96 protein-coding genes (2 of these 96 only partly in view) are annotated in these 113,911 nt (G+C 62.4%); 49 read left to right on the plus strand and 47 right to left on the minus strand.

Features of this window, described 5'->3' with window-relative positions; genetic code table 11:
• Window positions 1–1,007, minus strand: partial view of a bifunctional isocitrate dehydrogenase kinase/phosphatase gene (gene aceK, locus ACB032_RS02365; RefSeq protein WP_371137261.1) — the 5' portion only. 721 nt of this gene lie to the left of the window's left edge; the window shows 1,007 of its 1,728 coding nt (coding positions 1–1,007); its start codon is at window positions 1,005–1,007; its stop codon lies off the left edge, out of view.
• A gap of 195 nt (window positions 1,008–1,202) precedes the next feature.
• Here aceK and ACB032_RS02370 point away from each other — a divergent pair, with 195 nt between their 5' ends.
• The 6 genes from ACB032_RS02370 (at window position 1,203) to ACB032_RS02395 (ending at window position 7,951) form a co-directional block, all read left to right on the plus strand.
• On the plus strand, window positions 1,203–1,895 hold the full coding sequence (locus tag ACB032_RS02370) for a tRNA/rRNA methyltransferase (protein WP_371137262.1): 693 nt from the start codon (window positions 1,203–1,205) through the stop codon (window positions 1,893–1,895).
• 260 nt (window positions 1,896–2,155) lie between these two features.
• Window positions 2,156–4,615 carry a bifunctional aspartate kinase/homoserine dehydrogenase I gene (gene thrA, locus ACB032_RS02375; RefSeq protein ID WP_371137263.1) on the plus strand — a complete coding sequence of 820 codons (2,460 nt, stop codon included), beginning with the start codon at window positions 2,156–2,158 and terminating at the stop codon, window positions 4,613–4,615.
• A gap of 2 nt (window positions 4,616–4,617) precedes the next feature.
• Window positions 4,618–5,598: a homoserine kinase gene (thrB, locus tag ACB032_RS02380; RefSeq protein WP_371137264.1), complete on the plus strand. Its 981-nt coding sequence runs from the start codon at window positions 4,618–4,620 to the stop codon at window positions 5,596–5,598.
• The gene (gene thrC / locus ACB032_RS02385; RefSeq protein WP_371137265.1) at window positions 5,595–6,869 is read left to right on the plus strand and encodes a threonine synthase; all 1,275 of its coding nucleotides are present in this window, start codon (window positions 5,595–5,597) and stop codon (window positions 6,867–6,869) included. The genes thrB and thrC overlap by 4 nt, the downstream gene beginning before the upstream one ends.
• Before the next feature lie 94 nt (window positions 6,870–6,963).
• The gene (locus ACB032_RS02390) at window positions 6,964–7,380 is read left to right on the plus strand and encodes an SgcJ/EcaC family oxidoreductase (RefSeq protein WP_101150211.1); all 417 of its coding nucleotides are present in this window, start codon (window positions 6,964–6,966) and stop codon (window positions 7,378–7,380) included.
• Window positions 7,381–7,702: 322 nt separating this feature from the next.
• Window positions 7,703–7,951 carry a hypothetical protein gene (locus tag ACB032_RS02395; RefSeq protein ID WP_371137266.1) on the plus strand — a complete coding sequence of 83 codons (249 nt, stop codon included), beginning with the start codon at window positions 7,703–7,705 and terminating at the stop codon, window positions 7,949–7,951.
• A gap of 106 nt (window positions 7,952–8,057) precedes the next feature.
• Here the strand turns inward: ACB032_RS02395 and ACB032_RS02400 are convergent, their stop codons facing one another.
• Window positions 8,058–8,960 (minus strand): hypothetical protein, encoded by a 903-nt coding sequence (locus ACB032_RS02400; protein WP_371137267.1) that lies wholly within the window; start codon window positions 8,958–8,960, stop codon window positions 8,058–8,060.
• Window positions 8,961–9,366: 406 nt separating this feature from the next.
• On the opposite strand from ACB032_RS02400, the gene ACB032_RS02405 reads away from it, so the two are divergent.
• Entirely contained in the window at window positions 9,367–10,938 is a 1,572-nt protein-coding gene (locus ACB032_RS02405; RefSeq protein WP_371137268.1) for an ATP-binding cassette domain-containing protein, read from the plus strand.
• Window positions 10,939–10,997: 59 nt separating this feature from the next.
• Here the strand turns inward: ACB032_RS02405 and ACB032_RS02410 are convergent, their stop codons facing one another.
• Entirely contained in the window at window positions 10,998–13,055 is a 2,058-nt protein-coding gene (locus tag ACB032_RS02410; protein WP_371137269.1) for an NACHT domain-containing NTPase, read from the minus strand.
• 537 nt (window positions 13,056–13,592) lie between these two features.
• Here ACB032_RS02410 and ACB032_RS02415 point away from each other — a divergent pair.
• The 3 genes from ACB032_RS02415 (at window position 13,593) to tsgA (ending at window position 16,174) form a co-directional block, all read left to right on the plus strand.
• A complete protein-coding gene (locus ACB032_RS02415) occupies window positions 13,593–13,973 on the plus strand; it encodes a hypothetical protein (protein WP_371137270.1) in 381 nt (126 codons plus the stop codon).
• A gap of 282 nt (window positions 13,974–14,255) precedes the next feature.
• Window positions 14,256–14,957: a purine-nucleoside phosphorylase gene (gene deoD / locus ACB032_RS02420; RefSeq protein WP_071911899.1), complete on the plus strand. Its 702-nt coding sequence runs from the start codon at window positions 14,256–14,258 to the stop codon at window positions 14,955–14,957.
• Between the two features lie 53 nt (window positions 14,958–15,010).
• A complete protein-coding gene (gene tsgA, locus ACB032_RS02425) occupies window positions 15,011–16,174 on the plus strand; it encodes an MFS transporter TsgA (RefSeq protein WP_371137271.1) in 1,164 nt (387 codons plus the stop codon).
• A 78-nt stretch (window positions 16,175–16,252) separates the two neighbouring features.
• Here tsgA and ACB032_RS02430 read toward each other — a convergent pair whose 3' ends face one another.
• The 5 genes from ACB032_RS02430 to ACB032_RS02450 form a co-directional block, all read right to left on the minus strand.
• Complete coding sequence (locus tag ACB032_RS02430) at window positions 16,253–16,930, minus strand: Crp/Fnr family transcriptional regulator (RefSeq protein WP_016351486.1); 678 nt, start codon at window positions 16,928–16,930, stop codon at window positions 16,253–16,255.
• A gap of 175 nt (window positions 16,931–17,105) precedes the next feature.
• Window positions 17,106–20,375 carry a response regulator gene (locus tag ACB032_RS02435; RefSeq protein WP_371137272.1) on the minus strand — a complete coding sequence of 1,090 codons (3,270 nt, stop codon included), beginning with the start codon at window positions 20,373–20,375 and terminating at the stop codon, window positions 17,106–17,108.
• A 162-nt stretch (window positions 20,376–20,537) separates the two neighbouring features.
• Window positions 20,538–21,305 carry a class III extradiol ring-cleavage dioxygenase gene (locus ACB032_RS02440; RefSeq protein WP_103829216.1) on the minus strand — a complete coding sequence of 256 codons (768 nt, stop codon included), beginning with the start codon at window positions 21,303–21,305 and terminating at the stop codon, window positions 20,538–20,540.
• Window positions 21,306–21,690: 385 nt separating this feature from the next.
• The gene (locus ACB032_RS02445) at window positions 21,691–22,161 is read right to left on the minus strand and encodes an FKBP-type peptidyl-prolyl cis-trans isomerase (RefSeq protein WP_371137273.1); all 471 of its coding nucleotides are present in this window, start codon (window positions 22,159–22,161) and stop codon (window positions 21,691–21,693) included.
• Between the two features lie 163 nt (window positions 22,162–22,324).
• On the minus strand, window positions 22,325–23,479 hold the full coding sequence (locus ACB032_RS02450) for a sodium:phosphate symporter (RefSeq protein ID WP_024945097.1): 1,155 nt from the start codon (window positions 23,477–23,479) through the stop codon (window positions 22,325–22,327).
• A 248-nt stretch (window positions 23,480–23,727) separates the two neighbouring features.
• On the opposite strand from ACB032_RS02450, the gene ACB032_RS02455 reads away from it, so the two are divergent.
• Entirely contained in the window at window positions 23,728–24,108 is a 381-nt protein-coding gene (locus ACB032_RS02455) for a hypothetical protein (protein WP_187590425.1), read from the plus strand.
• A 98-nt stretch (window positions 24,109–24,206) separates the two neighbouring features.
• On the opposite strand, the gene ACB032_RS02460 is transcribed toward ACB032_RS02455, so the two are convergent.
• From ACB032_RS02460 to ACB032_RS02485, 6 genes are all read right to left on the minus strand, one after another.
• Window positions 24,207–25,550, minus strand: a complete 1,344-nt coding sequence (locus ACB032_RS02460; protein ID WP_011706802.1) for an APC family permease — start codon at window positions 25,548–25,550, stop codon at window positions 24,207–24,209.
• The gene (locus ACB032_RS02465; RefSeq protein WP_162837661.1) at window positions 25,550–25,699 is read right to left on the minus strand and encodes a hypothetical protein; all 150 of its coding nucleotides are present in this window, start codon (window positions 25,697–25,699) and stop codon (window positions 25,550–25,552) included. Before ACB032_RS02465 ends, ACB032_RS02460 begins: the two co-directional genes overlap by 1 nt.
• 357 nt (window positions 25,700–26,056) lie before the next feature.
• Window positions 26,057–27,400, minus strand: coding sequence for an APC family permease (locus ACB032_RS02470; protein WP_011706801.1), 1,344 nt, complete (start codon window positions 27,398–27,400; stop codon window positions 26,057–26,059).
• Window positions 27,397–27,522, minus strand: coding sequence for a hypothetical protein (locus tag ACB032_RS02475; protein WP_254902341.1), 126 nt, complete (start codon window positions 27,520–27,522; stop codon window positions 27,397–27,399). Before ACB032_RS02475 ends, ACB032_RS02470 begins: the two co-directional genes overlap by 4 nt.
• 235 nt (window positions 27,523–27,757) lie before the next feature.
• Window positions 27,758–29,047: a 4-aminobutyrate--2-oxoglutarate transaminase gene (gene gabT / locus ACB032_RS02480; protein WP_371137274.1), complete on the minus strand. Its 1,290-nt coding sequence runs from the start codon at window positions 29,045–29,047 to the stop codon at window positions 27,758–27,760.
• A 149-nt stretch (window positions 29,048–29,196) separates the two neighbouring features.
• The gene (locus ACB032_RS02485; RefSeq protein WP_101150222.1) at window positions 29,197–30,660 is read right to left on the minus strand and encodes an NAD-dependent succinate-semialdehyde dehydrogenase; all 1,464 of its coding nucleotides are present in this window, start codon (window positions 30,658–30,660) and stop codon (window positions 29,197–29,199) included.
• A 310-nt stretch (window positions 30,661–30,970) separates the two neighbouring features.
• On the opposite strand from ACB032_RS02485, the gene puuR reads away from it, so the two are divergent.
• Both puuR and ACB032_RS02495 read left to right on the plus strand, forming a co-directional pair.
• A complete protein-coding gene (puuR, locus tag ACB032_RS02490) occupies window positions 30,971–31,582 on the plus strand; it encodes an HTH-type transcriptional regulator PuuR (protein WP_011706798.1) in 612 nt (203 codons plus the stop codon).
• A gap of 51 nt (window positions 31,583–31,633) precedes the next feature.
• Window positions 31,634–32,911 (plus strand): FAD-binding oxidoreductase, encoded by a 1,278-nt coding sequence (locus ACB032_RS02495; RefSeq protein WP_024945092.1) that lies wholly within the window; start codon window positions 31,634–31,636, stop codon window positions 32,909–32,911.
• A gap of 95 nt (window positions 32,912–33,006) precedes the next feature.
• Here the strand turns inward: ACB032_RS02495 and ACB032_RS02500 are convergent, their stop codons facing one another.
• Complete coding sequence (locus ACB032_RS02500) at window positions 33,007–33,486, minus strand: hypothetical protein (RefSeq protein ID WP_371137275.1); 480 nt, start codon at window positions 33,484–33,486, stop codon at window positions 33,007–33,009.
• Window positions 33,483–34,187 carry a transcriptional regulator gene (locus ACB032_RS02505; RefSeq protein WP_371137276.1) on the minus strand — a complete coding sequence of 235 codons (705 nt, stop codon included), beginning with the start codon at window positions 34,185–34,187 and terminating at the stop codon, window positions 33,483–33,485. Before ACB032_RS02505 ends, ACB032_RS02500 begins: the two co-directional genes overlap by 4 nt.
• Before the next feature lie 967 nt (window positions 34,188–35,154).
• On the opposite strand from ACB032_RS02505, the gene ACB032_RS02510 reads away from it, so the two are divergent.
• Window positions 35,155–35,496: a DUF805 domain-containing protein gene (locus ACB032_RS02510; protein WP_011706795.1), complete on the plus strand. Its 342-nt coding sequence runs from the start codon at window positions 35,155–35,157 to the stop codon at window positions 35,494–35,496.
• Between the two features lie 69 nt (window positions 35,497–35,565).
• Here the strand turns inward: ACB032_RS02510 and ACB032_RS02515 are convergent, their stop codons facing one another.
• Window positions 35,566–36,066 carry an SRPBCC domain-containing protein gene (locus tag ACB032_RS02515; protein WP_011706794.1) on the minus strand — a complete coding sequence of 167 codons (501 nt, stop codon included), beginning with the start codon at window positions 36,064–36,066 and terminating at the stop codon, window positions 35,566–35,568.
• Window positions 36,067–36,252: 186 nt separating this feature from the next.
• Between ACB032_RS02515 and ACB032_RS02520 the strand changes: the two genes are divergently transcribed.
• The 3 genes from ACB032_RS02520 (at window position 36,253) to ACB032_RS02530 (ending at window position 37,679) form a co-directional block, all read left to right on the plus strand.
• The gene (locus ACB032_RS02520; protein ID WP_041213686.1) at window positions 36,253–36,675 is read left to right on the plus strand and encodes a GNAT family N-acetyltransferase; all 423 of its coding nucleotides are present in this window, start codon (window positions 36,253–36,255) and stop codon (window positions 36,673–36,675) included.
• Window positions 36,676–37,091: 416 nt separating this feature from the next.
• Window positions 37,092–37,502 carry an H-NS family nucleoid-associated regulatory protein gene (locus tag ACB032_RS02525; protein WP_017410727.1) on the plus strand — a complete coding sequence of 137 codons (411 nt, stop codon included), beginning with the start codon at window positions 37,092–37,094 and terminating at the stop codon, window positions 37,500–37,502.
• A gap of 15 nt (window positions 37,503–37,517) precedes the next feature.
• Window positions 37,518–37,679: a hypothetical protein gene (locus tag ACB032_RS02530; protein ID WP_164927705.1), complete on the plus strand. Its 162-nt coding sequence runs from the start codon at window positions 37,518–37,520 to the stop codon at window positions 37,677–37,679.
• Between the two features lie 404 nt (window positions 37,680–38,083).
• On the opposite strand, the gene ACB032_RS02535 is transcribed toward ACB032_RS02530, so the two are convergent.
• The 9 genes from ACB032_RS02535 to nadK form a co-directional block, all read right to left on the minus strand.
• Window positions 38,084–39,190: a 3-deoxy-7-phosphoheptulonate synthase gene (locus ACB032_RS02535; RefSeq protein WP_371137277.1), complete on the minus strand. Its 1,107-nt coding sequence runs from the start codon at window positions 39,188–39,190 to the stop codon at window positions 38,084–38,086.
• A 259-nt stretch (window positions 39,191–39,449) separates the two neighbouring features.
• On the minus strand, window positions 39,450–40,256 hold the full coding sequence (locus ACB032_RS02540; protein ID WP_011706790.1) for a siderophore-interacting protein: 807 nt from the start codon (window positions 40,254–40,256) through the stop codon (window positions 39,450–39,452).
• Between the two features lie 172 nt (window positions 40,257–40,428).
• Entirely contained in the window at window positions 40,429–41,802 is a 1,374-nt protein-coding gene (locus tag ACB032_RS02545; protein ID WP_371137278.1) for an efflux transporter outer membrane subunit, read from the minus strand.
• Complete coding sequence (locus tag ACB032_RS02550; RefSeq protein ID WP_371137279.1) at window positions 41,799–43,742, minus strand: MacB family efflux pump subunit; 1,944 nt, start codon at window positions 43,740–43,742, stop codon at window positions 41,799–41,801. The genes ACB032_RS02545 and ACB032_RS02550 overlap by 4 nt, the downstream gene beginning before the upstream one ends.
• Window positions 43,739–44,902, minus strand: a complete 1,164-nt coding sequence (locus ACB032_RS02555; RefSeq protein WP_139750530.1) for an efflux RND transporter periplasmic adaptor subunit — start codon at window positions 44,900–44,902, stop codon at window positions 43,739–43,741. The genes ACB032_RS02550 and ACB032_RS02555 overlap by 4 nt, the downstream gene beginning before the upstream one ends.
• A 215-nt stretch (window positions 44,903–45,117) precedes the next feature.
• Window positions 45,118–45,558 (minus strand): universal stress protein, encoded by a 441-nt coding sequence (locus tag ACB032_RS02560; protein ID WP_011706786.1) that lies wholly within the window; start codon window positions 45,556–45,558, stop codon window positions 45,118–45,120.
• 360 nt (window positions 45,559–45,918) lie between these two features.
• Complete coding sequence (locus tag ACB032_RS02565) at window positions 45,919–46,812, minus strand: DHHA2 domain-containing protein (RefSeq protein WP_371137280.1); 894 nt, start codon at window positions 46,810–46,812, stop codon at window positions 45,919–45,921.
• A gap of 595 nt (window positions 46,813–47,407) precedes the next feature.
• On the minus strand, window positions 47,408–49,072 hold the full coding sequence (gene recN / locus ACB032_RS02570; protein ID WP_011706784.1) for a DNA repair protein RecN: 1,665 nt from the start codon (window positions 49,070–49,072) through the stop codon (window positions 47,408–47,410).
• Window positions 49,073–49,183: 111 nt separating this feature from the next.
• The gene (nadK, locus tag ACB032_RS02575; protein WP_005303013.1) at window positions 49,184–50,068 is read right to left on the minus strand and encodes an NAD(+) kinase; all 885 of its coding nucleotides are present in this window, start codon (window positions 50,066–50,068) and stop codon (window positions 49,184–49,186) included.
• A 269-nt stretch (window positions 50,069–50,337) separates the two neighbouring features.
• On the opposite strand from nadK, the gene grpE reads away from it, so the two are divergent.
• The 8 genes from grpE to ACB032_RS02615 all read left to right on the plus strand — a co-directional run bounded on the left by grpE (window position 50,338) and on the right by ACB032_RS02615 (window position 61,285).
• A complete protein-coding gene (gene grpE, locus ACB032_RS02580; protein WP_371137281.1) occupies window positions 50,338–50,913 on the plus strand; it encodes a nucleotide exchange factor GrpE in 576 nt (191 codons plus the stop codon).
• 304 nt (window positions 50,914–51,217) lie between these two features.
• Window positions 51,218–53,146 carry a molecular chaperone DnaK gene (gene dnaK / locus ACB032_RS02585; protein WP_011706781.1) on the plus strand — a complete coding sequence of 643 codons (1,929 nt, stop codon included), beginning with the start codon at window positions 51,218–51,220 and terminating at the stop codon, window positions 53,144–53,146.
• A gap of 254 nt (window positions 53,147–53,400) precedes the next feature.
• Window positions 53,401–54,543 carry a molecular chaperone DnaJ gene (gene dnaJ, locus ACB032_RS02590; protein ID WP_011706780.1) on the plus strand — a complete coding sequence of 381 codons (1,143 nt, stop codon included), beginning with the start codon at window positions 53,401–53,403 and terminating at the stop codon, window positions 54,541–54,543.
• Between the two features lie 263 nt (window positions 54,544–54,806).
• Window positions 54,807–56,297 (plus strand): carbohydrate porin, encoded by a 1,491-nt coding sequence (locus ACB032_RS02595; RefSeq protein ID WP_371137282.1) that lies wholly within the window; start codon window positions 54,807–54,809, stop codon window positions 56,295–56,297.
• A 115-nt stretch (window positions 56,298–56,412) separates the two neighbouring features.
• Window positions 56,413–57,369: an aminoimidazole riboside kinase gene (locus ACB032_RS02600; RefSeq protein ID WP_371137386.1), complete on the plus strand. Its 957-nt coding sequence runs from the start codon at window positions 56,413–56,415 to the stop codon at window positions 57,367–57,369.
• A gap of 83 nt (window positions 57,370–57,452) precedes the next feature.
• Entirely contained in the window at window positions 57,453–58,817 is a 1,365-nt protein-coding gene (locus ACB032_RS02605) for a sucrose-specific PTS transporter subunit IIBC (RefSeq protein ID WP_171280920.1), read from the plus strand.
• A complete protein-coding gene (locus tag ACB032_RS02610; RefSeq protein ID WP_171280919.1) occupies window positions 58,817–60,232 on the plus strand; it encodes a sucrose-6-phosphate hydrolase in 1,416 nt (471 codons plus the stop codon). The genes ACB032_RS02605 and ACB032_RS02610 overlap by 1 nt, the downstream gene beginning before the upstream one ends.
• A 27-nt stretch (window positions 60,233–60,259) precedes the next feature.
• Window positions 60,260–61,285: a substrate-binding domain-containing protein gene (locus ACB032_RS02615; RefSeq protein WP_319898679.1), complete on the plus strand. Its 1,026-nt coding sequence runs from the start codon at window positions 60,260–60,262 to the stop codon at window positions 61,283–61,285.
• Window positions 61,286–61,361: 76 nt separating this feature from the next.
• Here the strand turns inward: ACB032_RS02615 and ACB032_RS02620 are convergent, their stop codons facing one another.
• The 3 genes from ACB032_RS02620 to ACB032_RS02630 all read right to left on the minus strand — a co-directional run bounded on the left by ACB032_RS02620 (window position 61,362) and on the right by ACB032_RS02630 (window position 63,271).
• Window positions 61,362–62,090, minus strand: coding sequence for an MgtC/SapB family protein (locus ACB032_RS02620; protein ID WP_024945078.1), 729 nt, complete (start codon window positions 62,088–62,090; stop codon window positions 61,362–61,364).
• Window positions 62,091–62,293: 203 nt separating this feature from the next.
• Window positions 62,294–62,668 (minus strand): hypothetical protein, encoded by a 375-nt coding sequence (locus ACB032_RS02625; RefSeq protein ID WP_017410711.1) that lies wholly within the window; start codon window positions 62,666–62,668, stop codon window positions 62,294–62,296.
• Window positions 62,669–63,085: 417 nt separating this feature from the next.
• The gene (locus ACB032_RS02630) at window positions 63,086–63,271 is read right to left on the minus strand and encodes a DUF2892 domain-containing protein (RefSeq protein ID WP_270800354.1); all 186 of its coding nucleotides are present in this window, start codon (window positions 63,269–63,271) and stop codon (window positions 63,086–63,088) included.
• Between the two features lie 88 nt (window positions 63,272–63,359).
• Between ACB032_RS02630 and ACB032_RS02635 the strand changes: the two genes are divergently transcribed.
• From ACB032_RS02635 to ACB032_RS02655, 5 genes are read left to right on the plus strand one after another with little or no spacing between them, the layout of a single operon-like run.
• Entirely contained in the window at window positions 63,360–63,677 is a 318-nt protein-coding gene (locus ACB032_RS02635; protein WP_011706771.1) for a helix-turn-helix transcriptional regulator, read from the plus strand.
• Complete coding sequence (locus ACB032_RS02640; protein WP_162517969.1) at window positions 63,674–64,087, plus strand: YeeE/YedE family protein; 414 nt, start codon at window positions 63,674–63,676, stop codon at window positions 64,085–64,087. The genes ACB032_RS02635 and ACB032_RS02640 overlap by 4 nt, the downstream gene beginning before the upstream one ends.
• Window positions 64,088–64,100: 13 nt before the next feature.
• Window positions 64,101–64,547 carry a DUF6691 family protein gene (locus ACB032_RS02645; RefSeq protein WP_371137283.1) on the plus strand — a complete coding sequence of 149 codons (447 nt, stop codon included), beginning with the start codon at window positions 64,101–64,103 and terminating at the stop codon, window positions 64,545–64,547.
• Between the two features lie 37 nt (window positions 64,548–64,584).
• Window positions 64,585–65,622, plus strand: coding sequence for an efflux RND transporter periplasmic adaptor subunit (locus ACB032_RS02650; protein ID WP_371137284.1), 1,038 nt, complete (start codon window positions 64,585–64,587; stop codon window positions 65,620–65,622).
• Window positions 65,615–68,812: an efflux RND transporter permease subunit gene (locus ACB032_RS02655; protein WP_371137285.1), complete on the plus strand. Its 3,198-nt coding sequence runs from the start codon at window positions 65,615–65,617 to the stop codon at window positions 68,810–68,812. Before ACB032_RS02650 ends, ACB032_RS02655 begins: the two co-directional genes overlap by 8 nt.
• Window positions 68,813–68,872: 60 nt before the next feature.
• On the opposite strand, the gene ACB032_RS02660 is transcribed toward ACB032_RS02655, so the two are convergent.
• Window positions 68,873–71,302, minus strand: a complete 2,430-nt coding sequence (locus tag ACB032_RS02660; RefSeq protein ID WP_371137286.1) for a diguanylate cyclase domain-containing protein — start codon at window positions 71,300–71,302, stop codon at window positions 68,873–68,875.
• A gap of 445 nt (window positions 71,303–71,747) precedes the next feature.
• Here ACB032_RS02660 and ACB032_RS02665 point away from each other — a divergent pair, with 445 nt between their 5' ends.
• The 3 genes from ACB032_RS02665 (at window position 71,748) to ACB032_RS02675 (ending at window position 75,664) form a co-directional block, all read left to right on the plus strand.
• On the plus strand, window positions 71,748–72,764 hold the full coding sequence (locus ACB032_RS02665; RefSeq protein WP_241417555.1) for a lipoate--protein ligase A: 1,017 nt from the start codon (window positions 71,748–71,750) through the stop codon (window positions 72,762–72,764).
• Window positions 72,765–72,952: 188 nt separating this feature from the next.
• Window positions 72,953–74,647, plus strand: a complete 1,695-nt coding sequence (locus ACB032_RS02670; RefSeq protein ID WP_371137287.1) for an aspartate aminotransferase family protein — start codon at window positions 72,953–72,955, stop codon at window positions 74,645–74,647.
• Between the two features lie 228 nt (window positions 74,648–74,875).
• Entirely contained in the window at window positions 74,876–75,664 is a 789-nt protein-coding gene (locus tag ACB032_RS02675) for a hypothetical protein (protein ID WP_371137288.1), read from the plus strand.
• 106 nt (window positions 75,665–75,770) lie between these two features.
• Here the strand turns inward: ACB032_RS02675 and ACB032_RS02680 are convergent, their stop codons facing one another.
• From ACB032_RS02680 to ACB032_RS02720, 9 genes are all read right to left on the minus strand, one after another.
• Window positions 75,771–76,133, minus strand: coding sequence for a copper-binding protein (locus ACB032_RS02680; protein ID WP_371137289.1), 363 nt, complete (start codon window positions 76,131–76,133; stop codon window positions 75,771–75,773).
• A 58-nt stretch (window positions 76,134–76,191) separates the two neighbouring features.
• Window positions 76,192–79,320 (minus strand): efflux RND transporter permease subunit, encoded by a 3,129-nt coding sequence (locus tag ACB032_RS02685; RefSeq protein ID WP_371137290.1) that lies wholly within the window; start codon window positions 79,318–79,320, stop codon window positions 76,192–76,194.
• A 73-nt stretch (window positions 79,321–79,393) separates the two neighbouring features.
• Window positions 79,394–80,926: an efflux RND transporter periplasmic adaptor subunit gene (locus ACB032_RS02690; RefSeq protein WP_371137291.1), complete on the minus strand. Its 1,533-nt coding sequence runs from the start codon at window positions 80,924–80,926 to the stop codon at window positions 79,394–79,396.
• A gap of 283 nt (window positions 80,927–81,209) precedes the next feature.
• Entirely contained in the window at window positions 81,210–81,647 is a 438-nt protein-coding gene (locus tag ACB032_RS02695; protein ID WP_371137292.1) for a hypothetical protein, read from the minus strand.
• 179 nt (window positions 81,648–81,826) lie between these two features.
• The gene (locus ACB032_RS02700; RefSeq protein WP_371137293.1) at window positions 81,827–84,955 is read right to left on the minus strand and encodes an efflux RND transporter permease subunit; all 3,129 of its coding nucleotides are present in this window, start codon (window positions 84,953–84,955) and stop codon (window positions 81,827–81,829) included.
• A gap of 9 nt (window positions 84,956–84,964) precedes the next feature.
• The gene (locus ACB032_RS02705; protein WP_124253283.1) at window positions 84,965–86,164 is read right to left on the minus strand and encodes an efflux RND transporter periplasmic adaptor subunit; all 1,200 of its coding nucleotides are present in this window, start codon (window positions 86,162–86,164) and stop codon (window positions 84,965–84,967) included.
• A gap of 337 nt (window positions 86,165–86,501) precedes the next feature.
• The gene (gene xthA, locus ACB032_RS02710; protein ID WP_016351443.1) at window positions 86,502–87,308 is read right to left on the minus strand and encodes an exodeoxyribonuclease III; all 807 of its coding nucleotides are present in this window, start codon (window positions 87,306–87,308) and stop codon (window positions 86,502–86,504) included.
• Between the two features lie 111 nt (window positions 87,309–87,419).
• The gene (locus ACB032_RS02715; RefSeq protein WP_252615940.1) at window positions 87,420–88,382 is read right to left on the minus strand and encodes an ion channel; all 963 of its coding nucleotides are present in this window, start codon (window positions 88,380–88,382) and stop codon (window positions 87,420–87,422) included.
• Between the two features lie 54 nt (window positions 88,383–88,436).
• Window positions 88,437–90,083: a tetratricopeptide repeat-containing response regulator gene (locus ACB032_RS02720; RefSeq protein ID WP_024945060.1), complete on the minus strand. Its 1,647-nt coding sequence runs from the start codon at window positions 90,081–90,083 to the stop codon at window positions 88,437–88,439.
• Between the two features lie 326 nt (window positions 90,084–90,409).
• Between ACB032_RS02720 and ACB032_RS02725 the strand changes: the two genes are divergently transcribed.
• Complete coding sequence (locus ACB032_RS02725; RefSeq protein WP_274439131.1) at window positions 90,410–91,615, plus strand: MFS transporter; 1,206 nt, start codon at window positions 90,410–90,412, stop codon at window positions 91,613–91,615.
• A gap of 156 nt (window positions 91,616–91,771) precedes the next feature.
• Here ACB032_RS02725 and ACB032_RS02730 read toward each other — a convergent pair whose 3' ends face one another.
• The gene (locus ACB032_RS02730) at window positions 91,772–92,812 is read right to left on the minus strand and encodes an FAD:protein FMN transferase (RefSeq protein ID WP_371137294.1); all 1,041 of its coding nucleotides are present in this window, start codon (window positions 92,810–92,812) and stop codon (window positions 91,772–91,774) included.
• Between the two features lie 329 nt (window positions 92,813–93,141).
• On the opposite strand from ACB032_RS02730, the gene azu reads away from it, so the two are divergent.
• On the plus strand, window positions 93,142–93,582 hold the full coding sequence (azu, locus tag ACB032_RS02735) for an azurin (RefSeq protein ID WP_016351438.1): 441 nt from the start codon (window positions 93,142–93,144) through the stop codon (window positions 93,580–93,582).
• 200 nt (window positions 93,583–93,782) lie between these two features.
• Window positions 93,783–93,986: a hypothetical protein gene (locus tag ACB032_RS02740; protein WP_011706750.1), complete on the plus strand. Its 204-nt coding sequence runs from the start codon at window positions 93,783–93,785 to the stop codon at window positions 93,984–93,986.
• A gap of 25 nt (window positions 93,987–94,011) precedes the next feature.
• Here the strand turns inward: ACB032_RS02740 and ACB032_RS02745 are convergent, their stop codons facing one another.
• Window positions 94,012–94,569 carry a HutD family protein gene (locus tag ACB032_RS02745; RefSeq protein WP_044800412.1) on the minus strand — a complete coding sequence of 186 codons (558 nt, stop codon included), beginning with the start codon at window positions 94,567–94,569 and terminating at the stop codon, window positions 94,012–94,014.
• A 283-nt stretch (window positions 94,570–94,852) separates the two neighbouring features.
• Between ACB032_RS02745 and ACB032_RS02750 the strand changes: the two genes are divergently transcribed.
• Complete coding sequence (locus ACB032_RS02750) at window positions 94,853–95,821, plus strand: nucleoside hydrolase (protein ID WP_060390102.1); 969 nt, start codon at window positions 94,853–94,855, stop codon at window positions 95,819–95,821.
• Window positions 95,822–95,942: 121 nt separating this feature from the next.
• Window positions 95,943–96,278: a DUF3634 family protein gene (locus tag ACB032_RS02755; protein WP_017410690.1), complete on the plus strand. Its 336-nt coding sequence runs from the start codon at window positions 95,943–95,945 to the stop codon at window positions 96,276–96,278.
• A 62-nt stretch (window positions 96,279–96,340) separates the two neighbouring features.
• On the opposite strand, the gene ACB032_RS02760 is transcribed toward ACB032_RS02755, so the two are convergent.
• Together ACB032_RS02760 and ACB032_RS02765 are read right to left on the minus strand one after the other, a co-directional pair.
• Window positions 96,341–97,540 carry a cytochrome c gene (locus ACB032_RS02760; RefSeq protein WP_371137295.1) on the minus strand — a complete coding sequence of 400 codons (1,200 nt, stop codon included), beginning with the start codon at window positions 97,538–97,540 and terminating at the stop codon, window positions 96,341–96,343.
• A complete protein-coding gene (locus tag ACB032_RS02765) occupies window positions 97,537–99,462 on the minus strand; it encodes an NAD(P)-binding protein (RefSeq protein WP_371137296.1) in 1,926 nt (641 codons plus the stop codon). The genes ACB032_RS02760 and ACB032_RS02765 overlap by 4 nt, the downstream gene beginning before the upstream one ends.
• Window positions 99,463–100,071: 609 nt before the next feature.
• Here ACB032_RS02765 and cyoA point away from each other — a divergent pair.
• The 6 genes from cyoA (at window position 100,072) to ACB032_RS02795 (ending at window position 106,523) form a co-directional block, all read left to right on the plus strand.
• On the plus strand, window positions 100,072–101,142 hold the full coding sequence (cyoA, locus tag ACB032_RS02770) for a cytochrome o ubiquinol oxidase subunit II (RefSeq protein ID WP_077392289.1): 1,071 nt from the start codon (window positions 100,072–100,074) through the stop codon (window positions 101,140–101,142).
• A complete protein-coding gene (cyoB, locus tag ACB032_RS02775; RefSeq protein ID WP_016351430.1) occupies window positions 101,142–103,118 on the plus strand; it encodes a cytochrome o ubiquinol oxidase subunit I in 1,977 nt (658 codons plus the stop codon). The genes cyoA and cyoB overlap by 1 nt, the downstream gene beginning before the upstream one ends.
• Before the next feature lie 4 nt (window positions 103,119–103,122).
• Window positions 103,123–103,734: a cytochrome o ubiquinol oxidase subunit III gene (locus ACB032_RS02780; protein WP_045789368.1), complete on the plus strand. Its 612-nt coding sequence runs from the start codon at window positions 103,123–103,125 to the stop codon at window positions 103,732–103,734.
• A complete protein-coding gene (locus ACB032_RS02785) occupies window positions 103,735–104,064 on the plus strand; it encodes a cytochrome o ubiquinol oxidase subunit IV (protein WP_005302933.1) in 330 nt (109 codons plus the stop codon).
• Window positions 104,065–104,075: 11 nt separating this feature from the next.
• A complete protein-coding gene (gene cyoE, locus ACB032_RS02790) occupies window positions 104,076–104,972 on the plus strand; it encodes a heme o synthase (protein ID WP_005302932.1) in 897 nt (298 codons plus the stop codon).
• A gap of 189 nt (window positions 104,973–105,161) precedes the next feature.
• Window positions 105,162–106,523: an MFS transporter gene (locus ACB032_RS02795; protein ID WP_319898709.1), complete on the plus strand. Its 1,362-nt coding sequence runs from the start codon at window positions 105,162–105,164 to the stop codon at window positions 106,521–106,523.
• 92 nt (window positions 106,524–106,615) lie between these two features.
• On the opposite strand, the gene ACB032_RS02800 is transcribed toward ACB032_RS02795, so the two are convergent.
• Window positions 106,616–108,298 (minus strand): alpha/beta hydrolase, encoded by a 1,683-nt coding sequence (locus ACB032_RS02800; RefSeq protein WP_371137297.1) that lies wholly within the window; start codon window positions 108,296–108,298, stop codon window positions 106,616–106,618.
• 76 nt (window positions 108,299–108,374) lie between these two features.
• Here ACB032_RS02800 and ACB032_RS02805 point away from each other — a divergent pair, with 76 nt between their 5' ends.
• Window positions 108,375–108,587, plus strand: a complete 213-nt coding sequence (locus ACB032_RS02805) for a hypothetical protein (RefSeq protein WP_371137298.1) — start codon at window positions 108,375–108,377, stop codon at window positions 108,585–108,587.
• A gap of 130 nt (window positions 108,588–108,717) precedes the next feature.
• On the plus strand, window positions 108,718–109,074 hold the full coding sequence (locus ACB032_RS02810) for a DUF805 domain-containing protein (protein ID WP_371137299.1): 357 nt from the start codon (window positions 108,718–108,720) through the stop codon (window positions 109,072–109,074).
• A 56-nt stretch (window positions 109,075–109,130) separates the two neighbouring features.
• On the opposite strand, the gene ACB032_RS02815 is transcribed toward ACB032_RS02810, so the two are convergent.
• Window positions 109,131–110,285 (minus strand): ElyC/SanA/YdcF family protein, encoded by a 1,155-nt coding sequence (locus ACB032_RS02815; RefSeq protein WP_371137300.1) that lies wholly within the window; start codon window positions 110,283–110,285, stop codon window positions 109,131–109,133.
• A gap of 482 nt (window positions 110,286–110,767) precedes the next feature.
• Here ACB032_RS02815 and ACB032_RS02820 point away from each other — a divergent pair, with 482 nt between their 5' ends.
• Window positions 110,768–111,979: a NupC/NupG family nucleoside CNT transporter gene (locus tag ACB032_RS02820; RefSeq protein ID WP_371137301.1), complete on the plus strand. Its 1,212-nt coding sequence runs from the start codon at window positions 110,768–110,770 to the stop codon at window positions 111,977–111,979.
• A 181-nt stretch (window positions 111,980–112,160) separates the two neighbouring features.
• Window positions 112,161–112,604: an inhibitor of vertebrate lysozyme family protein gene (locus tag ACB032_RS02825; protein ID WP_371137302.1), complete on the plus strand. Its 444-nt coding sequence runs from the start codon at window positions 112,161–112,163 to the stop codon at window positions 112,602–112,604.
• Between the two features lie 69 nt (window positions 112,605–112,673).
• Here ACB032_RS02825 and ACB032_RS02830 read toward each other — a convergent pair whose 3' ends face one another.
• Window positions 112,674–113,216 carry a beta/gamma crystallin-related protein gene (locus ACB032_RS02830; RefSeq protein WP_043159739.1) on the minus strand — a complete coding sequence of 181 codons (543 nt, stop codon included), beginning with the start codon at window positions 113,214–113,216 and terminating at the stop codon, window positions 112,674–112,676.
• 197 nt (window positions 113,217–113,413) lie between these two features.
• Window positions 113,414–113,656 carry a DUF3297 family protein gene (locus ACB032_RS02835; protein WP_005302916.1) on the minus strand — a complete coding sequence of 81 codons (243 nt, stop codon included), beginning with the start codon at window positions 113,654–113,656 and terminating at the stop codon, window positions 113,414–113,416.
• Window positions 113,657–113,797: 141 nt separating this feature from the next.
• Here ACB032_RS02835 and ACB032_RS02840 point away from each other — a divergent pair, with 141 nt between their 5' ends.
• Window positions 113,798–113,911, plus strand: the 5' portion of a protein-coding gene (locus ACB032_RS02840; protein WP_371137303.1) for a metal-dependent hydrolase. Its footprint extends 420 nt past the window's final position; only the first 114 of its 534 coding nucleotides appear in the window; its start codon is at window positions 113,798–113,800; its stop codon lies off the right edge, out of view.

Here is a 113,911-nt window from a genome sequence, read left to right on the forward strand (position 1 = left end):
TTGAACACCACGTCATAGGAGGGAAGGGTAAACACGCTCATCACCATCCCCTTGATGCCCGGCGCGATGACGAACTGCTCCCGGCTCTGGGCCAGGTGCTGCTGGTAGTGACGATAGAGCTCAGTCTTGCCGTGCTTCTGGCAGCCGATGGCGTTGTAGATCTCGTAGTCCGGCTTGTGGGGCATGATCTGGCGCAGAAACAGCACGAACAGCGCCGGCACGGGGGCATAGACCATGAAGTAGGCGCGGGCGAAGCCGAACACGATGGAGGCCAGCTCCGGCTCGAAGATGACGGTGTCCACATAGATGCTCTGGCCGGTGCTGAGCAGCGGCAGGATGAAGGGGAAGACCTGCCCCTTGACCCGGATCAGCCCCACCAGATAGGCCCCCTTGTTGCGGTAGAACACCTCCTTGAGCAGCTCGATGGCGAACGGCTCATCGTGCAGGATGGCCGGCCCGTTCTCGGCAAGATGGTGCTGGATGTCGACAATATCCCGCTGTTTGTCCTCATAGGGCAGAGTGAAGCTGTAATCCCCCAGCAGCTGGCTCAGGGTCTGCGGCAGGTGGGCGAGATCGGTGCGATAGATGCGCAGCAGGGCGCTCAGGTCGGGGTGCTCCCCCCGGCTGCGAAACGGATGGATATAGAGGTTCTCGTCGCGAATGTTGCGATGGCGGAAGATGCGGCGATAGACGGAGTTGAAGAAGGACTCCGCCACCTCGAAGTTCTCGCACTTGGGCAGCAGATCGCTGAATGCCCCCTTCACCTGCTTGAGCAGGGCCTGGCTCGGCAGGGTAGCCCCCATCATCTGCTTGATCAGCGCCGTGGTGGCGCCGACGTGGTGATCGTAGAGGCGAATGCGCTCGCGCCCTGCGAGCTGCACCCCGAGCCAGTCGCTGTTCTCGAAGCGACTCTTGCTGCCCTGGGTGATTTCGAGAAACCGGCTGTAAAACGACTCGAAGCGTTGCAGAATCGTCTCGGCGACGGCCTGTTCCAATGGCTGCTGCATCTCTCTCTTCCTTGTGATCTGTCGGGCCGATGGCGCCTGGGATTGGCTGCAATTTGTTCACATTCCCGGCCACTATGGCAACATTCAAACGTCTGTTCAAGTGGCAATTTCCGGGTGAAAACGGTAGATTGCGCCCCTGTTTTGCCGATGATCCGCTGTTGTTTGCGCGTTCGGCCCTGCCCAGGAGAAAACCCGATGAAACTCTATTTTGTGCTGGTGGCCCCCGCCCGCCCGGCCAACGTGGGCGCTGCCGCCCGCGCCATGAAAACCATGGGCTTTGATGCCATGCGACTGGTGGCAAGCCGGGTGCACGAAGAGGAGGAGGCGAGCTGGGTGGCCCACGGTGCGCAGGAGATTTTGACCCAGGCCGAGGCGTTCGACACCCTGGAAGAGGCGCTGGCCGACATGGATCTGGTGGTGGCCACCACCGCCCGCCAGCGCGGCCGTTATCAGCACTACCTCACGCCGGCCGAGATCCGCGACCAGATCAAGGCCAAGCCGTCGCTGGACAAGGTCGCCATCGTGTTTGGCTGCGAGGAGTCAGGGCTCTCCAATGAGCAGCTGGCCCAGGTCGACCTCATCAGCTATCTGCCGCTCAAGGTGAGCTACCCGTCCCTGAACCTGGGGCAGGCGATCATGCTGTACGCCTACGAGCTGAGCCAGTTGCTCGATGAGCCCGAGGTGTTAGCAGAAAATGTTGATAACGCCGGCCAGGTTCGGGTGCTGAAAAGCAAAACAGCAGAAATTCTCGGTGAACTCGGAGTTTCGCAGGATGAAAAACTGCATCAATGGGTGATGGACCGAGTGCCCATGCTGCCGCAGCGGGATTTGAATATGCTCCACCTGCTCTGCAAAGACCTTGCCCGCAAACTTGGCAAAGAGGTTTAGGTTGACAGCCCTGCGCCCGGCGCGGTATTGCTAAAAGCCAGCTTCGTTCAAGAGTGTTCGTCATGCAGTTATTCACCAACGTCATCACCACCACCATTATTACCGGTACCACCACAGGTGGCACTGGGGCCGGTTGATGCGCTGACGAACAAGCACAGAAATCAGAAAAGGCCCGTACCCACCCAGTACGGGCCTTTTTGTTGGATGATTTTCAGAACCATTTTCGGGCAAATTTGCAAGGATCACAGGGAGAGAAAGCGATGAGAGTGTTGAAGTTTGGCGGGTCGTCACTGGCCGATGCAGAGCGTTTTTTACGGGTCGCCGATATCGCGGTGAATACCCACGGCCAATCCCAGGTTGCCCTGGTGCTGTCGGCACCGGCCAAGGTGACCAACCACCTGGTGGCCCTGGTGGAACAGACCAGCCGCGGCATGGATGCCAGCAGCACCTTGTTCGAGATCAACGGCATCTTCTCCCGCCTGCTGGCCGGCTTGAAGGCAGCCTATCCGGCGCTGGATGACAAGGCGCTGCAGGCTCGTCTCACCAGCGAACTGGATCAGGTGGAGCGGCTGATGCAGGGCATCCGCCTGCTGGGGCTCTGCCCGGACAACGTGCAGGCTCGTATCCTGAGCCGGGGTGAGAACCTCTCCATCGCCTTCATGCACGAGCTGCTGCGGGTGCGCGGCCTTGAGCTGGACATCATAGTGCCAGAGCAGCTGCTGGTGACCGACGGCGGCTATTTGGAGGCACACGTCGACATCGAAGCCTCCCGCCTGCGCTTCGCCGCCAAGGGCCTGCGCTCCGACTGTCTCTACCTGATGCCGGGCTTCACCGGCGGCAGCGACAAGGGCGAAACCGTGCTGCTGGGTCGTAACGGCTCCGACTACTCCGCCGCCGTGCTGGCCGCCTGCGTCGATGCCGAGTGCTGCGAGATCTGGACCGATGTCGAGGGCTGCTACAACTGCGACCCGCGCCTGGTGCCGGACGCCTATCTGCTGAAAACCCTCTCCTACAAGGAGGCGATGGAGCTCTCCTACTTCGGTGCCAAGGTACTGCACCCGAAAACCATCGCGCCGGTGGCCCAGTTCCACATCCCCTGTCTCATCAAGAACAGCTTCAACCCGCAAGGGCCGGGCACCCTCATCGGGGTCGAGCAGGGGGATGACGACCTGAAGGTGAAGGCCATCTCGGATCTCTCCGGCATGTGCATGTTCAACGTCTCCGGCCCCGGCATGAAGGGCATGGTGGGCATGGCCGGCCGCATCTTCTCCGCCGTCTCCCGCGCCGGGGTTAGCATCGTCCTCATCACCCAATCCTCCTCCGAGTACAGCGTCAGCTTCTGTATCCACAGCTATGACTGCGACAAGACCCGCAAGGTGCTGGAGCGCGAGTTCGAGCTGGAATTGAAGAACCAGCTGCTGGATCCGCTCGAGATCATGCAGGATCTGGCGATCATCTCTCTCATCGGTGATGGCATGCGCACCTCCAAGGGGATGGCGGCCCGCTTCTTCACCTCGCTGGCACAAGCCTCCATCAACATCGTCGCCATCGCCCAGGGTTCGAGCGAGCGCTCCATCTCTGCGGTGGTGCGGGATCGCAAGGTGGCGGAAGCCATCAAGGCCTGCCACCAGAACTTCTTCGGCAGCCAGCAGTTCATCGATCTCTTCGTAGTCGGCGTCGGCGGTGTCGGCGCGGCCCTGGTGGATCAGATTGCCCGTCAGCAGCCGGTATTGGCCGAGCAGGGCACCGGCCTGCGGGTGGTGGGCATCGCCAACAGCCGCCAGATGGCGGTCAACAAGGATGGGCTGAATCTCGCCAACTGGCGTGAACAGCTGGTGGAGGCCCGTGACAGCTTCAGCCTGGAAGCGGTGCAAAAGCTGGTGGAAGAGAGCCACCTCATCAACCCGGTGATCGTCGATTGCACCTCCAGCGAGGCCATCGCCGTCCAGTATGCGGACTTCCTCGCCGCCGGTTTCCATGTGGTCACCCCGAACAAGAAGGCCAATACCGGGTCGCTCGATTACTACAAGGCGCTGCGCCGCACAGCCCGCCAGACCCGTCGCAAGTTCCTGTATGAAACCAACGTGGGCGCAGGCCTGCCGGTCATCGAGAACCTGCAGAACCTGATCAAGGCCGGTGACAAGCTGCGCGCCTTCGACGGCGTGCTGTCCGGTTCGCTCTCCTTTATCTTCGGCAAGCTGGACGAGGGGATGGCCTTCTCCGAGGCGACCAAGATTGCCCGCGGCAACGGCTTTACCGAGCCGGATCCGCGTGACGATCTCAACGGCATGGATGTGGCCCGCAAGCTGCTGATCCTGGCCCGCGAGGCCGGCATGGCGCTGGAGCTCTCCGATGTGGAAGTGGAGCAGGCATTGCCGCCGGGCTTTGATGTGAGCGGCGACGTGGAAGCCTTCATGGCCCGCCTGCCGGAGGCTGACGGCTGGTTCCGCGACCAGTTTGCGGCCGCGCAAGCTCAGGGCAAGGTGCTGCGCTACGTGGGTTCCATCGAGGGTGGCAAGTGCAAGGTCGCGATCAAGGCGGTCGGCGCCGACGAGCCGCTGTTCAAGGTCAAAGACGGGGAGAATGCGCTCGCCTTCTTCTCTACCTACTACCAGCCGATCCCGTTGGTGCTGCGTGGCTATGGCGCCGGTACCGAAGTGACCGCCGCGGGCGTCTTTGCCGACGTGCTGCGTACCCAGAACTGGAAGCAGGAGTTGTAAGCATGAGTTCAGACATGTACCAGAGCAGCAGCGTGGTGGCCTACGCCCCCGCCTCCAGCGCCAACCTGAGCGTGGGATTCGATGTACTGGGGGCGGCGCTCGCCCCCGTGGATGGCTCTCTGCTCGGGGATCGCGTCCAGGTGAAAGCTGCCGACGTGCCGTTTGCCCTCTCTAGCGTGGGCCGTTACGCCCACAAGTTGCCGGCTGACCCGAAAAAGAACATCCTCCATGACTGCTGGCTCGCCTATGGCGAGGCGCTGGAGAAGCGGGGCCTGAAACTCAAGCTGCTCGAAATGGTGCTGGAGAAAAACCTGCCGGTGGGCTCGGGTCTGGGTTCCAGCGCCTGCAGCGTGGTGGCGGCACTGGAAGGCCTCAACGCCTTTCACGGCGCCCCCCTCAATGAACACGACCTGCTGCTGCTGATGGGGGAGATGGAAGGCAAGATCTCCGGCTCCGTCCACTACGACAACGTCGCCCCCTGCTATCTGGGCGGCATGCAGCTGGTGCTGGAAGAGCACGGCGTCATCAGCCAGGGCATCCCGGTGTTTGAGCAGTGGTATTGGGTGGTCTGCTATCCGGGCACAGTGGTCTCCACCGCCGCCGCCCGCGCCATTTTGCCGGCCCAGTATCGCCGGCAGGATTGCCTCACCTATGGCCGCCGGCTGGCCGCCTTCGTGCACGCCAGCTACACCGGGCAGGAGGGGCTGGCGGCGAGCGTATTGAAAGACGTGATTGCCGAGCCCTACCGCGCGGCGCTGATTGAAGGTTTCAACGAGGTACGGGCCCAGGCCGCCCAGAACGGGGCGCTGGCCACAGGCATCTCGGGCTCCGGCCCCAGCGTCTTCGTGGTGATGAAGGATCTGGCCCAGGCCGAGCGGATGAAAGATTGGATGGACGCACATTTCGTGCAGAACGAAGATGGATTTGCCCGGGTTTGCAAACTCGACATGGCCGGGGCACGGGTAACAGGAAGCGAGCTATGAATCTTTACAATATCAAGGACAAGAGTGAACAGGTGAGCTTCGCCCAGGCGGTGCGTCAGGGTCTGGGCCGCGAACAGGGTCTGTTCTTCCCCGAGCGGCTCGAGCCGCTGGCCGATGTGGATGCCCTGCTGGATCTGCCGCTGGTGGAGCGCTCCGCCCGCATCCTCAGCCACCTGCTGGGGGATGAAGTGGCCGCGCCTCAGGTGCATGAGCTGGTGAAGGCCGCCTTCACCTTCCCGGCGCCGCTGGTGAAACTCAAAGATGGCACCTATGCCCTCGAACTGTTCCACGGCCAGACCCTGGCGTTCAAGGACTTCGGCGGCCGCTTTATGGCTCAGTGCCTCGCGGCCTTTAGAACCAACGACAAGATCACCATCTTGACCGCCACCTCCGGCGACACCGGCGCCGCCGTGGCCCACGCCTTCTACGGGCTGGAGGGGATCGAGGTGGTGATCCTCTACCCCAAGGGCAAGATCAGCCCGCTGCAGGAGGCGCTGTTCTGCACCTTAGGGGGCAACATCCGCACCATCGCCATCGACGGCGACTTCGATGCCTGCCAGGCGTTGGTGAAGCAATCCTTCGATGACGAGGAGCTGAAAAAGGCCATTGGCCTGAACTCCGCCAACTCCATCAACATCAGCCGCTTGCTGGCCCAGGTTTGCTACTACTTCGAGGCAGTGGCCCAGCTGCCGAAAGCCGATCGTGCCAAGGCGGTCATCAGCGTGCCGTCCGGCAACTTTGGCAACCTCACCGCAGGCCTTATCGCCAAAGCGCTGGGGCTGCCGGTGAAGCGCTTTATCGCCGCCACCAACGCCAACGACACCGTGCCGCGCTACCTGAAAACCGGTCAGTGGGAGCCGCACCAGACAGTGGCAACGCTGTCGAATGCCATGGATGTGAGCCGCCCCAACAACTGGCCTAGGGTAGAGGAGCTGTGCCGTCGCAACGGCTGGGCACTGGAAACCCTGGGTTCTGGCATGCGCAGTGATGCCGAAACCCGTGATGCGCTGAAACGTCTGCATGAGCTGGATTACCTGTGCGAACCCCACGGGGCGATTGCCTGGGATCTGCTGGGCGAGCAGCTGGCTGAGGACGAGGTGGGGGTGTTCCTCTGCACCGCTCATCCGGCCAAGTTCAAGGAGTCGGTGGACGAGATCCTGGGTCTCGATGTGCCGCTGCCCGGCCCGCTCGCCAAGCACGCCGTGCTGCCGCTCCTGTCCCACAACCTGCCGGCGGAGTTTGCCCCGCTAAGAGCCTTCCTGCTCGGTTGAGTTGATTGCCAATCCCCCGAGCTCGGGGGATTTTTCTATCCGTTGCTTTTTATCCGTGACAGGGCGGGCAGGCCGCCCCCTATAAGGAGTGAAGATGAATCAGCATCCCCTTCGAACTCTCATCGAGACCTGCGATGCCGCCATCTCCCGGCGCGATTTCGACGCCCTGATGGCCTTCTACGCCGAGGATGCCGCCCTGGTGGTTAAGCCCGGCATGGTGGTGCGCGGCATTCCCGCCATCCGCCGCGCCTTTACTGCCATCTCGGATTACTTTCAGGGGCAGCTCAAGGTGGAGCAGGGCGCCATGGAGGTGATCGAGGGGGCCGACAATGCCCTGGTGATCATGGAGACCCGGCTCAATTACCCCGATGGCCAAGGGGGCCTGACTGATGAAACCCGCCGCGCCACCTATGTGTTTCGCAAAGAAGCCGATGGGCAGTGGCGCTGCACCATAGACAACTCCTATGGCACTGCGCTGCTGGCAGCGGTGGGCCCCGTGCCTTCTGCCTGAACGCTCTCAAGGGCTATCCCAGAGTGGGGGCTGCTACAAGCCCCCGAATGGCAGGCAATCAATAAACTGCGGATATAGAAACACTTGTTAGATATTGCTGTGGTGCGGCACCGATTTGATATAGGTTTTCCTCGCCATCATGGCGGCGCGCAGAATAATAAAAAACATGGGAAAAAGCCGGTAATGGAGAGTCCCTTGACCAGCCGGTCGGTGGCTGTTAATCAGGGTGCTGCATGAAGCCATCATGGATGAACAAGGCCGAAACTCCTTTCCGGGGGAGCGGCCGATGGCTGGATAATAACGAATCAGGGAGCAAACTATCATGTGGCCGTACCGAAAAGTCGTAACGCAATCCCTCAAAACCCCTCTGGTGATCGCCAGGATCATTTTCTACTTCGCCTTGCTCATGCTGCTGCCGCTGCCTTTCATGGTGACGTCAGACTCTTTTTGGGTGGCAAGTGGACGTGTTTATTACCTTATGTTCTCGCTGCCCATTGCCATGGCGCTAATGCTCGTCTCTAGCCTGATGGCCATCATGATCGCGAAAGTGGAAGCGCTGAATAACCGCTGATGGTGAGCAGCCCATCCCTGCCCGCCGGCGCAGATAGTGACTCGCCAAACAGGAAACAAAAATCCCCCGAGTGCGGGGGATTTTTATTGCTTCGATAGCGGGCTGCTTAATTGGCTTTGCCAATCACCTGAGGGCTCGCTTCGCAGAAGTCGTAACCGTCGCAGTACTGCACCTGATAGACATACTCCTTGCCGGGGATCAGAGGATTCTGGTCGCCATTGATGTCGATATAGCGGTCGTCGTTGATGCCGAGTTTGGCCAGTTCGACAAATTTCTGATCTTGCGGCTTGTCGAGTTTCTCGGCGCGGGAGATGCGGGTGTATTTATGCTGACGGGTCGTGATGGCGCTGTTGTCGGCATTGCTCCAGGCGAGCTGGACTTCGCTGACCAGATCATTGCTGGCCTTGATCCCGGCAGGCTGGTTGAATCTTGGGTACTGCACCTTGATGGTGGAGCTGGCGATGCGCAGTCTAAGGCTGGTCAATGAGTCGAAGGAGGCAATATTGCTGCCGCACAGCGAGAGATATTTCGGCATCGCCTTGTCATATTTCGGCTGATCCTGTCCGTCGTAGAAATGCATCGAGAGCTGGGTATCGCCGCTGGAGTAAGAGGTCGCCCGTTCGATGTTCTTGCGCTGGGACAACATGAAGTTGTCGGGTGATCTGCCGGCCCCGACGGAAAGGGTCATAAAGGTATAAGAGTCGCTGGTGGAGGGCCGATAGAGATTATTGGTGCCCCGCAGGGAGTAGCTGCGATATTTCGGGTCCGAATACATGTAGGAGTAGAGATCCATAGTACCGGCAGAGGCACCTCCTTCCGCATTGACGCCGGTGTCATTGAAGTTGTGTCCGAACAGCAAGGTCGCGCCTTGCGGGGTATTGAGGCGATACATCTGGCAGCCATCGATGATCCGCTGGTATTCCAGTGTGGCGAAGTGGTGGGCAATGGTCTGTTCGGCCATGGCAGGTGCAGCCAGCATGGTCAGAGCGGCGAAGAAAGCGCGTTTCATATAATCGAATCCCGAATAAAAAAAGAGCGCACATTCTAGATCATGTCATCCGTCAATTGTGCTCCATATGGGTATTGAACTATCTCCCTAGAGGTGGTTTTCGTACGAGCCTTTATGGCGGCTGAGATTGGCCGACAACAGGATCTGAGCCAGATGATGTGTGTTGACCTGCCCGCATACGTCGGGTTAGCCTCTTGGCTCCTTTGATATATGAGTACTTCCTCCGATGCGCATTTAACCTGTCCGCACCCCGCTTTTGATTCCTCTCCCGCCAGGGAGATCGGGTGCGTCTTACCGTGACAGGTTGATGCTGATTCCTCTGCTTTTTCCAACTTGTGGACACGTGTCCCTGTCATTTGGCTTGGCTCTTGGCCTGCGGCTTTCGCACTGGCCCACAGGAGTTCAGATGACCCATATCGCATGTCATATCAACGCCTTGCAGCTGCCCTTCGGCGCCTGCACCGTGCCCCTTACTTTCACTTTGCCCGCAGCGGGCTGCACCCTGATCGGCCGCAACGGCATCGGCAAGAGCTTGCTGCTCGAACTGCTGGCGGGCCAGCGCCGCGCGGCTTCTGGCAAGATTGAGTGGTTGACTCCCATCAGCTGGTTGTCCCAGTTTGCGTCCGCTAAAGATCATGATGGCGCAGCCAGCGTGGCCGACGTTATTGGCTGGGGAGAGCCGCTGCGGGCCCTTGAGCGCATCGAGCAGGGGAGCTGCGCCCTGGACGATTTCGAGTTGCTGGCTGATCGCTGGAACCTGCGCAGCGATCTTGCCGATCTGCTGGCAGAGGCGGGCCTCAGACTCGATGCCCATGCCCCGGTCAGCACCCTGAGCGGCGGCCAGCTCACCCGTTTGCGCCTGCTGGCGCTGTTTGCGAGATCTGCTCACTTTCTGCTGCTCGATGAGCCGGACAACCACCTGGATGCCAGTGGCATCGCGTGGCTGAGCCAGCGATTGGCCAGCCACAGTGGTGGCTATCTGCTGGTAAGCCACGATCGGCGCCTGCTCAATCAGGGGAGCCAGCTCCTGGAGCTGGGGGAGCAGGGGCTGCAGAGTGCCAGCCTCTCGTTTGAGGCGTTTTTGGCGCAGCAGGCGGAGCTGCAGGCTGCCCGCAGCGCCCGGCTGGCGCAGGCGGAGCGCCGTGAAAAGGCGGCGGCGCGCAGCGTGCAAAAGGTGCGCGAACAGGCGGCCAGACGAGCCAGTCAGGGGCGGCGCGAGCGCGGCTCCCAGGCCAAGATCCTGCTCGATTTTAAAGCGGAACAGGCGGGCAAATCCCTTGGCAAGGTGCTGGATCGCCACGAGCGGAGCCACAGTGCCCAGGTGGAGGCATGCGCCGAGGCGGCGGCCGCGTTGGCGGCTGTGCAGCCGCTTGTCATGCAGTGGCCGGCGGAGAGCGAGCGCAAGGGGGCAGCCCAGCCGCTGGTGATCACGGCGGCGCGCCACTGGCGCTGGCATGGTCAGCAGGTCGATCTGGTGCTGCAACGGGGGGCTCGCTGTCTGTTGGCCGGTCGCAACGGCAGTGGCAAGTCGAGCCTGCTGCAGATGCTGCGCGGTGAGCTGGCGCCCGAGGCGGGCAGCTTTCGCATCAATGGCCGGCTGGCGTGTCTTGATCAGGGGCTCAGCCTGATTGCGCGAGACCTCAGCCCGCTGGCCAACCTGCAGGCAGCGGCGCCGACGCTCTCTGAGAGCGACGCAAGAACCCGGCTGGCGGGCATAGCACTGCGCGGCGATCGCGCCCTGATGCCTTGTCATGGTCTGAGCGGGGGCGAGCGGCTAAAACTGGGTTTGCTGATGGTGCTGGCGCAACTGCCTGACCTGTTGCTGCTGGACGAGCCGGACAACCATCTGGATCACCCCTCGCGCCAGCTGCTTACCCAGGTGCTGGTAGACTATCCGGGCACCCTGCTGCTGGTCTCCCACGATCCTGACTTTGTGGTCGGGGTGGGGGTTGAAAGGGAGTATTGGTTGGAGGGATAGGGGCTAAATCGTGAGCCAGCCTAGAATGGCTGGCTCAGAAATATGAATATATTGTTAACTTAAAGGAGCATTTCGATTTCTTTCTCTAATGCTTCCTCTTTTGCTAACTCGGCTAAGAAATTATTTATCTTTCTTTTTGATAATATGCTAATAGACGATTTTTCATATAAAGGTGAAATGCAATTAATCATTGAGTCAACAATGTACTCCTTAGTCATGTATATAAAATTTATATTTTCATCTAAATCACACCACTTATTTATATCAGTGGCTTCTAAAATTACTGAGCTATATTCCCTGATGTCACCCTTTGTATATCTATATTTTTCAACGCCCAGTATATTGAGAAGCTCCTCATGAGTGTAATTATCACAAATATGACTGTATGCATAGTGATGAAATGGTGGAGGGTCAATGTTATCTTGTCTTGCAAATCCAATAAAATAGAATTCATTATCAATAACTACTTTTATAGTTCTTGACATGTAACTCATTAACTCTAGTTTAGAAAGAGATAGATGTAACGCAAATCCTTCTTGGTTATCCTTGTCATCATTTGAAGAGAACATATCGGTATTTTCATTAAGAATATCGTCAATGAACGCTTGGTCAAATATACCAACTTTACAATTACCTAGGAGAGCACACGAAACAGCGAGATTATTAAAGTGATCGCTCTCTTTTACTCTATCATTGATAGACATGGCAAGGGACTTAGTTATAACCTTGTCATAAAGAAGCTTATCTATATCGTGAACAAAATCCATTATTTTTGAAAATGATGAAAATGAATCACATTTTAGCATTGCGGATAGTTTTTTATAGCTTTCTGAATGATATACGATGTATTCCGCTGAGAAATACTCTAAAATTGTCTTGTGTATAAATTTGTACTCATTTCCTTCTTTCACCATCAAAGGAACTGAAACAAGTAAATCTGTAATGAAATTATTGTTAGAACTTGGCTTTATACCTGTCAATCTTGTTGCTTGATCTAAAATAGAGTAAAAAAAGCTTTTCTCTGAAAATGAAACTTTTCTATGTACAGTCATTAAATAACAAAGTGCTCTTACAAGTTTTCTAAAATCTTCGTAATCTAGAAGGGATAGTTTTTTCCTACTAAAGCCTCCTTTATTAATGAGATCATGGCCTTTATAAAGGGCTTGATAAACATCATCATAAAAAGTACACAGGCGATCAGCAATTGAGTTGTTGAACCCAAATGTCTTATATAACAATGAAACAATTAATGGTGTTTTTAAAAAGTTTTGTGGTACCTTATCAAGTTGTAATATTAAATTCCTTCCAACATTCGATGATGAGCATTTATCATATCTTAAAAGTAATGATTTAACTTGCTCTATATTGAGCTCTTCAAATCTAAGTAAGTTGCTATTGATTAAATCAGGTAAACCTTCCTGAGGCCTTGATGTAAGAAGGATTGAGTTGTCACAGCATTTACTTGATAAGATATGAATCTGACTAGCGATATATTCTTGAGCGTGGGGAGCTACCTCATCAAACCCATCCAGTATAATAATGAATTTATTGATAGACAATAAACGATAAAATAAATCCCTCGAGAAGACTTTCCATGGGAAATCTAATTCTTTTGCCAAAAGCTCAATCAAGTCAGAGTCATCATTTATTCTTCTTAAGTCAAATAAAATTGGTATTTTTTCACTTTTATATAAAATTTCATGAACTAAATATCTAGAAAAAGTAGTTTTCCCCATCCCTGCACTATCAATGATAATATAGGCGCCACTTCCAAATTTCAGTTGATTAATAATATCAAAATTATTTTCTTCATGGATATCTGATATTGTTTCTCTAAAGAAGTCATTTTTCTCTATTTTTATTAGAGTCAATGGTTCATAAATTTTTATGAAATCTAGTTTGTGTTGTGGAAAGGCTACAGTTGTTATTTCATTAACTCGTTTGGATAGCTTCTCAAAATATAGTACTAAAGCCTTAGTTAGATTTTCTGGCTCTAATTCCTTTGCCATTTCTTTTTTCAAAAAATAATCTTTAATTTCGTTTATCTTGTGTTCAAAGACATTGGAAATTATCCCTCCTGCACCAACGGCAGCTGAAACAATTAATTCGTCAGTCATATATCCGTCTCTAAAAAATTATTGGGTTAATTATCTAGTTTTTGTTACATTTAACAGTTGTTAGTATTCATCACGCAACTCACTTTCCTAAAATACACTTTCCAGAATGCTAAATTGGCCAACGAGGGCTGCCGCCCATCGCAGATGAATAGGCACCGGATGGCTATGTTAAGCCAATCGATTCTGGTCTCACCAGTCAAAAATTGACGTAACTATCAGGAATATCTGCGTTTTATGCGCTGGCTCAACAAATCGCTATGGCGGTGAACAGGATTCCCATGGCACTTGATTTTATTGGGGGAGGCGAGCGTGGCGGGGACAAGAGTGGCTGGCTTGTTGTTGAGGGAGGCCAGTTGGGGGCAATCCCGCTTAGCCAATCGGCGCTATAGTGCGGCTATGGTGCCCTGTGATCCGTCTCCCAAGCTGGCGAGGCGAGGGATCTGCGGCAACAATCAGCTGTTGTCATAACAGTTACTTGCAATCAGATCATCATGCAAACAGGTCACCATGCCAACACATCACAATAAGGAACGTCATATGAAGCGTATTGCCATCCTGTTCGGTTTGCTCTGCGGCAGCGTGCTGCTGGCCAATCCGGTCTTTGCCAACGACACAGCCCAGTTGCAGTGCGAGGCGCAGGCCGCGGCCAAAAAGCTTAACGGCGCCGCCAAGACCAGCTTTGTCGGCAAGTGCGTGAAAGATGCCGCTGGCGCCGCGAGCGGCGAGTGCGAGAAGGCGGCCGCCGACAAGAAGCTGGCCGGTGCGGCCAAGAACAGCTTTATCCAGAAGTGCGTGAAGACGGGCGCGGCAGTGGATCCTGCAGCCAAGTGCGAGAAGGCGGCGGCCGACAAGAAGCTGGCTGGCGCGGCCAAGAACAGCTTTGTCCAGAAGTGCGTGAAGGATAGCGCCGCCAAGTAAGGCATTTTCTCATCCGGTGTGTTTGCGGGGGGCCATCAGGCCCCCCGCGCTTTTTGGGTGCAGGGGCGCTATTGCAGAGCGGGTGATTCAGCGCATGCCGCAAGGGCAGGGCTGATTAAGAGCCAATAAGCGGCGGTGAAGGGGGGCAAGCAGGGGCGGCCCTGTAGAAGTTGCCGGAACTGGGATCTCGATCGGGGCAACAGGACTTTTGTCCTGCAAGGGGCGAGGGGGCGGGGGCTAGGATGCGCTCATCCACACGAGTCAAACTGGAGCACAACAACAATGACCGCTCATATCAATGCCAACCCGGGCGATTTCGCCGAGACCGTCATCATGCCGGGGGACCCGCTGCGGGCCCGCTATATCGCCGAGACCTTTCTGACCGATGCGCGCGAGGTGACCAATGTGCGCAACATGCTGGGCTACACCGGCTATTACAACGGCCAGCGTATCTCGGTGATGGGGCACGGCATGGGGATCCCCTCCATGGTGCTCTACGCCCACGAGCTGGTGAATGACTTCGGGGTCAAGCGCATCATCCGCATCGGCAGTCTGGGGGCGACCCAGCGCCACGTGCAGATGCGTGATGTCATTCTGGCGCAGGCGGCGGGCACCGACTCCCCGACCAACGCCAAGCGCAGCGCCGGTTACCAGATGGCCACTTCGGCCGACTTCGCCCTGCTGCACAAGGCGTTTACCAAGGCGCAGGAGAGGGCGATTCCGGTCAAGGTGGGCAATATCTTCACCGGCGATCTCTATTACGATCCGGACGAAAACCTCATTCCGGCGCTGGAGAAGTTCGGCGTGCTCGGCATCGACATGGAGGTGGCCGGTCTCTACGGGCTGGCCCATCAGCAGGGGATCGAGGCGCTCGCCATCCTGACTGTCTCTGACCACTGCCTGACCGGTGAAGAGACCACTGCTGAAGAGCGGCAACTCTCCTTCAACCAGATGATCGAGCTGGCGCTGCATACCGCGCTGTAAGCGCCGCGGCCCGCCCAACCCTGCACGCACCCTGACCCCAAGAGAGATCCAATATGAACAATAAGCTCTCCCTCACTGCCATCAGCTTCCTGGCCAACTTCGTGATGGCCGGTTTTGCGACCCAGTTCGGCATGCTGATCGACCCCATCGCCGCCAAGTTCGGCGCCGACGTCAATCAGGTGGCCTCCATCTTCTCCCTGCTCAACGGCGGGGCGCTGGCGGGCACCATTGCCGCCTTCTTCCTCATCGAGAGGGTGGGCCTCAAGCGGATGACGCTGCTCTGCTACGGCCTGATCGCGCTGGCGGCGGCTTCGCTCCATCTGACCGGCTCGCTCTATGTGGTGATGGCGGCCATGACGGTGATCGGCCTGTGCGGCGGGGTGGGGCTCTGCATTGCGGGGACCCTGGTGGTGAGCGTCTGGCAGGCGCGGATGCAGAGCACCATGCTGGTGGTGCAGGATGCCACCTTCAACGTGGCCGGGGTGGTCTTCCCGCTTATCACCACCTACACCCTGACTCACGCCATGGCGTGGAGCTGGAGCTATCTGGCGGTGGGCGTAGTGGCGCTGGCGACCATGCTGGTGGCGGTGCTGACCAACTTTCGCAGCTGCGAGGCGGGCGGCGAGAGCGCCGGCAACGAGCACTCGGAGTGGAACCTTGGCATCATCAGCGGCGGATTGGGGCTCTTTCTCGGCATGCTGGCGCTCTACACCTTCCTCACCTGGGCGCCCATGTTCGTGAAGAACAAGTTCGGCATCCCCTTCGAGGAGGCGGGCAACATCATCACCCAGTACTGGACGGCGGCCCTGCTCGGCGCGCTGGTCTCCACCGCCATCGTAACCCGCATTGCGATCCGCACCTTCCTGTTGGTGATCATCACGCTGGCGATGGGGATGACGGCGCTTATCGTCACCACCGACAACCTGAGCCAGCTGCCATACCTCACCTACGGTTACGGCTTTGTCTGCGCCGCGCTCTACAACGCCTTTATCGCCTACGGGGTGTCGTTTGTACGGCAGGCATCGAGCAAGAACGTCTCCTATATCCTGATCAGCGGCAGCGCGGGGGCCATGTTCAGCCCGGCCATCAGCGCCCTGCTGGAGCAGGTGATCGGTCTGCAGGCGGTGATGTACGCCATCCCGCTCATCTATGGCGTGATCCTCGCCATGCTGGTGGCGTCGCTGCGCATGGCCCGGCCTCAGCCCTGTCTCGCCTGAGCGGGGGAGTAAACAGCAAGAGGGGCGGTATCGACCGCCCCTCTTTTTTGTCTTTAACCGGCAACTGATGCCCGCGACTTATGGCTGCTCCAGAAAGGCCTTGAGCCCCGCCAGATCGCGGATCTGCAACCCCTCCTCACCGCGCTCCACCAGTCCCTTATCCATCAGCTCTTTCACCGCCCGCCGGTAGACCCTGTCGGTGGTGCCGAAGCGTTCCGCCTCCTGATACCCCTTGCGAAAGCCGCTCACCGGGTTGTGGTGGCAGTGGCTGTGATAGAGGTCGAGGGCGATGTTGTAGCTGATGGGGTAGAGCATGCGGCAGGTGAAGATATCCACCGTGTCCTGATAGTCGATGGCAATGGCGGTGGCAAAGAAGAGCGCCACCTTGGGGTGGGCGACCAGCGCCTGCTCCAGCTGCTCGCCGTCGATGCGGGCCACTTCCAGCGGCTCCTCGGCGATGATGTCGAGCTGGCAGCGGTAGCCGGTGAAGAACTCCATCTCGCCAAAGAGCTGGTGGTCGCACTCCAGGGTGCCGAGCTGAAAGCGGCGGCCATTCATGGCGGTGTGGCCCATGGCGATGCGGCCGCTCTTGACCAGCACCAGATCCCGCAGCGGTTCACCCTGGCGCATCAGGGGCTCCCCTTCGGGGATCAGGCGCCGCTCCGTGATGCAGGAGCTGACCACCTGTTCGATGAGATCGTGGCCGGCTTGCCAGTGGGGCTGAAAGCGCCCCTTGAGAAGGGGTTTGAGTTGCATGGGGTTCCGGGTCGTCGCCAAACACAAACGGCTATTACACACCCTGCCGCTGGCAGACTCCAGCCCGAAGGCGCTGAGGGCCGGCGTGAGCATGCGAGGGTGTGACGGAGATCGGGCTGGCGGGACTGGGGCGGACACGGCGGGAGCACAGCCCCGCGCCATCCGGCCCAGATAATCAGGCCGGGATCAGGGCGCCGGCGCCGTTTTGCTCCAGGCTGGCGAGGGCCGTGCGCAGCCGGGCCAGGCCGATGGGCTTGTAGAGGCACTCGTCCATGCCGGCGGCCAGGCAGCGCTCCCGCTCGCGCGCGGTGGCGTGGGCGGTAAAGCCCCAGATTGGCAGGGTGTGGCCGCGGGCGCGCAGGCGGCGGGTCAGCTCGAAGCCATCCATCAGCGGCATCTGGCAGTCGGTGATGATGAGCTCGAAGTCCTGATTCTGGATGGCCCGCAGCGCCTCGGCGCCGTTGCCGCGCACGCTCACCTCGTGGCCCAGGTGTTTGAGCTGCTGGCGCAGCAGCACCTGGTTGGCGTGGTTGTCGTCCACCACCAGCACCCGCAGGCGGCCGGAGGCGGGAGGGGGTGAGGGCCGCTTGGGGGAGGGCACCATGGCCGATTCGGCATCGAGCGGCGCAGGCAACGGCTCACACGCTGGCTCTGGTGCCAGCGGGGTGAGCGGCAGCCGGATCCTGAGCTCGGTGCCGGTGCCAAGCTCGCTGCTGACCGCTATCTTGCCCCCCATCAGCTGGCACAGCATGCGGGCGATGTTGAGGCCAAGACCGGTGCCGGCGAACTGGTAGGGGTCGTGGGCACGGTAGAAGGGGTTGAACAGCCCGGGCAGCTTGTCGGGGGCGATGCCCACCCCGCTGTCGCGGATGAGCAGGTGCAACTGGGGTTGCTCCGCGCTCCCCGCGAGGCTGGCCTGCAGGCTCACTTCCCCTTGCTCGGTGAACTTGATGGCGTTGCCGAGCAGGTTGAAGACGATCTGGCGCAGGCGCGGCCCGTCGATCAGCACCCGCGGCAGGGGATCCAGCTCGACCCGGTAGCTGAGCCCCTTCTGCTCGGCCATGCCTGCAAAGGCGCGGGCCACCGATTGCAGCAGCGGCGCTAGCTCGCACGGCTCGGGGGCCAGGGTCAGCTGGCCTGACTCGATGCTGGAGATGTCCAGCACGTCGCCGATGAGATCCAGCAGGCCGTTGGCGGATTCGGAGGCGATGCGCAGCTGCTCGCCGGTGTCGGGGGCGAGGGCGGGATCCTGGCTCGCCAGCTCCAGCATGCCGAGGATGGCGTTCATGGGGGTGCGGATCTCGTGGCTCATGGTGGCCAGAAAGTCGCTCTTGGCGCGGCTGGCGCGGTCGGCCTGCTCCTTGGCGCGGCGTAGCGCCTCCTCCATGGTCTTGCGCTCGGTGATGTCGATCCAGCCGTTGATCACCCCGCTGATGGCGCCGCGGTAGTCAAAGTAGGGCACCATCCAGTGGTAGACGAACTGGCGCGGGCCGCGCTGGCTGAAGATGCGATCCGACAAGATGGGGCTGCCGCTTTGCAGCACCTGCTGAAAATCCTGCTCCAGGGTGGTGATGGCCTCGGCGCCCAGCAGCCCCTTGAGCCCTTCTGCAAATGAGGTGCCGAGCACCCGCTCGATGGGGGCGTTGAGGATGGCCAGGTACTTGCTGTTGCAGAGGATCACCTTGCCGCGCTTGTCGCGCACGACGATGGGGTGGGGCAGGCTCTCGCCGAGCGCCTCGATGAAGCGCACGTGCTCTTCCAGCTGGCGGCGGGAGGCCTGCTCCGAGCGGGCCAGCCGGTTGAGCATGCGGTTGCGATAGAGCAGCAGCAGGGCGACGGCGAACAGGCCGGCCAGCAGCAGGTAGAAGTAGGGGGCGTTGCGCTCCATGAAGGTGGGGGCCGGCAGTTTGCGGTTGCGCCACTGGTAGCTCATGGTGGCCAGCTCGTTGGGGGCGATGGAGAGGATGGTCTTGTCGATGACATCCATCAGCATCCGGTTGCCCGGCAGGCTGGCAAAACCCATCCGGATGGGGTGGTTGTCGGCGGGGCCGGCGATGCGGATCTGGCTGAGCCGGCCGCACTCCACCGCATGCTGGGCAAAATAGAGCGGCACGATGGCGGCGTCGAGCCGGCCGTCGTCGACCGCCGCCATCGCCTCGTCGGCGCTCTCCAGATAGCTCACCCGGCTGCTGTCGAGCCGCCGGGCGATGGGGTTGTAGTGGGTGCTGCCCACCCGCTTGCCGGCGAGCTGTGCCAGATCGCCGCTCAAGGCATCCCCCTTGCGGGCCACCAGCACATAGATGTCGTCGGTGGCATAGGGCAGGGAGGGGCGCAGCCGGTAGCTCTCGGCCACCGGGCGGGAGATGGCGCCGATGAGATCCAGCTCGCCCCTGAGCAGGGCCTCGTTGCGCGCCAGCTCCGAGCCATAACTGACGAACTCGAAGCGCAGGCCTGAGCGCCGGCTGATCTTCTCCAGCATCTCCACCGACATGCCGGTGAGCTGGTTGTCGTAGTCGCGCACCCCGTAGGGGTAGAGATCGTCCATCAACCACACCCTGACCGGGCCGGCCGTCGCCAGCCAGGCGCGCTCCTCTGCGCTGTAGAGATCGCTGGGGCGCTCGACGATGTCGCGGATGGGGCCGTTCCACTGGCTGAAGATGAGGCTGTGGGTGATGTCGCTCACCCCCGCCAGGGCGTGATTGAGCAGCGCCAGCAGCCGGGGGCTGTCGGCCGAGACCGCAAAGCGAAAGCCGTCCGCCGCGATGGCGGGCTGTGCCTGGCTGCGCTGCCGGATCTTGTCGAAGCGCTCGCTGTTGAGGTAGTGCAGGGAGTGGGGATCGCTTAGCAGCAGCGGCTCGCGGCCGAAGAAGACCGCATCGAAGGCCGCCACGTTGGAGGGGTAATTGACCAGCACCAGATCCGGGTAGTAGCGCTTGAAGGCGACCTCGTCCACATAACCCTGCACGGTGGCGACCCGCTGGCCCGGCAGCAGCAGCGGGCCCTGTTCGGCGGCGAGCGCCGAGAAGACGGGGGCACTGCTGAAATAGCGCTGGCTGAGGGCGATGCCCGCCTGGTCGGGGCCGCTCAGGCTGAGGTTGCCGAGATTGACGAGGTCAAGCTTCCCCGCCCGCAGCGCCGCCAGTGCGCTGCGCTTGTCGTCGAACACCCGCAGCTCGACCGGCTTTTGCAGGGTCTTGGCGACGATGTCGAGATAATCGGCAGAGATCCCCTCGAAGTGCGCGTCCGGCCCGGTCATGGCGAACGGGCGGTAGTCGTGGCGTAGCACGCCGACGCGCAGCAACGGGTGCCGGGCCAGCCACTGCTGTTCGGCCGCCTGCGTAGGGGCCGGGCTGCTCTGCAGGTAGTGACGGCTGTGCAGGGTGAGCGCCTGGGCGCAGAGGGGGAACAGCAGGCAGAGCAGCAGCAGGGGTCGAATAAGGTTCATTGCCGGCTTGTGCCCCTCCCGCTGGTCAGATGGTGATCGAAAGCGGCGATTCTACCGAAGAGCGGCGGACAATGAACCTTTAATCAGCTGTTTGTCAGTGCCGGCGCCATAAAAATGGCGGGAAGCGACCCGCCATCTTGCGTTGTCTGGCACTGCCAGGGCTCAACCGAAGCGGTAGGAGCCCATGTAGAGGCTGCCGCCATCCCAGCTGTCGTGCAGCTTGACGGGCTTGTCCTGGCCGGCGGCGCCGAGTGCCACGAACAGCGGACGCAGGTGATCGTCGTGGGGATGGGACTCCACCGCCCCCGGCGCCCGTGCCCGGTAATCTTCCAGCGCGGTCCGATCGCCCTCGCTCATGGTCAGCTCCAGCCAGTTGACGAAGCTGCGGGCCCAGCCCGGCACTGGCGAGTTTTCCGGCCCCAGCGCCCGCAGGTTGTGGGTGATGGCGCCGGAGGCCAGGATGCCGATCCCCTGGGTGCGCAGCTGCTGCAGCGCTTCCCCCAGTTGCCACAGCTGGCGCGGGGTGAAGCTGGCCGGGATGGAGAGCTGCACCAGCGGGACGCTGCTGGCGGGATCCATCAGCGAGAGCGGCGACCAGACCCCGTGATCCAGCTCGCGGCGCACCGGTTCGGCGGGCAGGCCTGCCAGCAGCAGCTGATCGCTCACCGCCTCCTGCAGCCAGAGCGGGCTGCTGGCCGGCCAGCGGATGTGGTAGAGCGGCTCGGGGAAGCCGTAGAAGTCGTACATCAAGGCCGGGTTGGGCTCGACGTTGATCTGCAGCTCGCTGCGGGTAAACCAGTGGGCCGAGATGACCACCAGCCCCTTGAGATCGCCAAGGCGCAGATTTTTGAGGAAATGGGTCGCCGGCTGGTCGCGCAGAACCAGATCCGGGGCGCCATGGGAGATGAACCAGACGGGGGCGATAGACATGACAGACTCCATATGCGTTATGCCGGTGCGCGGCGCACCGAAAACTGTGGGCCAGGGCGACATGCCACTGACGATATGGTCATTATCTGCCCCGACAATGAAGTTAACAATCTAGCGTAATGAATAAGCACTGTTCACTATTGGTTTATAGTGATGGGTGGGAAGGAGGGGGTCACCAATAACAAGGCCGGCGCAGTGGCCGGCCCAGGGAAAGGCTGAGAGCGTCTTGCCCCACAGCCATCAGTTCATCTTGATGCGGATTTTATCCCTAACAGCGCCACCTCGCAGGTCAGCACGGGCGCTGGGTGGGATCTGGCCGGTTTACTGAATACCCAGCAGTTCCGCATCGAAGATCAGCACGGGCGCAGGGTGGGGTCTGACCGGTTTACTGAATACCCAGCAGTTCCACGTCGAAGATCAGCACGGATCCCGGCGGAATTTTGCCGGCGGCGCGATCGCCGTAGGCCAGGTTGGCGGGGATGTAGAAGCGGGTCTTCTCCCCTTCCACCATCAGCTGTACCCCTTCGGTCCAGCCGGCGATCACCTGGTTGAGGCCGAACTCGATGGGCTCGCCACGGGCGACCGAGCTGTCGAAGACGGTGCCGTCCAGCAGCTTGCCCTCGTAGTGCACCTTCACCTTGCTGGTGGTGGTGGGGTGAATGGTGCCGGTGCCCGGGGTCAGCACTTCATACTGCAGGCCGGAGGCGGTGGTGGTCACCAGGGGTTTTTCCTTGTTGGCGGCGAGGAACTCGGCGCCCTTGCGCACGTTTTCCACGGCCTGCTTCTTGTTGTTGCTGCTCGAGTAGAAGTAGTAGGCGACGCCGGCAACCAGCAGCGCGATCAAAACGAATTTCATCGGGTATCCCTATGTCGTGAAATGCCGAGAGGGCAGTGAGAGCGGCATCTTATCCCAGCCGGGGGGCGAGGGCGAGCCGGCGGGCGGCAAGATGTGACTGGACGGGCAAAGCCTGAGCCAGAGTCAGAGCCGGGGGACGCAGCGCATCCCCCGGCCCCTGTCGTTACTTGGCGGCCACCATCATCAGGGCGGGCAGGGCGAAGAAGAGGCCTGCCACGTAACCGAGCGCCAGCAGCTTGTTCTCGCTGCCGACCCGGGCCAGCCCCTCGGCCGCCTTGACCGGTAGCTCGCGCAGGAAGGGCACCCCGTAGATGAGCACCACGGCGAACAGGTTGAACAGCACGTGCACCAGGGCGATGGTCAGCGCCAGCTTGGCTCCGGCGCCGCTGATGGCGGTGGCGGCCAGCAGGGCGGTGATGGTGGTGCCGATGTTGGCGCCCAGGGTGAAGGGGTAGAGCTGACGGGTGCTGAACACGCCGCCGCCGGCCAGCGGGATCATCAGGCTGGTGGTGGTGGAGGAGGACTGCACCATCACGGTGACCAGGGTGCCGGAGGCGATGCCGGTCAGCGGGCCGCGGCCCAGCGCCCGGTGCAGCAGATCCCTGGCACGGCCCACCAGCACCCGTTGCAGCACCTTGCCGAGCCAGGTGACGCAGCCGAGGATCAGCAGGATGCCGATGCAGATGGTGGCGATGGCGGGTCCTTTGCCCGGCAGGAAGGCCACCAGGCCGTCGATGAAGGTGAGGGCCGGGGAGAGCAGCGGCTTCATGAAGTCCATTCCCTGCATCGACATGTCGGCGGAGCCCGCCAGCAGGTCGGCCAGCGCCTCGGCGCTCTTTTGCAGCAGGCCGAACATCAGTTCCAGCGGCAGGAAGATGAATACCGCCAGCAGGTTGAAGAAGTCGTGCACGGTGGCGGCTGCAAAGGCGCGGCGAAACTCGCCCCGATCCCGGATATGGCCGAGGGAGACGATGGTGTTGGTGATGGTGGTGCCAAGGTTGGCGCCCATCACCATGGGGATGGCCATGCCGATGGGCAGGCCGCCGGCCACCAGGCCGACGATGACCGAGGTCACCGTGCTGGAGGATTGCACCAGGGCGGTCGCCAGGATGCCGAGCAGCAGGGCGACGAAGGGGTTGCTGGCGAAGGCGAAGATCTGGGCCGCGCCCTCGGCGCCGCCGGAGAAACCCTTGAAGCCGTGGGAGACGGCGCCGACGGCAACCAGGATCAGGTAGATCAGAGTGATGACAGCGAGCCAGTTGAACAGTGGGCCGGTACGACGGGTCTGCTGTTGTGCGAAAGATGGGGTGCTGTGCATGAAGCCTCTTGGGACAGTCTGCGTGAAAATGGACGGGCGCATTAGACCAAGGCTCCATGACAGAAATATGACAAAGTGACACTTTTGTGATGCTTTGATGACATGGACGGCGGGGTCCATTGGACAGGAGGTGTCGGAGCTGGCCGGGATCCCGGCTGGTTTGGCCACAGATCCCCCGCGCGGCTTGCAGCCGGGAGTCAGGGCGCTATGCTGCCCCCTTTCCTTCCCTCAACGAGAGTGATGTTGTTATGCGTGCATGGGTGCTGTGTCTGTCCCTGGGTCTGTTGTCTGCCGGTGCGCAGGCGAGCGTGTTCAAATCCGAGTGCAACCTCGACAAGGCGGTGAAGAACGAGGCGCTCAACGCGACCCTGGGGGTCAAGGGCAACTGCGATACCGACAAGCTGGTGCGCCAGCAGAAAGAGAAGGCCAAGACCGAGGTGAAGAAGCACACCACGGACGTGCTGGACCAGAAGACCGCCGGCCTCAAAGAGGGCAAGAGCCAGCTGCAGGGGACTCAGCAGAAGGTCAATCAGGCCGGTCAGCAGCTCAAGCAGACCCAGCAGGATGTGAAGGCGGTGGCCAAGGATCCGCTCAAGGCGGCCGCCACCGCGGTGATCAATCAGGGCTGATCAGCCTGCCTGCCGTGGGTGGGGCCGCGAGCGCGGCGTGCACAGCAAGAAGGGGAGCCATGGCTCCCCTTCTGCATTTGTGCGTCTGCTCGTCACCCTTACTGGGTGTCGGCCGCCTCTTCGTACTGACGGAAGGGGATGCGGAACACCGCGAGGCGCAGGAACAGGTAGGTGACGCCGAGGCCGGCCCAGATCAGGCCCAGCTCCAGCGAGCTCTGCTCCAGGTTGATCCAGAGCGCGCCTATGGTGGCGGCGCCCAGCAGCGGCAGCACCAGGAACAGCAGGTGCTCCTTGAGGCTCTTGTTGCGCTTCTCGCGCACCCAGAACTGGCCGATGACCGACAGGTTGACGAAGGTGAAAGCCACCAGGGCACCGAAGTTCACCAGCGCCAGCGCCATGTCCAGATCGAACGACACCGCGGAGAGCGCCAGGGCGCCCACCATCAGCACGTTGATGGCCGGGGTGCGGAATTTCGGGTGGATGTAGCCGAACACCCGCTCCGGGATCATCCGATCGCGCCCCATCACGTAGAGGATGCGCGACACGCCGGCGTGGGCGGCCATGCCGGAGGCCAGCACCGCGACCGTGGTGCACACCAGCACCACGCTCTGGAACAGGGTGCCGCCGACGTAGAGGGCGATCTCCGGCAGCACGGCGTCCGGCTCCTTGAAGCGGGCCAGATCCGGGAAGTAGAGCTGCAGGAAGTAGGAGACGGCCACGAAAATGATGCCGCCGATCAGCGCGGTCAGCACGATGGCGCGCGGGATCACCTTGCCGGCGTTGGGGGTCTCTTCGGAGAGCGAGCTCAAGCCGTCAAAGCCCAGGAACGAGAAGCAGAGGATGGTGGCGCCGGTAAACAGCGGTACCATGCCGGCCGACTCGAAGTGGAACGGCCGGCTGCTCAGCAGGGTCGCCGCCCCTTCACCGTGATAGATGCCCCAGCCCATCAGGCCGAGGAAGACGGTGATGATGGCGAGCTGGATGAAGACGATGACGCCGTTGAAGTTGGCCACCAGGTTGATGCCGCGCAGGTTGAGGAAGGTCATCACGGTCACCAGACCGAAGATGAAGATCCAGGGCTCGACGCCGGGGAACATGGCGGTCAGGTAGATCTTGGCCAGCAGGATGTTGATCATCGGCATGAACATGTAGTCGAGCAGGGAGGACCAGCCGACCATGAAACCGATGTAGGGGTTGAACACCTTCTGGGCATAGGTATAAGCCGAGCCCGCGGAGGGGAAGCGGCGCACCAGATGGCCGTAGCTGAAGGCGGTCAGCAGGATGCCGCCGAGCGCCAGCAGATAGGCGGTGGCGACGCGGCCTTCGGTAATGTCACCGACGATGGCAAAGGTATCGAATACCGCCATGGGTGTGAGGTAAGCCAGACCCATCACCACTACCTGGAAGAGGGTGAGCGTCTTGAGCAGCTTGGCACCGGCCATCACGCTTTCTCCTCTGCGATCGCCAGGTCGGCGAAGGGGGACGGGATCAGGGACGCAGCGCGTCGCTGGACACAGGGGACGCCGGTCTGCGGCACAGACGGGTGGCGTACGCCGGCGGGCACCGGCAGGAAAGCAGTGAAATGCCCCATGTTTTTCCTCACAACGTCGGGAGATTGCCTGGCAATCTCGATATCAATTCCGGTACAAAGTCCGGCCTCTTGGTGAATGTGGTTTTCCCCTAAAAAACGAAGAACCGATGCTGCAAAAAACATCGGCTCTCAGGGGCGGCGTATTGTGCCCTCAGGGGGGGGAGGACACAAGCAAAAAAGCCCCGGTCGGGGGATTTTGTTGACCTGGGTCAGGTCGGGCTGCGCCACCGGGCTGGCAGCCAGTGTTGACGGGGGCTGCAGCGACGCAGGTCACGCGCGAACATGGCTGTTGCGCAGGGCTGACAGGGGTAAAAAAAAGCGCCCGCAGAGGGCGGGCGCTGTGAACACAAAGGAGGCTTAAGAGGCGTCGGTTTCGGGCCGGCGCAGCTGGACCCGGAACACGGTGAGGCGCAGCAGCAGATAGAGGGCGCCGAGTGCGGCCCAAATCAGCCCCAGTTCGAAGGAGGCCGGCTCCAGGTTGAGCCAAAGCACGCCGATGCAGGCGGCTCCGCACAGGGGCAGCAGCAGGAACACCAGATGGTCCCGCAGCGTCTTGTTGTGACCAAGCTTGACGTAGAAGTGGGCGATCACCGCCAGGTTGACGAAGGTGAAGGCCACCAGGGCACCGAAGTTGATCAGTGCCAGCGCCATCTCTAGGTCGAACGACACCGCCGAGAGGGCCAGAACCCCCACCAGCAGCACGTTCAGGGCCGGGGTCTGCCAGGTCGGGTGAACGTAGGCGAAGAAGCGACTCGGCAGGGCGCGATCCCGCCCCATCACGTAGAGCAGGCGTGACACGCCGGCGTGGGAGGCGAGCCCGGAGGCCAGCACCGCCACCGTGGTGCAGACCAGCACCACCGCCTGGAACAGCTTGCCGCCCACATAGAGGGCGATCTCCGGCAGCACCGCATCCGGTTGCTGGAAGCGGGAGATGTCCGGGAAGAACAGCTGCAGGAAGTAGGAGACGGAGATGAACAGCACGCCGCCGATCAGCGCCGTCAGCACGATGGCGCGGGGGATCACCCGGGAGGCGTCCGGGGTCTCTTCGCTCAATGTGGTGATGGCGTCAAAGCCGAGGAACGACAGGCAGAGAATGGAGGCACCGGTCAGCAGAGGGGCCACATTCATGTGCTCGGAGAAGAAGGGACGGCTGCTCGCCACCGTGCCGAGCCCCTCGCCATGGTAGACACCCCAGGCGATGAGGCCGATGAAGACGGCGATGATGCTGAACTGCATGATGACGATCAGGCTGTTGAAGTTGGCCACCAGCTTGATGCCGCGCAGGTTGAGCAGGGTCATGACGGTGGCCAGACCGAGGATGTAGGTCCAGGGTTCCACGCTCGGGAACAGGGCCTCCATGTAGATCTTGGCCAGCAACATGTTGATCATCGGCATGAACATGTAGTCGAGCAGGGAGACCCAGCCCACCATGAAACCCACGTAAGGGTGAAACACCTTCTGGGCATAGGTATAGGCGGAGCCTGCCGAGGGAAACTTGCGTACCAGGTGACCGTAGCTCATGGCGGTGAACAGCATGCCGATGAGGGCGAACAGGTAGGCGGTGGGCACATGGCCTTCGGTGATCTCGGTGACGATGCCGAAGGTGTCGAACACGGCCATGGGGGTCAGGTAAGCCAGCCCCATGATGACCACGTGCCACAGTTTGAGGCTTTTTTTCAGGCCGACGGGTTGGGCATTCATTGTGCTTTCCCCTCAATCCGGGCCGAAGGGATCAGGCTGACGGTATCAACCTGGGCATAGGGGGCGCCAGAGACGCGACGCAGACCGGCGTGGGCCGGCAGGAAAGCAGTGAAATACCCCATGGTGTTCCTCACTAGAGAAGCGGGTGTCGTGAGATGGCAACCCATCTCGCTATCATTTCCGGTCGGTTCCGGCCTCGTTGTGGATTTGTTTGCCGCAAAAAAAGAACCTGACTCAGCAAGTGGTCGGTCCTTTGTTGCGGCGGCGCATTGTGCATTCGTGTTGCCCCCTTGACAAGCATATCAAGGGGGCAAAAACGCATTTTTTTGCACTGATGAGCGGATGTTGCGGTTCTGATCAGCCCTGGGCTGCCAGCAGGGCCTGCTCGAGCAGATCCAGCCCCTCGTCGATGAGGGTCGGCGAGGCCGTCAGCGGCGCCAGGAAGCGGATGACGTTGGCGCGCACGCCGCAGGCCAGCAGCACCAGCCCACGCTTGCCCGCCTCGGCCACCAGTCGCTTGGTGAGGTCGGCATCCGGTCTGGCCGCATCGCGCTGCTTGACCAGCTCCATGGCCACCATGGCGCCGGGGCCGCGGATGTCGCCGATGCAGTCAAAGCGCTCCGCCAGCTGCTGCAGGCGGGCCTTGATCTGCTCGCCCTGAGCATTGGCCCGTTGGTTGAGCTGCTCCTCTTCAATCACCTCCAGCACCGCCAGGGCGGCGGCGCAGGCGATGGGAGAGCCGGCATAGGTGCCGCCCAGACCACCCGGCTTGGCGGCGTTCATCACCTCCGCCTTGCCTACCACGGCGGAGAGCGGGAAGCCGCCGGCCAGGCTCTTGGCCAGGGTCATGATGTCCGGCTCGATGCCGGCATATTCGGTGGCGAAAGTCTTGCCGGTGCGACAGAAACCGCTCTGGATCTCGTCACAGATGAGCAGGATGCCGTGCTGATCGCAGATGCTGCGCAGGCGCTGCATGAAGCTGGCGGAGGCGGGGTAGAAGCCCCCTTCACCCTGCACCGGCTCGATGATGATGGCGGCGACCCGGGTCGGCTCGATATCCGAGCTGAAGCAGAGATCCAGCGCGGCCAGCGCATCGGCCTCGCTCACTCCCAGATAGTCGCTCGGGAAGGGCAGGTGATAGACCTCTCCCGGGAAGGGGCCGAAGCCGGTCTTGTAGGGTACCACCTTGCCGGTGAGCGCCATCCCCATCATGGTGCGGCCGTGAAAGCCCCCCTTGAAGGCGATGGTGCCGCTGCGGCCGGTGTGGGCGCGGGCGATCTTGATGGCGTTCTCCACCGCCTCGGCGCCGGTGGAGAGAAACAGGGTGCGCTTCGGGGTGGGGCCGGGCACCAGGGCATTCAACTTTTCCGCCAGCTCGATATAGCCGGGGTAGGGGGTGACCTGGAAACAGGTGTGGCTGAATTTTTCCAGCTGCGCGCGCACCGCCGCCACCACTTTCGGGTGGTTGTGGCCGGTGTTGAGCACGGCGATGCCGGAAGCAAAATCGATGTAGCGGTTGCCCTCCACATCCCACAGCTCGGCATTTTGCGCCCGCTCGATAAACACCGGCAGCAGGGTGCCGACGCCGTTGACCACGGCCGCTTCGCGGCGCGCTTGCCACGCCTTGTTTGATGCTGACTGACTCATCTTTCCTCCCTGAGGGGCCGGGGGCCCCTGTCTCAATGTGGCGAGGCCCCCTTGGGAGCACTCACTTTGTCCTTGTGAATTGATATGGCTGCGCCGGCGGGTGGCGGGCCCCTGTTGCAGGCCCGGCCGCCGGCACAAGATGTGACTGCCTAGCGAATGCCGCCGAAGCAGAGGTATTTGGTCTCGAGGTACTCCTCCAGCCCCTCGGCAGCCCCTTCACGACCCAGGCCCGACTCCTTGATGCCGCCAAAGGGGGCCAATTCGGTCGAGATGATCCCCTCGTTGATGCCGACCATGCCGTATTCGAGCTGCTCGGCCACCCGCCAGACGCGGGCGATGTCGCGGCCATAGAAGTAGGCGGCCAGGCCATAGGGGGTGTCGTTGGCCAGGGCGATGGCCTCGGCCTCGGTGTCAAAGCGCACCAAGGGCGCCACCGGGCCGAAGATCTCCTCCTGCAGGATGGGGTTGGCTTTATCCACCTTGCCCAGAATGGTGGGCTGGTAGAAGAGCGGGCCGGCGGGGTGGGCTTCGCCCCCCAGCAGCAGCTCGGCGCCGGCGGCGGTGGCCTGTTTGACCAGCTCGGCCACCTTGCTGGCGGCGGCCGGGTTGATGAGCGGGCCTATCTGGGTGCCCTCGCTCATGCCGTCGCCTACCTTGAAGGCCTTGACTGCGGCGGTGAGCTTCTCGGCGAAGGCGTCGTAGATGCCGGCCTGTACCAGGATGCGGTTGGCGCAGACGCAGGTCTGGCCGGCGTTGCGGTATTTGGAGGCGAGCGCGCCGGCGATGGCGGCGTCGAGATCGGCGTCGTCAAACACGATGAAGGGGGCGTTGCCACCAAGCTCCAGCGACAGCTTCTTCATGGTGTCGGCGCACTGGCGCATCAACAGCTTGCCGATGCGGGTGGAGCCGGTGAAGGAGAGCTTGCGCACCGTCTTGTTATTGCACAGCTCGTTGCCCACCGCCGCGGCCTGATGGCTGGTGACGATGTTGATGACCCCGGCCGGGATGCCCGCCTGCTCCGCCAGTGCCGCCAGCGCCAGGGCGCACAGCGGGGTCTCGGCGGCCGGCTTGATGACGATGGTGCAACCGGCGGCCAGCGCCGGGCCCGCCTTGCGGGTGATCATGGCGATGGGGAAGTTCCAGGGGGTGATGGCGGCGACCACCCCGACCGGCTGCTTGATGGTGGCCAGCCGGCGATCGCTGGAGAAGCCCGGAATGGTGCGGCCGTAGGCGCGTTTACCCTCTTCCGCGAACCACTGGATGAAGCTGGCGCCATACGCCACTTCCCCCTTGGCCTCGGCCAGCGGCTTGCCCTGCTCGCAGGTCATGATGCGGGCCAGCTCTTCCTGGTTGGCCATGATGAGTTCGAACCAGGCGTAGAGCCGGTTGCTGCGCTCCTTGGCGGTGAGCGCGGCCCAGACGGGCTGGGCCGCGTGGGCGGCGGCGATGGCGCGGTGGGTGTCGCCCTCGTCCATGTCGGGCACCTGGGTAATGACCTGACCGGTGGCCGGGTTGTGCACCTCGAAACGGCGTCCGCCGCTGGCTTCACACCAGCGGCCATCTATATAGGCAAGGGATTTGATCAGGGAGAGTGCGGGTTGTGATGCTGACATAGATAGCAAGCCTCGATTGTGGGTCAGGGGGCCGGCTCATCCTGTGCCGCCACCGTATAGAATAATAAGCACAGGAAGACCATAAATTGAGCTGAAATGTTTTTCAAGTGTTAAATATATTTGAGTAAACTGTGTCTCGCATGCTAGAAATGGAGCTGTTGGAGCGATTTTACCGGTTTTTGCGGTGCAGGGTGTGCAAAATAATGAACGGTATGCACTGTGCAGGATAACAAACAGGCCGGTTGGATTGACTCGCTATTTTAACCGGGTGCCCAGCTGGCACCTGACAGGCACACAGGGAGGTGGCCGAATGCAGCAACCACAGGGCGAGACGCGCTGGCAGTCCATGACCGACAACCCCATGACGGACAAGGGCGTGGCGCAGAGCATGGGCGAGCGTCTGGCGGCGACCCGCCGGCGGCTCGGGCTCTCCCAGCGACGGGTCGCCGAGCTGAGCGGGCTGACCCATGGCGCCATCTGCATGATAGAGCAGGACAAGGTGAGCCCCTCGGTGGCCTCCCTGCAAAAACTGCTCAGTGTCTATGAGCTGCCGCTGTCGCGCTTCTTCGCGGAAGAGGAGGGCGGTACGCCGAGCGTGGTGATCAAGGCCGAGCAGCTGATCGAGCTGGGCAGCCAGGGGGTCTCGATGAAGCTGGTGCACAACGGCAACAACCGCCGCCAGCTCGGCTTCATGCTGGAGACTTACGCCCCCGGTACTGACACCGGCGGCCAGGTCACGCATCTGGGGGAGGAGGTGGGCACCGTGCTGGAGGGATCTGTGATCCTGACGGTGGCGGGCCAGGCCTATCCACTCAGCGCCGGGGACAGCTACGTGATCGACACGGGCGAGCCCCACAGTTTCAGCAATCCGTCGGGGCAGGTCTGCCGCATCGTCAGCGCCCACACCCCGGCCAACTTCTAGTGCCGAGACATCGTCTCGTTTGGGAAAAGAACCGGTAAGGAAACAGGGATCATGACCGAACATGTAAACAGTTACTACGCAGCCAGTGCCAACAAACACGCGCCCTATCCGACGTTGACCGAACAGCTGGAGTGCGACGTCTGTGTCATCGGGGCGGGTTATACCGGCCTCTCCAGCGCGCTGCACCTGGTGGAAAAGGGCTATTCGGTGGTGGTGCTGGAGGCGGCCCGGGTGGGCTTTGGCGCCAGCGGTCGCAACGGCGGCCAGATCGTCAACTCCTACAGCCGTGACATCGACACCATAGAAGCGAACTGCCCGCCGGATCAGGCCAGGCTGCTCGGTTCCATGCTGTTTGAGGGGGGCCAGATCATCCGCGAGCGGATCAAGCGCTACAACATCCAGTGCGATCTGCAGGAGGGCGGTGTCTTTGCCGCCGAGACCGAGAAGCAGCTGCATGAGCTCAAGGCGCAGCAGGCGCGCTGGGAGAAGTGGGGCAATGACAAGCTGGAGCTGCTCGATGCCGATGGCGTGCGCGAGGTGGTGGCGAGCGATCGCTACGTCGGCGCCCTGCTCGACAAGAGCGGCGGCCACATCCACCCCCTCAACCTGGCGCTGGGGGAGGCGGAGGCCATCCGCTTGCAGGGGGGCAAGATCTTTGAGCAGTCTGCCGTCATCAGCATCACCCCGGGCACGCCTGCGCTGGTCAAGACCGCCAAGGGGGCAGTGAAGGCGCGCTTCGTGGTGGTGGCCGGCAACGCCTATCTCGGTAATCTGGTGCCTGAGCTCGCCGGCAAGAGCATGCCCTGCGGCACCCAGGTGATCGCCACCGAGGTGTTGGGGGAGGAGCGGGCCCGCTCGCTGCTGCCGCAAAACTACTGTCTGGAGGATTGCAACTACCTGCTCGACTACTACCGTACCTCCGGTGATCACCGGCTGATCTATGGCGGTGGCGTGGTCTATGGGGCGCGGGATCCGGCGGACATCGAGCGGCTGATCATCCCCAAGATGCTGAAAACCTTCCCGCAGCTGGCGGACGTCAAGGTGGAGTACACCTGGACCGGCAACTTCCTGCTCACCCTGTCGCGCCTGCCGCAGTTTGGCCGTATCGGCTCCAACATCTACTACATGCAGGGTTACAGCGGCCATGGCGTCACTTGTACCCATCTGGCGGGCAAGCTGCTCTCCGAGGTGCTGAGCGGTCAGGCGGAGCGTTTCGATGCCTTTGCCAAGCTGCCGCACTACCCCTTCCCGGGTGGCCGCCTGTTCCGGATCCCCTTCACCGCCGCCGGCGCCGCCTGGTACACCCTGCGCGATCGGCTGGGGGTGTGATTGCCAGGCAGTCCATAGCAACAACAAGGCCACCCCGGGGTGGCCTTGTTGTTTTGCGGCTAAGTGGCCTGTGAGCACAGGCGGCGAGTCAGTGGTTACTGCGCCCGCAGCGGGGTGGCCGGCCAGAACCTGTGGTAGAAGTCGAGCCAGCCCTCAAAGTGGCCCTGCAATAGCTCGGTGTGGGGCGAGTGCTGGAAGATGGCGATCTGCTCTGGCGTGATCATCTGCCAGCCGTAGTTGAGGGGCATGCTGAAGGTGCCCTCCACCTGATTGATGTCGCTCAGCGCCGATTGCTTGTCGGGTCGCTCGATGAGGGTGCGATCCGTCACCAGAAAGATGAGCTGGTTGCCGAGCACCGCCTGATAGGCGCTCACCATCCACTTCGCCTTGGTGTAGCGGTCGCGCTCGATGACGGTGAACTTCCCCGCCCGGCAGACGGCGTAGTAATCCGCCTCCTTGGAGGAGAGGTGCATCTCGTAGTTGCAGCCCAGGCTGTTGATGAGCACCAGGCCCGCCAGCACCATGCCGGTGGCGCTGAGCCCGAAGAGCAGGCGGATCAGAGCGGCGCGTCTCATGGCTTCTTCTCCTCGAATTTGGCCTGATCTTCCCCGACCATCAGCCAGATCTCGCCGGCAGCCGGGGTGGGCAGACGGGATGCCGCTTTCTGGGTTCGGCAGAGCGTGCCCTGACCGGCCGGTTCGCAGCGCACCGAGACCCAGGTCGCGCTCAGGTAGAGACCGGTGAGCAGCAGCAAGGCGAGAAACAGCCCCATCACCCCGAGCAGCAGCCGTTGTTGCCAGCGTGGCAAAGGGATGGGCACGGCATCCCGGGAAGCGGCAACAGGCACGGTGGCGACAGGCTCGCCCGCCTCCGGCAACGGCGCTGGGTCGGCAGCAGGTTCGCTCAGGGAGGGTGTGCTGGCTGTGGGGATGGCCTGCATGGCGGCGGGCGACAACATCAACAGATAGCCCTGGCGGGGCAAGGTGCGGATCACCGCCTCCTGCTCCGGGGTATCCAGATAGCGGCGCAAGTTGGCAATGGCCACGGGCAGGGAGCTGGCGCTCACCGGTCGTCCGTCCCAACCGATGGCGAGCAGGGTCTCCTTGCTGTGCAGGCTGCCGGCATGGGTCAGGAAGAAGTGCAGCAGTCGTGCCTCCGCGGCAGACACGCGCACGCTGGTTGGGTTCCCGTCCTGGGAGCGGGTCAGGGTGAGCTGTTTCGAATCCAGAACAAAGCGACCGAAGGCATGCAGGTGAGGGGCGTGATCCGGATCCATGGCGCGGTGATCGTCTCGCAGATGATGTTGCTTATTAATAGGTAGAGAGTGAAATCTGACGGGGGCGCCACCCCTTGTCAAGGGATAGATGGGAGCTGCAGAGGCTGGCTCCCCACGAGTGTGATAGGCAGGGGGCGGGCACTGGATGAACAAGCGCTCGCCCCGTGGCAGGATGGTGCCGCTCAACGGGCGACATGCATGCCGAGCAAGGTGCCAGCACCACGGAAGCGACACGCGAAAAAGGTGTCGTCGCTATGCCAGACGCTTAAAAAGGCGTGCTTGCCATGCTCATTTTGCCAACCATGGACCAGCTGAAATACATATTCAGCCAGTGTGGCAGTAGTTTCAGTTTCTCATTCACCATTTAATTGATTGCGATTGAATGGATTGCTTCTGTCATCATTTTTTTATTTTTATGATGATGGTCAGAGTAATAACCGAGGGCGCCGGCAGCCTCGAATCAGTGGCGCCAACAAGCGCATGATGGCTCGTTATATTCTGGCAGCGGGTGCTGGGAAGGCTTGATGAGATCATCAATGCCAAACGTGTTCGCATATTGAAACCCTGTGAGCCAGGGGGGCTTATAACCTGATGTTGTGGCCTGCAGAGTAACTCGCCGGTCCAGTTGGGCGCCAACGAGAGAACATTATTAAAAACTATTAAAATGCATAAAATCAGGTGGTTATATGCATACCGCTCCATTGCAGTACCAAGTCTAGCGGTGCTGCCGTGTCAGGCTCTGCTGGCTAGCCGGCTGCGGGCAGTGGAGGGCTGGTGCAGTATTGGTAACCAGTGTGCAATGCGAGGTTGCCCGTTAATAGTTTTTAATAATGTTTATTGTATTGCCGGATAGCAGCTCATCAATATATTTTCAAGTGACTCGTTTTGACTCGAATATTGAACAGTAACGGTAAGAGAAGATTACCCTTCAACCCATCAGCTATCTGGCAATGCCAAGAGGTAAATTATGAACTGGTATTTCAATGCGTTTAAAAACTATTTCAATTTCAGCGGGCGGGCATCCCGCCAGGAATATTTCATGTTCCTGCTGATCAATACCGTGATATGTGTTGCCCTGTCGCTAGCGTTCAACGCCCCTGAGCAGCTCAATTATCCCTTGGGTGTATATGGCTTGCTGACGCTGATCCCGACCGTGGCGCTGGGGGTGCGCCGCTTGCACGACACCAATCGCACCGGCTGGTATCTGCTGGTGGGGGCCATTCCGGTGTTGGGTTTCCTGATCCTGCTCTTCTTCAAGCTGCAAAAAGGCTCGACTCTGCCCAACCGCTACGGTGCCGCCCTGCTGTGAGCCCGTCTGCACCGACCTTGCATAAAGAAGAACACCGCCAGCTGGCGGTGTTCTTCTTTATATGGGCTCTTATTGAGCCAGGGATTTCAGTTGCTGCTTGTCCGGCGGGTTGTTCCAGTCGATGGGGCCGTGGGTGAAGCGGTATTGCAGGCGGGGCAGGCTGGTTTCCAGCCACTCTTCGCGAAAATAGGCGTAGCCCTGATCCCAGTCCGGGTCGTTGGCCCAGCCGGTTTGCAGGAAGTAGAGTCGGGTACCCTGGCCTTCCGGCACGAACCGCAGGCTGACCTGGGTCTTCTGCAGGCGGATGTGGGGCAGGGAGGGCGGGAAATTCCAGCTGAAGCTGAGCAGGTCGTGGGGCATGACGGCCATCACCCGGCAACCTTCGCTGCCACGTTCACCCAACGGGGCATCGGGTCTGAAATAGATTTCGAAGGGACCATTCGGTTCGGGCACCATCAGGCATTCCGGCGCCAGAAAACTGCGCAGGCCACTCTCGGTTGTCCAGGCGCGCCAGACATCGTCGATATGGGCCGGAACAAAGATGTTGCCTTCTATCTGCTTGTTATCCATAAATCAGCGAGCCTCAAACCATCCATACATGGGACTCAGGCAGTATAGTCCCATGGCTTATGAAATGGACAGAGGTGTGTCACACCCCTGCCATCGCCGAGAGACTATTATGCCCGTGCGATTTGACATGGTGCCTGTGTTCCATTGAGAGTGGGGTCAGGCAGTCACAATGACAAGGACGCTTTGATGATCAGAGTTATGCAAGAGACGGATATTCCCCAGCTGGCGCAGCTGTTTCTCAAAGGGCGGCGGCAGACTTTTCACTGGGTCGATCCCGCTCATTTTCGGCTGGAAGATTTTGACGAGCAGACCCGGGGCGAGCAGATCTGGGTAGCCGAGCAGGGGGGAGCGCCTTGCGGGTTTGTCTCCATCTGGGGAGATGAAAGCTTCGTTCACCACCTGTATGTCTCGGCCGACTGGCATGGGCAGGGGGTGGGGCGGGCCCTGCTGAGTCACGGGTTGGCCTCTTTTCAAAAGCCCGCCTCGCTCAAGGTGGCGACCCACAACACGGCGGCGCTGGCCTTTTATCATCGATTGGGATGGCAGAATACGGCAGAAACAGGCCACTGTGAGATCACCGGTCCCTGGCGGCGGTTGATCCTGGAATAGGGCGCCAGCGCCCTGCGACTGATCAGATCATGGTTGCAGAGCTGCATTGCCGGCAGTAACGAGCGGATGCTGCCGGTAATATATAGTGTCAATCGTCTACCTTGAGTCTCATGTGGGTGAGTCAGGTTTTAACAACCGTGGCCAATTGTAAAAATAGCGGTCGCAACTGTGATGGAAAATATAACGGGGTACATCTGCGCTATTTGCCATACCCGGTATGGGGAATTGCATGGCAAAAGATGAGCTGGTGTGACGTAATGGGTAATGGCTGAATAAAGTCAGCGGTATATTCAGCCGCACTTTTTTGTTAAGAAAGTGACAGCGGCTATAAAATCATTATGTTGTCATCAAACAGCCGTGCTATTCTCAAGCTGTGTTATCCCTGTGACAAACAAAAATAATTCTGTGAGGAAGTAATGAACGAGTTTCTGAAAGTTCTGCTGAACATTCGCAGCCTGCGCGCTGCCATCCGTGAATTGCCGTTTGAACAGCTGCAAGAAGCAAAAGAAAAGTTCGAGCTGGTATATAACGAGCGTGCCGAGTCTGTTGAACAAGAGCGTGCCGAACAGGAAGAGCGTCAGCGCAAGCTGAGCGAGTTCACTGAAATGCTGCAGCAGGCCGGTATCGACCCCCGTGAGCTGCTGAACAGCGCCGCCGCCCCGGCTGCCGCTGCTGGTGCGACCAAGAGCAAGCGCGCCCCGCGTCCTGCCAAGTACAAGTACCAGGAAGATGGCCAGGAGAAAACCTGGACCGGTCAAGGCCGTATGCCGAAAGCCATTGCCGAACAAGTGGCACTGGGCAAGGATCTGAATGATTTCCTGATCTGATCCACGGGATCAGTCATGAATGATGCCGCCCATGAGGCGGCATTATTATTTGTGCTCACCAAAAATATCTTCTGTCAATTCCCCAACTCCCCTGATACGACCTTCTTGTGTCGCATTCAGACCGGTGCTCTGCACGTCAATTGGTCGCCCCATGATGGAATGATTAATTGGAAATGATCGTACCGATGGCTCCCTGTACGCGTTTTTGCTGTCACGCGATCATCGGAATGCCAGCCATATCTGGACTCATATAGCCCGTCAGGTATTAGCTGGCTGACGATGTGGCAATGGGAAAAGCATTAAGTCAGTCGCAAGGCGTGCCTCTTTTTTGCTCCGCAACCCGCCGGGTTTTACCGCGTGATTATCCACCCTGACCGGGGGAGACTGCTTGTCTGCGGCCTGCAGTGGGTAATACCTGAGCCAACATATTATTAATTCCAGCCGGATCCGAATGTCAGCGTACTTTGCATGGAAAAAGAGTGAGCTGGTCATTTAATCGGTAGACCAGAGCGGTCGACAGGGCAGGAATATCGGCAAAATAATAAGGCTCCCGTTGTGGGAGCCTTATTGCTGATGGTCGTTCAACTTGCCAGCTGGGCATGCCAGCGGGCGGTGTCCGGTTGTGCCCGAGCAGGGTGTTGGCGCCGTGTCTCGACGGCCTCTGCCAGCATGGCGAGCAGGGTCTGGGTATCGTCCCAGCACAGGCAGGCATCGGTGACCGACTGGCCATACACCAGCTCGGCCAGCGGCGCCGGTTTCTGGCTGCCCCCCTGCAGGAAGCTCTCGACCATGACGGCGGCGATGGCGTCGCTGCCTTCCCCCAGCTGGCGGCAGAGCTCTCCTGCCACCCGGATCTGGTTCTTGTGCAGCTTCTGGCTGTTGCCGTGGCTGCAATCCACCATGAGTCGGGGCGTGAGCCCCTGCCGTGCCAGTCGCTCGGCCGCCTCTTCCACGTCGCTCTGGTGATAATTGGGGCGGGTGCCGCCGCGCAAGATGATGTGGCCGGCCGGGTTGCCCTCACTCTTGATCACCACCATGCCGCCCTGGCTGCCGGGGGCGGTAAACAGGTGGGAGGCTTCGCTGGCCTGGATGGCATCGATGGCCACCCGGATGTTGCCATCGGTACCGTTCTTGAAGCCAATGGGACAGGGCAGGGCCGAGGCCAGCTGCCGGTGCACCTGTGACTCCGTGGTCCGGGCGCCGATCGCTCCCCAGCTGATGAGATCGGCCAGGTAGAGGAAGCTGGTGGTGTCGAGAAACTCGGTGGCGGTGGCCAGCCCCAGCCGGTTGATGTCGAGCAGCAGCTGGCGTGCCAGCTGCAGACCATGGCCTATGTCGTTGCTGCCGTCCAGATGGGGATCGAACACCAGCCCCTTCCAGCCCACCGTGGTGCGGGGCTTCTCGAAATAGGTGCGCATCACGATCTGCAGCCGATCCCGATAGTCGTGGGCCAGCACTGCCAGCCGCCGGGCGTAATCGAGTGCGGCGAGGGGATCGTGAATGGAGCAGGGACCGATGACCACCAGCAGGCGATCGTCTTCCCCGCTCAGGATCTGGCGAACCTGCTGACGGTGCTGATCGATCCGGGTTGCCAGGTCGGCGGGACAGGGGTGAAGTGCCAACAGGTCGGCAGGAGTGGGGAGAGCCTCCACCGCGAAGGCGCGCATTACCGAGTTCAAGACTGCCATCTGGATTACCTTGCTGTGCAAATGGAGTGAATGACGTGCACTCCACACCGGGACCCGGACGAGGGAGCTGCAATGGGGCGTCATCACCTGTTATTGTTGAGAGTGATTATCATTATCTTGTTGTCGGCCGCAAATGCAAGCACAACCGAGCGGCATACCAGAATGGGGGGGAGAGCAGGCGGGTGGCATTGCACCAATGGCAATCAAGCCCATGGGCGGTAGACCATGAGCTTGATATTTCAGGGGAAAATCAGCTGATTCAGCTGTCCATCACGTCGTGACGCGCATGGTGATAGGCCTCTTCATCCTTGCCATGGCGCCAGTAGGGCACGGCGTAGACCCGGGTGCGATCCACCTCGAGCGTGCGCCGTACGTGGCGGCGCATGGGGACCACCAATCCCTCTTCCCCGCCGAACCAGAAGTAGCTCTGTTGCTCTTCCAGCGGCAGAGAGGTGAAGTACTCCACCAGCGGCGCCGTCTCTTCAGGGGAGCCGACAAACCAGCGCAGGGTCACCCCGGCGGGCAGCGACAGATCCTGCACATCTTCCTGATAGGGCACCAGCAGGGCGATGTGGCCACGGGCATCGGCGGGCATCACCTCGGCCATGGCGCTGATGGCGGGCAGAGCGGTGAGATCTCCCACCATGTAGTAGTGGCTGGCAGGCTGCAACATTGGGTCCGGACCACCTGGGCCCGAGATGGCCAGCAGGTCGCCTGGCTTGACCTCGTTGGCAAAGCGGCTGGCGGGGCCGCCATCGCCGTGCAGGGCGAAGTCGATATCCAGCTCCAGCGCCTCGCGGCGAAATGCGCGAATGGTGAAGGTACGCATGATGGGGCGCTGGCTCGGATCTTCCCAGCGCGGCCCCTGCGGGGTGGGGGTGGGCAGTACGGCATGGGCCTGGCCCGGCTGGGGCAGCATGATCTTGATATGGGCGCCGCCACAGGTGAAGGGGTAGTCAGCGAGCTCCGGGCTGGTCAGGCAGATCCGGCGCAGGTGCGGGCTCACATCCTGAATGTGCTTGACCGTGAGCAGACGGGGACGATTGACCGGGGCGGACTGGGACATGGGCATACTCCTGACTGATAATGGCGCCCATTTTTCATTAAATGAAAATTATTATCAATTGCTTTGTGTGCTAGCGGTCAGACCCTGGTCGAGGGGACAAGGCACACAAGGGGAAAGAATAAGGGAGATGCCTGATGCCCTCGCGCGGTGCGAGGGCATGAGACAAGGCAGGTCAGCTGCGATCGCTGCCCCCCAGTGCCTTGTAGATCCTGGCCATGGTGTTGAGCTGCTCCTTCTGCTGGCCGAGCAGGGCGAGCTCGGCATCCCACAACCGGTTCTGCTCATCCAGCCAGGGCTGTACCCCGGTGGCGCCGGCCTGGTAGCGGGCTCTGGCCAGCCGCTCTGCCTCCTTGGCAAAGTCCAGTTGTTCGGCCAGGTAGCTCAGGCGCTGCTCGCCGTGGTGGCGGGCGGCCAGACCATCTTCCACCTCCACCAGCGCGCTGTAGAGCTGCTTGCGAAACTCCGCTTCGGCTATCTGGTAATCGAGCTGGGAGCCCGCGATGGCAAGCCGGGTCTTGTTGTACTCGAGGAAGGGCAGCGCCAGCGTGGCGCCCAGGGTACCCACCGGGTTTTGCAGCACCTGGGTCAGGGTGTCCGAGCTGCTGCTGGCCCCGCCGGTCAGGCTCAGGGTGGGGTAGAAACCGGTGCGGATCTCGTCCCCCTTCGCCAGGGTCTTGCGCAGGCGCAGCTCGGCGGCGCGCACGTCGGGGCGCCGCGCCAGCACATCGGCCGGAATGCCGACCGCCAGCGTGGGGATGGGAGCCGTCGGCAGCGCCTTGGGTTCGAACGTCAGCGGGCCGCTGCTGCGACCGAGCAACAGCCGCAGGGCATTGCGGGCCTGCTCCTGCTGCATCAGGAGCGAGCTGAGCTCCGCCTGCTTGCCGGCTTTCTGCTGGCTGGCCTGCACCAGGTCGAGCCGGGTCACGGCGCCGGCCCGGTACTTGGCCTGGGTCAGCTGCTCGGCACGCTCATAGTTGGCGAGCTGCTGCTGGCCGAGGGTGATGGCCGAGCCGAGATAGGCCAGCTGCCAGTACTGCTCCAGCGCCTTGCCGATCAGCATCAGGCGGGTGGCCGCCAGATCCTGGGCGGAGGCCTCGGCCTCCCAGCTCGCCTGATCCCGCACCGAGGCGAGCCTGCCCCACAGATCCACCTCGTAGCCGAGGGTCAGGGAGGGACCCATGCTGCCGCTGGCCTTGCCGCTCTTCAGATCCTTGGTGCCATTGCCGCTGATGCCGGCATTGACCGAGGGGGTCAGGTTGGTATCGGCCAGGTCGGCGCCGAGCAGGGCGCTGCGCAGGCGCAGGCCGGCTACCTGCATGTCCGGGTTGGCGGCCAGCACGGCCTCGATCAGCTGATCCAGCTCGGGGTCGTGGAAGCCTTGCCACCAGGGGCCGGCCTGCTGCCGGGTGAGGCCGTCGTCCGGCTGTTGCCAGTGGTCGGCCAGCGCCAGATCCTGCCGCTGATAGCTGCTCTGCTGGCTGCAGGCGCCGAGACCGAGCGCCAGGGTGAGGCAGAGCCCCAGTTTGGATAAGTGGTACATCGTCATTCCCTCGCCAGCGCCTCGACCGGGTCGAGCCGGGCGGCATTGCGGGCGGGCAGATAGCCAAACAGGATCCCGATGAGCGAGGAACAGCCAAACGCCATCAGGATGGAAAAGAGCGAGAAGTGCATCTGGATGCTCTCCACGAACAGGGAGAAGAGCAGGCCGATGAAGAGGGAGACGCCGACCCCGAGCGTGCCGCCCAGCAGGCTCACCATCACCGCCTCGATCAGAAATTGCTGCAGTATGTCGGACTGGCGGGCGCCGACCGCGATGCGGATGCCGATCTCGCGGGTACGCTCCACCACCGACACCAGCATGATGTTCATCACCCCGACACCGCCGACGATGAGGGAGATCACCGCGATGGCGGAGACCAAGAGCGTCATGGTAGCGGTGGTTTTCTCCACCGACTTGATGATGCTGTCGCTGCTGAAGGTGAAGAAGTCCTTCACCCCGTGGCGCTGGGTCAGCAGCTCGATGGCGGCCTGCTCGGCCAGCGCCGGTTGCACCCCGTCCTTGACCCGGATGGTGAGCTGGCTGAAGTGGTTCTGGGAGATGAGACGGCTCATCACGGCACTGTAGGGCAGCCAGACGTTCACCGACTGGCTGCTGCGGCCAAATCCGGTCTCCTCTTCCACCACGCCGATGATGCGCACCGGCAGGGTGCCGACCAGCACCACCTGACCGACGGGATCCTGCTTGCCGAGCAGGCTCTCGATGGTCTTGCCGTCCACCACCGCCACCGCCGCCCGGTTCTGGATGTCGCGCTCGTCGAACAACCGGCCGTTGGTGAGCTTCATCCCCTTGACCCGGAAGAAGTCGTTGCCGACCCCCACTATGCTGCCGCTGCTGGTCTTGTTGCGATAACGCAGCTGGCCGGGGGCGGCTATCTGGGGACTGGCCCCTTCCAGATAGGGCTGACCGAGCAGGGCATCGAGATCCCGCTTGTTGAGGGTCTGGATGCTGGCTGCCTTCTCGTCCCCCCAATCCTTGCCGGGGAAGATGTCGATGGTGTTGGTGCCCATGGCGTTGATCTGATCGATCACCTTGGCACGGGCCCCCTGGCCGAGCGCCACCACGCTCACCACGGCGGCGATGCCGATGATGATGCCAAGCATGGTGAGGAAGGTGCGCATGCGGTGGGCCAGCATGGCGTGCAGCGCCATGCGCGCCGCTTCCCGGTAGCGATCCCAGTCGTGGCCTGCCCCTTCCTTGACGGCAGGGGCTGCGGTCGGGGTCACGGGGACGGCCGCCGGCTTGCGGCCGCTGTCCTCCTGCACCCGGCCATCTTTCAGGGTGATGATCCGGTCGGCGTGGCTGGCCACCTCCATGTCGTGGGTCACCAGAATGATGGTGTGGCCCTGGGCGTGGAGCTCCTTGAGAATGGCCATCACCTCCTTGCCGCTCTGGCTGTCGAGGGCCCCGGTCGGTTCGTCCGCCAGGATCACCTCGCCGCCGTTGGCCAGCGCCCGGGCGATACTGACCCGCTGCTGCTGGCCACCGGAGAGCTGGCTCGGGGTGTGATGGCTGCGATCGCTGAGCCCCAGCCGGGTGAGCAGCGCCTGGGAGCGAGCCTGGCGCTCGGCCCGCGGCGTACCGGCGTAGACGGCCGGGATCTCCACGTTGGCGGCGGCATTGAGGTGCGGCAGCAGGTGGTAGCGCTGAAAGATGAAGCCGAAGTGGTGGCAGCGCAGGCGGGCGAGGGAGAGGGCATCCAGGGTCGCGGTATCCTGGCCGCGAAACAGGTACTGGCCGCTGCTCGGCCGATCGAGGCAGCCCAGCAGGTTCATCAGGGTCGATTTGCCGGAGCCGGAGGCACCGACGATGGCGATCATCTCCCCCGCCTCGATGGTGAGGTCGAGCGGATGGAGCACGGTCACTTCCTGCTCCCCGCTCTGGTAGCGGCGCTCGATCCCCTTGAGCTGGATCAGCGGCTCGCTCACAGCATGATTTCCACGTCATTGTTACTGGCCGGCTTGCCCTGGCCCAGGGTGACCTTCTCCTGTTCGCTCAGGCCGCTGACCACTTCTATCTTGATGTCGTCCTTCATGCCGGTCTTGATGCGACGGGTCTCCTTCTGATCGTCCTCCTTGAGCAGGGTGACCTCGTACTCGTTCTCCCCGAGCTTCTTGCCAAGGGCCGTCTGCGGAATGGTCAGCACCTGCTTGCGCTCGCCGAGCACTATGGTGACTTGCGTGGTCATGGCGACCCGCAGGGTGTGATCGGGGTTTGGCACATCGAACAGGGCGTAGTAGTAAACGGCGGCGTTGCTGGTGGCCGTGGTGCTGGTGGCCTGCTCGTTGATGTTGGTGGGGGCCAGCTCGACGGTGCGCAGGGTGCCGTGGTAGCGGGTATCCGGGTCCCCCATCAGGGTGAAGTAGACCGGCATGCCGGCCTTGACCCGGGTGACGTCCGCTTCCGAGATCTGCGCCTTGACCGTCATGGTCTCCAGATTGGCGAGCTTGAGCAGGGTCGGCACAGTCTGGCTGGCGGCCAGGGTCTGGCCCTGACGGGTCACAATGCTGACGACGGTGCCATCCATGGGGGCCTGAATGCGGTTGTAGCCGAGCTCGGTCTTGGTGCGCTCCACCTTGATCTGGGCATTCTCGACCTCGGCCTGGGCACTTTGCAGCTCGGCTTTGGTCACGGCCAGGAGGGCTTCGGCGCTCTCCAGATCGGCGCGCGAGCTCGCCTCCTGCCTGAACATCTGCTGCTGACGGCGCCAGCTCAGCTCGTTCTGCTTGAGCTGGGCCTGCTTGATCTTGAGCTGGGCGCGGCGGCTGGCGAGATCCGCCTCGGCAGTCTTGAGGTTGTTCTGGGCGATGAGCGGGTCGATCTCGGCCAGCAAATCCCCCTGCTGGACCTTCTGGCCAGCCTCCACCGCGAGATAGGTGACCTGGCCGGAGACCTGGGCACCGACGTCCACCTGCTCGATGGCCTGCAGTACCCCGCTGGCCAGCACGGTTTGCTCCACGTCCTGACGGGTCACCTGGGCGGTCAGCACCGGCTCGGGCGTCTTGCTCGGCCAGATCAGCCAGCCGATGGCGAGCAGGGGGACGAGGGCGAGCAGGGCAATTTTTCTCTGCTGGGGAGTTATGTTCATGTTTCACCTGAAAGAAGCGAACGAAGGCGTGCAAGGGCAATATCCTGCAGCAAACGAGGCTTAAAAAACAGCGATGAATATGTAAGGAAACATGTAGATAGCCTTGTCATTAGGCCGGGGTAATGAGGAGGGCAAGCAGGGGATGGCGGGGTAAAAAGGACCCCGAAAGGGAGGTGGCAACAGGGGGCCCACCTCACGGGTGGGCACCCGGGTCATCAACCGACGGCTTTGAGCTGCTCGCTGTAGGGCTCGTGGCAGATCTGGATGTCGATCGGCAGCTTGTAGATGAGCAGGCGTGCCAGGGAGCCTTCCATCCAGTGGTGGCGGCTGCCGACCAGCAGCAGATCGGTCGGGTTGGCGGCCAGCCAGCGTTTCAGGTCGGGCACCACGTCATCGACCACCAGACACTGGTAATCCACCGGGTGCTGCAGGGTGGTGATGAGTTCGCTGATGATGGCCTTGGCATCCAGCGTGCCCTGGGCGCTGCGCTCCTCTTCCGACAGCGACAGGCTCTTGCGGCGCATCTTGCTGCTGTGGGTCAGGTGCAACAGGGTCAGCTCGCCCCCCATGGCTTGTGCCAATTGACTCGCTTTGGCCAGCGTCTCCTGCTCGTAATCCTTGCCTTCCAGCAACAGCACAATATTGGTTGAGGTCATAAGCAGTTCTCCCTTGGCATGGCGCGGGTCACCCGGGACAAACGGCCTGTCCCATACCACTGTGTGCCCGCTATGTGTCGCATAGCACGAACCTGGCTCTCTGTACGGCAGGCGTCACCTCGTGTCGGTGATGCATCGCCAGGCCATGTTCGTTTACATCATCATAACAGACTGAGTTGAATGGAAAATGAAGGAAAACCGGGTTTTGGCGGGAAAATGGGATACGAGGCGTTAAAAGTGTGAGCAAAGTATGAGTCGTCTGGCCGGGAAGCGCCGTGAATGGGCCGGTGAGGCAGATATTGAGGGGGCTGAAAAGAGGAGTGGGCGGCGAGCCGGCAGAGGCCGGCCCGCTGCTTGGGGTCAGATCTGCTCGCCGGAGAGATAGCGGGTCAGCCAGGGCAGCCCCTCTTTCTTGCGGCTGACTGCGCCAACCAGATGCGTCGGCTGCTCGGGCAGAATGCCGTTGCTGGCGAAGTAGAGCTGGCTGCCCCCCTTGGCGAGATCGGTCAGCATCAACACATAGGCATCCAGTTCGTCCTGCATCAGCCGCGCTTGCATGGCTTGTTCCAGCTCGGCTTGGCGGCTGTGCAGCTGGGCGGGATCCATCACGCAGATCTGGCTGACATAGAGCTGGTAGCCGGCGATCTGGTAGGCCTTCTCGTCGGCGGTCAGCAGCTCGGTCATGGGGGCGTCACCGAGCTGGGTGCGGCGTTCCAGCAGGGTCTGGGCAAAGGGGGCCAGGGCCAGATCGGCCAGCGGCAGCAGGGCATGGACGGCGGCGCGGTCGCGGGCCGTGGTGGTGGGCGAGGTTAGGCTGAAAGTATCGCTGATGATGGCCCCCAGCAGCAGGCGAGCCTGGGCGCGGGAGAGGGTGTCATAGCCCATCAGCTCCAGCAGGACGGTGGCGCTGCACCCGACGGCCCGGATCCAGGCATCGAGCGGGCCCCGGGTGATGAGGGTACCGATGCGATGGTGATCGATGAGACCCTGCACGTCCGCCTCGGCGAGCCCTTCGGGGCCTTGCTCCAGCTCGCTGAAATCCACCAGGAACACCTCCTTGTTGGCCACGCTGCCCTGCAGCAGAGGCGGGGCGGCAACGCCGGCGGTTTCCAGAATGAAGCGGGTTTCCGCAATGGGCTCACCGAGGGCGTAGGCCTGGGCCGCGCGGCCCTGACGATTGAGCCAGTCGGCGGCAACCAGAGCGGTACAGATACTGTCGCTGTCGGGATTCTTGTGACCAAAAACGTGGAGCATGGTGCCATTCCTGCGGTTGATGACGCACCTGAGGCAAGATCAGGTATGTGGGGCAAATGGGAAAACAGGGGCTGGCCCCGCTCTGGTTTCACTCTATGCGCCGTCCCCGCTGATGGCAACCGGTGCAAGCCGCTCTGCGGCGGGTGAAACCCTGTGGTCAAAGGGGCGCACACTTCTGCTGCTGAATCATCTTGGGGCAGGGAGGCAGACCAGGGCAGCAGATTAGGGCGGGGAGGCAAACCCGGACAGGGAGACAAGCGGAAGGAGATAGCCGCATGGCAAGCGCCGGCGGGCTCGCTAATCGCCGCAAGGTTCACGCCGCAGGAGTTGGAGAGGAGACGCGGGCAAGCAAAGAGATGAGACTGTGGCTCGGGTTGGTTAGCGACAAGGATGCCCCAACCCGGTCAGGCAGGCCGTGACCATCCAAACCGCCAGGGAGTGAGCTCTCGGGAGTGGCCTCTCCAGGAAGCGGCAACGGCGGCATGGTGATGATGCACCAGCCGCAGAGCCGCAAACCGCCGTCACCAGCTAGCGAGGTGACGCGGGGTACCTGATGCTCACCGTGGGCCCCGCGTGCAGATGGCTGACCTGTATCTCAGCAGGCCAGCAGTTCGCGGGCGTTGGCCAGGGTATTGTCGGTGATCTGATCCCCCCCCAGCAGGCGGGCCAGCTCGTTGAGACGGGCCCCTTGATCCAGCGCCTGCATCTGGGTTTCCGTGGTTTTGCCGTCGGTGTGCTTGCTGACCACCATGTGCTGATGGCCCTTGCCTGCCACCTGCGGCAGGTGGGTGACCACCATCACCTGGGTGGATTCACCCAGCTGGCGCAGCAGGCGGCCCACCACGGCGGCGGTCGGGCCGCTGATCCCCACGTCCACCTCGTCGAAGATCAGGGTGGGGGTGGAGACCTTGCGGGCGCTGATGACCACGATGGCCAGGCTGATGCGCGACAGTTCACCGCCGGAGGCCACCTTGCCGAGCGGCTGGATCGGCTGGCCCGGGTTGGTGGTGACCATGAACTCCACCCGATCGATGCCAAGGGGCGAGAGGCTGCTCTGGGCGTCGGGGCGTACCTCGATGGCAAAGCGGCCATCCGGCATCGCCAGCTCGTGCATGCTGGCACTCACCTTGGCGCCGAGCTCCTCGGCGTAGCGCTGGCGACTCTGGCTCAGGGCCTCGGCGGCCTGCACGAAGGCCAGGCGGGCCTCGGCCAGCTCGTCTTCCATCCCCTCCAGCCGCTCCTCGTCGGAGTTGAGGCGGGCCAGATCGGCGGCCAGCTCCTGGTGGTGCAGGGCCAGCTCGGCCGGTTTGACGTGGTGCTTGCGGGCGAGATTGATGGCCTTGGAGAGGCGGGCTTCCAGCTCGTTGAAACGCTCGGGGTCCAGCTCTAGCCGGTCCAGATAATTGCGCAGTTCGCTGTGGCTCTCCTGCACCCCGATCAGGGCCTCGTTGAGCATGCCGAGCACGTCGCCTAGCCGGCTATCCATGGCGACCAGGCTCTCGGCCCGATCGACGACGGTCTGCAGCAGGCCGGCGATGGTGGTCTCCTCGTTGTCATAGAGCAGGTCCAGACAGGCGCCGCACTCCTGCATCAGCTCGGTGCCGTTGGCCAGCCGCTGGTGCTCCTCTTCAATCTCTTCAAACTCCCCCGGCTGCAGGGCAAACTCGTCCAGCTCCTGCACCTGATATTCGATGAGCTGGCGACGGGCCTCCCGCTGCTGCTGCTCGGCCTTGAGCCGGTTGAGTTCGTTCTGCAGCTGGCGCCACTGCTGGTAGTGACGACGTACCTCATCGAGCAGCAAATGGTGGCCGGCGTAGCCATCGAGCAGGGCGAGCTGGTAGTCGGGTTTGAGCAACATCTGATGGGCGTGCTGACCATGCACGTTGACCAGCAGCTGGCCCAGGTTCTTGAGCTGGGTGAGGGGGACGGGCACGCCGTTGATGTAGCTGCGCGAGCGCCCCTCGGCGGAGATGACCCGCCGCACGATGCACTCCCCTTCGTTTTCCAGCTCGTTGGTGGCCAGCCAGGCGCGGGCGGCCGGGTTGCCGTCCAGCAGGAAGCGGGCGCTGACCTCGCTCTTGTCGCTGTCCGGTCGTACCATGCCGGCCTCGGCGCGCTCTCCCAGGCACAGGCCCAGGGCGTCGATGGCGATGGATTTGCCGGCCCCGGTCTCACCCGTGATGCAGGTCATGCCCGGTTGCAGATCGAGTTCGAGAAACTTGACGATGGCGAAGTTGTTGACGGTCAGCTGGGTCAGCATGGTCTCATCCTGTATGGGCCAACATTACTGTGTATGCATCCAGTATATACTGGTTTTCCATACAGTAAAGAGTCGACCCGCAACAGGATGTGCAGGAACGTCAAGCGTGGGTCAGAACAGCTTGCTGCCCCAGCCGAGCTTGTTGCGCAGCACGTGGAAGTAGCTGTAGTCGAGCGGATGCACCAGATGCAGCTTGTGGCTGCTCTTCTTGATGAGGATCTCGTCCCCCGGGTGGACCGCCAGGGTCACCTGACCGTCGCAGCTCACCTGCATGGCGTCGTCCTGATTGTCCGGTGAGACCAGCAGCCGCACTTCGCTGTCGGCATCCAGCACGATGGGACGGCTGCTCAGGGTGTGCGGGAACATGGGCACCAGCGTGATGGCATTGAGCTTGGGGGTGAGGATGGCGCCGCCCGCTGACAATGAGTAGGCGGTGGAGCCGGTGGGGGTGGCCACTATGATGCCGTCCGAGCGCTGGCTGTACATGAAGCTGCCGTCGATGTAGACCTCGAACTCGATCATGTGGGCAATCTTGCCCGGGTGCAGCACCGCCTCGTTGACCGCCAGGTTGTTGGACTTGCGCTCGCCGTGGCGATAGACCGCCGCCTCCAGCAGGAAGCGGTGCTCGCTCTTGTAGTGGCCGCACAGCACCTGCTCCAGCGGCAGCAGGTAATCCTGCGGCGAGAGATCGGTCAGAAAACCGAGGTTGCCCCGGTTCACCCCGATCACCGCCACGTCGAAGCGCGACAGCACCCGCGCGGCCCCCAGCATGTTGCCGTCACCGCCGACCACGATGGCGAGATCCGCCTGCTGGCCCAGCTGCACCAGGTCCATCACGTTCTCGTCCATGATGCCGAGGGCATGGGCCACCCGGCTCTCCACCAGGACCCGAAAACCGCGGGTGGTCAGGTATTGATGCAGGCCGGTCAGGGTCTGGTTGGCCCCTTCGTGGTGGGGTTTGCCAATCAGGGCGATGGTTTTGAACGGAGAATCCATAGTCTGTCGGGTCTGGGATGAGTATTGGGGGGAGTATACCGCGCTTTGGGGGGGATTTGTCTGCCACCGGCTGGTCCGGCCGCAGCGGATGCCGGGAAAAAGCCCCAAATTGCCCGCCGCTGCACGCTCTTGGCGATAATGGCGCCCTTTTCCCCTTGAAAGCCGGGGATCCATCCCCATAATAGCGCCAACATAGTCGGCCCATTGCCGTCCGGTCGCTCAACCGGGTGGTCGGGCCCTCAATAAGTAACCCCGGAATTGGAGATGTCATGAACCACGAAGAACAAAAGGTTGAAGCGATGGAGCAAGTGGAAGCCCAGCCAGTCGAGCCGACCGATGTAGACAGTGAAGTGACAGCCGAGCAGGCCCGCATTGCCGAGCTTGAGGCACAACTGGATGCCGCCCAGCAAGCCTCCCTCGAGGAGCGCGAGCGTGCCATTCGTGCCGTCGCCGAGATGGAAAACCTGCGTCGCCGTGCGGCCCAGGACGTGGAGAAGGCCCACAAGTTCGCGCTGGAGAAGTTCGCCGCCGAGCTGCTGCCGGTACTGGACAACCTGGAGCGTGCCATCGAGCTGGCCGACAAGGCAAACGAGGCGCTCAAGCCGATGATTGAAGGGGTGGAGCTGACCCTGAAATCCATGCAGAGCTCGGTCGGCAAGTTCGGCCTCAATCCGCTGGATCCGCTCAATCAGCCGTTCGACCCCAATGCCCATCAGGCGATGAGCATGATCGAGAACGCCGAGCTTGCCCCCAACACCGTCATTGCGGTGATGCAGAAGGGTTACGAGCTCAACGGCCGCGTCATTCGTCCGGCCATGGTGATGGTTTCCAAGGCCCCGGCCTGAGCCCCATCAGCTGTGCTGAGCCCGCCGCTCGGCGGGCTTTTTATTGGTAAGTGCCCCGGCTCTGTGGTCGCCGGGTGCACTGATAGCCGGTCTTCATCCTGCCAATGGCAATGAATGAAGGCAGGTTTTTTCAGGGCGGGGCTTGAAGCGGCGGCTTGCGACCCCATATAGGATGCAAGGCCACGGCGGCACAAAAAATTTGATGCCGGGAGCTTGAAAGCCAGATTGGCAGCCCCCACCTAGCCGTTAACGCATTAAGGCGAGCCCCTCGCCAGTTTATTCAAAGTATTTGGAGATTCGTCAAATGGGTAAAATCATCGGTATTGACCTGGGTACTACCAACTCCTGCGTCGCTATTCTGGATGGCGACCATGCTCGCGTGATCGAGAACGCGGAAGGCGACCGTACTACTCCGTCCATCATTGCCTATGCCGATGACGGCGAAATCCTGGTTGGTCAGCCGGCCAAGCGCCAAGCCATCACCAACCCGAAGAACACGCTGTTCGCTATCAAGCGTCTGATCGGCCGTCGTTTCGAAGATGACGAAGTACAGCGCGATCTGGAGATCATGCCGTACGCCATCGCCAAGGCCGACAACGGTGACGCTTGGGTAGAAGTCAAAGGCAAGAAAATGGCACCGCCGCAGATCTCTGCCGAAGTGCTGAAGAAGATGAAGAAGACCGCAGAAGATTATCTGGGCGAGCCGGTGACTGAAGCCGTCATCACAGTGCCGGCCTACTTCAACGATGCCCAGCGTCAGGCTACCAAGGATGCCGGTCGCATCGCCGGTCTGGATGTCAAGCGCATCATCAACGAACCGACTGCCGCGGCTTTCGCCTACGGCGTGAACAAGGTCAAGGGCGAGCGCAAGGTTGCCGTGTATGACCTGGGTGGCGGTACTTTCGACATCTCCATCATCGAGATCGACGAAGTCGAAGGCGAGACCACCTTCGAAGTACTGGCGACCAACGGTAACACCCACCTGGGTGGTGAAGACTTCGACAACCGCGTCATCAACTACCTGGTTGAAGAGTTCAAGCGCGAGCAGGGCATCGACCTGCGCAAGGATCAGCTGGCTCTGCAACGTCTGAAAGACGCCGCCGAGAAAGCCAAGATCGAGCTCTCTTCCGCTCAGCAGACCGACGTGAACCTGCCGTACATCACTGCAGATGCCACCGGTCCGAAGCACATGAACATCAAGGTGACCCGCGCCAAGCTGGAATCCCTGGTGGAAGACATGGTGAAAGACTCCCTGGAGCCGGTCCGTGTCGCCCTGAAAGACTCCGGTCTGGCCGTTGGCGAGATCGACGACGTCATCCTGGTAGGCGGTCAGACCCGCATGCCGATGGTGCAGAAGGCCGTTGCCGACTTCTTCGGCAAAGAGCCGCGCAAAGACGTCAACCCGGACGAAGCCGTGGCCATGGGTGCTGCCATCCAGGGTGCCGTACTGTCCGGTGACAAGACCGACGTACTGCTGCTGGACGTGACCCCGCTCTCCCTGGGTATCGAAACCATGGGCAGCGTGATGACTGCGTTGATCGAGAAGAACACCACCATCCCGACCAAGAAGTCCCAGGTGTTCTCCACTGCCGAAGACAACCAGTCTGCCGTGACCATTCACGTGCTGCAGGGTGAGCGCAAGCGCGCCAGCGACAACAAGTCTCTGGGCCAGTTCAACCTGGAAGGCATCCGTCCGGCACCGCGTGGTCTGCCGCAGATCGAAGTGACCTTCGACATCGACGCCAACGGCATCCTGCACGTCTCCGCCAAAGACAAGGAGACCAACAAGGAGCAGAAGATCACCATCCAGGCCTCCTCTGGTCTGTCTGATGACGAGATCGAACGCATGGTACGCGAAGCCGAAGCCAACGCGGCCGAGGACAAGAAGTTCGAAGAGCTGGTGCAGACCCGCAACCAGGCTGATGGTCTGGTCCACTCCGTTCGCAAGCAGATCACCGAAGCCGGTGAAGCCCTGCCTGCCGACGACAAGACCAAGATCGAAGCTGCGCTGAGCGAGCTGGAAAGCGCCATCAAGGGTGACGACAAGGCTGCCATCGAAGCCAAACAGCAGGCTCTGCTGGAAGCGTCCCAGAAGCTGATGGAAATTGCCCAGCAGCAGGCTCAGGCACAAGGTGCCGCCGGTGCTGATGCCGGTCAGTCCTCTTCTTCCGCCAAGGCTGACGATGACGTGGTCGACGCCGAGTTCGAAGAAGTGAAAGACGACAAGAAGTAAGCCCGACCCAGATGGGCGAAGCAGGCTTCGCCCATCGGCTCAGAATCTGTTCACGGTCTGTCGCGAGAGGCCGTCAGCAAGGTAAAGAGCAGCGCAAGAACCGGAGTGTATGTGAATACATGAGGATTCTGAGCAGCACATGAGCCTTGATCACGGCTTCGTAGTAAGAGTGTGAGCAGATTCGTCAATGAATTTACGGGCGTTGGGTAACCAACGCCCGTCTGCGTAACTGCTGATATAGCAACAGGATGAGTATGTCGAAGCGCGATTTCTACGAAGTGCTCGGGGTATCCAAGGATGCCGACGAACGCGAGATCAAGAAGGCGTACAAGCGTCTGGCCATGAAGTATCACCCTGACCGCAACCAGGGCGATGCCGGGGCCGAAGAGAAGTTCAAAGAGGTCAAGGAAGCCTACGAGATCCTGACCGATGCCAATCTGCGTGCCCGCTATGACCAGTACGGTCACGCCGGCGTGGATCAGAGCCAGGGTGGCGGTGGCCACGGCGGCTTTGGCGGCGGCGCCGATTTCGGCGACATCTTCGGCGACGTGTTTGGCGATATTTTTGGTGGCAGCCGTGGCGGCGGCCGTCGTGGCCCGGCCCGTGGCTCCGACCTGCGCTACACCATGGAGCTGACGCTGGAAGAGGCGGTACGCGGGGTCTCCAAGGAGATCAAGGTACCGACCCTGGTCCACTGTGAAGTCTGTAACGGCTCCGGTGCCCATACCGGCAGCTCGGCCCAGACCTGCCCGACCTGCCACGGCTCCGGCCAGGTGCAGATGCGTCAGGGCTTCTTCGCGGTGCAGCAGGCGTGCCCGCACTGCCACGGTCGCGGCAAGATCATCAAGGATCCGTGCCGCAAGTGTCATGGCGAGGGTCGCTACCAGAAGACCAAGACCCTGTCGGTCAAGATCCCGGCTGGCGTCGACACCGGCGATCGCATCCGTCTCTCCGGCGAAGGGGAAGCGGGGGAAGCCGGTGCACCGGCGGGCGATCTGTACGTACAGGTACACGTCAAGGAGCACGAAATCTTCGTGCGTGACGGCAACAACCTCTACTGCGAAGTGCCCATCAGCTTTACCGCGGCGGCCCTGGGTGGCGAAATCGAAGTGCCGACCCTGGATGGCCGGGTCAAGCTCAAGGTCACTCCGGAAACCCAGACCGGCAAGATGTTCCGCATGCGGGGCAAGGGCGTGAAGTCCGTGCGCTCCGGCCAGGTGGGGGATCTGATGTGCAAGGTGGTGGTGGAGACCCCGGTCAAGCTGACCGAGTCCCAGAAAGAGCTGCTGCGCCAGCTGGACGAGTCCTTCAGCGGCGCCGCCGCCAAGACCCACAAGCCGAAATCGGAAGGCTTCTTCGAAGGGGTGAAACGCTTCTTCGACGATCTGACCAGCTGATTTTCGCGACCCAGATATAAAGAGCCGGCCCTGTGCCGGCTCTTTTTTTGCCCCTGTTTTAGCAAGATCCCCGCTTATTGAGTGGATCCCGATGAGGGATCTTCCTCACAACTTCCGCCAATTTCTGCTGTACAAATGTTATCCCGCTCACACTGAAGCTGAAACGGTTTAGCTGGCATATTGAGTTAGCTAAATTGGTTTAGCTATGCTCTTGCTGTCGATAACAACAGGCCCGACCGGGCAACAGATGACAGGTGAGGACGATGACGATGTGCAAGAACAAGTTGGCGCTGGCGGTAGCGCTGGGATTGGGGATGAGCAGCCCGCTGTGGGCGGCGGATGGCGGTATCGAGGCCCGTCTGGCGGCGCTGGAGGCGCGGGTGCAGGCAGCCGAGGCGCGCGCCACCGCAGCCGAAGCGCGGGCCGATGAGGCCCAGAGCAAGGCAAACGAAGCCCGCGAGACGGCCGTGGTGGCCAAGGCCCAGAGCGAGAAGGTGGACAAGCAGACCGCCGGGGCCCAAGGTTTCGAGTTCCACGGCTATGCCCGCTCGGGCCTCTTGGTCAACGGCAATGGCAACGGTGGCCGCGGCGGCCCCTACATCACCCCGGCCGGCTCGGTGGGCGGGGCCGTGGGTCGCCTTGGCAACGAGGATGACACCTACATGGAGGCCAATCTGCTGAAGACCCAGACCTTCGCCGATGGCAGCTGGGCCCGCTACAAGCTGATGCTGGCGGACGGGGTGGAGACCAGCAACGACTGGACCGCCAGCGATTCGAGCCTCAACACCCGTCAGGTGTTTGCCGAGATCGGCAATCTGGCGAGCTTCGACGGCCCCTTCAAGAATGCGGTGCTGTGGGCGGGCAAGCGCTTTGACCGCGACAACTTCGACATCCACTGGCTCGACTCGGACGTGGTGTTCCTGGCCGGTACCGGCGGCGGTGTCTACGACGTGCAGCTGGCCGACAGCTGGAAGGCCAACTTCTCTCTCTACGGGCGCGACTACGGTGACATCAGCGCCAGCGGCCTCTCCGACATCGAGAGCTACATCCTCACCATGAACAACCGCGTTGGCAACTGGCAGTGGATGGTGAACGGTCTCTCCGCCAAGGACAACGAGACCCGCATCAACGACGGCGGCGCGGGCAGCGAAGCGGCGAACAAGGGGGCGCACACCCTGCTGGCCTACCACGCCGACAGCTTCTTTGGCATCAACCCCGGCTTCTCCAAGGCGGCGGTGCTGTATGGTCATGGCCTGGGTGCCGAGCTGAAAGGACTGGGCTCCGACAGCGAGCTGTTGCCGGACGCCGATGCGGTGCGGGTCGCCGTGTTTGGTGCCACCGACCTTGCCCCGCGCTGGCGTATCGCCCCGGCCCTGCAGGCCGAGCAGAGCAAGGATCGCTACGTGAAGGGGGACGATTATCGCTGGGTGACCCTCAATGGCCGGCTGGCCCAGGTGCTGAGCCAGAACGTCGAGCTGGTCTACGAGGCGACCTGGCAGTACATGGACCTGGATCCCAAGGGCTACAAGGGCCGCCAGGCGGTGAGCGGCGACTTTACCAAGCTCACTTTCGCCCCCACCTTCAAGGCGCAGACCGCCGGTTTCTTCGAGCGGCCCGAGCTGCGGGTGTTTGCCACCTGGATGGACTGGTCTTCCGAGCTCGACCACTACGCCAGCAACGATGCCATGGGCCAGAGCAACTTCACCGCCGGCGGCGAGTGGAACTTTGGCGTGCAGATGGAAACCTGGTTCTAGTTCGTTATCCCGATCACAAAAATGGCAGCCGGTGCCGGGATCTGTTGGTTGGCTAAAACGGTTTAGCTGATAATACCAGCCAATAGAACAGAGTCCGGGTTTGGCAGTCGATCCGATGCAGCAGTGGAGTAGCAAGGTGACGAATCGTGTGTGGGTAATGGGGGATGCGGTGGTGGACTTGATCCCGGAAGGGGAGAGGCACTACCTCCAGTGTCCGGGTGGCGCACCCGCCAATGTGGCAGTTGGCGTGGCACGGCTTGGTGGCGATGCGGCCTTTATCGGCCGGGTCGGCGGCGATCCGTTCGGCCGCTTTATGGCCGACACCCTGAGCGGGGAGGGGGTGGATATCGCTGCGCTGCGGCTCGATCCTGACCATCGCACCTCTACCGTGCTGGTGGCACTGGATGAAGAGGGGGAGCGCAGCTTCACCTTCATGGTGCGCCCCAGTGCGGACCAGTTTCTCACCCCGAATGAGTTGCCCCGCTTCGACGCCGGTCAGTGGCTGCTCACCTGCTCCATTGCGCTCGCTAACGAGCCGGTGCGCACCAGCTGCCTGCAGGCCATGGCAGCCATCAAGGCGGCCGGGGGACGGGTCTGCTTCGACCCCAACTTGAGGCCCGAGGTGTGGGGCAACCCGGCCGAGATGCTGCCGCTGGTGCGCGAAGCCATCGCGCAGGCAGATGTGGTCAAGCTCTCCATTGAGGAGCTGCAACTGCTGAGCGGTCTGGATGATCTGGCGGCGGGGCTCGCCACCATAGCGGGGCCGGCGCTGGTGCTGGTAACCCAGGGGGCGGCCGGTGTGGTGGCCCGTCTGGGTGGCGAGCAGTTGGAGTGGGTAGGGCCCAAGGTGACCCCGCTCGACACCACGGGGGCGGGGGACGCCTTCGTGGCCGGTCTGCTGGCGGCCCTGGCCGGGCGTTCGTCACTGCCGACCCTGGCCGAGCTGCCTGCCATCCTGGCTCAGGCCCACGGCTGTGGGGCGCTCGCCACCACCGCCAAGGGGGCGATGACGGCACTACCGACCCGCACCGAACTGGATGCCTTTTTGCGATCAGGCGCAAGCGGCTGTTGATCCGCGGCTAGAAGCCCGGCTCGACAGCCCCTACTCTCATGTGACAAGGGCCCGCCAGCGCGGCGGGTCATAAGAGGAAGAATATGAATATCAGTGCGATAGCCAAGGATCTGGTGCCCCTGCTCGGGGGCAGGGAGAACATCGTCAGCGCCGCTCACTGCGCCACCCGGCTGCGGCTGGTGCTGGCGGACGACAGCAAGGTGAACAAGGCCGCCATCGACAAGCTGGAGGGAGTCAAGGGGTGCTTCAGCAACGCGGGCCAGATCCAGGTGATCTTCGGCACCGGCCTGGTCAACAAGGTCTATGCGGAGTTCGTGGCGCTGACCGGTACCGGCGCCGCCAGCAAGGCGGAGCTGACCGACATGGCGGCGGCCAAACTCAACGTGGCCCAGCGGCTGGCGCGAACCCTCTCCAACATCTTCGTGCCGATCATTCCGGCCATCGTCGCCTCGGGCCTGCTGATGGGGCTACTCGGCATGGTGCGCACCTACGGCTGGGTCAATGCCGACAGCGCCCTGTTTGTGATGCTCGACATGTTCAGCTCGGCGGCCTTTATCATTTTGCCGATCCTGATCGGCTTTACGGCGGCGCGGGAATTTGGCGGCAATCCGTACCTCGGGGCGACCCTCGGCGGCATCCTCACCCACCCGGCGCTGACCAACGCCTGGGGGGTCGCCGGTGGCTTCAAGACCATGGACTTCTTCGGGCTGGACGTGGCGATGATCGGCTACCAGGGCACCGTCTTCCCAGTGCTGTTGGCGGTCTGGTTCATGTCTCACCTGGAGAAGCAGCTGCGCAAGCGCATCCCCGATGCACTCGATCTCATCCTCACCCCGTTTTTGACCGTCATCATCACCGGCTTCGTGGCGCTGCTCTTCATCGGCCCCGCCGGGCGGGTGCTGGGGGATGGCATCTCGTTCGGCTTGAGCGCCCTCTATGAGCAGGCGGGCTGGCTGGCGGGGCTGGTATTTGGCGGCACCTATTCGCTGATCGTCATCACCGGCATCCACCACAGCTTCCACGCCATCGAGGCGGGGCTGCTGGCCAATCCGCAAATTGGCGTCAACTTCCTGCTGCCCATCTGGGCCATGGCCAACGTGGCGCAGGGCGGGGCTTGCCTCGCGGTCTACTTCAAGACTCGGGATGTGAAGATCAAGGCCATCACGGTGCCGGCTGCCATGTCCTGCCTGCTCGGTATCACCGAAGCGGCCATCTTCGGCGTCAACCTGCGCTATATCAAGCCCTTCCTGGCCGGTCTGTTTGGCGGGGCCTGCGGCGGCGCCTACGTGGTGGCGGCCAAGGTGGGCATGACGGCGGTGGGGCTGACCGGTATTCCCGGCATGGCCATCGTCCAGCCCATGAGCCTCATTCACTACATCATCGGGCTGGTGATCGCCTTTGGCGCCGCTTTCGTCGCCTCTTACCTGCTCAAGTACAAGGTGGAGTGATGAAGGACGTTGCACTGCTCAACCAGATTGTCCGGTCGCTGCTGGCCGGACAGCTCAAGGCGGCGGCCGATCCCCATCGGCCGCGCTGGCACCTGGCAGCCCCGGTGGGGCTGCTCAACGACCCCAACGGCTTTATCGAGCACGGCGGGCGCTACCACCTCTTCTACCAGTGGAATCCGCTCGGCTGCGAGCACCGCAACAAGGGCTGGGGGCACGTCACCTCCACCGATCTGCTGCACTGGCAGCACGAGCCGGTGGCGCTGCTGCCAACCGAGGCCTATGAGAGCCACGGCTGCTACTCGGGCTCGGCGGTGAGCGACGAGCAGGGGCGCCTGACCCTCATCTATACCGGCAACGTCAAATACCCGGATGGCAGCCGCACCGCCTATCAGTGTCTGGCCCGCGCCGACGGTGAGGGGGGCTTTGCCAAGCTGGGCCCCGTGCTGGATCTGCCCGAAGGCTACAGCGGCCATGTGCGCGACCCCAAGGTGTGGCACGACGGCCAGCAGTGGCTGATGGTGCTGGGGGCCCGCACCCTGGATGACAAGGGTGAAGTGCTGCTCTATCGCGGCGACGCGCTGGATGCCTGGACGCCGGTGGGCCCCATCGCCGGCAGCGGGCGCGGAGGGCTCGATGAGTTTGGCTATATGTGGGAGTGTCCGGACCTCTTCCCCCTGGCAGATCGTCATGTGCTGATCAGCTGCCCACAGGGGATTGCCCCCCGGGGAGAGGATTATCGCAACCTCTACCAGTGCGGCTGGCTGGCGGGTGACTTCGACGGCGAGCACTTCGCGCACGGGGATTTCCACGAGCTGGACCGAGGCTTCGAGTTCTATGCCCCCCAGACCACCCAGGACAGCCAGGGGAGGCGCCTCTTGTTCGGCTGGCTGGGACTGCCGGAAGAGAACGAGATGAGCCAGCCCACCATCCCCTATGGCTGGCTGCACCAGATGAGCTGCCCGCGGGAGCTGTTCTGGCAAGGCGACTGGCTCTGCCAGCGGCCGGTGGCAGAGCTGGCGGCACTGAAGGGGGAGCAGACCCGCTTCGAGGGGACGCTCGGCGAATTTCCGGGGCTGGCCATCGACTCGGCCTGGCTCGATCTGGCGCTGTGCGCCGAGGGGAGCCTCTGGTTTGGCGCCGTGGCCGAGCTGTGCTGGCAGCCAGGGCGCCTGGTGCTGCGCCGTCTGAATTGGCAGAGCGGGGCGTGGGAGGAGCGATGCTGCCCCTGGCAGGGCGGCGGCATCACCGTCTTGTGCGATCGCTCCAGTCTCGAGTGTTTCGTCGATGGCGGCCGCCATACCCTGTCGGCGCGCTACTTCCCGGGACCGGGGCCGCAACTTGCGCCGGGCAAACCGGTCGCGGGCGGCAAAATTTGCCTCGATCACTGGCCGCTGGCGGCCTGCCTAGTACAATAGCCCGGTGTCAGTTTGCCGGGAGGCCAGGTGGAGAAGAAGAAACGGATCACGATTGCCCAGATAGCCGAGTTGGCGGGGGTGTCCAAGGCGACCGCCAGTCTGGTGCTCAACGGCAAGAGTGCGGAGTACCGCATCGCCGATGACACCCGCAAGCGGATCCAGGCGGTGGCGGACGAGTGCCACTACCAGCCGAGCTTTCATGCCCGCGCCTTGCGCGAGACCCGCAGTTACACCTGGGGGCTGGTGATCCCCGACCTCACCAACTTCGGCTTTGCCAGCATAGCCCGCGCCCTCGAGGCCCACTGCCGGGAGGCGGGGATCCAGCTGCTCATCGCCTGCTCCGAGGATGATCCCACCCTGGAGCAGCGGGTGGTGGACAACCTCATCAGCCGCCAGGTGGATGGTCTCATCGTCGCCTCCAGCGGCCACAGCGACGATATCTATGCCCGCATTCACGACCGGCTGCCGGTGGTGCAGCTCGACCGTCACATCGGCGAGTCACGCCTGCCCATGGTGATCTCCGATGCCTGCAAGGCCACCGCGGAGCTGGTGCAGGAGATGGCCGGCCAGTGCGGCGAGGAGATTTACTACTTCGGCGGCCTGCTGGATCTCTCCCCCAGCCGTCACCGGCTGGCAGGCTATGAGCTGGGGCTGCACCGCGCCGGGCTGGAGGCGGACCCGGCCCGGGTGCGCCACCGCGACTACCAGCCAAGCTCGGGCTATCAGTTGATGGCCGAGCTGGTGGCCGAGCTCGGCGCGCCCCCCAAGGGGCTCTTCACTGCCTCCTTCACCCTGCTGGAGGGGGTGCTGCGCTACCTCAACGAGGCGGGGCTGATGGAGACGGGCATGCGGCTGTGTACCTTCGACGATCACGACCTGCTCGACTGCATCCCCATGCGCATCGACTCGGTGGCCCAGGATTGCCCGGCCCTGGCCCGGGCGACCTTCGAGCTGATGCAAAAGCTTATTGCGGGCAACCCGCCGCCCCAGACCGCCCAGGTGATCAATCCGCGCATTCGCTGGCGCAGTCAGCGGGCTGCCCGGGTCGCCTGAGCTCCCCGCATCCTGAAAAGCAAAAGCCCCGCCGGCAGTGGCGGGACTTTTGCTTTTTCAATGGCGGAGTCTGGTGTCAGTCGGTGGTACTGGCGCGCCAGAACACCTGCTTGATGTGGGGGTGGATGCCGAGCTTCACCATCAGGGCGTCGAGCTCGTCGCCATCGATGGAGGTGGCCAGCAGCACCGCCGAAATTTCCAGATCCCGCTCGCCGAAGGGCTCGATGTCGAGCTCGCTCAACGGGTAGTTGGCCTGCTCCAGCATCTCTTCCAGCCAGTGCAGCACCTCCTTCTGGTACTCGCGCTGGGTGAGGGCGGTCACCCGGTAGGTCACCTCGGTGTCGGTGTTGTCCACCGGACGGCGGTTGATCTGGTTGACCAGCGGGCGCAGCAGGGTGTTGGCGGCCAGCACGAACAGGGCGCCGAGGATCGCCTCCATGGCCAGCCCGGCCCCGCTGGCGGCGCCAACCGCCGCCACGCCCCACAGGGTGGCTGCGGTGTTGATGCCGCGGATGTTGCCGGATTCACGCATGATGACGCCGGCGCCGAGAAAGCCGATACCGGAGACGATGTAGGCCACCACGTGCACCACACCATAGGTGCCGCCGTGCAGGTCATAGATGCGCTGGGCCAGGTTGACGAACAGGGCCGCGCCCACCGCCACCAGCACGTTGGTGCGCAGGCCCGCGGTACGCTGGCGGTACTGGCGCTCCAGCCCTACCAGGCTGCCCAGCACGAAGGCCAGCAGCAGGCTGGCCAGGGTGTCGAGCAGAGAGATCATGTCGAATTGCTGCCACATTCTCATGGCGTACTCCTTCTGTTGCAGATGGCCTTTCTGAAGGCGGGCGAGGGGACGGTCCCCCCGCCAACGGCCCCGTGCGTGCAGGCCATGAGTTGACGAGAAACACGCACGAGGCGCCCGGCCCGTCCATCCAGGATGGCGGGCAGGGCGGTGAAACGGATTGAAAGGGGCCAGCATGGCTGGCCCCGGATATCAGTCGTGCACGATCAATTGAGCACGAGTTCGGGGTCGCGGCGGGGATGCAGCTCCCAGCGAACCGGGTGATGTACCCCCACCTGATGCACGAACTGCACCAGATAGCGACGCTGGGGCGGGGTGCAGTGCAGGTTGAGCACCAGCTCCCGCCCGCCGCTGCGACCGGGTCGCAGGGACTGCAGGGGTTGCAGGCCCGCCGGCTGCAGGGTGTGGTTCACCAGATCCAGCACCTGCTCCATGTCGGCCCGATCCTCGCAACGGATCTGCAGCCGGTAGTGGTGCTGGCGCCGTTTGCCGCGCAGCCAGAGCGGCAGCAAGCCGCGGCCCAGTCTGCTCAGCAGAGGGTGAGTCCGGTTGGATACGGACAGAGTTGAAACAAAACGCATAGCAGCCTCCTTGTGGGAAGCAGAAACTATGCAGGCAAGGTGTCATGGCAAAGCCAGGTCACCTGACGTCAAGTGTAAAAAAGAGAAGAGGGGAGTGGATTTCCGCTTCTCGCAGGGCTGCGAGCATGCGGCAGAGGAAGACCTGCGGCTAGCTCGCGACCCGGGTACCGACGACGAGGGTCGGTCTACAACTGTCACTTGATGAGTTGCCCACTGATGGTCTCCGCTGTTGATTGACGGCCTGATGGTACTCATCCAGAGCGGTGAGGTAAAGCCTCATCACCCTTTCAGCAACATTTAGATACAAATTTGTCAATAATCGGGGCCGGCTGGCTACCGTCAGGACGCTGAAAGCGCGGTGAGCACCCCTCACCGCCCTCGTTCCACCTTCTGCTCTGACCATCGTTATCCGTCACGCTATTTCAGCCCCAGCCGCTTAAGGAGCATCGCGGCCGGACAGAAACCGGTGAAGGCACTCTGGATCAGATTGGCCCCGACAAAGACGCTCAGCCAGACAAAGCCCGGATGAACCCAGGTGGTAAGGATCAGCGAGAGCAGCAACATGCAGCCCGCGACGACTCTGACTCCGTTATCTACCGTCATGACCTTCTCCTCAGTTAATTTAGATATTGCTAATTTAGTGTCGCTTTATACAATAGAACCAAATATCAGCAATTGCTAATTTACTCCCATGAGCCAATTCGACGAGATGAACAGACACGCGACAGCCGCCGCCTCCCTGCTCAAGGCGCTGGCTCATCCCGAGCGGTTGCTGGTGCTCTGCCAGCTGGTGGAGGGGGAGAAGGGGGTCGGGGAGTTGCTGGCTCACAGCCAGCTCGGCCAGTCGGCCTTCTCCCAGCAACTGTCGGTATTGAAGCGCCAGGGCCTTATCCGCTCGCGCAAGGTCTCCCAGCAGATCTACTACTCGCTGGTGAGCGAGGCGGCCGTCGATGTGCTGGCGGCGCTGCAAACCCATTTTTGTCACTCAGAAAATAAGGAATCTCGATGATGGAAAGCCAATGGCTGCTCTCTCTGGGCGGCGGCATGCTGGTGGGACTCGCGGCCCTCATTCTGATGCTGTTCAACGGCCGGGTGGCCGGGATCAGCGGTATTCTGGCCGGTGCGCTGCAACACAGGGCGCCCTGGCGGCTGCTCTTCTTGCTGGGACTGGGGGCGGGGGCCTGGCTGGCGCTGAGCCTGGGTTGGGCCAGCATGCCCGCATTCAGCACCCTGCCAGGCTGGCCGCTGGTGCTGCTGGCCGGCCTGCTGGTCGGCATCGGCACCCGCCTTGGCAATGGCTGCACCAGCGGCCACGGCATCTGCGGCATGGGGCGGCTCTCCCTGCGCTCCATCGTCGCCACTCTCACCTTCATGGCGGCCGGCTTCATCACCGTCTTTCTCACCCACCACGTTTTATAACAGGTTGATCATCATGGCATTGTTGACAAGTTTGCTTGCGGGTCTGCTGTTTGGTCTGGGTCTTGCCATCTCTGGCATGATAGATCCGGCCCGGGTCATCGGGTTTCTCGACCTGGCGGGTCACTGGGATCCCAGCCTGGCGTTCGTGATGGGCGGGGCACTGCTGGCGTTCATGCCGGGTTACTTCCTGCTGGTCAAACCGCTCAAGCGCAGCCTGCTGGGGGAACCCATGGCCAGCGTACCGCCCCCCAAACTGGATCGCCGCCTCATCGGGGGCTCTGCCCTGTTCGGTATTGGCTGGGGGTTGGCGGGGATCTGCCCAGGGCCAGGCTTGAGTCTCATTTCCAGCGGCCAGCCCATGGTACTGTTGTTTGTCGCCGCCATGGTGGCCGGGATTTTGCTTGTTGATCGGGTTTGGGTGAAGGTGCGGGAGAAGCGCTGCCACCCCCACTCGGCCTGAATGGATTGCCCCTGGTGTCGGGGAAGGAGGAATTATCATGGAACAGATCCGCGTGCTGGGGGCCACCATGCTGGCCGTGGTCTCCGCTCTTGTCTCTCCGATAACATCGTCTGCCGAGGTGAATGGTGATGCAACCCTGACCCTTGCCCCTCTTCAGGTGACCGACTGGCTCACCCTGGATGGCACCGTCAGTGCCATCAATCAGGGGACGGTGGCGGCCCAGACCAGCGGCCGGGTCTCCCGCATGCTGGTGGATGTGAACGATCAGGTGCAGGCGGGGCAACCGCTGCTGGAGATCAGCGGCAAGGAGCAGTTTGCCGCCGTCACGGGTGCCCAGGCGCGACTGGCGCGGGCGCAGGCCCAACAGGTGGAGGCTGAGCGCCAGCTTGCCCGCTTTCAGGCGCTGATCGCCAAGGGGGTGATCACCCGCGCCCAGCTCGACAGTGCCCAGGCGACTGACCGGGCCGCCCGCGCCGAGGTAAACGCCGCCGACGCAGCCCTTACTCAGGCCCGCGAGGCCTACGGCTATACCCGCATTCTGGCTCCCTACGCCGGGGTGGTGACCAAGCGGCTGGTGGAGTTGGGGGAGACGGTGGCACCCGGTACCCCGCTGCTCTCCGGCTTCTCTCTAGACACACTGCGGGTGGAGGTGGAGTTGCCCCAATCCGCCCTGACGCTTGCTCGGTCACCTGCTGATGTGCAGGTGCTGTTGCCGGATGGCAGGACCGTTACGCCCCTCAAACTGACTCGCTTCAACTATGCCGACAGCCAGAGCCACGCCTTCAGGCTGCGCCTCGACCTGCCGCCGCAAACCGCGGGGGTGCTGCCCGGCATGTGGCTCAAGGTGCAGCTCAAGCAGGGGGAACGTCAGCTGTTGCAGGTGCCGGAGCAGGCCCTGCTCAGGCAGGGGGAGTTCAGCGGTCTCTACCTCAAACAGGGGGATGGCTGGGCGCTGACGCCGGTGCGGGTGGGTCACTGTCAGGGGTCGCAGTGCGACATTCTGGCGGGCGTCCAGAGTGGCGATCAGGTAGCGGCGGATGGCTGGGCGCGCCAGCAGGCGGTGGCCCATGAGTAGCGAGCTGAACGGCAACAAGGAGAGGCTGGGACTTGCCGGTCGGCTGGCGGCGCTGTTTCAGGGCTCGGCCATCACCCCGCTGCTGGCGCTGGTGGGGCTGCTGCTCGGTCTGTTTGCGGTGCTGGTGACCCCCAAGGAGGAGGAGCCGCAGATCGATGTCACCTTCGCCGATGTCTATATCCCCTTCCCGGGCGCCACGCCGGCAGAGGTGGAGTCTCTCGTCACTACCCCTGCCGAGCAGGTGGTCTCCCAAATCAAGGGGGTCGATACCCTCTACTCCTTCTCTCGCCCCGATGGTGCCCTGCTGGTGGTGGTGTTCAAGGTAGGGGTGAGCCGCGAGCAGGCCATCGTCGATCTCAACAACCAGCTCGACTCCAACCGCGACTGGTTGCCACAGGGGATCGGAGTCGGTCAGCCACTGGTAAAACCGAGAGGGATCGACGATGTCCCCATCGTCAGTCTCACCTTATGGAGCAAAGAGTGGAGCAAGCAACTGGGCGCCGCTGAGCTGACCCGGGTCGCCCACGAACTGGAGACCGAACTCAAGCGGCTGCCCGGCACCCGCGATATCTACAGCCTGGGGGGCCAACGTTCTGTGCTGCGGGTGATGCCGGATCCGGCGGCCCTCAGCGCCCATGGCATCAGCTGGGGCGAGCTGAACCAGCGGCTTGCCGCCGCCAATCAGGTGGGAACGACACAGGCTATCGAGCAAGACAACCGGGAGATCAAGGTGCAGGTGGGGCAGTTCCTGCAAAGCGAGCAGGAGGCCCGCGAGCTGGTGGTGGGGCTGCAGGGCGACAAGCCGGTCTATCTCGGTGATGTGGCGAGCGTGTCGCTCGGGGAGGAGACCCCGGTGCAGCGCAGCTGGATGGGGCTGGGGGATCGCAGCTATCCGGCGGTGACCCTGGCCATCGGCAAGCAGCCGGGCCAGAACGCGGTCGAGGTGGCCAAGCGGGTGGAGGCACGGGTCGAGAGCCTCAAGAATCGACTCATCCCTGCTGGCGTCGAGGTGACGGTGACCCGTGACTACGGCGTCACCGCCGAGACCAAATCCAATACCCTCATCGGCAAGCTGATTTTTGCAACCACGGCGGTGGTGCTGCTGGTGCTGGTGAGCATGGGCTGGCGCGAGGCGCTGGTGGTGGGGGTCGCCATTGTCATCACCCTGGCGCTGACCCTGTTTGCCAGCTGGGCCTGGGGCTTTACCCTCAACCGGGTGTCGCTGTTTGCGCTGATCTTCTCCATCGGCATCTTGGTGGATGATGCCATCGTGGTGGTGGAGAACATCCACCGCCATCGTGGCCTGGGCAAGGGTTCCCTCAAGGATCTGATTCCGGGGGCGGTGGACGAGGTGGGCGGGCCGACCATACTGGCGACCCTGACCGTGATCGCGGCCCTGCTGCCGATGGCCTTTGTCAGCGGCCTGATGGGCCCTTACATGAGCCCCATCCCCATCAATGCCAGCATGGGGATGCTCATCTCCCTGCTGGTGGCCTTTATCTTCTCCCCCTGGCTGGCGAGCCATTTGCTCAAGGGGGAGGTGCACGGTGCCCACGGCGAGGTCAAGGCCGGCCTCTTTCACCGGCTGATGAGCCCTTTCCTGATTGGCGCTGGCGCCAGGAGAGCGAGACACAAGCTCTGGCTGGCCATCCTGCTGCTGGTTGGGGCGGCCGCCGCCATGCCCATGGTGCAGTGGGTAGTGCTCAAGATGCTCCCCTTCGACAACAAGTCGGAATTCCAGCTGGTGCTCGACATGCCGGAGGGGGCGACCCTGGAACAGACCGAGTGCACCCTGCTGGCGGTCGGGCGGGAGCTTGCCAAGGTGCCCGAGGTGAAGGATTACCAGATCTACGCCGGTACCGCGGCCCCCATCAACTTCAACGGGCTGGTGCGTCACTACTTTATCCGCAGCGGTGCCAACGTGGGGGATATTCAGGTCAATCTGGTGGACAAGCATGAGCGCCATCGCAGCAGCCACCAGATTGCCCAGTCGGTTCGGGAGCCGCTGCAGGCCATCGCCAGCGCGGTGGGGGGCAACCTGAAAGTGGTGGAGGTACCCCCCGGCCCACCGGTCTGGTCACCCATCGTTGCCGAAATCTATGGCCCGACACCGGCCGCTCGCGAAGCGGCTGCGCGCGCCGTACAGGCCCGTTTTGTGGCCACGGCCGATCTGGTGGACGTAGATATCTATCTGACCGACCCGCAACCCAAGTGGCGGCTGGTGGTGGATCGCAGCAAGGCGGCCTTGCTCGGGGTCGAACTCGGGGATCTGGTGACGACCCTCAACGGGGGCGTGGGTTATCAGGATGCCAGCTGGCTGCAAGGGCACGGCGCCAAGTATCCGGTGCCGATCCGCATCGAACTGGCTCCCGGCGACAAGCGGGATCTGGCCGGTATTCTGGCGCTCAAGGTGCGCAGCCAGAGCGGCCAGCTCATCCGGGTCTCCGAGCTGGTGAGTCGCCGTGATGAGGTGGCCCCCAGCTATATCATGCACAAGAACATGCAGCCCATGGTGATGGTGGTGGCTGACATGGGCGGCCACACCGACAGTCCGCTCTACGGCATGTTTGCCGCCGGTGCCGATATCGACCTGCCCCAATATTACGTGCAGCAGCCTGACAAGTTGGGAGAAGTGGCGCTGTTGTGGGACGGGGAGTGGAAGATCACCTACGAGACTTTCCACGACATGGGCATCGCCTACGGGGTGGGGATGATCCTCATCTACCTGCTGGTGGTGGCCCAGTTCCGCTCCTATCTGGTGCCGCTCATCATCATGGCCCCCATTCCGCTTACCCTCATCGGGGTGATGCCGGGCCATGCCCTGCTGGGGGCCCAGTTTACCGCCACCTCGATGATCGGGATGATTGCGCTGGCCGGGATCATCGTGCGCAACAGCATCCTGCTGGTGGACTTTATCGAGCAGCAGCGCAGCGCCGGAGTGGCGTTCGAGCAGGCAGTGATGGCGGCGGCGCAGGTGCGGGCCAAACCCATCCTGCTGACGGCGCTGGCGGCGATGATCGGGGCCCTGTTTATCCTCGATGATCCCATCTTCAACGGGCTGGCCATCAGTCTGATTTTCGGGATCCTGGTCTCCACCTTGCTCACCCTGGTGGTGATCCCGCTGCTCTACTACAGCCTGATGTCGCGCCCTGGGGTCGCGATCGCGGCAGCCGAGCCGGGCGCACAATGACAGAAGGGCCACCTCGGTGGCCCTTCTCGTTTCACACGTTCAGGTGGCTGGGGCGCTGGGTCAGCGTCCTTTCATCAGCGGGAAGTAGCGCCGGTCGGCCTGGCTCATGTGGCCGACGACCAGCTCCTGAATGATGAAGTTGAGCAACTCGTCGTTGCCCAGGGTGCCCGCCCTGGCGGCGGTCATCAGCTGGCTGGCTTTTTGCAGCAACAGCTGGTGGTCTTGCTGGTGACTGGCCAGCTCCGGGTAGCCGAGTTCGGCCAGCATCTGCTCTTCAAAGGCGAAGTGGTGGCGGGCCACGTCGAACAGGCTCTCCATGCACTCTAGGAACAGGGCCGGGTGCTCCTGGTGATCCTTCATGTGTTCCAGCAGCCGGTTGGTCAGCACGAACAGCTGACGATGCTCGGCATCGATGCGGGGATGGCCGCATTCGTGGCTGCTCTGCCACACCAGCGAGCCCTGCTCCGGATCCAGCCCGGCGGTGAACAGACAGACCCGGCCCCGCCCTCTGCCCTTGGCTTGATACATGGCCTGGTCGGCGTGGTGCATCAGGGTCTTGGGGTCGGTGCCGTGCTCCGGATAGAGCGCCACCCCTATGCTGCTGGAGATGCGCAGCTCCTGCTCCTCGTCGATGCGAAACGGATGGCGCAGGCTCTGGTGCAGATGGTCGGCCACCGCCAGCGCCTCGTCCCCGGTGTCGGGCAGCAGGATCACGAATTCGTCCCCTCCCAGCCGTGCCACCAGATCCCGCTCCCGCACGCAGTGGCGCATCCGTTCCGCCACCATGTTGAGCAGCACGTCACCGGTCTCGTGGCCGAAGGTGTCGTTGATCGGCTTGAAGTGGTCGAGATCGATGAATAGCAGGGCCAGCTGCGCTTCGCCCTCCATGGCCTCTTTCAACCGCAGCTGCAGCAGCCGGCGGTTGGGCAGGTTGGTGAGGGGATCGTAGAAGGCGAGCCGGCGCATCATCTCCTCGCGGGCGGCCCGCTCCGTGATGTCACGGGTCACCCCCAGAATCGCCTCCGGTTCCCCCTGCTCGTTGCCATGCAGGGTGGTGACCGTTTCGGTGGCCACCAGATGTCCCTCTTTGTGACGCAGCTGGGTACGAATGACGCAGCGGGTCTGCTCGTGGTCGCCGCGTTGCCAGGCGGCGAGGGAACCGCTCAGCTCGGCGCGCAGCTGCTTTCTGGATGTCTCCGGAATAAGCTGCCTGATGGGGAGGGTCAGCACGTCGATCGCCTCGTAACCGCTGAGCGGCAGAATGGCCGGGCTGACGTAGCGAAAGCGCAGGGTGGCGGTGTCCATGGTCCAGATGACGTCGGCGCTGTTCTCCGCCACGAAGCGGTAGTGCTGCTCGCTTTGGGCCAGCTCGCGGGTGAGCCGCTGGCGGTCGCGCGCCTCCTGGCGCAGGCGCAGGTAGAGGTAGCAGAAGATGCCGAGCAGGGTCAGCAGGGAGAAGGTCACCAGCATGGCCACCGCCACGCTCTTGTCGAGCAGTTGGCGCTGCTGGCGGATCCGCTCCCGATCTGGGTTGTAGAGAAAGTGTTCCAGATCGGGCAGGGCCGAGAGCAGGCCGGCCTCGAGGTAGCTTCTGGCGATCTGCTGCCAGCGCTCCGGCTGCATGTAGCCGGGCTCGACCAGATCTGGCTGCATCAGCTCCCGGGTGGCACTGGCTTCGAACTCCAGCTGCTCGCGGCCATAACCGCTCGGGTACTGCTCCATGATCCAGTTGATCATCTCGGCCGGGTTTTCCATGGCATAGCGCCACCCCTTGAGGCTCGCCTGCTGAAAGGCGTAGACCCGCTCCGGCCGGTTGTTCAGCTCGCGCTCCGAGGTGAACAGGTTGTCACCGTAGAAATCGAAGTCGATGCTGCGGGGGGAGAACACTCGGTAGGGGATCCCCATCCGGGCCAGATAGAAGGGCTCAGTGGTGCTGTAGGCGCTGATGGCGTCCACCTGGCCGGCGAGCAACGCCTTCAGCCCCTGTTCATAAGGCAGCTTGCTCCAACTGCCCGGCGGGGCATGGCGATTGAGGTAGATCTGCAGCTCCTGGGAGCCGGGCTCCAGCATCAGCCGTTTGCCCGCCAGATCCGCCGGTTGGCGAATGTCGGGCCGCTCCAGGGTGAGCAGCACCAGCGGGGAATGCTGCAGCATGGAGGCCAGCACCACGACCTGCTGGCCACTGGCGCGCGCCAGCAGCAGATCGCTGCCGCTGACCCCGTACTGGGCATTGCCCGACATCACCTCGTTGACCACATTGGTGCCGGTGACGGCGGGTCGCAAGGTGACATCCAGCCCGGCATCTCGATAGAAGCCTCTGGCCTGGGCAGCGTAATAACCGGCAAACTGGAACTGATGTTGCCAGGGCAGTTGCACCACTATCTTGTCCACCGCCTTGGATGGCAGGGAGAAAAGGGTGCAAAACATCGCTGAACCAAGCATGGGGAGATACCGGAGCAGGCGATGAAGGGAGGAATTTACGACACTCATACTCATTCCTCTCGGGAGACGGGGGTCAGTCCTAGAGTCAAACAATTCCTTGTTGCCCGCAAGGGGGCGAAAGGGCGCTGGAATGGGGGATGCGTAACAGAAAAAAAGATTTCTGTGTCACTCATCACATTTGGCTTTCTTGCTCGGTATTTTTGGCAATTATGCGAATAATTACGGAGCCATATGACCAATAAAAACGGTCGCATTTTAATCGTATTTGCCAGCCGTTTACCTCAATATCAGTGAGTGATTACTTAATTTTCAGCGCAATGCGTCAGCCTGTGTCGCCGTATCAACGGATACATTTATGTTGCTGTCAGATTGTGTCGATCTTTCATTTGTTGCGTTATCAGTCAGTAACGAGCCGAAACAGGCAGAAGGGGGGCCGGATCCTGTCGACCCCGGTGTTATGATAGCGACTCTTCCATCCCGATGAGGCCTTCTCATGTCCCGATTGCGTCTGTTGCTGTCCGACTCTCACGACCCCCTGTTCAACCTGGCGGTGGAGGAGTGCATCTTCCGTCAGATGGATCCGAACCAGCGGGTGCTGTTCCTGTGGCGCAACGCCAATACCGTGGTGATCGGCCGGGCCCAGAATCCCTGGAAGGAGTGCAACACCCGCCGCATGGAGGAGGACGGGGTGACCCTGGCTAGGCGCAGCAGCGGCGGCGGCGCCGTGTTTCACGACCTTGGCAACAGCTGCTTCACCTTCATGGCTGGCAAGCCGGAGTATGACAAGAGCATCTCCACCGCCATCGTGCTGGACGCGCTCACGCGGCTCGGGGTCGAGGCCTTTGCCTCCGGGCGCAACGATCTGCTGGTGGCGACCCCGGACGGTGAGCGCAAGGTGTCTGGCTCGGCCTATCGGGAGACCCATGATCGCGGCTTTCACCACGGCACCCTGCTGCTGGACGCCGACCTCGGCCGGCTCGCCAACTACCTCAATCCCGACCCCAAGAAGCTGGCGGCCAAGGGCATCAGCTCGGTACGCAGCCGGGTGGCCAACCTCTGCGAGCTGCTGCCGGGCATCGATCACCAACAGGTGAGCGAGGCGCTGCAGGAGGCCTTCTTCAGCCATTACGGCGAGCGGGTGCAGCCCGAGCATATCTCCCCTGAGCAGATGCCCGATCTGCCGGGCTTTGCCGACACCTTCGCCCGCCAGCGCAGCTGGGAGTGGAACTTCGGCCATGCGCCTGCGTTCAGCCATCAGCTGGACGAGCGCTTCGGCTGGGGCGGGGTGGAGCTGCACTTCGACGTGGAGAAGGGGGTGATCGGGCGGGCGCAGATCTTCAGCGACAGCCTGGATCCGGCGCCGCTCGATGCGCTGGCCGCGCGGCTGCCCGGCACGGCCTACCGCGCCGATGCCCTCGACGATCTGCTGCGCCAGTGGCGCAGCGAGTTTGCGGCTCGCGAGGCCGAGCTGGAGGAGCTCTCTCGCTGGTTGCTGGCGGCGCTGCGCTGACGTTTTTCTCGCCGATGGGGCGGGTGGATCACAAAATCAAAAGAGGCGCCCGAAAGGCGCCTTTTTGCCAGCCGCCGTCCGCCCTCATGCATGACAAAAAGTAGGGGAGGCCATTAGATATTGTCGCTGTTTCAAACGGCGACCCGGAGGTATAAGGACTGCACATTTGCTGTACTAATGGTATAAAAATGAGTGACTTGGTCTATTTGAAAGATGAAGGCGTCAACGCCATCCACCCCGAATTCAAACGTCGTTTTGCCACAGTCAAAGCCAACTTCTTCTCGCGCAACCCCGATCTCTGGCCGGTCTTTCGTGAACCCGGTTTTGCCACCCTCAACGAGTTTCGCGCCCGTGGCCTGGCCCCGGACGCGCGGCTCAATGCCTGGCCCGATGGCCGTGCCCGCCTCGCCGACTTGTGCGAGACCATGCCGGTGCCAGCCACCATGCGCACCCCGGGCGAGCCCATGGCCGAGCTGCTGTTTGCCGGCGCCCTGTCCAAAGACTGGGAGAACCCCTCCAGCGTCGAGAACGTCATCACCATGTCGGCGGATCCCGCCATCTACGGCGCCCAGATGGGCATTCTGGCCAACCCCAACCTGGTTTACTCCGAGTATGCCGGGGTGGCCGAGGAGCTGGAGAAGAAGGTGGTGCGCCAGATAGCCCTGCTGGCAGGTTACGATCCGGCCCGCGCCACCGGCATCTTCACCCAGGGGGGGACGTTTTGTAACCTCTACGGCTACCTGCTCGGTATCCGCAAGAGCCTGCCGGAGGCCAAGCACAAGGGGCTCGGTCACTATCAGGATTACCGCATCATCAACTCCCAGGGGGGCCACTACTCCAACATCACCAACCTCTCCCTGCTCGGGGTCGACATCGAGAACAAGACCATCCGCATTCAGGTCGGCGAGAACAACGACATCGATCTCGACCACCTGGAGCGTACCCTGACTGCCTGCTTCGCTCTGAAACACGTGGTGCCCACCATCATGCTCACCATGGGCACCACCGATACCTTCGGGGTGGACCAGGTGAAACCCGTGGTCGAGCTGCGGGATCGGCTCTGCGAGCGGTTCGAGGTGGCGGTCAAGCCGCACATCCACGTCGACGCCGCCATCGGCTGGTCGATGATCTTCTTCCTGGACTACGACTTTGCTGCCAACCCGCTCGCCATCAACAGCGCCACCCTGGCGGGGATCGAGCGCAACGTGAGCCGCTTTGCCGAGCTCAAATACGCCGACTCCTTCACCGTCGACTTCCAGAAGTGGGGCTATGTGCCCTACACCTCCAGCCTGGTGATGATCAAGGAGCAGGATGACCTCAAAGCGATGGAGAATGACCCGGAGAACTTCTCCTATTTTGAGCGGGACATTCAGGGCCAGACCCACCTGCAGTCCACCATCGAGTGCTCCCGCGGGGCGAGCGGCCTGTTCGGTGCCTATGCGGCGCTCAACTACCTGGGGGTGGAGGGGTATCGCACCGTGCTGGCCCACTGCCTGCAAAACGCCAACTACTTCCGCTTCCGGTTAAGCCAGCTCGGCAACGTCAAGCTGGTGGCGCAGGAGAACCAGGGGCCGAGCGTTGGCTTCAAGATCTACAACCCCGAGTGGGTGCAGGACCCCGACGCCGAGTTCGCCTTCGAGCTGGCGCGCAGCCCGGATGCGGCCTACAAGGCGCGCTTGCAGCGCAACACCGACTACCACCGCAGCCTGTTTACCGGGCGCGGCAAGGTGGGGCTCTACACCAACTGGGTGGAGGCCATCGCTCACTCCGACTATGACGCCCGCGGCAAGTACTCCTACATCGCCGGGGAGAAGGCGGTCTTCATGAACCCGGCCTGCGGCCGCGAACAGATCGACGCCTTTATCGATCATATCCGCGGTTGATGGTGCGGCAGTGACGGGGCGCAGGCGGGTTTCCCCCTGCGCCCTGTTTTTTTGATACGCCAAGCAATTGAATCAAAAGGGCTTGCTTGCGAATTGCCTTGGAAGTGTGAGGCGCTGCACGTTGCGCCCCTCTGCCTCCCTTTCTGACTTTTATCCCCCTGTTTTTTCCGTACGGTATGGACTCCAACGGGTTGATTTTCAGCCGTGGACATCAACAAAGGAGTCGTTATGGACAAGCACAGACGCAGAGTCACCCTGGGGCTGTTGAGTACCCCCCTGGTCGCTACCCTCGCCGGCTGCAACAGCAGCAATGACAGCCAGGGGAGTGCGGCGGATTTTCGCACCACCCTGACCGACCGGCTGAGCGCCGAGCTACACGACGAGCAGACGGCCCGCCAGCTGGCCCCCTTCATCGAGGAGGCCTGCTTCAACATGACCCCGTCCCGGGTCGCCATCGACCAGGCCCACTGCGTCATCGCCTTTGCCTTCGGCAACCGCCCCAACGCCTCGGGCAACCCGGATGAACTGGCCGAGCCCGGCCCCATGAACGAGGCGCTGGCCGCCTGCTGCGCGGCCCTCTATCGGCAAAAGCCGGTGCCCATGTATGTGCAGTGGGAGATCGCCCGCTTCCTCGACTCGGCCCGCTATCCCGATATCCCGGCCCGTGATGTCATCTCCATCGAGCCTTACTGGGATGATGAGGGCAAGCTGGTCTACCTCAGCACGGACGGGGTGGTGGAGGCCATCGTCAGGGATTATGCCGGCGGAGAGGCCGCCGCCCTCGGCACGGCGGCCGTCATCGGTCACCGCGACCACGTCAAACGCTGCATCATCACCTGCCGTGGCCGCAAGGTGGCGAGCCATGCCCCGGAGGGGATCGAACTGCCCGTCTGGTATGACGAGCAATCCGATCAACCCTGGACCCGTCGCCGCGACCTCTATGTATTGCAGGACATGTCTGTTCAGTTGCTCGGGATAGCTCAGGCGAATATCGCTCAGGCTTATCCGAACGGCTGAGGAGGCCGCTCGGCGGATGGTGCAGCAGTAGCGGATGGTGCAGTAGATAGCGCAGTAAAAGAAAACGGCGGGATGATCCCGCCGTCTTTTATTGAAATGACTCCGCTTACTGTTTCTGGATGGCGGTCACGGTGAGCTTGCCGGCCGGGTTCTCGGCGTGAAAGCGCACTGCATCCCCCACCTTCAGATCCTGGAGCAGGGCCGGATCGGCCACCCGAAAGACCATGGTCATGGCGGGCATCTTGAGGTTGTCGATCGCCTCGTGCTTGATGCCGACCTTGCCGTTGGCCGCGTCGATGCGGCTGATGACCCCCTGGGTCATCGCCATCTCGCCCATCTCGTTCATGCCTTCCATCTGGCTCATCTGGCCCATGTCATGGCCGTCATGGTTCATCATCTCCTCGGCCTGCAGGCTGGTGTGGGTGGCAAGGCCAAGCAGCAGGGTCAGGGTCAGCGTCTTGTAGTTCATGGTGTTTCCTCGTCGTTGATTCAGATTCTTGGTTGTCAAAAAGGGCGCTGCCACCGGGTTAGCCGGCGGGTTGGTGCTCGGTCGTGCCCAGGTGCCGGCTGCGCCACAGGTAGTAGGCGGCGGGCAGCACCAGCAGGGTCAGCACCAGCGCGCTCACCATGCCGCCGATCATGGGGGCGGCGATGCGCTGCATCACCTCGGAGCCGGTGCCGTGGCTCCACATGATGGGCAGCAGGCCGGCGATGATGGTCACTACCGTCATCATCTTGGGGCGCAGGCGCAGGGCGGCGCCGTGGATCACCGCCCGGTGCAGGCCCGCCTGGTCCGGCTTGCCGCAGGCCACTAGGTCATCCCAGGCGTGGTTGAGGTAGACCAGCATCAAGACGCCGGTCTCCACCGCCACCCCGGCCAGGGCGATAAAGCCCACCCCTACTGCCACCGAGAGGTTGAAGTCGAGCAGCCAGAGGGTCCAGATCCCGCCCACCACCGCCAGCGGCAGGGTGGTGAGAATGAGCAGCACCTCCTGGAAGCGGCGAAACGCCAGATAGAGCAGCAGCACGATAATGGCGACCGTGAGCGGCACCACGTAGGCGAGGCGCGCCTTGGCCCGCTCCATGTATTCGAACTGACCGGACCAGGTGAGGGCGTAGCCCGCCGGCAGCACCAGCTGTTTGTCCACTTGTGCTTTGGCTTCATCGACGAAGGAGCCGATGTCGCGGCCACGAATGTCGATGTAGACCCAGCCGTTGAGGCGCGCGTTTTCACTGCGCAGCATGGGGGCCTCGTCGCTGATGTAGACCCGCGCCACGTCCGCCAGCGCGATGCGCGCACCGCTCGGGGTCACCAGCGGCAGCAGCTCGAGGCTCGCCACCGAATCGCGATAGCTCTGGGGATAGCGCAGGTTGATGGGGTAACGCTCGCGCCCCTCGATGGTCTGGCCCACCTCCATGCCGCCCACCGCGGTGGCGAGCACCGCCTGCACGTCGGCGATATTGAGGCCGTAACGGGCCGCTTTCAGCCGGTCGATGTCCACCTTCACATAGCGACCACCGGCCACTCGCTCGGCGTAGACCGATGAGGCGCCCTCCACCTTGCCGACTACTTGTTCCAGCTGCTGGCCGAGCTGCTGGATCACCTTGAGATCGGGCCCCGCAATCTTGATGCCGACCGGGGTCTTGATGCCGGTGGCCAGCATGTCGATGCGGGTCTTGATGGGGGGCACCCAGGCGTTGGTGAGACCGGGGAAGCGGATAAGGGAATCCAGCTCTTCTTTCAGCTTCTCCGGGGTCATGCCGGGGCGCCATTGGTCGCGTGGCTTGAGCTGGATGCTGGTCTCCATCATCACCAGATCGGCGGGGTCGGTGGCCGATTCGGCGCGCCCCGCCTTGCCGAACACGTTCTGCACCTCGGGCACGGTACGAATGAGCTTGTCGGTCTGCTGCAAAATCTCCCGCGCCTTGCCCACCGAGATATTGGCCGCGGTGGTGGGCATGTACATGATGTCCCCCTCGTCCAGCGGCGGAATGAACTCGGAGCCCAGGTACTTGAGCGGCCAGAAGCCCGCCACCGTCACCAGGGCGGCGATGGCCAGGGTAGTTTTCGGACGAGCCAGCACGGCCTTGAGCAAAGGCACATAGCCCTGACTCAACCAGCGGTTGAGCGGATTGGCCTGCTCCGCCAGCACCTTGCCACGGATGAAGTAGCCCATGATCACCGGCACCAGCGTGATGGCGAGCCCGGCCGCGGCCGCCATGGCGTAGGTTTTGGTGTAGGCGAGGGGGTGGAACATCCGCCCCTCCTGCGCCTCCAGCGCGAACACCGGCAGGAAGCTGATGGTGATGATGAGCAGGGAGAAGAAGATGGCGGGCCCGACCTCTATGCTCGCCTCGGTGATGATGCGCCAGCGGTTCTTGTCGGTGAGCGCCTCCCGCTCCATGTGCTTGTGGACGTTCTCGATCATCACGATGGCGCCATCCACCATGGCGCCGATGGCGATGGCGATACCGCCCAGCGACATGATGTTGGCGTTGATCCCCTGCAGGTGCATCACGATAAAGGCGGTCAAAATCGCAATAGGGAGGGAGATGACCACCACCAGGGATGAGCGCAGGTGGAACAGGAAGGCGAGGCAGACCAGCACCACCACCGCGAACTCCTCCACCAGCTTGCTGGAGAGGTTGTCGATGGCGCGCTGGATAAGGTCGGAACGATCGTAGACGGTGACGACCTCGACCCCCTCCGGCAGGCTGCTTTTCAGCTGGGCGAGCCGCGCCTTGACCCCGTCGATGGTGTGCTGGGCATTCTCGCCGTAACGCATGACGATGATGCCGCCCACCACTTCCCCTTCACCGTTGAGCTCGGCCAGGCCGCGCCGGCTCTGGGGCCCGGTGACCACATCCGCCACGTCGCCCAGCAGCAGCGGGGCGCCGCGCACAGTGGTACCGAGCGGGATCTGCTTCAGATCCTCGACGCTCTTGAGGTAGCCATTGGAGCGCACCATGTACTCCGCTTCCGCCATCTCGATGACGGAGGCGCCGGTCTCCTGATTGCCCTGCTTGATGGCGGTCTCGATAAGGGAGAGCGGGATGCCGTAGGCGCGCAGCTTGTCCGGGTCGACCCGCACCTGATACTGGCGCACCATGCCGCCGACGGTGGCGACCTCGGAGACCCCGTCCACCGTCTGCAGCTCGTACTTGAGGAACCAGTTCTGCAGCGAGGTGAGCTGGCTGAGGTCATGCTTGCCGGTTCTGTCCACCAGCGCGTACTGATAGACCCAGCCCACCCCGGTGGCATCGGGGCCGAGCTGGGGACGGGCGGAGGCGGGCAGGTTGGGGGCGACCTGGCTTAGGTACTCCAGCACCCGGGCGCGGGCCCAGTAGAGGTCGGTGTTGTCGTCAAACAGCACATAGACGAAGGAGTCGCCGAAGAAGGAGTAGCCGCGCACCGTGGTTGCCCCCGGCACCGCCAGCATGGCGGTGGTGAGCGGATAGGTGACCTGATCCTCCACCACCTGAGGCGCCTGGCCCGGATAGGCCGTCTTGATGATCACCTGCACGTCGGAGAGATCCGGCAGGGCGTCCACCGGGGTCTGTTTGACTGACCAGAGCCCCCAGGCGGTGAGCATGACAGTGAGCAGCAGCACCAGAAAGCGGTTGCCGACGGACCAGCGAATGATGGCAGGAATCATGATTGGACTCCTTTCTCATGGGGCGCAGAGAGTAAAGAGCGGTTGTTGGCAAAGCCGCGAATGATGGAGGGGGTCATGACTTCTTCTCCATCTCGGGCATCGCCATCTGATGCTGGCTATGGTCCATGCCTTCCATCTTCTCCATCTCATCCGCTGCAGGCTTGGCGGTGTCGCCGCTTGCTGGTGCTTGCTGCTGATGGATGGTGGTGATGCGGTACTCATCCCCCTCCTGCATCACCTGCAGATGCAGGGGCTGCCCTTCGGTGAGCTTGCTCATATCGACCCCTTCGGCCACGGTGAACTCCATCTCCATGGCGGGCCACTGCCACTCGGGGATGGGCTGGTGGGAGACCATCAGGGTGCGGTTGGCCAGATCGATGCTTTCAACCTCGCCCTGGGTCCACACCTGGGCAGGGCGCACCGCCGTCATGCGCTGGAAGTCCGAATCGATGGCCGATTCGGAGTCGAGCAGAAACTGGGCCGAGCTGACGATGCTGTCCCCCGCTTCAACTCCTGCCTTGATGGCAACCTTGTCGCCAAACTGGGGGCCCAGGGTGACGGCCACCGACTTGAAGCTGCCATCCCCCAGCGCCAGCACCAGCCTGTCCTGGCTGCCGGTGCGGATCACCGCTTCACTCGGTACCACCAGCCGGGGTTCGCCCTGCCCGGTGCGAATGCTCACCTTGGCGAACATGTTGGGTTTCAGGAACTCGTCCGGATTGGCAAAGCGCAGCCGCACCTTGAGGGTGCGGGTGGCGGCATCCAGGGTCGGGTAGAGGTAATCGACCCGACCCTGCCAGTGGCGGCCGGGGGCGTAGTCCAGGGTCATGGTGACCGGATCGCCCACCTTCAGCTGGGCCGCCTGGCGCTCGAACACCTCGGCGCTCACCCACACCTGCTGTAGGGTGCTGATGTTGAACAGCGCCGCGGCGGGCTCCACATACTGGCCCTCGCGCACCTTCAGCTCGGAGACATAACCGCTGCTGGGGGCATAGATGCGCACCGTCTCCTGCACCTGGCGGCTGCGCTTGAGGGCCGCAATCTGATCAGCCGGCACCTGCAGGGACTTGAGCTTGCCCTCGGCGGCGCGCAGCAGCAGGGGGTTGGCGGTGTTGAGAGCGAGCAGATACTCGTGCTGGGCGTTGACCAGATCCGGGGCGTAGAGCTCGTAAATCAGGCTGCCTTTGCTCACCTGCTGCCCCTCGCTCTTGATGGCGAGGGTGCGGATCCAGCCCGCCATGCGGGCGTTGACCGCCTCCAGCCGGTCCTCGTCATAGCCGACGTAGCCCACCGTCTCGATCTGCTGGTGGATGGGCAGTTTCTCCACCTTGGCGAGCCGCACCCCCAGGTTCTGTTGGATCTCGGGGCTGATGGTGACGGTGCCGGGTGAGCCGCCCTGTTTTTCCTCATAGATGGGGATAAAGTCCATCCCCATGTTGTCCTTGGCGGGGCCATCGCGCTTGTCGCGCGGATCCATGGGGTTGACCCAGTAGAGCGGCGTCTTCTCCTTGGCAGTGGGGCCAGCACTGGTCTGTTTGGCGGCCCAGTAGCCGCCACCGGCGCCGAGGGCCAGCAGCAGGGCGGACATCAACAACGTCTTGTTCATGACAAGCCTCCGGCGCGCGGGAGGCGAAGGGGCGACAGGCACGGCTGTGCGTTGGCAGACCGGGTAACGGGGGTGGATGACATGATATCTCTTCTCTTCTGTCAGGCCGCCAGTGTGGTGGTGTGCGCGGGCAGGGCATCACCACGAGGCGGCAAACGGGGCGCAGCTGTGTCAGCGCGCACGGCTCCCTGCGCGCGGGCCGGTTTGGCCAGGGCGCAGGGTCAGGCAAGGCGGCAGGAAGCGGGCAAGCCGGGGCTTTCTGTTGCCGCGAGAGAAGATCTTTCTAGTGGCGCAGCACCGACAACATCAGGTGTCGGCGCGGCCAGGAGGGAGGGTGGGTACCGCGGGATCGCAGGAAGGGATCCCGCAACCAGTTGTCCAGCCCGTTGCTCGCCGTCCCGAGGGGCAGCAGCAACAGCGGCAGCGCGAGCAGGGTCAGCAGGGCGGCCAGCAGTGGCAGGCCGGGAGTGCTGGTCGAGGTGAGCCCGCCGTGCATCTGGCACTCCTGGCTGGCGGCATCTTGGGCTCCTGCATCCGGGCTTGCCCCGTGGCAGGAGAGTCCCTGCATGGCGCTGTCGCTCATGGCCTGATTGCCGTGAGTCATGGCGGCGTTGAGGGCATCCACCCCGTGCCAGCCGATGCAGAGGGTGAGATTGCAGACGAGCATCAGCCCCAGCAACAGCCGGGCAATGCGTTCGATGGGCAATCTCGCTACGAGCATGGGGAAATCCTGACAATGACTGGGGACACTGTAAACCTTACCTTGAGAGCAAGGTCAAGGTATGTGGGCAACGGGATAGCGGCCGCGTGATCCCGCTCGCGGCTCGGGCCCGGCTGCGAGGTGTTGCCCCCTCTGGCGGATAAAAAAGCCCCCGCATGGCGGGGGCTGTGACTCACGATTTACGACTTGGTTTGTGCCGTCTTGCCGCCGGCGCGTTCCGAGCGCCGCATGATGAGGCGGAAGAACAGCGGGATAAAGAAGATGGCGATGAAGGTCGCCGCCAGCATGCCGCCGATGACCGGCCAGCCGAGGGCATGACGGCTCGCCGCGCCGGCGCCGCTGGAGGTGACCAGCGGCACACAGCCGAGGATGAAGGCGAGCGAGGTCATCACGATGGGGCGAAAACGCAGCCGCGCCGCCTCCAGCGCCGACTCGATGAGGCTCATGCCCTCCTCGTGCTTCATCACCGCGAACTCCACGATCAGGATGGCGTTCTTGGCCGCCAGCCCGACGAGGGTCACCAGTCCTATCTGGAAGTAGACGTTGTTGGTCAGACCCACCAGCCAGGTGGCCAGCAGGGCGCCGAACAGGGCGAACGGCACCGCGGTGATCACCGCAAACGGCAGGCTCCAGCGTTCGTACTGGGCCGCCAGGATGAGGAAGATCATCACGATGCCGAAGCCGAATGCGGTGCCCGCACTGCCGGCGGCCGCTTTCTCCTGATAGGCGGAGCCGGTCCACTCCAGCTTGGCGTCGTTGCCGAGGGACTCGTCGGCCACGGCTTCCAGCGCGGCGATGGCCTGGCCGGAGCTGTAGCCCGGTGCCGGCTGGGCCATGATCTTGGCCGCCTGGAAGATGTTGAAGCGCTCCACCAGTTCGGGGCCGGTGGCATCACGCACCGTCACCAGGCTGCTGAGCGGGATCATCTCCCCCTTGTCGGAGCGCACATAGACGTTGCGGATGTCGCTCTTCTTGGCGCGGTAGTCCGCCTCGGACTGCAACTGCACCCGGTAGGTACGGCCGAACTGGTTGAAGTCGTTGACATAGACCTGGCCGAAGGTGGCCTGCATGGTGTCGAACACGGCGTTGATGGGCAGCCCCAGCGCCTTGGCCTTTTCGCGATCCAGATCGAGATAGACCTGGGGCACGTTGGCGCGGTAGGTACTGGTCACGCTGGCGAACTCGGGGCGCTGCTTGGCCGCCTCGAGGAAGCGCTGCACCTCGGCCGAGAAGGACTGGGCATTGCCGGTGCTGCGGTTCTGCAGGTAGGCCTCCAGCCCGCCGGTGGTGGACATGCCGGTGATGGGGGGCGGGTTGAAGGAGGCGACGAAGCCGTCCGCCAGCCCCATCAGACTCATGCCCTGGAAGGTCTTGGCCAGGGAGAAGGAGTCCTGCCCGGCACCTTGCCGTTCGCTCCAGTCCTTGAGGGTGATGAAGCTGATGCCGCTGTTGCTGATGATGGCGTTGGAGAGGATGTCAAAGCCCGAGAAGGTGATGACGTCCTTCACGTTGGGGTTGGCCATTGCCATCTGGTCGAAGTCGTTCGCTACCGCCTGGGTGCGGGTGAGGGAGGCCGCATCCGGCAGCATGACGGCGGAGAGCAGGTAGCCCTGATCTTCATTCGGCACCAGCTCGCCCGGCACCTTCATCAGCAGGCCGTAGATGGAGACCAGGATGAAGGCGATGATGGTGAATGCCACCCCGACCCGGCGGTTGAGGAAGGCGACCCCGCGCACGTAACGGCGGGTGAGACCGTCGAAGGCGTTGTTGAACCAGACGAAGAAGCGGGCCGGCTTGTGGTGGCCCTCTTTCAGCAACACGGCACAAAGGGCCGGCGACAGGGTCAGTGCCACCAGACCGGAGATGGCCACCGACACCGCCACCGTGATGGCGAACTGCTTGTACATCACCCCCGTCATGCCGCCCATGAAGGCGACCGGCAGGAACACGGCGCACAGTACCAGCACGATGGCGACCACCGGGCCGGAGACCTCCTGCATGGCGAGGATGGCCGCCTCTTTGGGCGAGCACTTCTTCTCCTGCATGATCCGCTCGACGTTCTCCAGCACCACGATGGCGTCATCCACCACGATACCGATGGCGAGCACCATGCCGAACAGGGTCAGCAGGTTGATGGAGAAGCCCAGCACCAGCATGCCGGCGAAGGTCCCGATGAGCGATACCGGCACCGCGATACAGGGGATCAGGGTGGCGCGGAAGTTCTGCAGGAACAGGTAGACCACCACGAACACCAGCACGATCGCCTCGAACAGGGTGTGTACCACCTCCTCGATGGAGATCTTCACGAACTCGGTGGTGTCGTAGGGGATCTGGTATTCGATGTCCTGCGGGAAACGCTCCTTGAGGCGCAGCATGGTGGCGTGCACCTGATCGGCCACCGCCACGGCGTTGGCGCCCGGTTGCAGATAGGTGGCGATACCGATGGCCGGCTTGCCGTTGGCCTTGGCCAGCAGGTCGTAGTCCTTGCCGCCGAGCTCGACCCTGGCCACGTCCTTGACCCGGATCTTCGAGCCGTCCGGCATGGAGCGGATGATGATGTTCTGGAACTCGCGCACATCCTCCAGCCGTCCCTTGGTCTGCACCGTGTAGGTGAAGTCGATGGGGGCCGTGGTGGGCTGGGCGCCGATCTTGCCGGCCGCGAACTGGGTGTTCTGCTCGCGGATGGCACCGATCACGTCGCTCGGGGTGAGTTCGAGCTGGGCCAGCCGATCCGGCCGCAGCCAGATGCGCATGGCGTAGTCGGTGCCGCCGAACAGAGTGGTGTCACCGACCCCGGGAATCCGCTTGAGCTCGTCGATGATGTTGAGCAGGGCGTAGTTCGACAGGTAGGTGGTATCGAAGGTGCCGTCAGGCGATTGCAGGGTGACCACCTGCAGGATCGAGGTCGATTTCTTCTTGACCGTCACCCCCTGCTTCTTCACCTCTTCCGGCAGCTGGGCCATGGCGGCCGAGACCCGGTTGTTGACGTTGATGGTGGCCTGATCCGGATCGGTGCCGATCTCGAAGTAGACGTTGAGGTTCATCTGGCCGTTGGAGGCCGAACCAGACTGCATGTAGAGCATCCGCTCCACGCCGTTGATCTGCTGCTCGAGTGGTGCGGCAACGGTCTGGGAGATCACCTCGGGGGTGGCGCCCGGATAGAAGGCGGTCACCGACACCACCGGCGGGGTGATCTGCGGGTACTGCTCGATGGGGAGCGATCGCATCGCCGCCAACCCGCCCAGCACTATGATGATCGAAATCACGCTGGCGAAGATGGGGCGTTCGATGAAGAACTTGGAAAACATACGAACTCCTTACTTGGCCGCGTTCTGGCCGACCATCTTGCCGGTGATCGCCTTCATCTCGGAGGCCGTGACGGGCTTGACCACGGCGCCGGGACGAGCCTTCATCAGCCCCTCGACGATGTAGCGCTCACCGGGCTCGAGGCCGCTGTCGATCAGCACGCCGCTGTCGACCACGGAACCCAGCTTGACCGGGCGGGGCACCACCTTGTTCTCTTTGTCCACCACCATCACCATGCGGTCGGCCTGGGACTGGACGATGGCGCGCGGCGGCACCAGGATGGCATTTTTGCGGGTGCCCAGATCGATGGTCATGCGCACGAACTGGCCTGGCAGCAGCACGCCGTCCTTGTTGTCGAAGATGGCACGGGCCCGGATGGTGCCGGTTTGCGGGTCGACCCGGCTGTCGGAGAAGTTGAGCTTGCCCGCCTCGGGGTAGACGGAGCCGTCCGCCAGCCGGATGTGGGTGCGCCAGTTGGTGGCATCCTTGGCCTCAATCAATCCCTTTTTCACCGAGTTCTCGAAGTTGAGGCGATCCTGCTCCGAGTAGGAGAAGTTGACGTAGAGGGGATCGAACTGGGTGATGGTGGTGAGCAGGCCGTTTTCGCCGCTGGTGGAGATGAGGCTGCCCTCGGATTGGGAGCTCTTGCTCGCCATGCCGTTGATGGGGGCGGTGACCTGGGTGTAGCTGAGGTTGAGTTCGGCCTCTTTCACCTTGGCCTGGGCGGCCTGATGGCTGGCGATGGCCGCCTCGTAGTTGGCGATGGTGTCGTCATAGTCCTTGCGGCTCACCACCTGGCGCTTGAACAGCGGGATGATGCGATCCCGGTCGGCGCGGGCCTTGTTGAGGCGGGCCTGCTCCTGGGCCAGGGTGCCCTTGGCCTGCTCCAGCGCCACCTTGTAGGGCTCGGGGTCGATCAGGAACAGCGCTTGACCGGCGGTGACCGGCTGCCCCTCGATGTAGGTGCGCTTGAGCAGGATGCCGCTCACCCGGGAACGCACGTCAATTTCGCGAAAACCGGCGGTCTCGCCCACCATCTCGGTGGTCATCGGCACGTCGGTCAGCTTGACCTCGGCCACCACCACGGGCACCGGTGGCAGTGCCTGGGCCCCGGTGGCCGGTTCATCGCCACAGGCGGTCAGTGCGCTGGCCAGTGCCAGGGCGATACAGCCGCGCTTGAACATCTCTTCCCTGACGTATTGCACCTTCATCATCACACTCCTGTGGGATGGTGCGCGATTGCCGCGCCCAGCCTTTTTCTTCATGAACATGGTTAACTGCATGGTTACAAATTTAACTCATTGGATTACTGACAGTTTTCTAATGATAGAGCACGAATATTGAACCCAGGCTGCTCGACACTGAAAGTTGTCGGTGTCGATCGCGCCGTGGCGGAGGGGGCCGCGACAATTTGTGTCAGGCACGCAGACCCTGCATAGTGCCTTGCTGGGGAGCAGGAGACCCGGAGGGAATTATAAGAAGGAAAAAGCGGGGGAAGTGGGGGCTTGGTCACAGAGGGGGCTTCAAATGCCCCCTCCGTTGTCGTTATCAGGCGAAGCAGGCCCAGATGGGGGCGTGATCCGAAGGCTTGTCGATGCCGCGCAGCTCGTAGTCGATGCCGGTCTCGGTCACGGTGTCCTTGAGGGCGTCGGAAGCCATGATGAGGTCGATGCGCAGGCCCCGGTTCTCGTCAAAGCCCCTGGAGCGGTAGTCAAACCAGGAGAAGCGCTCGCACTCGGTGGGGTTGGCGGCGCGGAAGGTGTCGGTCAGGCCGAACCCTTTCAGCCGCTCCATCCATTCGCGCTCGATGGGCAGGAAGGAGCACTTGCCATCCCGCAGCCAGCGCTTGCGGTTGGCCTCGCCGATGCCGATGTCGAGATCGGTGGGGGAGATATTCATATCCCCGATCAGCACCAGCTGGTCATTCGGCGTGTGGTTGGTCTCCAGATAATGCTGCAGATCCTCGTAGAACTTCTGCTTGGCCGGGAACTTGGTCTCGTGATCCTGGCTTTCACCCTGCGGGAAGTAGCCGTTCATCACCTTGATGAGGGAGCCGTCTTCGCGCTCGAAGGTGGCCATGATCATCCGGCGCTGGGCCTCTTCATCGTCGGTGGGGAAGCCTTTCTCCACCTTGACCGGCTTCTGCTTGCTCATGATGGCCACCCCGTAGTGGGCCTTCTGGCCGTGAAACGCCACGTGATAGCCCATGGCCTCCACGTCGGCCAGCGGGAAGGCCTCGTCGTGTACCTTGATCTCCTGCAGGCCGATCACATCCGGCTGATGCTTGTCGATGATGGCTTGCAGCTGGTGCAGGCGGGCGCGCAGGCCATTGATATTGAAAGAGATGATCTTCATGTCCGGGATGCTCATGTCATTTTTATAAGTGGCTATTGGACTAGGAATCCGCCGTGGATGCAAGTGAAGGCGAGGGGCCACATCCGGGGCGGGCCGCCCGCCGCAGCGGGCTCAGCGGGTCATCTTCTTGACAAACACCACCACAAACAGCGCCAGCGTGAAGCTGCCGGTGAAGGCCTCGAAGGCGGCGAAGAGCCTCGAGAGGCCGATGGGGGTGAAGTCGCCATAGCCCAGGGTGGTGAAGGTCACCACGCTGTAGTAGAGGCACTCCAGCAGGAAGATGGCGTTCTGCTCAACAGGGGCGCCGGGCCGGTAGATGAGGTGGTTGCCGTTGAAGCTCAGGCCAAAGAAGAAGTAGAAGATGCTGCAGATGAAGATGAGCAGCAGGGAGAAGAGCACCACCCGCATGGGGGCCTCGCCGTAGCCGCAGAACAGATCGACGATCCAGGAGGTGAAGCGCTGGGTCGACCAGAACGGCAGCTGCAGCCGGCGCATGGTGAGCTCCTGCTGGATGTAGCGGCCGGACATGGTGAAGATGCCTTGCGCCTCCGAGGCCTTGCGCAGATCCCGGTAGGTCTCTTCGGCCTCTTTGAGCCAGATGCGGGCCTGCACCGGGTCGCGCTCCTTGCGGCCGCGCCGCTCCTGCATCAGCCGCTTGCCGGTATCCAGGTTGTCGAGGCGGGTGTTGTGCCAGCGAATGCCGAGCAGGTTGACGTCGTCGAGAGTGGCGCAGTGCAGGTTCGCTTCACTGAGATCCGCCTTCATCAGGCTGCCGCCCTTGATGCGAATGCCGTAGAGGTGGGCCCCCTGCAGGTTGGCACGGTAGAGGTTGCACTGCTCCAGCAGGAACCCCTGCGGGGCCCCTTTTTTCACCAGGTTGAGGCCCGCCAGATTGGCGCGGGCCAGTTGCAGGCCGTGACACAGCCCGCCCTGCTGGATGTAGTGCTCCAGCTCGCGGGCGGTGTGGGGATCCTGATGATTGGCGTGGGGATCGTGCCAGCGGCACAGATCATGCTCTCCCGCCTCTTCGCTGCAGTGGCGACCGTCCGCCACCAGATATCGACACATGGCCATCGCCACTCTCCTCCCTTTGCCGAGTCAGTATCAGCATAGGCGAGCGGGCCCTGGTCAGCTGAGCTGGGTAAACTCCTGACGCAGCTTGCGAAAACGATCCTGCTGGGCCGGATTGAGGGGGATGCCGTCCAGCACCTCCAGGGTCTCCTTGCACTCGGCGCCAAACTCCGGGCTCTTGCGGTTTTTCTGCATCAGCTGCAGCAGCACCTGGATCTTGTTGAGGGCGGCGCCGGTATTGGCCGGGGCCCGGCGCAGCGCCTCGCGAAAGTGGCCGAGCGCCTGCTCCAGCTCGCCGCTCTGATAGGCCTTGATGCCCAGTTCGTTGAGCTGCTGGTAGCGCTGGCGACGCTCGAGCACCGTCTTGTCGTCGCGGGTGGCCTGGATGCAGGTGGTGAGCAGCCGATCCTCGTCTTCGGCCAGCAGCGCCTGCAGGCTCTCGGCATATTCGAACTCGCCGAGCTGATAGAGGGCGAGGATGGTCTCGCCCAGCAGGCTGGGGGGCATGGTGGCCGGCTGATCGAGCCAGTTCTGGTTGGCGCGGTAGAGCATCTTCTTGCCCTTGAGCAGCTCCCCCAGGGCGATCTGCACCCGGGCCTGGCAGATCTGCTCGAACACCGGGTAGTTGAACTCCGACATCATCAGCGAATCGCGGATGCGCGACAGGGCCGAGTTGACCTGCTTTTGCAGGTTGGCGATGTGGTAGATGTCGTTGCTGTTGAGGGCGTAGAGGGTCAGCGACTGGATATAAGCCCCCAGGTAGTGGGGGGTGCGATGGATGGAGTTGCGCGACAGGTCGATGAGGGAGAGCAGCACGTCCTTGGCCTGGGCGTAGTCGTGGCGCAGCAGGCACACCTCCGCCAGCCGGCGGGAGAGCTGCACCGACTGGGGCGAGATGTCGACCGCCCGCTTCAGCTCCTGCTGGGCCTGTTCGTCGTTGCCGAGCGCGAGCTGGGACTCTGCCAGCCAGAGGTGGGCCTCCACCATCAGCGGGGTGTTCTTGAGGGTCGCCTGCAGGTGGCTCACCGCCTCTTCGTTCAGCCCCAGGGTGTGGCACGCCTTGCCGAGGGTGAGCCGGGCCCAGCTGTTCTCCTGACCGGCCAGCAGCTGGCGCATCAGGCTGCGGGCCTCCTTGGCCTGGCCCAGCTTGAGTTGGGTATCGGCCTGCAGACAGCGGCAGAAGTTGGCAAAGCGCGGTACCGCATCGGCCCGCTCGGCGCAGGCGGCGAGCAGGGTGGGCAGATCCTCTTTGGCAAGGGCGCTGAACACGCTCTCCAGCGCCTGACGGCGGGCGAGGGCGCGTTTGAGGCGAAACGAAAACTGCTCCTGGGAGAAGGGCTTCATCAGGTATTCGTCGGGCTCGGCTTCCAGCGCGCTCAGCACCATGGCGCGGGAGCTGTCGCCGCTTACCATGATCACCACGCTCTGGGGCGGAATGAGCTTCTGATCCCGCAGGCTCTCCAGCAGCTGGCGGCCGTTCTCGCCGACCCCCAGCTCGTAATCGAGCAGGTAGATGTCAAAGGTCTCTTTCTGGCAGCGCCGTCTCGCCTCTTCGGCCGAGTTGGCATAGGTGATGCGGCTGATGCCGATGTTGATCAGCATCGCCTTCATCATCACCTGAAAGGAGCGCTGTTCGTTGACCAGCAGGATGCGCTTCGGTTTGGGTGGGGCTTTTTTCTCTGGCTCGGATTCCGGTGTCTGCATCTGTCTGGTCAGGGCGCTACGGGCGGATAACAGAAGTGTGCCACCAAAGCGCGCAGACAGGCAATTGAACATGGGGCGCTGCCGCGGTTTTTCCGCCAAGCCCCGCCATTCATGGCTTCTGCCGGACCAAATAGGGGGTGGATTGGGGGAAGGCAGACGGCGGACGCCTGCTTGACCTGAGCGATGAAGCCGCCCATCGATGGCCAGCTGAGCTGGTCCCTTCGGGTGGTTTTTTTCCGGGCGGGGATTGTGCGCTCAGGTGTCTTTTGATACCACTGAATGCTTTCCCCTGCGGATCAGCTGCCATTGCGCGACAAGGAGTTCCCATGCGCCTGCCCCCCTTTCCTCCGCTGGTCTGGATCGTGATCCTGGGTACCTTCATGGTGCGCACCAGTTTCTTCATGGTCTGGCCCTTTCTCTCGATCCTGCTCTATCGGGAGTATGATCTGTCGGCGTCCGGCATCGGGATGCTGCTGGGCGGCGCGGCCGTGCTCTCCTGCCTCATCGGCTTCTACGTTGGCTGGCTCTCCGACCGGCTCGGCCGGCGCACCATACTGCTGCTCGGCTGCGCCCTGTCGTGTGGCGCCTACCTGCTGCTCGGGTTTGGCCACTCCCTCTGGCTCATCGCCCTCGGGGTGTTTGGCTCGGGTCTCTCCTACGCCTTCATCGACACACCGGGCAAGGCGCTGATGGGGGATCTGCTGCCCGAGAAGGCGCAGCGGGAGCTGGCTCAACACCTGCGCTACTTCCTGCTCAACGTGGGGGCGGGGGTGGGGCCCCTCATCGGCGTCATGGTGGGGCTGGGTGCGCGCCAGGAGACCTTCGTGGTGACGGCCGCCAGCTATGGCCTGCTTGGCATCGCCTTCCTGCTCGGTTTTCGCCGCGAGTGCGCTGGTCGGCCGGATGCGGGCCTCACCCTGGGGGCCATGCTCGGGGTGGTGGGGCGGGATCGGGCCTTCATGCTGTTCATCCTCGCCAACCTGCTGATGATGCTGGTCTACGCCCAGGTGGAATCGCCGCTGATCCAGTACCTGACCCGCGCCGGCGCCCCCGAGGTGGAGACCCTGGTGGCCCTGCTGGTGGCCACCAATGCGCTGACCATCATCACCCTGCAGTTTCCGCTACTGCACCTGACCCGGCGCTGGCGGGTGAGCCTGCGGCTGCAGTTCTCCATCCTGCTGATGGCGTCCGCCCAGGTGCTGTTCGCCCTGTCGAGTCCGGCCCTGCTGTGGCCCTGGCTGGTGGCGGTGTTCTTGCTGAGCGTGGGGGAGGCGGTGCTGTTCCCGCTCTTCAACGTGCTGATCGACGAGATGGCGCCGGCCCACCTCAAGGGGAGCTACTTCGGGGCCAGCGCCCTGGCCGGGCTTGGCTGGGCGCTCTCGCCCCTGGTGGGGGGCTGGCTGTTGCAGGTGTGGGGCGGCCCGGCCCTGTTCGCCGTGATGACCGCAATTTGCGTGCTGGTGTTTCTTCTCTACGGGGCGGGCAACCGGGTGGCGCGCCCGTCCGCCGACTCGGCCGGCTGCGGGGAGTAGCATAAAAGCAGCCGGTCGGTGGTCACAGTCCTGATGCCAAGCTGCCGGTGGCTCCGGCGCCCCGGCGCACTCCCATCGACTTGCGCCGATGTGAAGACAAGGAGGCCCCGCAGTGCGGGGCCTCTTTTTTATGGCGGCTGGGTTATGGCAGCGGATTTACGGCTGTTTGGCCACCAGATAGGGGGCGAACTGGGGGGTATGGCTGGCGGCGAAGCCCTGCTCGGTCTTGACGATGAGATAGACCGCGAGACCGTGCGCCTTGGCAAAGGCCATCGCCTGCTCCGGTCCCATCACCATGAGGGCGGTGTCGAGGGCGTCGGCCTCGAGCGCGGTCGGGGTGATGACGCTGGCGGAGACCAGCTTGTGGGTGATGGGCTGGCCGGTGGCGGGGTCGATGATGTGGGAGTAGCGCTTGCCGTCGAGCTCGTAGTAGTTGCGATAGCTGCCGGCGGTGCTGAGGGCCATGCCGTTGGGGATCACCACGTCCGAGAAGGCGCCGGGCTGGTCGGACGGCTCGACGATGGCCACCCGCCAGGGCTTGCCCTTGGCGTTGTTGCCCTTGCTGCGCACGGCGCCGGCCACCTCGATGAGGTAGTTGTGCACCCCTTTTTGCTCCAGCAGGCCGGCAATCTCGTCAGAGGCCGCCCCTTCGCCCAGGGTGGAGAGATCGAGGTAGAGATCGGGGATGCGCTTGCCGAGCAGGAAGTGATCCCCCTCGGGCACCAACGTCAGCCGGTCGATGCCCACCTTGTGGCTAGCGCTGGCGATCTGCTCGGCGTTGGGCCGCTTGACGGGCCGCTTGTCCGGCCCGAATCCCCACAGGTTGACCAGCGGGCCCACGGTGACGTCGAGCTTGCCTGCGGTGAGATGGCCGGCGTCGATGCCCTGCTGCACGATCTTGGCCATGGTGGCGGGAATGGCCATGGGGGGCTGGCCGCTGCCCTGATTGAAGCGGGAGATGAGAGAATTCGGGTCGTAGGTGGAGATCTCGTGATTCATGCGTACCAGCAGGGCATCGACCTCTTGCTGCAGCGCCGGCTCGCCGCCCGGGAAGGGGTCGCTCAGGGTCACCGCGTAAAAGGTGCCCATGGTCTTGCCCTGAATGCGGGTCTGGGTCGGGGCCGGCTGACAGGCGGTCAGCATCAGCAGCAGGGTCAACAACAGGCCACGGTGGGCCGGGCGAGCAAGAAGCGACATGCGGGATCTCTTTGGCTGAAACGGATGGCACGGGACGCAAGCGTGCCGGGGTCGCCAGCTTAGCCAAGGGGGCGGCGGTGGGCGAGTCGCGGCTGGACAAAAGTGCAGGGGATAATTAAACAAAGAGTGGTTAGTGGGTGACGCGGCCGGTTCGTCCAGACAAAAAATGGGGGCAATCTGGTGACCTGACCCGCAGCTTTACGCTAAAGACATAGCCGAATGACGACAGTTGAGTAGAATAAGGTCGATTTTGACAGCATGTTTGCCAGCCATGGTGCGAGCCCGCAGGCAATTGTGTTGCCATCTATTGCCAATCAAAGGAGAGGATGATGAAAAAGGCGATTACCCTGCTGTTTCTGAGCACCCTGGCGGCCCCGGCTCTGGCCGATGAGTGCGCGTTGGTCATCGAAGGCAATGATGCCATGCAGTACAACCTCAAGGAGATGAGCGTCCCGGCCACCTGCAAAGAGGTCACCGTGACCCTGAACCATACCGGCAAGATGCCGGTGACCGCCATGGGTCACAACTGGGCGCTGGCCAACACCGCCGACTATCAGGCCGTGGCCACCGCTGGCATGAGCGCCGGTGCCGACAACAACTACCTGCCCAAGGATGACCCGCGCGTGCTGGCCCACACCAAACTGGTGGGCGGCGGCGAGAGCACCAGCGTCACCTTCAAGACCGACGGCCTGGCCGGCAAAGATCTCACCTTCTTCTGCTCCTTCCCCGGCCACTTCGCCATGATGAAGGGTACCTTCAAGGTCGGCTAAGCACCGCTTGTCGACCCAGAAGCCGGGCACTGCCCGGCTTTTTTGTGCTCGCTTGCGGCGATTTTGGCGTCAGTTGGATGCCGGTGCGTGCACTATGGCGCGCCGTTTTATGATCCGGCGCCGGGTGAGCGGGGGAGTGAGAGGGTAAGATGGGCGCCTTTCGGGCCTGCTGGGCCCGCTCGAGAGGAAGCAAGGTGGTCATGAAAGCCATGAAATGGGTGATCAGCGGTTGTCTGCTGCTGGTATGCGCCATCGCGCTGGCAGCGGAGCCGCCGGTCAAGAAGAGCAGAAACGGTATCTGCCATCCCCAGGGCGGCACCTATTACAGCCGCACCAAGCACTACACCCCCTACGACTCCATGCAGGCCTGTCTCGACAGCGGCGGGCGGGCGCCCAAACGCTGACCGGGGTCAGGCCTGCTCCTGCCGCCTATTTGGGCTGCAGGGTAAAGAAGGCGATGGCGCTCTTCTTCTGGCAGTCGAAGTGGATGCTCTGCTCGCCGCTGATCAGCAGGGTCTCGTTGACCGCCATGGGGTGGCCCGCCGCCGTGAGCTGGCCGCTCAACAGGTAACAGAGATAGGTCTTGTCCGCTTCCAGGGTGAGGGTGAGCGGGAAGGGCAGGTTGAGCACCCGCACGTTGGCGCTGAGGCGGGCCGGATCATAGATGAGCCCCAGATCCGTTACCTCTTTTTTCAGCAGTTCGCAGTGGGTGTCGTCATCCCCGCTGAAGTGGGCCGCCTCGAAGGTGGCGTAGGGGTGGCCGTTGAGCACGAAGCCGGCCCCGCTGATGGGCAGCAGGATGCGCTGATAGCCGGGAAATTTCGAGAAGGGGCCGGCCCCCTTGATGGGCGCTGAGCTCAGCCGGTAGGCAAAATCGAGCCTGTCGAGGCTGGTGCCGGCAGGAGAGATGAGGATCTGGGCTGTGGTGCCCTGCTTGTTCTTCCAGGGCATCTTCAGCTGGTCGGACTCTTTTATCAGGGTGATCAATGGCGCCTCGGCAGGTGGTGAGCGGGGTGAATCATGTGGCCCAGTGATACCACCCCGCCCACCGCTCCACAAGGCTGCGGCATTCGCCGGCCATCCACTTGCCCACTATTTCGCCGGCGCCACCCACTTCGCCCCTCTTTGCCTCCTGCCGCGTCGTCATCCCTGTATGAAATGCCGCCACTTGGGCAAGGCGGGCAAGGGCAAAGCCTCAGGCTGTGATCCCGGCGCTGTTAAAGCGGCGGCGGCTCGCTACACTGGCTGCTCTGTTGCCCAAGGAGGCCCCATGACTCACAAGATCATTCTGGATACCGATCCCGGTATCGATGACGCCATGGCAATTCTGTTTGCCGAAGCCCACCCCGCCATCGAGCTGCTCGCCATCACCACGGTATTTGGCAATGCCACCATCGAGAACGGCACCCACAACGCCCTCTGGCTAAAGCAGCAATACGGCATGAAGGCGGACGTGGCACAGGGGGCGGCCGCCCCGCTGCGGCGCGAGCCGGTGGGCCCGACCACCGTGGTGCACGGGCCGAGCGGGTTTGGGGACGTGACGGCGGGGGAAGTGACCCTGGCGCCGGATCCCCGGCCGGCTTGGCAGTATATCGTCGAGGCGGTGAAGGCCGCGCCCGGCGAGATCACCCTGGTCACCATAGGTCCGCTCACCAACCTGGCGCTGGCGCTGCAAGAGGCCCCCGAGATCACCGGCCTGGTGAAGCAGGTGGTGGTGATGGGGGGCGCGTTTGGCGTCAACGGTCATCGCGGCAACGTGACTCCCTATGCCGAGGCCAACATCCACGACGATCCGGATGCCGCCGACCGGGTGTTCACCGCCGACTGGCCGGTGGTGATCATCGGGCTGGATGTGACCCAGCAGAGCTTCTTCAGCAGCGCCTATCTCGACGCGCTGCGCGACGACGCGGGCGAGCCGGGGCGCTTCCTGTGGGATGTCAGCCGCTTCTATCTGCGCTTCTACTCGGAGCGGATCGGGCTCGACGGCTGCCACGTGCACGACCCGTCCGCCATCGCCTACGTGATCGATCCGACCCTGTTCACCCTGCGCGAGGGGCCGGTGCGGGTCATCAACGAGGGGCCCGCCATCGGTCACACCCTGCAGAAATTTGACGGCAAGTCCCACCCCCACGACGGCTGGGCCGATTATCGTGCCCAGCAGGTCGGGGTGGCGGTGCGGGATCAGGCGCTGCTGGCGCTCTATCGGGAGACGCTGGTGGCCTGGGGCCGCAGCCGCTAGCGGGCTCGGCGAGCAGGATGGCCTGCGGCCGGGCTTGAGACGCGGCTGTGATCCGCGCCAAACAATCGGGGGTCAGTTGCGGCTTATACTGTCCGCAACCGTGTGAAGAAGGAGAAACAGGATGGCCTGGTTGTCGTTGCTGGTGGCGATCGCCCTCATCTGGTGGTTGATGAAGCTGGGGCGTGGCGCCCTGTTCGAGATCCGGCTTGCGCCAGGCAAGGTGCAGGTCAAGCGGGGCAAGGTGTCGCCGGCGTTCATCGAGCAGGCCAGGCAGATCCTGCGCCACGAGACGGTGCGCGGGCGCATCCTGGGTCAGCGCGATGGCGACGGGGTCAAGCTGGTCTTCTCCCGCTCCATTCCCGAGCCGGTGGCTCAGCGCTTTCGCAATATCTTCCCCTATGGTGACTACCGGCTGGGGGCGGTGCCGCTCTCCGGCTCCAAACCGCGCAAGGGGTGAGTCGTCACTCACATAGCAAACGGGCCTCCACTGGAGGCCCGTTTCGTTATGGTCGGCGCGAGTTATTGGTGCAGGGCGCGCTGGGCCTTGACCGTCTCCGGCTTGATGGCCACCCCTTCATTGCCCCAGGAGGCACGCAGGGTGTTGACCAGCTCGGCGAGCTGCTGATCGTTGAGGGTCCAGCCATAACCCGGCATGTGGTAGCCGATGTTGCCCTGGGTGACCGGGGTCTCGGCGCCGTGCAGCAACACGTTGAGCAGGCTGCTCGGGTCCTCGGCCAGCACGGTCTGGTTGCTCACCAGCGAGGGGATGACGTGGTCATTGCCCTGGCCGTTGACCCCGTGGCAGGTGGAACAGTACATGGCGTAGTCCGCCTTGCCACCGGCGCTGGCGTAGGCCCGGTTGCCCTTGCTGGCCGCCGTGTCACCGTCGAGTTCGGTCAGGTAGGTGGCGATGCTGGCCAGATCGGCGTCGCTGAAGTACTGGCTGCTGTGCGTGATCACTTCCGCCATGGGGCCGCTGACGGCCTGATGCTGGCTGCGGCCGGTTTTCAGCAGGTCGATCAACGCCTGCTTGTCGTAGCGGGTGCCGCGAATGTTGGGGGCATACCAGCCATCCAGGGTGGCGCCGCTCAGATAGAGGGGATCTGCCTCGGTCAGGGCCTTTTCCTGCATGCCGAGCCCGCGCGGGGTGTGGCAGCTGCCGCAGTGGCCCGCCCCCTGCACCAGATAGGCGCCGCGATTCCACTCCTCGCTCTTGCCGGCCACTGGGGTAAAGCGACTGTCATCGTGATAGACCCAGTTCCAGCCGTTGAGCGGCCAGCGCATGTTGAGCGGCCAGGGGATGTCGCTCTCCTTGTTGGCAACCGCTTGCGGCTGCACATCCTGCATCAGGTAGTGGTAGAGGGCGGTGAGATCCTCGTCGCTCATCTTGGCGTAGGCGGTGTAGGGCATGGCCGGGTAGAGGGGATCGCCGCTGCGGGTGATCCCTTCGCGCATCACCTTGATGAACTCGGGCAGGCTGTAGTTGCCAATGCCGTGGGTCTTGTCGGGGGTGATGTTGGTGGCATAGACGGTGCCGATCGGGGTGGGGAAGCCCTTGCCACCGGCCAGCGGCTTGCTCGCCTCGCTGGTATGGCAGGCGGCGCAGTCCCCCAGCTTGGCCACGTATTCGCCGGCCGACATGGCAGGCGCGGCCTGCAGGGTGAAGGCGGGCAGGGCCAGCAGCACGGCGCTGGCTGTCAGGGTCAGGGAACGGATCATTTGGCACCTCCCTTGTGCATGGCAACCAGCTCGTTGACGGCGCGCCAGGCCTGATCGATGGCGGAGTGGGCGTAGGGGCTCCAGTCCGAGTCGGAGTTGGCGATGGTGATGTTGCCGACCGGCTGGCGACCCAGCTCGATCCACTTGTCGCACTGCTCCTCGTCATCGAACAGGGTGTTGGTGATGTAGGAGTAGCCGTGGGACCAGCGGTTGACCGTGATGGCGAGGATATCCTGCTCATGGTTGAAACCGGCGCTGCCCAGCATCCCCTGCAACTGTTCGCGGATCATCTGCTCGTGCTGCTCGAACGGCATGCCGAGGATCATGGCGCGCCCCTTGCGGGACTGCTCGCGGGCCGACAGACCGCTGCCAGGCAGGGTCGGCACGTAGACCATGTGCAGGCACATGGGCTGATCCGGGTTCTTGGGATGCTCGTAGCCGCCGAGGTTGACCGGGTAGTCGAGCTTGACCCGGCTGTAGGGGGCTGCGGGGGAGTAGACCTCGTGCACCCCCAGCTTGACGAAGGATTGCCAGTTCTTGATCACCACCTTGGTGTAGACCAGCGGCGCCTTGACGTTCTGGCGCAGCGCCTCCTTCTGGGGCTCCGCCATCTCGGGCACCATGTAGGGGATCATCATGTTGTAGCCGGCCATGATGGACTGCCTGGCCCGCACCCGGTGCAGTTTCCCCTCCTTGATGTAAGTGACGTCCACTCCCTGTTTGCCGTCTTTGAGCGGCACGTTTTTGGCCTGCAGCGCCGTGCTGCCAAGGCGCAGCTGCACCTTGTGCTCGGGCAGGTCGAGCTTGCTGTAGTCAAACTTGGCCAGCACCACGTCCTGCATGGTGTGGCCGGGGGCCACCTGCGGGATGAGCTTGCGCACCATCAAGCGGGTCAGGCCGGCGTTGCCGTCCGGGAAGTGGAAGATGTAGGGATCGTCCAGCTCCGCCTGCTCCTCGGCATCGAGCGGAGTCAGGTTCATGCCACCGAAACCGGGCAGGGCGCACAGGCGTGCATCGGCGCAGGCGGTGGCGTCGATGCCGACCGCCTGGAAGTCGTTGGTGCGTTGCTGGAAGTAGGTGATGGCCCGCTCGCTCAGGCCCACCTTGTCGCGCAGGAAGGTGGTGTAGCTGTTGCGGGTCATCCAGAGGTCTTTTTCCGCCTGGGTCATGCCGCTCAGATAGTCGGTCTTCTCCTCGTGCAGTGCCAGCAGGGCCGCCTTGTCGCTCTCATCGAGCGGGAAGTCGCCGATGAACTCTGCCAGCGGCCGCCCGTTCAGGCGATCGCGCGGGATGTCGTCGGCCACGTTGTGGCCCGGGTCACCGCTTACCACCTTGTTGACGCCAAAGTGCTTCTCGTCGAAGTAGACGCCGCGGCTCAGGCCCAGATCCGGGTAGAAGGTCTGCTGGAAGCCTTTGGCCAGCTCGTCGATGTTGACCTCGAGCGCCTTGAGCAGCCCCAGTGCCACCGGGCTGTAGACGGAGCGCGGCGATTGCAGGGATTCGCTGCCGCCGTAACCCAGCCGCAGGCCGTCCGGGGTGGTGAACTCGTTGCGCTTGGCATGGCCGCCGAAGTCGTCGTGGTTGTCGAGCAGCAGGATCTTTTTGTCCGCGCCGAGCAGTTGCTGATAGAAACAGGCGGCCGCCAGGCCGCTGATGCCGGCGCCGACGATCACCAGATCGTATTCGCCCTCGAGGGGAATGTTGGCGAAGTCATACTGTTTGCCGTCGCGGGCGATGCTGTGGGCCGGTTCGAAGGAGCCCGGGTGGTTGCCGCGCAGCCCGGTGAGAGCGGGCGGGTAGACCAGCGTTTTTTCAGCCAGTGCCGTGTCGCCTTCGGCCGCTTGCAGCAGCTTGATGGGGGCGACCCCGGCCGCAATGGTGATGGCGACGCCGTTGAGAAAGTCTCTGCGTGTGATGCTCATGGCAATCCCTGTGTATGAAGAGTCGAGTGAGAAATGGGATAAGGTTGAATTCGTGACTGGCGAGTAACGAAGGGGCGCAACCTACCGCCATATCCGGATGGAGTCCATGGGTTTGATAATAACTTATTAAACAAAATGATGGACCCTGTGATCGGCGAGACCTCATGAGATGCATGCGGTGTGCATGTTTGCGGGTAAAGCCGCACCAATCTCATGGAATTAATTGAAATTTAATTTGATTAATTATGGTTAATTTCGAGTCCCTTAATTGTTCTGCCTTGAGCGACCAAATGTGCGCGGATTTCAGCCCGGAATTTCGCCGGCTAGCCACAAAGGGGTGTCATTTGCCCTTGTTAAGTAAAGGGTTAAATCGCGGGATGTTTGTTTAATAAACAGATACAGGGTGAAATGGCACCAGCTGGCGATGAAAGGGGGTCGAGGCGGTTTTGATAATTTTCATGACGTCAAGGCATTAACATGCAACACACAGAAATCGCAATCCACACACAAGTGAAAGATTAATTTTTCATGTTGTTCACATCCCCCCCGGGTGAAATAGAATGCTGCGTTTTTCTTACAACTTTAGCCCTGCGAAGATGAGGACATTGCATGAGACCTTTTGATGTAAAGAGGGGCTTGGGCGCTTTGCTGTTGCTCGCGACTGCCGGCTTGCTGAGCGGCTGCGACATGGCTCTGATGAGCCCCAAGGGACAAGTTGGTCTGGAGCAGAAGTCACTGATACTGACCGCACTCGGCTTGATGCTGATCGTGGTGGTGCCGGTGATTGTGATGGCGGTGGCGTTCGCTTACAAATACCGAGCGTCCAACACCAAGGCCACCTATGCACCGGACTGGGCCCACTCCAACAAGATTGAAGCGGTCGTCTGGACCGTACCCGTCATCATTATCGCCATCCTGGCGGTGATCACCTGGAAAACCTCCCATTCTCTGGATCCCTACAAACCGTTGGAATCCGAGGTGAAACCGATCCAGGTCGATGTCATCTCCCTTGACTGGAAATGGTTGTTTGTCTATCCGGAACTGGGCATCGCCTCGGTCAACGAGCTGGCATTCCCGGTCAACACCCCGGTCAACTTCCGGGTGACGTCCGACACAGTGATGAACTCCTTCTTCATTCCCCAGCTGGGCGGCCAGATCTACGCCATGGCGGGCATGCAGACCAAGCTGCACCTGATCGCCAACGAGGCAGGCCAGTACAAGGGTATCTCGGGCGGCTACAGCGGCGCCGGTTTCTCCGGCATGAAGTTCAACGCCATCGCGACGCAGGATCAAGCCGGTTTCGACGCCTGGGTTGCCAAGGTGAAGGCCTCCTCCAAGGCGCTCAACACCATGGATGAGTTCAATGCCCTGGCCAAGAAGAGCGAAAACCACCCGGTGGAGTATTTCGCCAGCGCCGATCCCAAGCTGTTCGTCAACATCATCAACAAGTTCATGGGCGACATGAAGCACGGCGAGCACGCCGCCATGCAACACGGCGAAAAGCAGGCCGCGATGTCCCATGACGAGTCCATGAGCCACGAGGGGATGGAGCATGACGCCTCCATGAACCACGCAGACATGGAGCACGGCGACGCCATGCACCATGAGGCCCAGGGCGAGCAGATGGACCACGCCGGCCACATGCCGGCCGACAAGACTGTGAAAGCGGGTACTAACTGATGTTTGGAAAATTAACACTCGACGCTATTCCGTACCATGAACCCATCATCATGGTCACGATAGCCGGTATCATTCTGGGGGGCCTGGCCGTCGCCGGGCTCATCACCTATTTCGGCAAGTGGCAATATCTGTGGAAAGAGTGGCTCACCTCGGTGGACCACAAACGCCTCGGTATCATGTATCTCATCCTCGGCATGGTGATGCTGCTGCGCGGCTTTGCCGATGCGGTGATGATGCGTACCCAGCAGGTCATGGCCTCGGCCGGTGGCGAGGGCATACTGCCACCGCACCACTACGACCAGATCTTCACCGCCCACGGCGTCATCATGATCTTCTTCGTGGCCATGCCGCTGGTGATCGGCCTGATGAACATCGTGGTGCCGCTGCAGATCGGTGCCCGTGACGTCGCCTTCCCTTTCTTGAACAACCTGAGCTTCTGGTTCACCGCCGCAGCCGTGGTACTGATCAACGTCTCCCTCGGGGTCGGTGAATTTGCCCAGACCGGCTGGCTGGCCTATCCGCCCTTGTCTGGGCTGGAGTTCAGTCCGGGGGTCGGGGTCGATTACTGGATCTGGAGTTTGCAGATCTCGGGTCTGGGGACCTTGCTGACCGGCGTGAACTTCTTCGCCACCATCATCAAGATGCGCGCCCCTGGCATGACCATGATGCGCCTGCCGGTGTTCACCTGGACCGCCCTGTGCGCCAACGTGCTGATCATCGCCTCCTTCCCGATCCTGACCGTCACCATCGCCCTGCTCACCGCAGACCGCTACCTGGGTACCCATTTCTTTACCAATGACATGGGTGGCAACATGATGATGTACATCAACCTGATCTGGGCCTGGGGTCACCCCGAGGTGTACATCCTGGTACTGCCGGTCTTCGGGATCTTCTCCGAAGTGGTGGCCACCTTCTGCAAGAAGAAGCTGTTCGGTTACACCTCGCTGGTGTGGGCGACCATCGCCATTACCGTGCTCTCCTTCATTGTCTGGCTGCACCACTTCTTCACCATGGGGTCGGGCGCCAACGTGAATGCCTTCTTTGGCATCACCACCATGATCATCTCCATCCCGACCGGGGTGAAGATCTTCAACTGGTTGTTCACCATGTACCGCGGCCGCATCGAGTTCACCTCGCCCATGCTGTGGACCGTCGGTTTCATCATCACCTTCACCGTGGGTGGCATGACCGGTGTACTGCTCTCCGTGCCGGCCGCCAACTTCGTGCTGCACAACAGCCTGTTCCTGATCGCCCACTTCCACAACGTCATCATCGGCGGCGTGGTGTTCGGTTGCTTCGCCGGTATCACCTACTGGTTCCCGAAAGCGTTCGGCTTCAAGCTGGATGACGTCTGGGGCAAGCGTGCCTTCTGGTGCTGGATCACCGGCTTCTTCGTCGCCTTCATGCCGCTCTACGTACTGGGCTTCATGGGCATGACCCGTCGTGTCAGCCAGAACATCGATCCCGAGTTCCACGGCTGGCTGGTGGTGGCTGCCTGCGGTGCCGGTCTCATCGCGCTGGGCGTTCTGTGCCAGGTGATCCAGATCGTGGTCAGTATCCGCGACCGCGAGAAGAACCGTGACCTGACCGGCGATCCCTGGGGCGGTCGTACCCTGGAGTGGTCCACTTCCTCGCCGCCTCCCTTCTACAACTTCGCCATCGAGCCGAAGATCAAGGGACTGGATGCGTTCTGGGAAGCCAAGCAGGACGGTTCCGCTTATCAGCAGCCCAAGCACTATGACCCGATCCACATGCCGAAAAACTCCGGTGCCGGCGTCATCATCGCCGCCTTCAGCGTGGTGTTCGGCTTTGCCATGATCTGGCACATCTGGTGGATGGCCATCGCCGGCTTCGTCGGCATGATCGCCACCTGGATCATCCACAGCTTCAACGACGACGTGGACTACTACGTGCAGGTTGACGAGATCGAGCGGATCGAGCGTCAGCATTTTGAAAATATCAACAAGGTGGCTTAATTCCATGGCGACTGACGTTCTACATCACACCCAGGGTGCCCATGAGGATGGGCACCACGATGCCGGTGCCAACAAGGTATTCGGCTTCTGGATCTACCTGATGAGTGACTGCATCCTGTTCGCGACCCTGTTCGCGACCTATGCGGTCCTGGTCAACGGCACTGCCGGCGGCCCGAGCGGTAAGGACATCTTCGAACTGCCGTTCGTGTTTGCCGAAACCATGCTGCTGCTGCTGAGCTCCATCACCTTCGGCTTCGGCATGCTGGCCATGAACAAGAACAAGGTCGCGGCGGTCAACACCTGGCTGTTCATCACCTTCCTGTTCGGCGCCGGCTTCATCGCGATGGAGATCTATGAATTCCATCACCTGATTGTCGAGGGCTACGGTCCGGATCGCAGCGGCTTCCTCTCTGCCTTCTTCACCCTGGTGGGCACCCACGGTATCCACGTGACCAGCGGTCTTGTCTGGATCATCGTGATGATGGTGCTGGTCGCCAAGAAGGGGCTGACCGATCGCAACCGTACCCGTCTGATGTGCCTGAGCCTGTTCTGGCACTTCCTCGACGTGGTGTGGATCTGCGTCTTCACCGTGGTCTACCTGATGGGGGTCATGTAAATGAGTCATTCTGTTGACAATCACGGCGCCAGCCACGGCAGCGCCAAGAGCTACCTGATCGGCTTCGTGCTGTCCCTGATCCTGACCGCGGTGCCGTTCTGGATGGTGATGGACGGCTCCGCTTCCCACACCACCGTGCTGGCTACCGTGGTCGGCATGGCGGTGGTGCAGATCTTCGTGCATCTGGTCTACTTCCTGCACATGAACACCTCGTCCGAGGAGCGCTGGAACCTGGTGGCACTGATCTTTACCGTGCTCATCATCGCCATCGTGGTCGTGGGTTCCCTGTGGATCATGTACAACCTCAACATCAACATGATGGTTCACTGAGCAGGTTGGCAATGATGATGAAGCAATACCTGCAAGTGACCAAGCCGGGCATCATTTTCGGTAACCTCATCTCGGTTATCGGAGGGTTCCTGCTGGCCTCCAAGGGGAGCCTGGATGTGCCCCTGTTCATTCTGACCATGGCTGGTGTATCACTGGTGGTCGCCTCCGGTTGCGTGTTCAACAACTACATCGACCGGGACATCGACTGCATCATGGAGCGCACCAAGAACCGTGCTCTGGTGAAGGGTCTGATCGCCCCCGGCGTATCGCTCTGGTATGCCACCGCGCTCGGCATTGCGGGCATTGCACTGCTCTACTTTGCGGCCAATCCGTTGGCCGCTTTGCTGGCGGTGCTGGGCTTCATTGTCTATGTGGGGGTCTACAGCCTCTACATGAAGCGTCACTCGGTCTACGGCACCCTGGTCGGCAGCCTCTCCGGCGCCGCGCCGCCGGTCATCGGCTACTGCGCGGTGAGCGGTCAGTTCGACTCGGGGGCGCTGATCCTGCTGGCGATCTTCAGCCTGTGGCAGATGCCGCACTCCTATGCGATCGCGATTTTCCGCTTCAAGGATTACCAGGCGGCCAACATCCCGGTACTGCCGGTGGTGAAGGGGATCCCGGTGGCCAAGCTCCACATCACCCTCTACATCCTGGCCTTCATGGTGCCGACCCTGATGCTGTTCCTCGGCGGTTACGCCGGCTACAAGTATCTGGTGGTGGCCACCGCGGTCAGCGTCTGGTGGCTGGGGATGGCGCTGTCTGGCTACAAGGCGGCGGTGGATGACTCCCTGTGGGCGCGCAAGCTGTTCATGTTCTCCATCGTCACCATCACTTGCCTCAGCGTGATGATGTCGGTGGACTTCCAGCCGGAGGCCGAGCCTGCGGTGCTGGTGAGCATGCTGCCCTAAGGTGCATACCTGTCATGCTCCGTGTTGTGATGCGACGCGGGAAAATCAGTAGAATCCAGAGCCGGGAACCTTCCCGGCTCTGTTATTATGGGGCCGCCCCGTCGGGCACTTTTCCCCTCTGCCGGGTGTGGCATGGCGCGTGTCGGCCGCCCCTTGAGTCTTCCTTTTCCCTGACCTATCGAGGCCATCATGAATGATTTCACCATGACGAGGGGCGAGCGCCGTGCCACCTGGGCGCTCGGCTCCGTCTTCTCGTTGCGCATGCTCGGCATGTTTATGGTGCTGCCGGTGCTGACCACCTACGGCATGTCGCTGGCGGGAGCCTCCGAGGCGCTGATCGGCCTGGCCATCGGCATCTACGGCATGACCCAGGCGCTGTTCCAGATCCCGTTCGGCCTGCTCTCCGACAAGGTGGGCCGCAAGCCCCTCATCGTCGGCGGCCTGCTGATGTTTGCCCTCGGCAGCGTGATCGCGGCGCTGACCCACTCCATCTGGGGCGTGATCCTTGGCCGTGCCCTGCAGGGCAGCGGCGCCATCTCGGCTGCCGTGATGGCGCTCTTGTCGGATCTCACCCGCGAGCAGAACCGCACCAAGGCGATGGCCTTCATCGGGGTGAGCTTTGGCATCACCTTCGCCATCGCCATGGTGACCGGCCCCCTCATCACTCATGCGCTGGGGCTATCCGGCCTGTTCTGGCTGATCGCCCTGCTGGCGCTGGGGGGCATCGCCGTTACCCTCTGGCTGGTGCCTACCCCGAGCGGCCACCTGCTCAATCGCGAGTCCGGCATGGTGAAGGGGGGAATGCGCACCGTGCTGACCAACCCGCGCCTGCTCAAGCTCAACTTCGGCATCCTCTGCGTGCACACCCTGCTGATGTCGAGCTTCGTGGCGCTGCCGCCGCTGCTGGAGCGCGCTGGTTTGCCCCGCGACAGCCAGTGGCAGGCCTATCTGGTCACCATGCTGATCGCCTTCGTCAGCGTGGTGCCGTTCATCATCTATGCCGAGAAGCGCAGAAAGATGAAGCGGGTGTTCCAGATCTGCGTGCTGGTGATGCTCGTCGCCGAGCTGGTGCTCTGGCAAAGCGGCCTGCAGCTGTGGGGCCTGCTCGCCGGCCTGCAGATCTTCTTCATCGGTTTCAACGTGATGGAAGCGCTGCTGCCCTCTCTTATCAGCAAGGAGTCGCCCCCCGGCTACAAGGGCACCGCCATGGGGATCTACTCCACCAGCCAGTTCATCGGGGTGGCCATCGGTGGCAGCCTCGGCGGCCTGCTCTACAGCCTGGGCGGCGGCGCCCTGGTGTTTGGCGGCTGCGCCGCGCTGGCCCTGGTCTGGCTCGGGGTGAGCCTCACCATGGCCGAGCCCCCCTATGTGAGCAGCCTGCGCATCGTATTGCCGGAAGGGGTGGCGGCCGACGCGGCGCTGGAGCAGAAGATCCGCGCCTGCGAGGGGGTGAGCGACGTGCTGCTGGCCGCCTCGGAACGTTCCGTCTATGTGAAGGTGGACAGCAAGCGCCTGAGCCGGCGCGATCTGGAGTCGCTGGTCGCCGCCTGAGGACGCCTGCCTGCATGAAAAAGCCCGCCAATTCGGCGGGCTTTTTATTGGGCAGTATTCAGCTGGATTGTGCTCAGCTGGGTCGTGCTCCGTCAGTCAGCCAGGCAGCGCTGCTCGGCGGGCAGGCTCGCGGCCTCCCCCAGCAGCAGGGTGCTGAGGGCCGTCTGGGCGCAGCGGGAGCTGTTGAGCTGGCCATGCTGGTTGCTCTGCTCTACCAGCACCAGGCGGGCGGCGCTGCCAAAGGCGGCCTGCATCTGGCGAGCACTGGCGAAGGGAGTGTTGGGATCGTACTCGGCGCCGAGCACCAGGGCCCTGGCATCATCAGGCAGCCTTATCTCGCCGGCGCCGTAGCTGGCGATGGGCTGGCGCGGATGAGGCCAGTCGGCGCAGGTGTTGAAGCTGTTGGCCAGCAGCAGGGCGCCGGCCCCCTGGAAGGCGGCATCTTCCGGGTCCAGTGTTTGCCAGCCATAGGGCTCGCTGTTGTCGGTGCAGTGGATGGCGCTGAAGAAGGGCATCTCCTGCAGCGTTGAATAGGGGTTTTCGTCGGCCTGCTCCTTGGCGAGGCGGGCCAGCAGGGGGCCGGCATCGTCCTGCTGCCAGAAGGCGAGCTGATCGTCGCGCCGGCTGCCGCTGATGGCATCGCTCATCACCGCTTCCCAGCGGTCGCGGTCGAGCACATTGCCCTGGTTGTCCACATAGCGGCCGTTGTCACGCACCTGGCGGGTCACCGCCATGCTGCGCTGCAGCGCCTGATCCCCGAAGCGCCAGGCCAGGATGCGATTGGCATTCTCGGCATCGCCGCGGAAGATGGCCGGGTAGCGGTTCTCGGCGGGGGACATCGGCGAGTCGACCACCAGATTGGCCACGTGGCTCGGGTAGCGGGCGGCATAGAGGGCAGCCAGGCGTGTGCCGTAGGAGAAGGTGATGGGGGTGATCCGCTCGCGCCCCAGGTGCTGGCGCAGGCGCTCCATGTCCTCGACCACGGCCCGCGAGCCCAGGTGCGGTGCATGCAGCCGCAACGGCTTGTCGCAGCGCGCCAGGAGGGCCGTGCTGAAGGCCTTGCCTTGATCGGCCCCGCTCTGGAGCGCCGGCAGGGCGCCTTTGTCCCGGCTGGTGAACAGTTGGGCGAGCTGCGCCGGGCTCATGTCTGGCCGAACGCCTTGCTTGTCGGTCAGCAGGCAGCTGCGCAGTTCGTGGCCGAGGGCGCTGTAACCGGCCCCGCGGGGATCCAGGGTGACGATGTCGTAGTGCTCAAGGATGGCGGGGTTGGCGCTGCGCAGCAGGTCGAGCAGGAGGCCAAGATCCGGGGTGGCCGAGGTGGGGCCGCCCGGGTTGTAGAACAGAGTGCCGCGATAGTCGCCGCTGGCGCGATAGTGCAGATAGAAGATATCCAGGGTGTCGCCCTTGACCGTGCGGGTCTCTTGTTTGACATGGGGGCGGACGGGCTTGTCCGGCCAGGAGGAGAAGCGGGGGCTGTTGTCGGCGAAGAGGGAACTGTCGGCGCGTGCAGCGGAGCGCTTTTCCCACTTGGTCTCCTTGATCTGGACCCACTCCTTGTCGTAATCGAGCGGCGCCGTCAGGTAGTGGCAACTGACCTGACTGGCGGGAATGGCGATGCCGTCCTCCTGCCAGCCCTGGCGCAGCTGTTGGCAGACCTGGCCGGCGTCATAGCCGGCGCGAATATGGCGGGCCTGGAAGGGCTCTTCTTTTTTTTCCAGATTGCAGCCTGCCAGCAATGCCGGTGCCAGCAGGGTCATGAGCAGCGTGTATTTCATTGTCTATTTCCATTTATCTAGCCTGAACCCCGAAATAGTACGGGGACGGGCCGACCGGATGGCAGCCGGAAGTTGTATGGAAATATTGCAAGGTGTGTCGATTTACATATTTCTGGTGATATTTGATGGCCCAGTTGATCTATTTGAAAATAATGACCGGCAACGCGCACCGTTATTTTATGCGGGATCAATAACGGCGGCGCAACCGGTCGGCGCAGGGGCTGGTACTGGCGTTATATTGGGTGAAAATCTTGTCCAAGATGGCGATGCTGTTTTCTCACCCTTGTAACGTGTTGAACATTCAAGAACAAAAGTTGATTGAAAGGTAGTTTTTTCTGGACTCCATTGAGTTCTAGTGATAGCGTGCCACGGCCATGAAATGGCATAAACATAACAATAGATAAATTTGGGTTAATACAATGCAATGGTATCTTTCTGCTCTTAAAAAATATGCAGTACTGCGCGGGCGAGCTCGACGTAAAGAGTACTGGATGTTCAGCCTGTTCAACTTTTTGGTTGCTTGCATCATTGGTGTGGTGTGTGTCTTGTCTGCTAGTCCAGAAGTGGGTGTATCAGTTCTCTGTATTTATTTACTATTGGTTGCCTTCCCTGGTTTTGCGGTGACGGTACGCCGGTTGCACGATATCGACCGTAGTGGCTGGTGGATCCTCATCTCTTGTGTTCCTGTGGTGGGCCCCTTTATTTTGCTCTACTTCAGTTTCTGCGCAGGGACTACGGGAGAGAACCGTTTTGGTGATGATCCCAAAGCAATATAATCATTAGCGACAGAATAAAAAAACCGCCATTCGGCGGTTTTTTTATTAGACATGACTCAACGCTCCAGCAGGGGGGCGGAGCGGTAGCTCCAGAGCCCGTAGGTGCGCAGGGCATCGCGGTAGATGCCGAGCAGCTCGCTGTCGCTCACCTTGGCAAGCTCGGAGAGCGACTTGTCGGGATAGCTGACGCTGTCTATCCGGATCCCGGCCGGCCCGCTCTGCCAGCAGGCGATCTCCAGCAGGGTCTGGCCCCGGCGCACATGGCTGGCGGAGCTCACCAGGGTGGCGTACTCGATCTGGTGGCGGGCGAGGGCATAGCCGCTGTAGAGGGCGTTCTCCACCGTGCTGGTGGCGTAGTTCTCCTCGATGATGCGGGAGCGGTCGATCCCCTTTTTCACCAGCCAGTCGGCCATCAGCTTGCCCTCGGTCTGACGGTTCTGGGGCACGCCGCCGGTCAGGATGATGAGGGCCGCCGGGTTGGCCTTGGCCAGCGCCCGGGTGGTTTCCAGCCGGCCCAGCAGGATGTCGTGCATGGAGCCGTCGGGATTGAGGGCATAGCCCAGGGTGACGATGGCCCGGTTGCCCGGCTTGGGTGAGCGCTCCCCCTGCTCCTTGAGCGGGGTGGCGATGACGCGCTCGACCGTGTCGAAGATGCGCTGCAGATCGGCAGCCCTGCCGGGATTGAGGGTCGCCAGCTTGCTCTGATACCCCTTGGCGGCGGCCTCGTTGTGCTTGAAGGTCTGCCAGGTGGCGAGGTAGCTCAGCAGGTCGATGTCATCGGGCGCGGTGCTGAGGGCCTGCTCGAACAGGCCGATGGCCTTGTCCACGTTGCCGTTGTAGATCTGGGCGTTGGCCGCCGAGATGAGCAGGTCGGTGCGATAGGGCTCGAGCTGGTAGGCCTGCAGCAGCAGCTCGGTCACCTGCTCCATGTTGCTCGGCATCTTGGCGGTGAAGCCGGCGGTGGAGATGCGGGCGGGGGATTTGAAGATCTGCCAGGCGTCTGCCAGCAGCTGATCTACCACCTGGCGCTTGCTGATGTACTGATCGTAATTCTGCTCCTTTTGCAGGGAGCGTACCGGAGCAGCCCAGGCTGCGGAAGGGAGCACGGCAGGCAGTGTCAGCAGGCCGGCCAGCGTCAGGGCAATCGCGGTTCTTTTCATCATGATGGCGTTCCACCGAAGGTTGATGGCACCAGGCCATTCCAGGACCATGGGGCTTTTTCAATAAAAACATAAACTTGGTGATTGGCCAGTGTACCGCGTCGCGGCGTGAAAAAACGTGAACCGCTTCGGTTATCCGGGGAAGGGGGTGGCGCCTGCTTAACCAAGTGTTGCAGGGAGTGCTTTCCCTGTGGGTTTGCTCAGTTGCGGCGCAATCCTGCCGCGTTTTGGGTAAGGCTCGCCGCAGCCGTGAAAAAGTTGGCGGGGCCAATCGTTTTACCGCTTTTTCTGTGACGGTGATCACTGTACCATCGCCGCCCGACCTGCCACCCGGCCGCAGCTCCCCCTGCGACGGCGCTGGCGTCACCCGATACTCGCCGTCACCCGGAACGTGAATGACCCCAGGATGGGACCCGCCACTAACCTGTAGGTTTGTGGTCTGCGTGTCGCGGGGTCGGCACCTCTCCCGCCCGCTCCCTGCGATACCTGTCTGCAGACTTGCCGTATGAAACTTCTCTCTTCATAGGTGCAAGATGACGCTGTTATTGAGTCTGGTCGGTATGCTGGCCCTGATGTTTATCGCCTGGCTGGCCAGTGAAAACCGGCGTGCCATCCGCTGGCGGACCGTGCTGGGGGCGCTCGCCCTGCAAACCGGCTTTGCCGCCCTGGTGCTCTATTTCCCCCCCGGTCAAATCATGCTCGGCGCCATGAGCAACGGCGTCTCCGCCCTGCTCGGCTTTGCCGACAGCGGCATCCGCTTCGTGTTTGGCGATCTGGCCAGCAACGGCTTCATCTTCGCCGTGCGGGTGCTGCCGCTGGTGATCTTCATCAGCGCACTGATCGCCGTGCTCTATCACTTCGGCATCATGCAGTGGGTGATCCGGGTGCTGGGGGGCGGCATTCACCGCCTGCTCGGCACCAGCCGCGCCGAGTCCTTGGTGGCCACCGGCAACATCTTCCTCTCGCAAGGGGAATCGCCGCTGCTGATCCGCCCCTTCCTCGCCGGCATGACCCGCTCCGAACTCTTTGCGGTGATGACCTGCGGCATGGCCTCGGTGGCAGGCTCGGTGCTCGGTGGCTACGCCGGACTCGGTGTGGATCTGAAATACCTGATCGCAGCCTCCTTTATGGCGGCGCCGGGTGGCCTCTTGATGGCGAAACTCTTGGTGCCGGAGCAGCAGCAGGTGCGCGAGCAGGCCGAGATCACCCTCGACAAGAGTGACTACAGCAACGCCATCGACGCCCTGGCGGGCGGCGCCATGAGCGGCATGAAGATCGCCGTGGCCATCGGCACTATCCTGCTCGCCTTTGTCAGCGTCATCACCATGATCAACGCCGGTCTCACCATGGTGGGTGAGTGGTTCGGCTGGGCCGATCTCTCCCTGCAGCTGCTGCTGGGTTACCTGTTTGCCCCGGTGGCCTGGCTCATCGGCGTACCGGCCAGCGAGATGATGGCGGCAGGATCCTTGATCGGCCAGAAGGTGATCATGAACGAGTTCGTTGCCTACCTGGACTTCGCCAACATCAAGCAGGATCTCAGCGCCCACACCCAGATCATCATCACCTTCGCGCTGTGCGGTTTTGCCAATCTGGGCTCCATTGCGGTGCAGCTTGGCTCCATCGGCACCATGGCGTCGGAGCGCCGCCACGACGTGGCGAGCCTCGGCTTCAAGGCGGTGCTGGCGGCGACCCTGGCCAACCTGATGAGCGCCACCCTGGCGGGGCTGTTCGCTTCCCTCGGCTAAGCGACCCTTGCCCCATGCACACCCCGTCTCGCCACTGGCGCGGCGGGGTGTCGTCCATCTGGCGCCAATCACTGACGCCTCGGTGCGGCCTGGACTCGACAGGGGCGGGCACAGGCGGTAGCGTGATGGCGCGCGGCCAGCCCGCGCCCGTTCAGGCATTCATATAACAAGGAATCACACCATGACCCGTCTCTCGCGCGCATTGGCGCTCTCCCTGCTGCTGGTCGGCGCCGCGCCGGCGTTTGCCGCCGCCACCTATACCTCGGATCTGCTGCTGTCGGCAGACTTCAAGGCCCCCTGGGCCAAGGCGACTCAGGGCATCAAGAACCTGCCCAAGTGGGTGCGCAGCGGCAACGGCACCAGCTCCCCGCTCGAAGCCGTGGTCGGTACCCCGTATCAGAGCGGCTCGGTCTGCAAGCCCCACGACTGCGCCAGCCACTACATGCAACTGCTGGTGGATGCCAAGGCCAAGCGGGTGTGGGGCGTGCTGATCGATCTGCCGGATAGCGACGCCGCCCGCGAAACCCCGTCCAAGTTTGCCCGCTACACCTGGCTTGGCCAGCCGGACAAGGGGATGCAGGCCGCCCTGATGAAGCAGGTTGAGGCCGACCCCAACTGGCAGTAAGCATTAAAAAGAAAAAACCTCTGCCTAGGCAGAGGTTTTTTTATGGCGAAGAGGTGATGGGGCAGGGCGCTAGCGGCTCAGGATCCGCACCGAGCGGATGCGATTGTTGAAGTCGGTCGCCTCCTGCTCGCCGCCCTTGCGGGTGTAGTAGCCACCGCGAAAGTCGGTCTCCTCGAAGAAACGCACCACCCAGCCAGCCGGCACGGTGAAGGAGGAGATGCGGTTGGCAAAGCCGTAGCGGCCTAGATCCGCAATATCCCGGTCGATACGCAGGGAGTCGCCGCTCTGATGGGCGCCGTCAAACACCAACAGGGTGCTGGCGTCGTCCCCTTCGTCCAATCGGGTTGTCAGGCAGCTCGCCTTGGCCGCCTCGCAAAACAGGCTGTTGTTGCCTTGGCCCTGCTGGCAGCGGCGGCTCACCTTCTGGCGCGCCAGCCATTCGCTGCGCCCCGCATCGGCATAGACGCTGTTGAAGGGGGTCAGGGTACAGATGTGGATACGCCCGCCACCCTGGCTCTGGCCGTTCACCACGATCTGGGGATTGATAAGGATATCGGCGCGGACCGCTGTGCTCAGGGTCAACAGCGCCAGCAGGACAAACAGCTTGTTCATGGATGAGATCTTGCCAGTTCAAGGGGCGGCAAGAATTGCCGAGGCGCAGCCCCGATGCAAGAGGGGGCGGCGCCCGCTGCGACACTCCTTGCCCGCCATCGACGCAAAGATGAAAGGCCCAAAGCAGAACACCGGCGCAAGGCCGGTGTTCTGAACAGCATGGCGGCGGGCCCAGCGGGGCGCGCGGTCAGGGCCGTTTAGGCGTAGAAGGCCTCGACGGTGCCCTTGACGGTGATCAGCATGGGGTTGCCGTAGCGATCCTTGGCCTTGGGGGAGGGGATCTTCACCCAACCTTCGCTGATGCAGTACTCCTCGACATTGGTGCGCTCCTTGCCGTTCACGCGAATGCCGATCTCGTGCTGGAAGCACTCCGCCACGTGGTGCGGGCTGCGCGGGTTGGCCGCCAGGCGGTCGGGCAGGGCCGGTTTGTTGTCGCTCATTTTATTTACCTGAGAGTGATAAAAAGTGGGTCATTGTAGGCAATGCCCGCCATGGGCTCAAGGCTGGTGGTACGCAACTTCACCTTCACTTCACCGAGCGGGGATAAGGTAGGCTCACGTTTTCAGTTGGAGCTTCACCCTATGCCCACCATAGTCACCCACGCCTCCGTACCTCTCTGTCTTGGGCTCGGGTTTGGCAGCCGGATTATCCCGCCGCGCCTGCTGCTGGCAGGGGTTGCCATCGCCATGTTGTCC

Source organism: Aeromonas sp. S5(2024) (assembly GCF_041403025.1).
Classification (GTDB): domain Bacteria; phylum Pseudomonadota; class Gammaproteobacteria; order Enterobacterales; family Aeromonadaceae; genus Aeromonas; species Aeromonas hydrophila.

What these genes read in the sequence shown, in the direction of transcription:
- ACB032_RS02530 (WP_164927705.1), top strand. Translation starts at nt 37,518, where the DNA reads ATGAATGATGCCGCCCATGAGGCGGCATTATTATTTGTGCTCACCAAA.
- ACB032_RS02495 (WP_024945092.1), top strand. Translation starts at nt 31,634, where the DNA reads ATGACCGAACATGTAAACAGTTACTACGCAGCCAGTGCCAACAAACAC.
- thrA (WP_371137263.1), top strand. Translation starts at nt 2,156, where the DNA reads ATGAGAGTGTTGAAGTTTGGCGGGTCGTCACTGGCCGATGCAGAGCGT.
- ACB032_RS02825 (WP_371137302.1), top strand. Translation starts at nt 112,161, where the DNA reads ATGACCCGTCTCTCGCGCGCATTGGCGCTCTCCCTGCTGCTGGTCGGC.
- ACB032_RS02675 (WP_371137288.1), top strand. Translation starts at nt 74,876, where the DNA reads ATGGACAAGCACAGACGCAGAGTCACCCTGGGGCTGTTGAGTACCCCC.
- ACB032_RS02805 (WP_371137298.1), top strand. Translation starts at nt 108,375, where the DNA reads ATGGAAATATTGCAAGGTGTGTCGATTTACATATTTCTGGTGATATTT.
- ACB032_RS02430 (WP_016351486.1), bottom strand. Translation starts at nt 16,930, where the DNA reads ATGCAACTCAAACCCCTTCTCAAGGGGCGCTTTCAGCCCCACTGGCAA.
- ACB032_RS02750 (WP_060390102.1), top strand. Translation starts at nt 94,853, where the DNA reads ATGACTCACAAGATCATTCTGGATACCGATCCCGGTATCGATGACGCC.
- ACB032_RS02760 (WP_371137295.1), bottom strand. Translation starts at nt 97,540, where the DNA reads ATGATCCGTTCCCTGACCCTGACAGCCAGCGCCGTGCTGCTGGCCCTG.
- ACB032_RS02500 (WP_371137275.1), bottom strand. Translation starts at nt 33,486, where the DNA reads ATGAGACGCGCCGCTCTGATCCGCCTGCTCTTCGGGCTCAGCGCCACC.
- cyoE (WP_005302932.1), top strand. Translation starts at nt 104,076, where the DNA reads ATGATGATGAAGCAATACCTGCAAGTGACCAAGCCGGGCATCATTTTC.
- xthA (WP_016351443.1), bottom strand. Translation starts at nt 87,308, where the DNA reads ATGAAGATCATCTCTTTCAATATCAATGGCCTGCGCGCCCGCCTGCAC.
- ACB032_RS02695 (WP_371137292.1), bottom strand. Translation starts at nt 81,647, where the DNA reads ATGCTCGTAGCGAGATTGCCCATCGAACGCATTGCCCGGCTGTTGCTG.
- ACB032_RS02765 (WP_371137296.1), bottom strand. Translation starts at nt 99,462, where the DNA reads ATGAGCATCACACGCAGAGACTTTCTCAACGGCGTCGCCATCACCATT.
- ACB032_RS02780 (WP_045789368.1), top strand. Translation starts at nt 103,123, where the DNA reads ATGGCGACTGACGTTCTACATCACACCCAGGGTGCCCATGAGGATGGG.
- ACB032_RS02665 (WP_241417555.1), top strand. Translation starts at nt 71,748, where the DNA reads ATGTCCCGATTGCGTCTGTTGCTGTCCGACTCTCACGACCCCCTGTTC.
- ACB032_RS02450 (WP_024945097.1), bottom strand. Translation starts at nt 23,479, where the DNA reads ATGCACAGCACCCCATCTTTCGCACAACAGCAGACCCGTCGTACCGGC.
- ACB032_RS02595 (WP_371137282.1), top strand. Translation starts at nt 54,807, where the DNA reads ATGACGATGTGCAAGAACAAGTTGGCGCTGGCGGTAGCGCTGGGATTG.
- ACB032_RS02630 (WP_270800354.1), bottom strand. Translation starts at nt 63,271, where the DNA reads ATGACGGTAGATAACGGAGTCAGAGTCGTCGCGGGCTGCATGTTGCTG.
- ACB032_RS02730 (WP_371137294.1), bottom strand. Translation starts at nt 92,812, where the DNA reads ATGTCGCTTCTTGCTCGCCCGGCCCACCGTGGCCTGTTGTTGACCCTG.
- ACB032_RS02680 (WP_371137289.1), bottom strand. Translation starts at nt 76,133, where the DNA reads ATGAACTACAAGACGCTGACCCTGACCCTGCTGCTTGGCCTTGCCACC.
- ACB032_RS02515 (WP_011706794.1), bottom strand. Translation starts at nt 36,066, where the DNA reads ATGGATAACAAGCAGATAGAAGGCAACATCTTTGTTCCGGCCCATATC.
- ACB032_RS02525 (WP_017410727.1), top strand. Translation starts at nt 37,092, where the DNA reads ATGAACGAGTTTCTGAAAGTTCTGCTGAACATTCGCAGCCTGCGCGCT.
- ACB032_RS02535 (WP_371137277.1), bottom strand. Translation starts at nt 39,190, where the DNA reads ATGGCAGTCTTGAACTCGGTAATGCGCGCCTTCGCGGTGGAGGCTCTC.
- recN (WP_011706784.1), bottom strand. Translation starts at nt 49,072, where the DNA reads ATGCTGACCCAGCTGACCGTCAACAACTTCGCCATCGTCAAGTTTCTC.
- ACB032_RS02410 (WP_371137269.1), bottom strand. Translation starts at nt 13,055, where the DNA reads ATGACTGACGAATTAATTGTTTCAGCTGCCGTTGGTGCAGGAGGGATA.
- grpE (WP_371137281.1), top strand. Translation starts at nt 50,338, where the DNA reads ATGAACCACGAAGAACAAAAGGTTGAAGCGATGGAGCAAGTGGAAGCC.
- ACB032_RS02740 (WP_011706750.1), top strand. Translation starts at nt 93,783, where the DNA reads ATGAAAGCCATGAAATGGGTGATCAGCGGTTGTCTGCTGCTGGTATGC.
- ACB032_RS02690 (WP_371137291.1), bottom strand. Translation starts at nt 80,926, where the DNA reads ATGAACAAGACGTTGTTGATGTCCGCCCTGCTGCTGGCCCTCGGCGCC.
- ACB032_RS02520 (WP_041213686.1), top strand. Translation starts at nt 36,253, where the DNA reads ATGATCAGAGTTATGCAAGAGACGGATATTCCCCAGCTGGCGCAGCTG.
- ACB032_RS02505 (WP_371137276.1), bottom strand. Translation starts at nt 34,187, where the DNA reads ATGGATCCGGATCACGCCCCTCACCTGCATGCCTTCGGTCGCTTTGTT.
- ACB032_RS02650 (WP_371137284.1), top strand. Translation starts at nt 64,585, where the DNA reads ATGGAACAGATCCGCGTGCTGGGGGCCACCATGCTGGCCGTGGTCTCC.
- ACB032_RS02655 (WP_371137285.1), top strand. Translation starts at nt 65,615, where the DNA reads ATGAGTAGCGAGCTGAACGGCAACAAGGAGAGGCTGGGACTTGCCGGT.
- cyoB (WP_016351430.1), top strand. Translation starts at nt 101,142, where the DNA reads ATGTTTGGAAAATTAACACTCGACGCTATTCCGTACCATGAACCCATC.
- ACB032_RS02400 (WP_371137267.1), bottom strand. Translation starts at nt 8,960, where the DNA reads ATGAAACGCGCTTTCTTCGCCGCTCTGACCATGCTGGCTGCACCTGCC.
- thrC (WP_371137265.1), top strand. Translation starts at nt 5,595, where the DNA reads ATGAATCTTTACAATATCAAGGACAAGAGTGAACAGGTGAGCTTCGCC.
- dnaJ (WP_011706780.1), top strand. Translation starts at nt 53,401, where the DNA reads ATGTCGAAGCGCGATTTCTACGAAGTGCTCGGGGTATCCAAGGATGCC.
- ACB032_RS02395 (WP_371137266.1), top strand. Translation starts at nt 7,703, where the DNA reads ATGTGGCCGTACCGAAAAGTCGTAACGCAATCCCTCAAAACCCCTCTG.
- ACB032_RS02800 (WP_371137297.1), bottom strand. Translation starts at nt 108,298, where the DNA reads ATGAAATACACGCTGCTCATGACCCTGCTGGCACCGGCATTGCTGGCA.
- nadK (WP_005303013.1), bottom strand. Translation starts at nt 50,068, where the DNA reads ATGGATTCTCCGTTCAAAACCATCGCCCTGATTGGCAAACCCCACCAC.
- ACB032_RS02785 (WP_005302933.1), top strand. Translation starts at nt 103,735, where the DNA reads ATGAGTCATTCTGTTGACAATCACGGCGCCAGCCACGGCAGCGCCAAG.
- ACB032_RS02725 (WP_274439131.1), top strand. Translation starts at nt 90,410, where the DNA reads ATGCGCCTGCCCCCCTTTCCTCCGCTGGTCTGGATCGTGATCCTGGGT.
- ACB032_RS02720 (WP_024945060.1), bottom strand. Translation starts at nt 90,083, where the DNA reads ATGCAGACACCGGAATCCGAGCCAGAGAAAAAAGCCCCACCCAAACCG.
- ACB032_RS02815 (WP_371137300.1), bottom strand. Translation starts at nt 110,285, where the DNA reads ATGGTCCTGGAATGGCCTGGTGCCATCAACCTTCGGTGGAACGCCATC.
- ACB032_RS02625 (WP_017410711.1), bottom strand. Translation starts at nt 62,668, where the DNA reads ATGCGTTTTGTTTCAACTCTGTCCGTATCCAACCGGACTCACCCTCTG.
- ACB032_RS02440 (WP_103829216.1), bottom strand. Translation starts at nt 21,305, where the DNA reads ATGTCTATCGCCCCCGTCTGGTTCATCTCCCATGGCGCCCCGGATCTG.
- ACB032_RS02555 (WP_139750530.1), bottom strand. Translation starts at nt 44,902, where the DNA reads ATGAACATAACTCCCCAGCAGAGAAAAATTGCCCTGCTCGCCCTCGTC.
- ACB032_RS02660 (WP_371137286.1), bottom strand. Translation starts at nt 71,302, where the DNA reads ATGAGTGTCGTAAATTCCTCCCTTCATCGCCTGCTCCGGTATCTCCCC.
- ACB032_RS02600 (WP_371137386.1), top strand. Translation starts at nt 56,413, where the DNA reads ATGCAGCAGTGGAGTAGCAAGGTGACGAATCGTGTGTGGGTAATGGGG.
- thrB (WP_371137264.1), top strand. Translation starts at nt 4,618, where the DNA reads ATGAGTTCAGACATGTACCAGAGCAGCAGCGTGGTGGCCTACGCCCCC.
- ACB032_RS02475 (WP_254902341.1), bottom strand. Translation starts at nt 27,522, where the DNA reads ATGGGGTATTTCACTGCTTTCCTGCCGGCCCACGCCGGTCTGCGTCGC.
- ACB032_RS02390 (WP_101150211.1), top strand. Translation starts at nt 6,964, where the DNA reads ATGAATCAGCATCCCCTTCGAACTCTCATCGAGACCTGCGATGCCGCC.
- ACB032_RS02620 (WP_024945078.1), bottom strand. Translation starts at nt 62,090, where the DNA reads ATGAGAATGTGGCAGCAATTCGACATGATCTCTCTGCTCGACACCCTG.
- ACB032_RS02610 (WP_171280919.1), top strand. Translation starts at nt 58,817, where the DNA reads ATGAAGGACGTTGCACTGCTCAACCAGATTGTCCGGTCGCTGCTGGCC.
- ACB032_RS02835 (WP_005302916.1), bottom strand. Translation starts at nt 113,656, where the DNA reads ATGAGCGACAACAAACCGGCCCTGCCCGACCGCCTGGCGGCCAACCCG.
- ACB032_RS02700 (WP_371137293.1), bottom strand. Translation starts at nt 84,955, where the DNA reads ATGTTTTCCAAGTTCTTCATCGAACGCCCCATCTTCGCCAGCGTGATT.
- ACB032_RS02545 (WP_371137278.1), bottom strand. Translation starts at nt 41,802, where the DNA reads ATGACGATGTACCACTTATCCAAACTGGGGCTCTGCCTCACCCTGGCG.
- ACB032_RS02540 (WP_011706790.1), bottom strand. Translation starts at nt 40,256, where the DNA reads ATGTCCCAGTCCGCCCCGGTCAATCGTCCCCGTCTGCTCACGGTCAAG.
- ACB032_RS02445 (WP_371137273.1), bottom strand. Translation starts at nt 22,161, where the DNA reads ATGAAATTCGTTTTGATCGCGCTGCTGGTTGCCGGCGTCGCCTACTAC.
- ACB032_RS02715 (WP_252615940.1), bottom strand. Translation starts at nt 88,382, where the DNA reads ATGGCCATGTGTCGATATCTGGTGGCGGACGGTCGCCACTGCAGCGAA.
- cyoA (WP_077392289.1), top strand. Translation starts at nt 100,072, where the DNA reads ATGAGACCTTTTGATGTAAAGAGGGGCTTGGGCGCTTTGCTGTTGCTC.
- ACB032_RS02830 (WP_043159739.1), bottom strand. Translation starts at nt 113,216, where the DNA reads ATGAACAAGCTGTTTGTCCTGCTGGCGCTGTTGACCCTGAGCACAGCG.
- ACB032_RS02485 (WP_101150222.1), bottom strand. Translation starts at nt 30,660, where the DNA reads ATGTCAGCATCACAACCCGCACTCTCCCTGATCAAATCCCTTGCCTAT.
- ACB032_RS02705 (WP_124253283.1), bottom strand. Translation starts at nt 86,164, where the DNA reads ATGAAGGTGCAATACGTCAGGGAAGAGATGTTCAAGCGCGGCTGTATC.
- dnaK (WP_011706781.1), top strand. Translation starts at nt 51,218, where the DNA reads ATGGGTAAAATCATCGGTATTGACCTGGGTACTACCAACTCCTGCGTC.
- ACB032_RS02820 (WP_371137301.1), top strand. Translation starts at nt 110,768, where the DNA reads ATGACGCTGTTATTGAGTCTGGTCGGTATGCTGGCCCTGATGTTTATC.
- ACB032_RS02565 (WP_371137280.1), bottom strand. Translation starts at nt 46,812, where the DNA reads ATGCTCCACGTTTTTGGTCACAAGAATCCCGACAGCGACAGTATCTGT.
- ACB032_RS02435 (WP_371137272.1), bottom strand. Translation starts at nt 20,375, where the DNA reads ATGAACCTTATTCGACCCCTGCTGCTGCTCTGCCTGCTGTTCCCCCTC.
- ACB032_RS02470 (WP_011706801.1), bottom strand. Translation starts at nt 27,400, where the DNA reads ATGAATGCCCAACCCGTCGGCCTGAAAAAAAGCCTCAAACTGTGGCAC.
- ACB032_RS02670 (WP_371137287.1), top strand. Translation starts at nt 72,953, where the DNA reads ATGAGTGACTTGGTCTATTTGAAAGATGAAGGCGTCAACGCCATCCAC.
- ACB032_RS02465 (WP_162837661.1), bottom strand. Translation starts at nt 25,699, where the DNA reads ATGGGGCATTTCACTGCTTTCCTGCCGGTGCCCGCCGGCGTACGCCAC.
- ACB032_RS02645 (WP_371137283.1), top strand. Translation starts at nt 64,101, where the DNA reads ATGGCATTGTTGACAAGTTTGCTTGCGGGTCTGCTGTTTGGTCTGGGT.
- ACB032_RS02795 (WP_319898709.1), top strand. Translation starts at nt 105,162, where the DNA reads ATGAATGATTTCACCATGACGAGGGGCGAGCGCCGTGCCACCTGGGCG.
- ACB032_RS02635 (WP_011706771.1), top strand. Translation starts at nt 63,360, where the DNA reads ATGAGCCAATTCGACGAGATGAACAGACACGCGACAGCCGCCGCCTCC.
- ACB032_RS02755 (WP_017410690.1), top strand. Translation starts at nt 95,943, where the DNA reads ATGGCCTGGTTGTCGTTGCTGGTGGCGATCGCCCTCATCTGGTGGTTG.
- azu (WP_016351438.1), top strand. Translation starts at nt 93,142, where the DNA reads ATGAAAAAGGCGATTACCCTGCTGTTTCTGAGCACCCTGGCGGCCCCG.
- ACB032_RS02370 (WP_371137262.1), top strand. Translation starts at nt 1,203, where the DNA reads ATGAAACTCTATTTTGTGCTGGTGGCCCCCGCCCGCCCGGCCAACGTG.
- ACB032_RS02605 (WP_171280920.1), top strand. Translation starts at nt 57,453, where the DNA reads ATGAATATCAGTGCGATAGCCAAGGATCTGGTGCCCCTGCTCGGGGGC.
- deoD (WP_071911899.1), top strand. Translation starts at nt 14,256, where the DNA reads ATGACCGCTCATATCAATGCCAACCCGGGCGATTTCGCCGAGACCGTC.
- ACB032_RS02460 (WP_011706802.1), bottom strand. Translation starts at nt 25,550, where the DNA reads ATGGCCGGTGCCAAGCTGCTCAAGACGCTCACCCTCTTCCAGGTAGTG.
- ACB032_RS02810 (WP_371137299.1), top strand. Translation starts at nt 108,718, where the DNA reads ATGCAATGGTATCTTTCTGCTCTTAAAAAATATGCAGTACTGCGCGGG.
- puuR (WP_011706798.1), top strand. Translation starts at nt 30,971, where the DNA reads ATGCAGCAACCACAGGGCGAGACGCGCTGGCAGTCCATGACCGACAAC.
- gabT (WP_371137274.1), bottom strand. Translation starts at nt 29,047, where the DNA reads ATGAGTCAGTCAGCATCAAACAAGGCGTGGCAAGCGCGCCGCGAAGCG.
- tsgA (WP_371137271.1), top strand. Translation starts at nt 15,011, where the DNA reads ATGAACAATAAGCTCTCCCTCACTGCCATCAGCTTCCTGGCCAACTTC.
- ACB032_RS02405 (WP_371137268.1), top strand. Translation starts at nt 9,367, where the DNA reads ATGACCCATATCGCATGTCATATCAACGCCTTGCAGCTGCCCTTCGGC.
- ACB032_RS02510 (WP_011706795.1), top strand. Translation starts at nt 35,155, where the DNA reads ATGAACTGGTATTTCAATGCGTTTAAAAACTATTTCAATTTCAGCGGG.
- ACB032_RS02560 (WP_011706786.1), bottom strand. Translation starts at nt 45,558, where the DNA reads ATGACCTCAACCAATATTGTGCTGTTGCTGGAAGGCAAGGATTACGAG.
- ACB032_RS02415 (WP_371137270.1), top strand. Translation starts at nt 13,593, where the DNA reads ATGAAGCGTATTGCCATCCTGTTCGGTTTGCTCTGCGGCAGCGTGCTG.
- ACB032_RS02685 (WP_371137290.1), bottom strand. Translation starts at nt 79,320, where the DNA reads ATGATTCCTGCCATCATTCGCTGGTCCGTCGGCAACCGCTTTCTGGTG.
- ACB032_RS02455 (WP_187590425.1), top strand. Translation starts at nt 23,728, where the DNA reads ATGCGTGCATGGGTGCTGTGTCTGTCCCTGGGTCTGTTGTCTGCCGGT.
- ACB032_RS02640 (WP_162517969.1), top strand. Translation starts at nt 63,674, where the DNA reads ATGATGGAAAGCCAATGGCTGCTCTCTCTGGGCGGCGGCATGCTGGTG.